Below are 103639 nucleotides of genomic sequence, written 5' to 3'. Positions count from 1 at the left end.
CGCGAAGGCGGCCGCACCGTCGGCGCCGGCATCGTAGCGTCCATCGTCGAGTAAGTTTTACTCGGTTGGAAAGCGGCACTTAGTGTGCCGCTTTCCTGAATATTTGCTGGTCGAAGCCTGCACCTGAAGGTGTATGCCTCTCGAATTGACGGAAGCGCGAAAAAACGTGCTTTCGTGGGCGTTCGGTCATTGTGTCGGACGCCGATTCCGTATATGTGGCGGGTCGAATTGCAGAAACGGACAGAGAGCGATTTGCTCTTTGGGCTCTTTGAAGCATCAGCACCCGGAAACGACTAACGAACTGCCTCATCTGTGGCATTCGCTAACAACAACAAGGATAACTCGAATGAACGGCCAGAATATCCGTATCCGCCTCAAGGCGTTTGATCACCGGATTCTTGATGCCTCCACGCGGGAAATCGTTTCGACGGCCAAGCGCACAGGCGCTTCGGTTCGTGGTCCGGTGCCGCTTCCTACCCGGATTGAAAAGTTTACTGTAAACCGCTCGCCCCACGTCGATAAGAAGAGCCGTGAACAGTTCGAGATGCGCACCCACAAGCGCCTCCTCGATATCGTCGATCCTACGCCCCAGACTGTTGACGCGCTGATGAAGCTCGACCTCGCTGCCGGCGTGGACGTGGAAATCAAGCTTTAAAAACAAGGAAGGTACGTGGATTTCGGTCCAACGGCTTCCAAAAACGGGCGACCCCAATCTTGCGGCCATAGGGCCGGGTGATGAGGGGAGACCTTAAACCAGAGATGCAACGGGGTCTTCTCCGTGGCTAACTCTTAAGAGGAATGAACCAATGCGTTCAGGTGTGATTGCACAGAAGATTGGGATGACCCGCGTCTATAACGACGCTGGTGAGCACATCCCAGTTACAGTATTGCGGATGGAAAACGTACAAGTTGTTGCCCATCGCACAGAAGACAAGAATGGCTACACCGCAGTTCAGCTCGGTGCTGGCCAGGCTAAAGTCAAGAACACGAGCAAGCCGTTGCGTGGCCAGTTCGCTGCCGCCAGCGTAGAGCCGAAGGCCAAGGTCGTTGAATTCCGCGTTTCGTCGGACAATCTGATCGACGTCGGCGCTGAGCTCACTGCAAACCATTTCGTCGCCGGCCAGCTGGTCGACGTTACCGGTACATCTGCCGGTAAGGGTTTTGCCGGTGCCATGAAGCGCCATAACTTCGGCGGTCTGCGTGCAACGCACGGCGTGTCCGTCTCGCACCGTTCGCATGGTTCGACTGGTTCCAACCAGGATCCGGGCCGCGTCTGGAAGGGTAAGCGCATGGCTGGCCACATGGGTCAGACACGCATCACCACCCAGAACCTGGAAGTGGTCTCCACCGATGAAGACCGCGGTCTGATCCTCGTCAAGGGCGCCGTACCCGGCTCCAAGGGCGCATGGATCGTCGTTCGCGACGCCATCAAGTCCGGCACTCCGGCTGACGCTCCGCGTCCTGCCGCTGTGCGCGCAGCCAAGTAAGGGGGCCAGATCATGGATCTCAACGTCACCACACTCGAGGGCAAAGAGGCCGGTAAGGTTTCCCTGTCCGACGCGATTTTCGGCCTCGAGCCGCGCGAAGATATCATTGCCCGCGTCGTTCGCTGGCAGCTTGCCAAGAAGCAGCAGGGTACGCACAAGGCCAAGGGTCGCGCAGAAATTGCACGCACCGGCGCCAAGATGTTCAAGCAGAAGGGTACGGGCCGCGCTCGTCACCATTCGGCTCGTGCTCCGCAGTTCCGCGGCGGTGGTAAGGCTCACGGCCCGGTTGTTCGCAGCCACGCCCATGACCTGCCCAAGAAGGTACGTGCTCTCGGCCTGCGCCATGCGCTGTCTGCCAAGCTGCGTGCCGAAGAGCTGATCATCGTTGACAGCCTGGTTGCAACCGAAGCCAAGACGAAGGTGCTGACCGGCGCATTCGCAACGCTCGGCCTGACCAACGTGCTGTTCATCGGCGGCGCCGAACTCGACAGCAATTTCAAGCTCGCAGCTCAGAACATCCCGAATGTGGACGTTCTGCCGGTGCAGGGCATCAACGTTTATGACATTCTGCGCCGCGGCAAGCTCGTCCTGTCCAAAGCAGCAGTTGAAGCTCTTGAGGAGCGGTTCAAATGACTGACCTTCGCCACTATGATGTGATCCTCGCTCCGTCGATCACCGAAAAGTCGTCGCTGGTTTCTGAACAGAACCAGGTCATCTTCAACGTCGCCAAGGGTGCGTCGAAGCCTGAAATCAAGGCTGCGATCGAAGCACTGTTCGGCGTCAAGGTTACGGCTGTGAACACGCTGGTCCGCAAGGGCAAGCTGAAGCGCTTCCGCGGCTTCGCGGGCCGGCAAAAGGACGTCAAGAAGGCTATCGTCACGCTCGCTGACGGTCAGACCATCGACGTCTCCACCGGACTCTGAGGAATAGAACAATGGCATTGAAAAGTTTCAATCCGACCACCCCGAGCCAGCGCCAGCTGGTCATCGTCGACCGGTCCGGCCTGCACAAGGGCAAGCCGGTCAAGTCGCTGACCGAAGGCCTGTCCTCCAAGGGCGGACGTAACAACACTGGCCGCATCACCGTGCGTTTCCAGGGCGGTGGTCACAAGCGTACCTACCGTCTGATCGACTTCAAGCGTCGCAAGTTCGACGTCGAAGGCACGGTTGCACGCCTCGAATATGACCCGAACCGCACGGCATTCATAGCGCTGATCGACTATGCGGACGGCGAACAGGCCTACATCATCGCTCCGCAGCGCCTTGCTGCCGGCGACAAGGTGATCGCTTCGGAAAAGCAGGTTGACGTGAAGCCGGGCAACACCATGCCGCTTCAGTACATGCCGGTTGGTTCGATCGTTCACAACGTCGAGATGAAGCCGGGCAAGGGCGGTCAGATCGCTCGCTCTGCTGGCGCCTACGTTCAGCTGGTTGGCCGCGACCAGGGCATGGCGATCCTTCGCCTGTCGTCTGGCGAACAGCGCCTGGTGCACGGCTCCTGCCTTGCAACGGTCGGTGCAGTCTCCAATCCCGATCACGGCAACATCAACGACGGCAAGGCCGGTCGTTCGGTTTGGCGTGGCAAGCGTCCGCACGTTCGCGGCGTCGTCATGAACCCTGTTGACCATCCGCACGGCGGTGGTGAAGGCCGCACCTCGGGTGGCCGTCATCCGGTTTCGCCATGGGGTAAGCCCACCAAGGGCAAGCGTACGCGCTCGAACAAGTCGACCGACAAGTTCATCATGCGCTCGCGTCATCAGCGTAAGAAGTAAGAGAGGAAGTCTCCAATGACTCGTTCAGTATGGAAAGGTCCGTTTGTTGACGGCTATCTTCTCAAGAAGGCTGAGAAGGTTCGTGAAGGCGGCCGCAACGAAGTGATCAAGATGTGGAGCCGTCGCTCCACCATCCTGCCGCAGTTCGTCGGTCTCACGTTCGGCGTCTACAATGGCAGCAAGCATGTTCCGGTCAGTGTCAACGAAGACATGATCGGCCACAAGTTCGGTGAATTCTCTCCGACCCGGACCTATTACGGTCACGGTGCGGACAAGAAGGCAAAGAGGAAGTAATTATGGGCAAGGCAAAAGCCGAACGCCGGCTGAAGGATAACGAGGCGCAGGCAATCGCGCGCACGATCCGCGTCAGCCCCCAGAAGCTCAACCTGGTAGCTGCGATGATCCGCGGCAAGAAGGTCGACCGGGCTCTGGCCGAACTCGAGTTCTCGCGCAAGCGGATCTCGGACACTGTCAAGAAGACGTTGGAATCTGCGATCGCTAACGCAGAAAACAACCACGATCTCGACGTCGACAGCCTGATCGTTGCCGAAGCTTACGTTGGCAAGTCCATCGTCATGAAGCGTTTCCACGCTCGTGGCCGTGGCCGTGCATCGCGTATCGAAAAGCCTTTCGCGCATCTGACGATCGTTGTTCGCGAAGTCGAAGCTAAAGGGGAGGCCGCATAATGGGTCAGAAGATCAATCCAGTCGGCTTCCGCCTCGGCATCAACCGTACCTGGGATAGCCGTTGGTTCGCCGACAATGCAGAATACGGTCAGCTTCTTCACGAAGACCTGAAGATCCGTGCCTACGTCATGGAAGAGCTGAAGCAGGCCGGTATCGCCAAGGTGGTCATCGAGCGTCCGCACAAGAAGTGCCGCGTCACGATCCACTCGGCTCGCCCGGGCCTGATCATCGGCAAGAAGGGCGCAGACATCGAAAAGCTGCGCAAGAAGATCGGCGAGATGACCAAGTCGGAAACGCACCTCAACATCGTTGAAGTGCGCAAGCCGGAAGTCGACTCGACGCTCGTCGCCCAGTCGATCGCTCAGCAGCTCGAACGCCGCGTGGCTTTCCGCCGTGCGATGAAGCGTGCCGTTCAGTCCGCAATGCGTCTTGGCGCCGAAGGCATCAAGATCACCTGCGGTGGCCGTCTCGGCGGTGCTGAAATTGCGCGTACCGAATGGTACCGTGAAGGCCGCGTGCCGTTGCACACGCTTCGCGCCGACATCGACTACGGTGTGGCTGAAGCCAAGACCGCTTTCGGTATCTGCGGCATCAAGGTCTGGATCTTTAAGGGCGAAATCCTCGAACACGATCCGATGGCTTCCGAGCGTCGTTCGTCCGAGGCAGATGCCCAGGGCCCCAGCAGCAACAACCGTCGTCGCGAAAACGCGTAACAGTCGTTCCTGGCAGCTAATATCGGAGAATTAAAAAAATGTTGCAGCCAAAGCGCACTAAGTACCGCAAGCAGTTCAAGGGACGCATCAAGGGCGTTGCCAAGGGCGGTTCCGACCTTGCTTTCGGTGAATTCGGCCTGAAGTCTCAGGAGCCGAACCGCGTAAACGCACGCGAGATCGAAGCGGCCCGCCGCGCGATCACCCGTCACATGAAACGTGCCGGCCGCGTATGGATCCGCGTATTCCCAGACGTACCGGTCACGGCAAAGCCGACCGAAGTCCGCATGGGTAAAGGTAAGGGTTCGGTTGAATATTGGGCTTGCAAGGTCAAGCCCGGCCGAATGATGTTCGAAATCGACGGCGTCAGCGAAGAACTCGCCCGTGAGGCGCTTCGCCTTGGTGCTGCGAAACTCTCTGTCAAGACGCGCTTCGTTCAGCGCATTGCAGAGTAAGGAGTAAAGCCCAATGAAAGCCGATACCGTCCGCGCGCTCAGCGCCGATCAGCTCAACGAAGAGCTTGCCAAGCTGAAGAAGGAGCAGTTCAACCTGCGCTTCCAGAAGGCCACAGGCCAGCTCGAAAAGTCGTCGCGCATCAATGAAGTCCGCAAGGATATTGCGCGCGTCAAAACCATTGCCCGCCAGAAGGCGGCAGAAGCCAAGGCTTAAGGAACTAAGAATATGCCAAAACGCATTCTGCAGGGCACAGTCGTCAGCGACAAGAACGATAAGACCGTCGTGGTCCGTGTCGAACGTCGTTTCGCGCACCCGATCTTCCAGAAGACCGTTCGCCGGTCCAAGAAGTACAAGGCGCATGACGAGAACAACCAGTACAAGGTCGGCGATCAGGTTTCCATCGAGGAATGCGCGCCGATTTCCAAGGACAAGACCTGGACAGTGGTTACCGTTCAGGCCTAATTCTTAAGAGTTTCGCATCCGGCCCTTGCGTCGGCTGCGAAAATCTGTATGAAGCAGCGCAAGGACGCTCGACTACGAGCGTTCTTTTGCTTTGAGCGCACGGAAGGTCCTGTTTCAGGAAACCACCCTGGCAACGATCGATCCCGCGCGAGAACAGAAATTTAGAAGCTGGAACAGGGGGCCCTCAATCTGATGAGGTTGGCCCAACCGGTCCGGTCACAACAAGAAGGCGACCTGACATGATTCAGATGCAAACAAACCTCGACGTGGCGGATAATTCCGGCGCACGTCGTGTCATGTGCATCAAGGTGCTGGGCGGCTCCAAGCGCAAGTACGCTTCGGTCGGCGACATTATCGTCGTTTCGATCAAGGAAGCTATTCCGCGCGGCCGCGTCAAGAAGGGTGATGTGATGAAGGCGGTTGTCGTTCGCACAGCCAAGGACATCCGTCGTCCCGACGGCAGCGTCATCCGGTTCGATAACAACGCAGCTGTTCTTATCGACAACAAGAAAGAGCCGATCGGCACCCGTATCTTCGGACCGGTTCCGCGCGAACTTCGCGCCAAGAACCACATGAAGATCATCTCGCTGGCTCCAGAAGTACTGTAAGGAGCGATTGAGATGCAAAAGATTCGCAAGGGCGACAAAGTCGTCGTATTGACCGGCAAGGACAAGGGCCGTTCCGGGGAAGTTCTCCAGGTTCTGCCGAAGGAAGACCGGGCCGTTGTGCGTGGCGTGAACATGGTGAAGCGTCACCAGCGCCAGACCCAGGCCCAGGAAGCCGGTATCATCAACAAGGAAGCGTCGATTCATCTGTCGAATCTCGCGATCGCCGATCCGCAGGACGGCAAGCCGACCCGCGTCGGTTTCAAGATCGACGGCGACAAGAAGGTTCGCGTTGCAAAGCGTTCGGGAGTGTCGATCGATGGCTGACACCAAGAAGTATGAGCCGCGGCTCAAGACCGAATATGTCGAGCGTATCTCCAAGGCGATGCAGGAGAAGTTCTCCTACGCAAACGTCATGCAGATCCCGCGCCTCGACAAGATCGTGATCAACATGGGTGTTGGTGAATCGACGGCTGACTCGAAGAAGCCAACGGTTGCTGCAGCAGACCTCGCAGCGATTGCCGGCCAGAAGCCGGTCATCACCAAGGCCCGCACCTCCATCGCCGGCTTCAAGCTGCGCGAAGGCATGCCGATCGGCGCAAAGGTTACCCTGCGCGGCGTTCGCATGTACGAATTCCTGGACCGCCTGATCAACATCGCGCTGCCGCGCGTTCGAGATTTCCGCGGCCTGAATCCGAAGAGCTTTGACGGCCGTGGCAACTTCGCCATGGGTGTCAAGGAACACATTGTGTTCCCGGAGATCAACTACGACAAGGTTGATCAGATGTGGGGCATGGACATCATCGTTTGCACGACGGCAACGAACGACGACGAAGCACGCGCTCTGCTCACAGAGTTCAACTTCCCGTTTCGCCAGTAAGCCGTAACGACAAGCAGAAGGATTAAGTTGAATGGCGAAGACGAGCGCAATTGAAAAAAACAATCGCCGCCGTAAGTCGGTTGCCCAGGATGCGTCCAAGCGCGCAGCCCTGAAGGCCACCATCATGAACCAGTCTCTTCCGATCGAAGAGCGTTTCAAGGCTACTCTGAAGCTGGCCAGCCTCCCGCGTGACGGCTCCAAGACCCGCGTTCGCAACCGTTGCGAAGTGACAGGTCGTCCGCGCGCATATTATCGCAAACTCAAGATGTCGCGTATTGCGCTTCGTGAACTTGGCAATTTCGGCAAGGTGCCGGGCATTGTTAAGTCGAGCTGGTAAGGAGACGGGTACATGGCAATGACTGATCCGCTGGGCGATATGCTCACACGTATCCGCAACGGTGCTGCCCGCCGCAAGTCGAGCGTTTCCACGCCGGCTTCCAAGCTGCGCGCACGCGTTCTGGATGTCCTTCAGGCTGAAGGCTACATCCGCGGGTATTCGGAAACCGAATTTGGTAACGGCAAGGCCGAGATCAACATCGAACTGAAATACTATGAAGGTGCGTCGGTGATCCGTGAGATCGGCCGCGTATCCAAGCCGGGCCGCCGGGTTTATGTCTCGGTCAAGTCCATTCCGCAGGTCGCGAACGGTCTCGGTATCACTATCCTTTCGACTCCGAAGGGTGTGATGGCCGATCATCAGGCACGCGAACAGAACGTTGGTGGCGAGGTTCTCTGCTCCGTATTCTAATACGGTTGCAGTGATCTCCATAACGGACAGACAGGTTTGAAATATGTCTCGTATCGGTAAAAAGCCCGTTCCGGTTCCTGCAGGTGTCACGGCCACGGTTAATGGCCAGACAGTGACTGCAAAGGGCCCGAAAGGCGAACTCTTCTTCGTTGCTAACGACGAAGTCGTCGTAAAGCTGGAAGACAACAACGCGGTGTCGGTGACCCCGGTTGACCAGTCCAAGGATGCACGGTCCAAGTGGGGCATGTCCCGCACGATGATCGAAAACATCTTCAAGGGCGTCAAGGACGGTTACGAGCGCAAGCTCGAAATCAACGGCGTCGGTTACCGCGCGTCGCTTCAGGGCAAGAACCTGCAGCTGGCACTCGGTTTCAGCCACGACGTGGTCTATCAGACTCCGGAAGGCATCTCGATTGCTGTGCCCAAGCCGACGGAAATCGTCGTCACCGGCATCAACAAGCAGCAGGTCGGCCAGGTCGCGGCGGAAATCCGCGAATACCGTGGCCCCGAGCCCTACAAGGGCAAGGGCGTCAAGTATGCTGGCGAGCGGATTGTCCGCAAAGAAGGCAAGAAGAAGTAAGGATCACGCGAAATGGCTACAAGGAAAGATACACTTGTGCGCCGCGCCAGCCGCGTGCGCCGTCAAGTCAAGGCAGTGGCCAATGGCCGTCTGCGCCTGTCCGTTCATCGCTCGTCGAAGAACATCTACGCACAGGTTATCGATGATGTTGCTGGCAAGACCGTTGCGTCTGCCTCGACACTCGACACGGATCTGCGTCCGTCTCTCAAGACGGGTGCTGACACGGCAGCAGCTGCTGCCGTTGGCAAGCTCCTCGCAGAGCGCGCCTCGAAGGCTGGTGTCAAGGACGTTGTCTTTGACCGTGGCGCCTTCATCTATCACGGCCGCGTCAAGGCGCTCGCCGAGGCAGCCCGCGAGGGTGGCCTGAACTTCTAAAGATGATATCCACCCGGGCTTGCCTGGGCGGATCATCGAACCGCTTTTTATAAAGCGCGTCGCTTCCGCTCCCTCGAAGGGGCGGGGCGACTTTTTGTCAATCTGCCGATTGCACCCGGAAAAGAAAAAGGAAAAGGACAATGGCACAAGAAAAAAGAGGTTCTCGCGACGATCGCCAGAACCGCGAGGAGCGCGACAGCGAATTCGTTGACAAGCTCGTAGCAATCAACCGCGTCGCAAAAGTCGTCAAGGGCGGCCGCCGTTTCGGCTTTGCTGCGCTCGTCGTCGTCGGCGACCAGAAGGGCCGCGTTGGCTTCGGCCATGGCAAGGCACGTGAAGTGCCGGAAGCCATCCGCAAGGCCACCGAAGCTGCCAAGCGCGAACTGATCTTCGTTCCGCTGCGCTCGGGCCGCACGCTTCATCACGACGTTCATGGCCGTCACGGCGCAGGCAAGGTTCTGCTGCGTGCCGCCAAGGCCGGTACCGGTATCATCGCCGGTGGCCCGATGCGCGCCGTTTTCGAAACGCTCGGCATGCACGACGTTGTTGCGAAGTCGACTGGTTCTTCGAACCCGTACAACATGATTCGCGCCACGTTCGACGCCCTGAAGAGCCAGATGCACCCGAAGGATATCGCAGCTCAGCGCGGCATGAAATATGCCACTCTGCAGAGCCGCCGCGTATCCGCCGGCGTTGCTTCCGAAGAATAAGGGAGCCTGAACAATGGCTAAGAAAGAAGTTGCAAAGAAGACGGTTGCGGTCGAACAGATCGGCAGCCCCATTCGCCGCCCAGCCGTACAGCGTGCAACGCTGATCGGTCTCGGTCTCAACAAGATGCACCGGGTCAGCGTTCTGGAAGACACTCCTTCCGTTCGCGGCATGATCCGGGCCGTCCAGCACCTCGTTCGCGTCGTCGACGAGAAGTGAGGGGGATACCATCATGAAACTTAATGAAATCAAAGACAACGAAGGTTCGACCAAGAACCGCAAGCGTCTCGGCCGTGGTATCGGCTCCGGATCCGGCAAGACTGCCGGCCGCGGTGTCAAGGGTCAGAAGGCCCGTTCCGGCGTTGCCATCAACGGCTTCGAAGGCGGCCAGATGCCAATCTACCGCCGTCTGCCAAAGCGCGGCTTCAACAACATCTTCCGTTCGGATTTTGTTGTCGTGTCGCTCGGCCGCATCCAGACTGCCATCGACGCCAAGAAGCTTGATGTTTCCAAGGCCATCGATGCTGCTGCTCTGACGGCTGCCGGCGTGATCCGCCGCGCCAAGGATGGCGTCCGCGTTCTCGCCGACGGCGAACTGACGGCAAAGGTAACGATCGAAGTTGCCGGCGCTTCCAAGCCTGCGATCGAAAAGATCGAAAAGGCTGGCGGTTCTATCAAGCTGCTTTCGGGCGCTGCTGAATAATTAGTTGCTGATGAACCGCCCGGGGTGCTTCACACCGGGCGGTTTTGCTCCCATATGAGAGCCTCACGGATTGCACGGCCGGATTCGTCCGGCGCAGCAGAATATTGATCGGGAACCACGGTGAGGCACGTGATTGCAGTTGCAGTCGTTTCCAAGCCGGTTTTCATAAAAAGAAGATAGCTTTTCCGGATCTGACCGGGTTTCCCCGCGGGTTCGAACTGGCTACGCGGAGAATTGCATGGCTTCTGCAGCGGAACAGCTCGCCTCCAACCTGAATTTTGCGACTTTCGCAAAAGCCGAAGATCTGAAACGCCGCCTCTGGTTCACCCTTGGCGCGCTTCTCGTCTATCGCCTTGGCACCTATATTCCGCTGCCAGGCTTGAACCCGGAAGCTTTTGCACAGGCTTTTGCCGGCCAGAGCGGCGGCATTCTCGGTCTTTTCAACATGTTTTCCGGCGGCGCCGTCGAGCGCATGGCGATCTTCGCCCTTGGCATCATGCCTTATATTTCCGCCTCCATCATCGTTCAGCTGATGACCTCCGTGGTTCCGTCGCTGGAGCAGTTGAAGAAGGAAGGCGAGCAGGGCCGCAAGGTCATCAACCAGTACACCCGCTACGGCACGGTGCTGCTCGGCACGCTGCAGGCCTACGGCATTGCGGTCGGTCTAGAGAGCGGCAACGGCCTGGTCGTCGATGCCGGCTGGTTCTTCCGTATTTCCACCGTGATTTCGCTGCTGGGCGGCACAATGTTCCTGATGTGGCTCGGCGAGCAGATCACGTCGCGCGGCATCGGCAACGGTATCTCGCTGATCATCTTTGCCGGCATCGTCGCGCATCTGCCCACAGCTTTGGCCGGCACGCTTGAACTGGGCCGCACCGGCGCCCTGTCGACGCCGCTGATTCTCGCCATCATCGTCATGGTCGTTGCCGTGATCGCGCTGATCGTCTTCGTCGAGCGCGCGCAGCGCCGGTTGCTGATCCAGTATCCAAAGCGGCAAGTCGGCAACAAGATGTTCCAGGGCGACACCTCGCATCTGCCGCTGAAGCTCAACACAGCCGGCGTCATTCCCGCGATCTTTGCATCTTCGCTGCTGCTTCTGCCGGCAACGCTTGCAGGCTTTGCCAACAGCACGGCGCTGCCGAGCTGGGCAACGACCATCGTTGCAGCCCTTGGCCACGGCAAGCCGCTCTACATGGTGCTCTATGGCGGCATGATCGCGTTCTTTGCCTTCTTCTACACGGCCATCGTTTTCAATCCGAAGGACACGGCCGACAATCTGAAGAAGCATGGCGGCTTCATCCTCGGCATCCGGCCGGGCGAACGCACCGCCGAATATATCGATTACGTGCTCACGCGCATCACCGTGCTTGGCGCGATCTACCTGATGTTCGTCTGCATTCTGCCCGAAGTCGTGATCGCGCAGACCGGCGTGCCGTTCTACCTTGGTGGTACGTCGCTTTTGATTGTTGTCAGCGTTACCCTTGATACTGTAGCACAGGTGCAGGGTCACCTGATTGCCCAGCAGTATGAGGGGCTGATCAAGAAATCAAAGCTGCGTGGAGGAAAGAGGGGCCGATGAGACTCATATTCTTGGGACCGCCGGGAGCAGGCAAGGGAACACAGGCGAAGCTTCTGACGGAAAAATACGGTATTCCGCAGCTTTCCACAGGCGATATGCTGCGGGCCGCCGTTCAGGCGCAGACGGATGTTGGCAAGCGTGCCAAGGCTGTCATGGATGCCGGACAGCTGGTCTCCGACGAGATCGTCAATGAGATCGTCTCCGACCGGATCGATTCGGCCGATTGTGCGAATGGGTTCATCCTGGATGGCTATCCGCGCACCGTTCCGCAGGCTGTTGCGCTGGGCAAGATGCTCGCAGGCAAGGGGCTGCGTCTCGATTCGGTCATCGAATTGAAGGTGGATGAAGATGCGCTTGTACGGCGCATCGAGAATCGCGTAGCAGAAACCATTGCCGCAGGCGGCAATGTTCGCTCTGACGATAATCCGGAAGCATTTAAGAAGCGTCTTGTCGAATATCGCGAGAAGACGGCGCCTTTGTCGCAGCACTATGCTGTCACGGGCGAGTTGAAGACAGTTGATGGAATGGCGCCGGTCGAGACCGTCACCTCTCAGATCAATGCAATTCTGGCATCGGCTTCCGCTGACGCCTAAAAGGCAGTTCTTGAAAAAGGACTGCCGGGGAGTTGACTTTTGCGGTCGATTCCTTCAAAGACCGCGCTAACTCGCAGCATGCTAGGGATCGGCGCGGATTTCAAGACGAAGTCCGGGCGCGATTCTTTTGACGTGTTCCGAACAGAACTTTCACAGCCGGCCTCTTCAAGGGGCTGCATAACGAAGCACCTATTGCCGGATGGCAACTGGAAGCAAGGAGAACAGGCGTGGCACGTATCGCTGGCGTCAACATCCCGACGAGCAAGCGCGTAGTAATCGCGCTTCGTTACATTCACGGGATCGGAGCGAAATTCGCACAGGAAATCGTCGAAAAGGTCGGTATCCCGGCTGAACGTCGTGTGCACCAACTGACGGATGCTGAAGTTCTTCAGATCCGCGAAACGATCGACCGCGATTATCAGGTTGAAGGCGACCTGCGTCGCGAGACCTCGATGAACATCAAGCGTCTGATGGACCTGGGCTGCTACCGCGGTCTGCGTCATCGCCGTTCGCTGCCTGTTCGCGGTCAGCGCACGCACACCAATGCCCGCACCCGCAAGGGCCCGGCAAAGGCGATTGCAGGCAAGAAGAAGTAATTTCCCTGAAATGGGAAATGCAGAGGCTGGCGCTCGGCGCCGGCCTCTTTTGTGGTTTCGGAAGGGCGCTCCAAGCGTCCCTCCGGTGGAGCTGCTGGCATTACGGCAGTGACGATATCGCCGCGCAGACCGGGTTTTTCCGGTCGCGCATGACTTGAAAATTCAGGGCAGGGGTTCTCCTCCGCCCGGTGGAGCCGCTGGTACTACGGCGGTGCAGAGATCAACGAAAGGTATACCATGGCCAAGGAAGCCACACGCGTTCGCCGTCGCGAGCGGAAAAACATTTCTACGGGCGTTGCCCACGTCAACTCGTCGTTCAACAACACGATGATCACCATCACCGACGCACAGGGCAACGCGATTGCCTGGTCTTCGGCTGGTTCGAAGGGCTTCAAGGGTTCGCGTAAGTCGACCCCGTTCGCAGCCCAGATGGCTGCTGAAGATGCGGCCAAGAAGGCCCAGGAACACGGCATGAAGACCCTTGAGGTCGAAGTTTGCGGTCCGGGTTCCGGCCGTGAATCGGCTCTGCGTGCGCTTCAGGCTGCTGGCTTCATGATCACCTCGATCCGTGACGTCACGCCGATCCCGCACAATGGTTGCCGCCCGCGCAAGAAGCGCCGCGTTTAAGTCTACGCATTCATCCAGCCGGTGAGGGGGAAATCTCTCCCGGCGCTTCAAGGCTCGGTTGCCACGATTGGATGGTGGCAACGAACGGAAGGCAAAACATATGATTCAGAAAAACTGGCAGGAACTGATCAAGCCGAACAAGGTTGAGTTCTCCTCGACCGGCCGCACCAAGGTAAGCCTTGTTGCCGAGCCGCTCGAGCGTGGCTTTGGCCTGACGCTCGGCAACGCGCTTCGCCGCGTTCTTCTGTCGTCGCTCCGCGGCGCTGCGGTGACCGCAGTGCAGATCGACGGCGTCCTGCACGAGTTCTCCTCGATCCCGGGTGTCCGGGAAGACGTGACGGACATCGTGCTCAACATCAAGGAAATCGCCATCAAGATGGATGGCGACGACGCAAAGCGCATGGTTGTGCGCAAGCAGGGTCCGGGCGTTGTTACCGCCGGTGACATCCAGACGGTTGGCGATATTGAGATCCTCAACCCGAACCATGTGATCTGCACCCTCGACGAGGGCGCCGAGATCCGCATGGAGTTCACCGTCAACAACGGCAAGGGCTACGTGCCTGCAGACCGCAACCGTTCGGAAGATGCACCGATCGGCCTCATCCCGGTCGACAGCCTGTATTCGCCGGTCAAGAAAGTGTCCTACAAGGTGGAAAACACCCGTGAAGGCCAGGTTCTCGACTACGACAAGCTGTCGATGCAGATCGAGACCGATGGTTCCGTCACCGGTGAAGATGCAGTCGCTTTCGCGGCCCGCATCCTTCAGGACCAGCTTGGCGTTTTCGTCAACTTCGACGAACCGCAGAAGGAAGCCGAAGAAGAAGCCGTGACAGAACTGGCGTTCAACCCGGCATTGCTCAAGAAGGTCGACGAACTGGAACTTTCGGTCCGTTCGGCCAACTGCCTGAAGAACGACAATATCGTCTATATCGGCGACCTCATTCAGAAGACCGAAGCCGAAATGCTTCGCACTCCGAACTTTGGCCGCAAGTCGCTGAACGAAATCAAGGAAGTTCTCGCTTCCATGGGCCTGCACCTCGGTATGGAAGTACCGGCATGGCCGCCCGAGAACATCGAAGATCTCGCCAAGCGTTACGAAGACCAGTATTAACAATAAAAAAGGCAGGTTTTGACTGCCTTTCCCCGTCAAACAGCAGGCAGATGTCTGCATGTGCCAGGAAACGGCAGGCCCATACGAAAAAGGGAACCTGCAATTAAAGGAGAATAGCAATGCGCCATGGTGTAGCCGGCCGCAAGCTGAATAGAACTGCAAGCCACCGTAAGGCAATGTTTGCCAATATGGCTGCTTCGCTCATCGAACATGAGCAGATCATCACGACCTTGCCGAAGGCAAAGGAAATCCGCCCGATCGTCGAGAAGCTCGTCACGCTCGGCAAGAAGGGTGACCTTCATGCCCGTCGCCAGGCCATCTCGCAGATCCGCGACGTTGCTGTCGTCGGCAAGCTTTTCGATGCCATCGCAACACGTTACGCAACCCGCAATGGCGGCTACCTGCGCATCATGAAGGCTGGTTACCGTCACGGCGACAATGCGGCTCTGGCCGTCATTGAATTCGTCGATCGGGACACCTCGGCCAAGGGCGCCAAGGACATCGCACGCGTTGCTGCCGAAGCAGAAGCTGCAGACGCCGCTTAATCGGTCTGCAGACTGAGACTTGAAAAAAGGCCGGGTGCGCAAGCGCCCGGCCTTTTGCTGTGGCGCGTTATGGCGAAGGCTTGCCCCGTTGCTCCCGCAGCATCTCCAGGACACGGGCGAGAAAGGGTCGAACGGCTTCCCCGATCAGAAAAAAGTCCGCGTTCGACGCGGCCCAGAGATCTTCCAGTTGCTGGTCCGTCGCATTCGCGTTCAGCCAGTAATCCAGAAAATTGTCGAGATCGTCAGCCGTGTCCGGGAACTGGTGGAGAACGTGACCGATCCCGAAGTCGATGATGTCATCGTGAGAACGGAAGATAAGCGGGTCATGAATTATGGCCCTGGTAAACGCCCGGAAGCCTGGGGATTTGGCAACGAATTCTCGCATCAACCCTCCCATCTGAACTTTTATTCGCGAATAAGTTGTATCAGGTGGAAGCCGTTGTGGCAATTCGGATCGGCTGTCGTTTCAAGTTCAGGCTTCGGCTTTTCTAACACCGGCCGCCTTTGCTTTTTGGCAGCCGGCGTCCTATCTCTGTGTCCGCGAGATTTGATTTGATGGGACTGTTTACATGCCGCGTTTTCTTTATTCGTTCGTTGCCTTAAGTGCTGTCGGCGCTCTGGCTGCAGGTCTGGTCTTTACAGGAAAACCGGGTGAGCCTGGGGGCTCTCCAGTGTCTTTGGTTTCTTCCGCGCAGGCGCAGCAGGCCGGTACGCAAAAAGCCGTTCCGCAAAGCAAGACGGAAATGCAGCTGTCCTTTTCGCCGCTGGTCAAGCAGACGGCCAATGCCGTCGTGAACGTCTATGCGGAAAAGACCGTCCAGAGCCGCTCGCCGTTCGCCGATGATCCGTTCTTTGAACAGTTCTTTGGCCAGCGCATGCCCAACCGGTCGGAAAAGCAGTCTTCGCTCGGTTCCGGCGTGATCGTCGGCAAGAACGGCATCGTCGTCACCAATTATCACGTCATTACCGATGCCGATAACATCAAGATCGCGCTGGCCGATGGCCGCGAATTCGAGACCAGCGTGATGCTGAAGGACGAGCGGCTTGATCTGGCCGTTCTGAAGGTCAAATCGGATGGTCCGTTCGAGACCGTGCCTCTGGGCGATTCCGATGCTGTCGAAGTCGGCGATCTCGTCCTGGCGATCGGCAATCCCTTCGGTGTCGGCCAGACCGTCACCAGCGGTATCGTCTCGGCGCTCGCCCGCAACCAGGTGCTGTCAGGCGATTTCGGCTTCTTCATCCAGACGGACGCAGCGATCAATCCCGGCAATTCCGGCGGCGGCCTTATCGATATGGACGGCCAGCTGATCGGCATCAACACAGCGATCTTTTCGCGCGGCGGCGGTTCCAACGGTGTGGGCTTTGCCATTCCGGCCAATCTGGTCAAGGTCTTCGTCGCGTCGGCTGAAGGCGGCAATGGCAGCTTTACCCGGCCGTTCATCGGTGCCAGCTTCGAGCCGGTGACATCGGAAGTCGCCGATGCGCTGGGACTTGACCGGGCACGCGGCGCGCTGGTGAGTTCCGTCATCGAGGGCGGACCAGCGGAAAAGGCCGGCATCAAGCCCGGCCAGGTCATCATCGCCGTCAATGGCATCGCCGTCGAGCATCCCGATGCGCTGGGTTACCGCCTCACCACCGTCGGCATCGGCCATATTGCCCGCGTCACCATCAGCGAAAACGGCAAGGAGCGCGATATCGAGCTGGCGCTTGCCGAAGCGCCGGAGACATCGCCGCGCGACGAGCGCCTGATCGAGGGCCGCAATCCCTTCTCGGGCGCTGTGGTCGGCAATCTGTCGCCGCGTCTCGCCGACGAGCTGCGGATGCCGGCGGCGTCGCAGGGTGTTGTGATCACGCAGATCAATCGCGGATCGCCGGCTGCCCGCGTCGGCTTCCGGCCGAAGGACATTATCGTCGCCGTCAATGGCACGCCGGTCGATAAGTCCACCACGCTGGAAACCATTGCCAAGGAAGACCCGTCGCTGTGGCGCGTCGAAATCGAGCGCGACGGCCAGCGCATCCGCCAGTTCTTCCGGTAATTAATCGTTTTGCCGGGCGAACCCACGAACCAAAATGACCCGGAACGGCCACGACCGGCTGTTTCGGGTGGAGGACGTGCCCGTGACATTGTTCGATGAGGCTACGCACCGGCCGCTTGCCGACGCTCTTCGTCCCGAAACCCTGGAGGAGGTGATTGGCCAGGATCATCTTCTCGCGGAAAACGGGCCGATTGCGCGCATGCTGGCGGGGGGCACTGTCGGCTCGTTCATCCTCTGGGGCCCGCCCGGCGTCGGCAAGACGACGATCGCGCGCCTGGTCGCCACATCCGCCAAGATGGAGTTCGTCCAGCTATCGGCCGTGATGTCCGGCATTGCCGATCTGCGCAAGGTTTTCGACACGGCAAAAAACAACCGCACCATCGGCCGCCAGACCATCCTCTTCGTTGACGAGCTGCATCGCTTCAATCGCAGCACCCAGGATGCCCTTCTGCCGCATGTCGAAAACGGCACGGTCATCCTGATCGGCGCGACGACGGAGAACCCGAGCTTCAGCCTGGTGGCGGCCTTGCTGTCACGGCTCAAGGTGTTCACTCTCAATCCCTTCGATGCCGCCTCGTCGGAACTGCTTTTGGCGCGGGTGGAGAATTTCGTTGGTAAGCGCCTGCCGCTGACGGAGGACGCGCGCGCCGCGCTGATCAACATGGCCGACGGGGACGGGCGCTATCTCGTCGGTCTGGCCGATGACGTCCTGTCGCTCGGTGAAGAGGATGATCTCGACATTGGACGCCTGTCCAAAGCGCTGCAGAAGCGCATGCCGGTCTATGACAAGGCGCAGGATGGCCACTACAATCTGTTGAGCTGTTTCCACAAAAGCCTGCGGGGCAGCGATGTCGATGCGGCGCTCTATTGGGGCGCACGCATGGTGGATGCGGGGGAGGACCCGACGACGCTGTTCCGGCGGCTTGCCTGCGCCGCCAGCGAGGATGTCGGCATGGCCGATCCCAACGCGATGCCGCAGGTGATTGCCGCCTGGACGGCGTTTGAGCGCATCGGCTGGCCGGAGGGTCGGCTGTTTATCGCCCAAGCCATCGTTTATGTGGCGACGGCACCGAAATCCAATGCCAGCTACCGCTCCTTCGACGCAGCCCTTGAGATGGCGCGGGAGACCGGTTCGATCCCGCCGCCGAAAAGCATCCTTAATGCGCCGACCAAGCTGATGAAGGACCTCGGTTATCACGAGGGTTACAAATATGACCACGATTATCCGGATGCCTTTTCCGGCCAGGAGTTCTTTCCAGAAGAGCTGCGCAGCAAGGACACGCGCTTCTACAAGCCTCAGGAACGCGGTTTCGAGCGCGAGACGCTGAAGCGGCTGGAATTCTGGCAGCGCCTGAAGCGGGAACGCCCGGTCAAGAAATAACCTTCAGGGTAACGGTGAGCTTTACTCGGGTATCTTGAAAAACGCCTCGAGCCGGTAGCCGTCGGGATCGATGATAAAGCCGGCATAATAGAACTGGCTATATTCCGGCCGAAGTGCCGGCAGCCCGTTGTCTTCGCCGCCGTTCAAAATCCCGGCCGCGTGGAAGGCATCGACCGCTGCTGCATCAGGTGCGATAAAGCAGAAATGCAGGCCGGAGCTCCGGTCGGCGGGCACCGGATGCTCGGCCTTTGCAATCCACAGGCTGATCCGGTCGGATCCATAACCAAGCACCGTGTCCGTTTTCGACAGCCGCTCATAGCCAAGCGGCGTCAGGATGGCGTCGTAAAAGCGAAGCGAACGGTCGAGATCTTTGACGCCAATCGACACATGGTCAAACATTGCGGACGACTCCTGTTTCGCCTCTATCTTCCCTGTTCGCCGTCATCCGCACAAGCGCAAACCGCGACAGAGCTGCAATTCTATCGAGCGGTCATATGTCCGCGCGGCGAATGGCTGCCATGCGCGCCGGGCTCTTGCCACCGCCAAATCCGGATGGCATAAGGTGCCTATGCAGACGGCTGCACGGGATCGGATCGACACCCGAACATCCGCGAGGACGGCCTCGCTCCTTAAGATGGAGTACACTATGGCCTGGATTATCCTTTTCCTCGCAGGCATTCTCGAAATCGGCTGGGCCATCGGCCTGAAATATACCGAAGGCTTCACCAAGCTCGTACCGACGCTGTTGACCGGAACCGCAATGGTCGCCAGCATCGTGCTGCTGGGCATCGCTGTGCGCACCTTGCCGCTTGGCACGGCCTATGCCGTCTGGACCGGTATCGGCACGGTTGGCACCGTCATTCTGGGCATCGTGCTGTTTGCCGAGCCCGCAACCGCGATGCGTCTCGGCTGCATTGCGTTGATCATCACCGGTATTGCCGGGCTGAAACTGACCGCCTGAAAATTCAAATGCCGAATTGAAAACACCCCCGTGCAGGGCGCTGCGCGGGGGTGTTTCTGTATACGCCGTTTGGCTTTGAAATCAGCGCAGCGCGTCGAGCGTCGATGTTGCCGCCTGCATGTCCCGCCAGCGGTTTTCCCGCCGCTGGAAAGCTTCGTCATCGGTGCCCCAATGCTCGATCTGCCAGTCCTCGTCGATATGAGCGAGTACCCAGGCTTCCTGAGCCGAGAGCCGTTTTTCGGCAAAGGCGATTGCGAGGAGGGCGGAGCCGGTCAGCGTGGTGATAGTGTGCAGGCAGGCCAGACCAAGCGGCGTGGCATAGGCCCGCAACGCCTCGGCAACACCGTTGATGGCGGCACGCGGCTGCACCTGATGCACGATGCCTTCGATCAGGATGAACCGTGCACCCAGCGCTTCCGCAGCCCAGGTGATCACCGGGTCCCATTGTTCGGACTGGCGGGCGGCCAAACCTTCGGGTTCGCCGGCGCGGTAACAGAGAAGATCGGTTCCGGCAAAGTTGAGGATGTCATCGAAGACGGCGCGGATATCCTTTGAAACACCATCGATCGCCGTATTGGCAAGCCGGGTGATCGGCATGGTCGCCGGGTCGATCTCGTCCTTCTGGGCATCCCATTCGGCAGCCAGCAGGCTGGCTGCAGCCGGCGTCGGCACCGTCAGATGGCGTTTGGCCGGCGTCCTCACCGGGCGCCCGTCAAGAAGAATGGCGTGGCCGCCGTCTTCCGCGGGCCCGATGCTGACGGTCTTGTAGAAACGCTTCGGCAGCGGCTTGTGCATCTGGATCTGCGCGCGGCGCACGGGATCCGGGTCGCTCAAGGCGCCATGCAGGTCGTCGCGGATATCAGGCATGATGTGTCTCCATCCATTCCAGAATGTCATGCGGGGTGCGGGCAATGAAATCGGCGCCGGCCTCGATCAGCTCGGGAACACTCGCATAGCCCCAGGCAACGCCGATGGCGGATGCGCCGGCACTCTTGGCCATCTGCATATCGTAGATCGCATCACCGATAACGACGGTATCCTCAGCGTCAACACCGGCCTCGCTGCAGCATTCCGTCACCATGGCCGGATGCGGCTTGGAGGGGCAGTCGTCGGCCGTGCGTGAAACGAAGAATGTCTTTTCATAACCGTGGCTTGCGCAGATTTGATCAAGTCCGCGGCGCGACTTTCCCGTAACGGCACCCAGAAGCAGTTCGTCACGGCGCATCAAGTCGGCGAGCAAGGGCGCGATGCCGTCAAACAGCGGCTCGCGAAAATTCATCTCCTCGCGCACGCCGCCATAGATTTTCTTGTAATGCGCGGTCATCGCCAGGGCGCGATCATCGACATGCGGCTGGTGCATCAGCCGGGCAATGGCGATATCCAGAGTCAGGCCGATAATGCTCTTGGTGGCATCCAGCGAAACACGTTCCAGGCCGAAATCCGCAAAGGTGCGGGCCATGACCTCGTGGATGAGCCCGGCGCTATCAACCAGGGTTCCGTCGCAATCGAAGAGAGCAAGTTTCATCAGTCGTCGGCTTCCTCGGCACTGGCCATGTCGAAGCCGATCAGGTTCCAGCTCTGCACCATATGCTGCGGCATCGGCGCGGTCACGATCAGGCGCCCGCCATCGGGATGCGGCACATCGATACGCCGGGCATGCAGATGCAGCTTGTTTTGTACGCCGCCTGGGAAGGCCCAATTGAACTCGGCGCCGAAATATTTCGGGTCGCCGATGATCGGGTGGCCGATATGGGCGGCATGGACGCGTAGCTGGTGGGTGCGGCCCGTGTAGGGCTCCATCTCCAGCCAGGTCAGGTTCTGGCCTGCTGTTTCGATGGTCCGGTAGTAGGAGACCGCATGATCGGCGCCGTCCTCGCCATGCTTGGCGATGCGCATGCGGTCGCCGTCCGGCGTCTGTTCCTTGACCAGCCAGGTCGAGATCTTGTCTTCGCGCTTGCGCGGCACGCCCTTGACCAGCGCCCAATAGGTTTTCTTGGTATCGCGCTCGCGAAACGCAGCCGTCAGCTTTTGAGCGGCACCGCGGGTGCGGGCAATGACCAGAACACCGGATGTGTCGCGGTCGAGCCGGTGCACCAGGCGTGGCTTTTCGCCCCTGGGGCTCGTCCAGGCGTCCAGCATGTCGTCGATATGGCGGTTGATGCCCGAGCCGCCCTGAACGGCGATCCCCGGCGGCTTGTTGAGAACGATCACCTTGGCGTCTTCATGCAGGAGCATGCGCGACAGGAGTTCGTGGTCGGAGGCATGACGAAGGTCGCGGCCGGCGATCGGGCCTGTGCGTGTCTTCGGGTCCACTTCCATCGGCGGAATGCGCACGACCTGACCGGGCTGGACGCGCATGTCCGATTTGACCCGGCCGCCATCGACACGCACCTGGCCGGAGCGCAGCAGTTTTTGCAGCGGACCAAAGCCCAGGCCCGGATAATGGACCTTGAACCAGCGATCGAGCCGCATGCCCGCCTCGTCGGATTCGACCTGCTTGTGTTCAATACCCGCCATTTTATTCTACCTGCATCCAATTGCCATAGCGCCCCGGCAATGGTGCCGACCGGAAATCCGTGCGCAAACTGATATGACAGAGCAGGCCGGTCCCGATCGGACGCATGGCGCTCTGAGAGGTCCCTTTAGACCATTGCGCGCATAAGGGCCAGCCCGGCAAACACCGCGAGAGCCGAAAGAAGCACGCTGGAAGCCACATAAATCAAGGCCGTGACCGGTTCGCCGCGTTCCAGGAGCGTCATCGCGTCAAGCGAGAAGGCGGAAAAGGTCGTGTAGCCGCCGAGAATGCCGGTGATCAGGAACACCCGCATCTCCACGGACGCGCCGAATTTGCGGGCGATCGTCTCGGCAAGGACGCCGATCAGAAAGGATCCAGTAATGTTGACGGTCAGCGTGCCCCACGGAAATGCCGGGCCGAAGCTGCGCAGCGTCCACAGCCCGACGAGATAACGCAGAACCGAACCAACGGCGCCACCGGCGGCAACGAGCAAGATATGTGTCATGAACAATGCCTTAGCCGAAACCGGCGGCACGGAAAAGATGGCCGCCCATTCTGGTACAGCTGAAACGGCGCCCGTATCTCTGGCTGTTCGCCGGAAAACCAACTTTTAACACGCAAATTCTAACATGCCCGTCTCTGGCCAGGCTGTTTCAAGCGGACATGCAATGACAAAACAGAAGTTCAGCTTCACCCATTACGATCTCAAGCAGCAGCGCGCAGGCGTGACCGTCGAGATCACCCTGTCGGCGGTCGCCAATGTCCGGCTGATGACGCCGAACAATTTCCAGCTCTATACGGAAACGCTGAAACACCAGTTCGTCGGCGGCGTGGCGCGCAAATCACCGATCCGGCTCACCATCCCGCAATCCGGTCACTGGCATCTGGTCGTCGATATGGAAGGTCATCACGGCCACTGCGAATCCAGCATCCGCATCGTGGAACCCGCCACACGGCCACGGTTTCAGTCGGCGTCTTAAGGCGGGTTCGCCTATTCAAAGAACGAGGACGTATCGACATCCACTGAGTCGATTTTCACAGTTTCCTGGTCAAAATGTCCGTTAACATATGCTGGAAAAGACTCGCTGGATGACAGAGAATCGGCGCCGTCGCCATAATTGAGCTTCACGTAGACTGTTGCGACGACCTGAAATTTCCCGTCGCCTGACTCAAACGTTCCTTCCGGAACTGCTTCCAAGCCATCAAATTCAGTCCGTTCGGACAAGCCGTCCAATTCGCTCCAATTGGGATCGCTCGCAAAATCATACTGGCCGACAGCCTTTATGACTTCCGCCTTTCGCTCAGGATTTTCGAACTTGTTGAGTTCAAATATATCTGGCGTTACCCTATTTGCTGAACTGTTCATTATCTGACCGCACCCAATCCTACGCCAGCAGCATATTGCCAACTCAATCTAGCACATAATCCGTCCAGCCCGCCCATAATTCGCTGATGGTCAATTCCGAAGGCAAACAGCCGTCTTTGAAAGAAGCTGCGCACATCCCGTGGAATATCGAAGCTTATCTGACCGCTGGGAAGCCACGGACTGTCCGGCTGATGATGACAGCTGAATATTCCGCTTTGAGACACGATCCGAACGGTAATGGAGCGTGGAAGCAGGAAACCCGTCTGCGAAATTGCGAGCGGTTCTCTGTGATAGCCGGTATCGATGATGTGATCCGATGATACCCGGGTGGCTATAACAGTTGCATCGCGATCAAGCGGCGCAGAGGTCGTCGCGAAATAGGCGGCGACCAGAGGGTTGGATGTCCAGTCGAGCAATCGTGTCGGCATTCCGTGATGCTGCGCCAGCGCAATCAAGTCCCAGCGGTTCAGTTCCTGATGCCCGAAAAATTCTGTTGCGCGGCGCGCAAATATCTCGAGCAAAGCAGTTTCGTCTATCAGCCGGTATTTGCTTTTCCTGCCAATGCTTGGCTGGAGCTTATAACTGACATCCGGATGTCCCCGATACACCCATCGGGAGTCAGCATGTTGCGTTGTCCATGTCAGAAAATCTTGCCAGACGTCCTGCTGTCTTTTGCGTCGCTCTTTTTGATTTTCAGACACTTCGCGGCTCCGGTTTCGAGATTTAAATTCGATACGGAAGCCGCGTTTGTCAATATTATATTCAACCTAGACGTTCAGCATGCCATTTCAGGTGGTCGTCCATGAAGGACGAGATGAAATAGTAGGAATGGTCGTAGCGTTCGTGCAGGCGCAAAGTGAGCCCGATGCCGGTGTCTTTGATGGCCTCCTCGAACAGCCATGGCCGCAGGCCGTTTTCCAGGAAGTTGTCGGCCTTGCCCTGATCGATCAGGAATTCCGGGAAGCGCGCGCCATCCTTCACCAGGGCGCACGCGTCGTATTGACGCCAGTTCGCCTTGTCCTCGCCAAGATATTTCTCGAAGGCGCCGATCGACCAGTCGGCTGTCGATGGCTCGACGATCGGCGCGAAGGCCGAGCAGCTCTTGAACCGGCCGGAGTTCTTCAGCGCGATGGTCATGGCACCGTGGCCGCCCATCGAATGGCCGAAAATGCCCTGGCGGGCCATATCGACGCGGAAGTGCTGGGCAACGAAGGCCGGCAGTTCGTCGGTGATGTAGGTGTACATCTGGTAGTTTTCGGCCCAGGGCGCTTCCGTCGCATCGAGATAGAAGCCGGCGCCCTTGCCCATCTGCCAATTGGTCAGTTCGTCAGGCACATCGCTGCCGCGCGGGCTGGTGTCGGGGCAAACGATAATCAGGCCGAGTTCCGCCGCCATCCGGCGGTATTCGCCTTTTTCCATGACATTAGCATGAGTGCAGGTCAGGCCGGAGAGATACCAGACGACCGGGCAGGGCGTGGTGATCGCCTGGGGCGGAATGAAGACCGCAAAGGTCATCTCGACCCCGCAGGATTGTGAATCATGCGAAAAAACGCCCTGCATGCCGCCAAAGGCGGTGTTTTGCGAAAGGACTTTCAAGCTGTGCTCCCTTGAAGCTGAAACGCACCGGCGCGGTTTGCGCCCATTGCGTCACGGTTTTGCGCGACGCGCGCTTTAGGCCAGCGACACCGCCGCATTGACTGCGGCCGCCACCAGCACGGTGTTGAAAAAGAACGAGACAACGGCATGCAGCAGATTGATCTTGCGCATGGCGGTCGTGGTGATGGCGATATCCGAGGTCTGCGCCGTCATGCCGATGACGAAGGCGAAGTAAAGGAAATCGTAGCCTCCGGGTTCTTGAGTGCTTGGAAAATCCAGGCCGCGTTCGTCGCTCTCGGCCGCCTGCAGGCTCCAGTAAGTGTGGGCATAGTGCATCGCCGCCATCGTATGGATCGTCAGCCAGCCCAGCGTCACCGACGAAAATGCCAGAACGAGTTCCAGCGCCGTCTCCTTGGCCCCGGCATTGAGCGCCATGAACAGCGAGACGAGCGAGAGCGCCGCCGTTGCCAGCGTCACAGCAAAGATGATGATGGCCGGTTCGTCGTTACGGGCCGCGTGATGTTTCAGGTAGGCGCCGGTCAGCCTGTGCATACGGGCGCCGATCATCACGAGATAGACGAGGAAGAAGACCACTGCGGCCAGATTGACCGCCAAAGCGGGTATCGCAAACAGGCAGACCGCAAATGTCACCGCAGCACAGATGCCGCCGGCGTAGAATGGCGTGTGGCGGCGATGCGTGATCTTTGTCTCCGGCATGCTCATGAGGGATCCCGATCTGCTATCAGCGTTGTTTGACGCGGCGGCAAAGCCGGTCGAGCGTTTCGAGAAAGGCCGAGCGGTCGCGCGGCGAGAAGGCGGCATTGTAGCCCTTGCTTTCGCCGGTCTCGCGCAAATGCGCGCCGAGATCCCGCATGGCCGTCGCCATGCCGATATTGGCCTTGTCGAAGATGCGGCCCGTCGGTCCCGTCACCTGCGCCCCGGCGGCAACGCAGCGCCCGGCGAGCGGCACATCGGCGGTAATCACGATGTCGCCGTCGCGTGCCCGCTCGGCGATCCAATCATCGGCGGCGTCAAAACCGGCGGACACGATCACATTGCGCACCATCAGGTCACGCGAGGGCCTAAGGCCGGAATTGGCGACCAGCACCACCGGCAGTTCATGGCGCTCGGCCACCTTCAGGATCTCCGGCTTGACCGGGCAGGCGTCGGCATCGACATAGATGGTGCTGGCTGGCTGGATGGTGTCCGGCTGGGTTATATCTGACATGGCTGCTCGTACCGCTTCATTCGTGCTATTGCGTGTCATGGCCGGGCGGCCGGGCTGCTCATCGGCTTCATCGCCTCGCCGGCCGGTGCTTTCGGCCGTTCCAGCGACCGGGAGCGACCGGTGGGGATCCAGGTTTCCGTCGAAATCGTCTCGCCATCTCCGTATGCCCAATGCCCTTTCCAGGAACCATCCGGCTGCAGATCATATTGCGAAATTCCAAAACCGCTGCCGTTACCGTAGCCGATGGTGATCATATCATCATCCACCGAGGCAACACCCGTGGTTGCCGTATTCCCCCGCCTGCCGCCGATGCCGACGCCGGTCGAGCTCATCCCGGCAATGGTCCATTCCACCGAATAGGTTTCGCCGGTTCGGCGGACGGCGACGGTTCCCTGATATTCGCCGCCATCATCGGGATTGATGCCGGTGACATCATAGGTCCCAACGGGATCGGCGAGCGCCGGTCTGGAAAGGGCAGGGATGGAAAGGGCGGCGGCCAGCAAGAGACCGGCAATGCCAAAACTGCGCCTGTTCATTCCGCCCTCACGCTTTCGTCTGCGAAACCAGCTCTGGTTTCTGTCTTCGAACGCATAGCGGTCCGGCCGTTCGAAATCCAGAACCATATGGCGCTGCAAACAATTCCTGGACGGACAGACCTTGGAAAGCCAAGCGCCGCGCCTTCAAAAGACGCGGCGCCCAATTTTGTGACCGAAACGATCCAAAAATCGTGGTTGCTGTTTGCCGTTAGTAGATCACCACGCTGCGGATGCTTTCGCCCGCATGCATCAGGTCAAAACCCTTGTTGATATCCTGAAGCGGCATCGTGTGGGTGATCATCGGGTCGATCTGGATCTTGCCTTCCATGTACCATTCGACGATCTTCGGCACATCGGTGCGGCCGCGCGCGCCGCCAAAGGCGGTGCCCATCCAGTTGCGGCCGGTGACCAGCTGGAACGGACGCGTGGAGATTTCCTGGCCTGCACCTGCAACGCCGATGATGACCGACTTGCCCCAGCCGCGATGCGAACTTTCCAGCGCCTGGCGCATCACCTTGGTATTGCCGGTGCAGTCGAACGTGTAGTCGGCACCGCCGATCGTGTCGCCGTTACGCTTGGTCAGGTTGACGAGATAGGGAACGATATCGTCGCCGACTTCCTTCGGATTGACGAAATGCGTCATACCGAATTTCTCGCCCCAGGCCTTGCGGTCGTTGTTGATATCGACGCCGATGATCATGTCGGCACCGGCAAGGCGCAGGCCCTGCAGGACGTTGAGGCCAATGCCGCCGAGACCGAAGACGATCGCCGTCGAGCCGACCTCGACCTTGGCCGTGTTGATGACGGCGCCGATGCCGGTGGTGACGCCGCAGCCGATATAGCAGATCTTGTCGAACGGCGCGTCCGGATTGACCTTGGCGAGCGCGATCTCGGGCAGAACCGTGAAATTGGCGAAGGTCGAGCAGCCCATATAGTGGAAGATCTTGTCCTTGCCGATGGAAAAGCGGCTGGTGCCATCCGGCATCAGGCCCTGTCCCTGGGTGGAGCGGATCGAGGTGCACAGGTTGGTCTTGCGCGACAGGCAGGAATAACATTCGCGGCATTCCGGCGTGTAGAGCGGAATGACGTGATCGCCTTTCTTCAGCGAGGTGACGCCCGGGCCGACATCGACGACGATACCGGCACCCTCATGGCCGAGAATGGCCGGAAACAGGCCTTCCGGGTCGGCGCCCGACAGCGTGAATTCGTCGGTATGGCAGATGCCTGTCGCCTTGACTTCGACCAGCACTTCGCCGGCGCGCGGGCCGTCGAGCTGGACCGTCATGATTTCGAGTGGCTTGCCTGCCTGCACGGCAACGGCGGCGCGTACGTCCATTGTTGTTCTCCCTCGTCTGAATTTGCGCCACAATTGCAGAGTGGCCGGTGGCGCTCAAGCCGGAATCGGCTGAGAATCGATGTTTAAATCCTACATGTCCTGTAGGACGCGGTTGATCTCCATCTCAAGAGCGGAGATCGCCTTTCCCGTCTGCTCGTGCAGTTTCTTCACTTGCGCCAGCTGATCGCGCAACTGTCCGGAGACGGTATTGGACAGTTCGTCCTTCGGCGCTTCGCCGATCCCGGCGATCAGCCAGGCCGGTGTGACCCCCAGCACGCCGGCCAGCATGAACAACCGGTTGGTGCGCGGCTCGGAGCGGTCGCGCTCCCAGGCCGAAATCGTATCGCCGCGAACGCCGAGCTGGTTGGCAAGGTCCTTGACCGAGAGGTTCATCGCATCGCGCGCCCGCCAGATGCGGCCCCCCAACGTGTCGTTGTCGCTTGGCCTGCGCAACATTGCCAGGGCGGTTTCCGTCGATAGACGCATCGGTCTCTCCTTTTTGCCTTTGGGGCTTGGGTGGGTCGAGTTCCGGGGCGGCCGCGATTGCGGTCGAAGACTTCACTGTTGCAATTTATAGAACCTGCTGCGAAATTGGACACCCTTCCACGTCAAAAATACCGCCAAAAGCGTCTTCTGTGCGCGTCCTTTTCCGGACGGCGCCCACAATCGGATATCTCCCGTGACCCCATCTTCGCCGAGTGCCGTAGCACCCACGCATACTGTTATGCAGGGACTTGCCATCATGCTGGGGGCGATGATCATCCTGCCCTGCATGGACGCGATCGCCAAATACATGGCGGTCTATCAGGGCATGTCGCCGGCGCAGGTGACCTTTTACCGGTTCTTCTTCCAGCTGGTTTCCGTGCTGCCGGTGCTTCTATCGACCGGTGGCCTGCGCGCGCTCAAACCCCAGCGGCTCTGGTTCAACCTGTTGCGCGGCGTGCTCCTCGCCGCCGCCGCCTTGCTGTTTTTCATCTCGGTCAAATACATGCCGCTTGCGGACGTCTTCGCCATCTATTTCGTCGAGCCCTTTATCCTCACCTGCCTTTCGGCCCTGATCCTGCACGAAAAGGTCGGCTGGCGGCGCTGGCTCGCCATCTTCGTCGGGTTCGGCGGCGCCATGATCGTCATCCAGCCGAGTTTCGAGATTTTTGGGCTCAAATCCCTGTTGCCGGTCTTCTGCGCCTTCCTGTTTGCCTGCTATCTGCTGCTCAACAGTGTGGTTGGAAATGCCGATACACCCCTGACGATGCAGACCATTGCCGGCATCGGCGGCTCGCTGTTCATGGTTGCCGCCATCGCCGTCGGCTATACCGCAGGCTCGGTGGATTTTATTCCGTCACTGCCGCATTCCACGCTGGGCTGGGTTCTGGTCATCGCGCTCGGCACCATCTCCGGCTACGGCCATCTGATGGTGGTCAAAGCGTTTCAGGCGGCGCCGGTATCGCTTCTGGCGCCGTTCCATTATCTGGAGATCATCACCGGCACGGTGCTGGGATTCCTGATTTTCAGTGAATTCCCGACACTGTCGAAATGGCTGGGCATCGCCATCATCATCGGCTCGGGCCTGTTCATGATCTGGCGCGAACGCCGGGCCGGATTAATGCTCAAATTGGAGTGAATCCATCAAGCCTCTGCTAACAAACATTCTTTCCGGATTGGCAACTGAAGCCGTCTAGGTTCACTTCAGTTTCATGATGAAACGGGAGAGGAAGCGATGGATGACCGTCGTATTTCTTGTCCGGCATGTTCCATCGCCGGGAAGACACGGCTGATGCTCGGTTCAATCGCCGTTTCGCATCGGCTGAGTCTTTTCTCCAGGGATTATCGCGTCGCAAGAGGCGGTAATCCCTATGGCGATCCGCAGCAGCCTCCCGTACGATTTTTCACGCTCCATCGCCCGCCGTCCGGCTGGCGATCAAGGGAAGGGCGCCTATGGCCACGCATGCACCGGCGATCGCGCTTCTTGTCATTAATGTCGGGCTTCTCTGGCTTCTTCTCGCTTTTCCCGTGGGTGTGCGGACCATACGGGTCAGCCGGACGTTTCATGCCAGCCGGGACAAGATCTGGAACGCCATCTTTCCGCTGGGCCTGTCGGCAGACTGGCACCATTCGGTTTTGACCAGCCAAAGCTTTGCAGACGCACCCGACCGGGTGCAGCAGACCTATACCCATCTCGACCGGCACGGCGAACCGATCGTCCGCACGTTGCAGATCACGCAATCGCTCTCCGGTACCGAATACACCGCACGCGTGCTGGAGGACAGCGCCCTCGACGCCGCCTTCTGGACGGATTTTTCCGAGCGCCGCCGTCTTGTCGGGGACGGAGATGTGATGCACCTGACGATCGAGCAGACCGACCGCTATCGTGGCCTGGCCTTTCTGATCTTCCGCTTCTTTTCCCTGCGGCGCGAGATGAAATCCCTGCAGCAATGGCTCGACACCGGCGAGAGCAAACCGGCGCGCGCCGTCTTCGAGCATCCGCTGGTCCAATGCGGATTGGCGGTCTTATCGACGCTGCTCTTGTGGCCGTTCTTTGGTCTTACCCGTGGCGGACTGGTGTTATCGACGCTTTTGACGTTGGTCATCGTGCTGCACGAATTGGGGCATCTGGCTGCCTATCGCGCTTTCGGCCACCGGAAGGTGCGGATGATCTTCGTGCCACTGTTAGGCGGCATCGCCATTGGCGGCCGGCCCTATAATTCGCTCTTCGAGGTTGCCACCTGCGCGCTGATGGGGGCGGGCCTGTCGGCGTTCCTCATCCCCGCCGCCATCATCCTGCACAAGGCTGCCGGCCATGGCACGTTCGGCTCGGGAACGGCGGTGCTGATCTTCCTGCTGATCCTCGGGGCATTCAACCTGCTCAATCTGTTGCCGATGAACCGGTTCGATGGCGGCCAGGTCCTGCGCCAGGTTTTCCGCTCCCGCAGCGGGCGGATGGTGGGAAGCTTCCTCATCACCCTGATCATTGCCGCTGTCGGCTGGCGGGTCGGCCTGTCGGCGCCGGCCCTTCTGGCGGGGCTTGCCGTATTTGCCCTGTTGAGCATGATGGGCAGCACCGGCGTCAAGCCGCGCCACCGCCTGGACGAGATGACAGGCAGCCAGCGGATCCTCAGCGGCCTGGGGCTCTACTCCGCCGTGGCGCTGCACGGCTACGCCGTCGTCTATGCGACGGACCGGTTGTTTTCCTGGTCGCAGGGCTGACAGCCGAGATCATTGACCGCCGGGCCGAAAATAGTCTCGAAGGCCTGGCGAAGCTTGATGTCGACATCGGTCATCATCACCGGCAGGCCGAGATCGACCAGGCTGGTGACGCCATAGCCACGAATGCCGCACGGTACGATACCGTCGAAATGGTCCAGTTCTGGATCGACATTCAGCGACATGCCGTGAAAGCTCACCCACCGGCGCAGGCGGATGCCGATCGCGGCGATCTTGTCTTCCGCCATCGAACCGTCCGGCAGGCTCGGCCGGTCGGGACGCCGCACCCAGACGCCGACCCGGTCCTCGCGCCGCTCACCCCTGACATTCATGCTGGCAAGCGTCTCGATGACCAGGCTCTCGATCGCTGCGACAAAGGCGCGGACATCCTGCTTGCGCCGCTTCAGGTCAAGCATGACGTAAACCACGCGCTGCCCTGGGCCATGATAGGTATATTCGCCGCCGCGTCCGGTCTGAAACACCGGAAAACGGCCGGGCATCACGAGATCGGCGGCATCAGCGCTGGTGCCGGCGGTATAGAGCGGCGGGTGTTCGACCAGCCAGACCAGTTCGTCGGCTTCGCCGGCGGCAATGGCTGCGGCCGCGCGCTCCATCGTTTCGACTGCGTCTGCATAATCGACCGGGGAGGGCGCGATTCTCCACCGCACCGGCGGACAGCCTTCGGCTGCAAAGAAGGTTTTCTCCAGATTTTCGCGCTGCATGGTCGAAGCAATCCCGTTGATTTACTTTTCTAAATGGTACGTCAAAGGCCAAGAGTCCAGCATTCTCAGGCACGCGCCAACCAGCCTGTTGAAATAGTTGATCCCGCCGTCAACTTTCTGTCATCCTGCCCTTGTGCACCCCAAATGCTTTTGCTACATGCAGCCCCGCCGGAGCAATTCGGCATCTACCACGATGCGGTCGTGGCGGAATTGGTAGACGCGCAGCGTTGAGGTCGCTGTGGGGCAACCCGTGGAAGTTCGAGTCTTCTCGACCGCACCATTTGGCTCTCGGGCCAAACAAGAAACCCGCTTCGAGCGGGTTTTTTTGTTTCTTCAGACCGGATAAATTGTTGTTTTCTCCAGCTTATCCTTGTGCTTTCTCCTGCTTTGCAAAGCGTTTGACCGCCCGCTCTCGCTTCAGCCGCGACAATCTTTGAACCCAGAAAATGCCGTCGAGTTGATCGATCTCGTGCTGGAGGCAGATGGACAGGAGGCCTGAGGCTTCCTCTTCCTTCACGTCGCCAGCCAAGGTCTGATAGCGCACCCGCACGCTGTTTGGACGCGTCACGTCTTCGCTGATACCGGGCATGGAGACGCTGCCTTCCGCATGCGAGATCGTCTCAGTGGACGACCAGATGATTTTCGGATTGACGTAGGTTTTCACGCCGGATTGAGCGTCGAGCTCAGTGACTGTCAGGCGCTGCAGCACGCCGATATGCGGCGCCGTGATGCCGATACCGGGCGCGGCCCGCATCGTGTCGAGAAGATCTGCCGCAAGAGCCGCCAGCGCGTCGTCGAATTCCACCACCGCTGCGGCGGGCAGGGCGAGCTGCGGATCGGGAAAACGCAGGATCGGTCGTCTGGACAAGGGCTGGCTCCATCGTATTTGCTCGCTCAGAGCTAAACATTTCACATGATTTTGCAACAGCTTGCGCAAAAACGCGGGTACGATCGGATTGGCGGCCCATAGGGTGGTGGACCTCATCCGTTTGTTGGGTTAGCAGGACAGTGCGGTTCGCTTTTCAAGCGCGCCACAGTCACCAGTCTGAGACATTGCCTTCCTGCTCCCGTCCGGCCCTGCCGGCGTCTTGGATGGCTGCAATTCTTTTGAGGGCGGGCAGATGAGCAGTACCGGCGAGCAGGACAAAGACCGCAATCCCCCCGAAGCCGATGTTTATGACGGCTCGGATATCTACGCCGAAGATGGCTCGGTGCGCTCCGACTATCTGATGCATGTCGGTGCTGCCATTGCCGACCGCGATCTTCTCTATCTGCGCCAGCACGTTGCGCGGCTGCATGCATCGGAAATGGGCGACCTGCTCGAGGCAATCCAGCAGGACCAGCGCCGGGCGCTGGTGTCGCTGCTCGGCGACGATTTCGACCTGTCGGCCCTGACCGAGGTGGACGAGGCCATCCGTCTCGATATCGTCGAGCATCTGCCCAACGAGCAGATCGCCGCAGCCCTTGGCGAAATGGATTCCGACGACGCCGTCTACATTCTGGAAGACCTCGACCAGGAGGACCAAGAAGAAATCCTGTCGAAGCTGCCCTTTACCGAACGGGTGCGGCTGAGGCGGTCGCTCGATTATCCCGAAAGCACGGCCGGACGCCGCATGCAAACGGAATTCGTCGCGGTGCCGCCATTCTGGACGGTCGGCCAGACCATCGACTACATGCGCGAAGACGAAAATCTTCCAGAAAGCTTTACCCAGATCTTCGTTATCGACCCGACCTTCAAGCTGCTCGGCGCGCTTGATCTCGACCGCGTGCTGCGCACCAAGCGCTCCGTCAAGATCGAGACCATCATGCGCGAGACCAACCATCCGGTGCCGGCCGAGATGGACCAGGAGGAGGCAGCTCAGCTTTTCGAGCAGTACGACCTTCTGTCGGCCGCTGTGGTCGATGAGAACAACCGCCTGGTCGGCGTGCTGACCATCGACGACGTGGTCGACGTCATCCAGGAAGAAGCCGAAGAAGACTTGATGCGCCTTGGCGGCGTCGGCGACGAGGAACTGTCCGATTCGATCGTCAGCACGTCGCGCTCGCGCGTTCCATGGCTGATGGTCAATCTGTTCACCGCCTTTCTGGCCGCCTCGGTGATCGGCCTGTTCGAAGCGACGATCCAGCAGATCGTCGCGCTGGCCGTGCTGATGCCGATTGTCGCCGGCATGGGCGGCAATGCGGGTTCGCAGACCATGACGGTCACGGTGCGCGCGCTCGCCACCCGCGACCTCGATATTCACAATGCCTGGCGCGTCGTGCGCCGCGAGGCGGGGGTGGGGCTTTTCAATGGCATGCTGTTCGGCGTTCTGATCGGCATCGTCGCCGGCGCCTGGTTTCAGGACTACAATATCGGCGGTATCATCGCCGCCGCTATGCTGATCAACATGATCGCTGCAGCGCTCGCGGGCATCATGATCCCGTTGCTGCTTGACCGTTTCGGCGCCGATCCCGCTGTATCCTCGGCCGTTTTCGTCACGACAGTCACCGATGTCACCGGTTTTCTCGCCTTTCTCGGGCTTGCGACCTGGTGGTTCCGGGTCAGTTGACATCCGGCAAAAGTTTGACTTTTACGTCAAAGTCAATCAGACTGCCCTTTCGCATCGTGATGGCCCCGATTCCGGCCTGTTGACCGGTGCAACACTTCAACCGCAGGCGCATGATCAAGCACATTCAGCCTGATTTTGAACATTGCGGCGCAAGGCGAGGCAGGCGTGAACAAGTACTATACCATTACCGAGCTGACACGGGAATTCGGCGTTTCGACCCGCACGCTGCGCTTCTATGAGGACGAGGGGCTGATCCACCCGGAGCGGCGCGGCAGGACACGGCTGTTCCGCTCGGCAGATCGCCGCCTGATCATGGAAATCCTGCGTGGCCGCCGTATCGGCTTCACCATCGCGGAGATCCGCGAGATCATCCAGGTCTACCGCGACCCGCCGGGCGAGGCCGGTCAGCTGCGCCTGCTGATGAAGCGTGTCGAAGAAAAGCGCGACGAACTCAACCAGAAGCGCAAGGATATCGAGGAAACGCTGGAGGAACTCGGCAATGTCGAGGAAGCGTGCCTCACCCGTCTCGCCGAAATCGGCGTCGGTACCTGAACCGCTTTTACAATTTTTTCTCGAGCATCACCCGCCGCCACAAAGCCGCTGCGGGTAAGCGGCGGCTGTGGAGCGCTCAGCGGCCCGGCGCAACGGGATCTGATCCCTGTCCGCTGTCCTGTGACTGAAGGGTGCATTGCCCGGCGATAAGCGACACGCGCTCGTCGTTGACATCGATCTTGCCCTGGTTCAGCGGTTCAAACAGATTTTCTTCCATCAGCTTGTCCAGCGTGCAGCTGCAAAATGTGGTGCAGATCGCAGCACTTTCCTGCAAGCTGCAGGAGGCCACGCAGTTGTTTTGATAGGTGACGAGCGGATCGGGCTTGGCCGCCGGAAAGCCCAGCGAATAGGCATAGACCAGCGCGAACAACAGCGGCTGGTGCACGAGATAGATGATCAGGCTGTGACGGCCGGCTGCCGTGAGCGCGCTTTTCCAGCGTGCACTGCCATCGCTGCGCAGTTTTTCAAACCATCCGAAGCTGAAAGCAATGCGCGCGATGGCGATCCCGGCAAGAAATGGTGCGAGCCAGGGAAGCAACGGCACGTAATCGTTGGAGCGCGGCACTGTTTCCGACAGTCCCCCCCACCAGAGCGCCGGTGCGTCGAAAAAGGAAGAGCGCAGATAGTATGGTGCGGCGAAGGCGCAGGCGGCGGCAACAAGCGTAATAACCGCAGGCAGGCGCAGGAAGACAAGGCCGATCAGGCTGGCCGCAGCTATCGAATGCAGGATGCCGAAGAAAATGAAACTGTCTGGAAAGGCAAACCAGGTGGCGATGGTGATGACCAGGGCTGCAGCCGCGATCTTGGCAAAGCGGATGGCGAAGGGCCGGGCCTTGAAGACCGGATAATGGCCAAGCACAAGCCCGACACCCGCCAGAAACAGGAAGCTGCTGGCAATCATCCGCGCATAGATCTTGAAACCGCCGGTTCCGACCGTGCCCGCATCGAGATAGCCGAAATATTCAAGATCCCAGGAAAAGTGATAGGTCGCCATGGCGATCAGAGCGACGCCGCGCAGCGCGTCGATTGCCCATATCCGGCCACGTGGGGCTGCGGCGGCCGGATGTGTGGCGCCGTTGTCGGTTTCGGTGGCTGTGTTGATATTCGGCATCACTCTATCTTTTCTGAACAGGCGGCATCTTGGACCAGCAGGCTTGGCGCAACGCATTATGGGTGTGCCTGCCCGAGATTGGCTTCCTCAAGACTTTCAGGGGTTTGTGTCGTCAAGAAGGGCTTCGCGCGCCTCCGAATAGAATTGCCGCCGCGTCAGCACGAAGATGACGAAGACAGTCAGCGCCATGAAGACGTAGGGGCTGATGAACCAGCCGAGATAGCCGATCGACAGGAAGACGCTGCGCAATCCGGCATTGAAATGCTTGGCGGCGAGAATGTTCATCTTGGCAGCGCGCCCGGCGGCGCGTTCGGCTCGGGGGCGATCCTGCAGAATATCCGACATCATCGGAATGCCGCCGACGAGAATGGAGCAGTAGTTGAACAGACGGTAGGACCAGGCGAACTTGAAGAAGGCATAGGCAAACAGGCAGGCCAAGCCGCCGACTTTCAGCTCGAACGCCGTGCGCCCGCCATGAAACACATAGGGCAGGTCGCCCATGATTGCTTCGACCCGGTCCGTGGCACCCAGAAGCGCGAAACAGCCACCGAGCGCAAAGATCGTCGTGGACGCGAAAAAGGCGGTGCCGGCCTGCAGTCCGGCGACGATCTGGGTGTCGATCATCTTCAGGTCGCGGTTGAGCGAATTGAGCAGCCAGCGCCGCCGGTTCTCCATCATCAGCCGCGTCAGGCTGATGCGCTTGAGATGCACTTTGCCGTCCGTGGCCCAGTTGTAACCGGTCCATAGCAATGCAAAGACCGCCAATGCGATGTAATCTGTCAGTGTCATGCCTCGTTTTTGGCATGGTTTGCTAAAATTGCAAGGCATGGTGAAAGTTTAACCCACCCCTTGAAATCCATGGGCGGGCATGGCGACTTATGAGTGAGGAATCGTGCTACAGCCACCGGCGGCCACCCGTGTCGCATGCACAGGAGCAGATGTCGGTTGATCGCCTGATGACGGGCGCAGGATGGCCTAGTTTCGATGCAATGATCGTGGTCCGGCAGCATTGTCCGGTCTTCACAAGCCCTGGGGCGGAGTTCGCATGTTTCTTTCGGTTTTTGACGTTTTCAAGATTGGCATCGGCCCCTCCAGCTCGCATACGATGGGACCGATGTCGGCGGCCAACCGCTTTCTCGATCTCATTCTCTCAAGCGACTGGCCACGCCCGGCCAATGCGGCGGTCGCGTCGATCAAGTCCAGCCTGCACGGATCGCTGGCCTTTACCGGCATCGGCCATGGAACGGGCAGGGCGGTGATCCTCGGCCTGATGGGCGAGCGCCCGGACCGCGTCGATCCCGACCGGATGGATCCGATCATCGACGAAGTCGAACGCACCGGACGCATCACGCCCCCCGGCCATCCCGCTTACGAATTCCAGCCGAAGACCGATCTTGTTTTCGACAAGAAGGTTCCGCTGCCCGGCCATGCCAACGGCATGTCCTTCTCCGCCTTCGACAAGGACGGACGCCTGCTGTTGAAGCGCGTCTATTATTCCATCGGCGGCGGTTTCGTCGTCACCGATACGGAACTGGAAGCCCTGAAGGCGAGCAAGACCAAGCCCGGTGGCGTCAAGGTTCCCTATCCCTTCTCCAGCGCAAAGCAGATGCTCGACATGGCGCGCCATTCCGGCCTGTCGATTGCCCAGATGAAGCGGGCCAACGAGGAATGTTCGGTATCGGCCGAAGAGCTCGACGAGGGGCTCGACAAGATCTGGGCCGCGATGAAGAGTTGCATCGACCGTGGCCTGAGCGGGTCGGGCATTTTGCCTGGTGGCCTGAAGGTCCGCCGCCGCGCCGGCATGATCCATGACAAGCTGCAGGACGAATGGCGTTCCAACAAGATCAATCCCTTGCTCGCCAACGATTGGCTGAGTGTCTATGCCATGGCGGTAAACGAGGAAAATGCGGCAGGCGGCCGCGTCGTCACCTCTCCGACCAATGGCGCCGCCGGCGTCGTTCCCGCAACGATCCGCTATTATCTGCATTTTCATGAGGATGCCGATCATCACGGCATTCGCGATTATCTGCTGACGGCGGCGGCGATCGGCGGCATCATCAAGTTCAATGCCTCGATTTCCGGTGCCGAGGTCGGCTGTCAGGGCGAAGTCGGTTCGGCATCTGCCATGGCGGCAGCGGGTCTTGCCGCCGTCATGGGCGGTACGCCGGAGCAGATCGAAAATGCCGCCGAAATCGCGCTGGAACATCATCTCGGCATGACCTGCGATCCCATTGCCGGTCTTGTCCAGGTTCCGTGCATCGAACGCAATGCGCTGGGCGCCGTCAAGGCGGTCACGGCGGCCTCCCTGGCGCTCAAGGGCGACGGCCAGCATTTCGTGCCGCTCGACGCCTGCATCGAGACGATGCGCCAGACCGGCTTCGATATGCATGACAAGTACAAGGAAACCTCGACGGGCGGGCTTGCCGTCAACGTCGTGGAGTGCTGACACCAACCCAGCTGTGGAGCGGCCGGACAACAGGCTTGACCGCGACCGCTCTGCGGGTGTTCAACTCCGGCCATGGCCTTGCATCTCATCAAGCTCTGCGTCGGGGCAGAATCGATTGACGACCTTCGTGAATGGGTGTCGCGCAAAGCGCTGACGGCTGTCGCCGCCGGTCTGGAGCCGCATTCCTATCACACGACGCGCATGGTCCCCAAGCGCGTCGAGGAATTGCTGCAGGGCGGATCGCTCTACTGGGTGATCAAAGGGCAGGTCCAGGCCCGCCAGCGGCTGACTGGCATCGAGACCTTCACCGACGGCGAAGGCATCGGCCGCTGCAATCTGATTTTGGGCCCTGAGGTCATCGAGACCACCTATCAGCCGCGCCGCGCTTTTCAGGGCTGGCGCTATCTGCAGGACAATGAAGCCCCGCGCGACCTGTCGGCGCTTGGCGCTGGTACGGCGGAAATGCCGCTGGAACTGCGCCGCGAACTGGCCGAACTCGGCCTTCTCTAAACATGATTGTAACTACGAAAAAAGCCCGGCATGACCGGGCTTTTCTCATTGTCATATGTCGCTGTTAGCGGAGCCGCAGCCGGATCGGGTAGCGCCCGGAAGGCGAGGTCACATGCACATGGATCTGTGCATCCGGCTGTGTCGAGCGCCATGCACGGGCCCCATGCGTCAGAAGCAGCGTCACCAGATCCTTGGTCTTCGAGCGCGGGCGGCTGCCGAGTTCGGCGATCCGCATTGCCGCTTCATGCAAGGGGTGCAGGCCAGAACGCGGCGACTTGCGCTTCTTGTCCGGCGCGGGCGTCATGCCCGGTCCATTCTCATTCATTCCCATAACTGACCTCGTTACGCAAAACCAAATCCGAGGAGGATCACCGGCAAACGCAACACGCCGCTGATCGAAACTGTTGTCATGCCGTTTTTACTGAGCGCTTGCCCAGCAGGCAAAGCCCTTGCTTTTCAGAGACTTGCAGGCGGAAAGAGCCTTGTTCTGGTCGGAGAAGCCGCCAAAGCGCGCCCGGTAGAGATGGCCGTCGCCGCTGGCAAAAGCGACCGTGAAGGGCGTTGCACCACGCAGCGCCTTGCCGCCCTTGTCCTTGGCATTTGCGAGGAGTGCTGCTGCCTGGCCCTTGTCCGGCGTGGCACCGATCTGGATGACCCAGCCGGCTGGCGCCGTGTCGGCAATATCTGCGGTTTCAGCGGCCTGCTTGGCAACGGAATTGGTGATCTGGTTGTCCACATCAGCAGCCGAGGCCGGCGCTGCCTTGGCAAGCTTCTGGCTCTGCGCTTCCAGCGTGTTCGGCTGGGCATTCTGGCGCAGAAGCGGATTGGCGCTGGCCTTGACCGGTGCCGCATAGGCAACTTCGATGCTCTTGGTGGTTTCGCCGCTATAGCGGAAATCCGGAACCGGGCCGTTGCTCGGCAGGTTGAAGCTACCGCCGGTCGCAGCCACGATGGTTTCTGCCGGACGTTCTTCAGCCTGGACCATGGTCGGCGCATCGGCCGTCTCGGCCACGAGATTGCCACCGCCACGGCGCGAAGCCGATGGCATATATTTGGCAACGAGTGCACGCATCTGCGCATCGCGGGCACCACCGGACTTGCCGCCCATGACGACGCCGACGATGCTGCGGCCGTCGGCCTGAGCCGAGGTCACGAGGTTGAAGCCTGCAGCCCGGGTATAGCCGGTCTTGATGCCATCGACGCCGCGCACATTGCCGAGCAGACGGTTGTGATTGCCGATCGTCTGTTTGCCGAAACGGAAGCTGCGGGTGGAGAAATACGAATAATATTGCGGGAAATGCTGGCGAAGCGCCATGCCAAGCCGGGCCTGGTCGCGTGCCGTGGTCATCTGCGCGTCGTTCGGCAGGCCGTTGGCGTTGCGGTAGGTAGTGCGGGTCATGCCGAGCGCGCGCGCCTTGTTGGTCATGATGCGGCCAAAGCGTTCTTCGGAGCCGCCGAGCAGTTCGCCAAGGGCGGTCGACGAATCATTGGCGGAGCGCGTGACCATGGACAGGATGGCCTGTTCGACGGTGATCGCATTGCCGGAACGCACGCCAAGCTTCGATGGTGGCTCGGCCGATGCATTCTTGGAGAAGGTGACGGGCGTGTCCTTCCTGATCTTGCCGGCTTCCAGCGCCTCGAAGGTCAGGTAGAGCGTCATCATCTTGGTCAGCGATGCCGGATAGCGCAAACTGTCGGCATTCTCGCTGTAAAGAACCTTGCCGGTCTTTGCATCGACGACGATGCCCGCATATTCGGCAGCGGAGGCGACGGAGACCGCAGTGAATGTGGCGGTCAGCGATATCAGCAGGACCCGGCATGCCTTCTTGAAAAATAGGACAGACGGAGCGGAGCCGTTGAATATGGTTTGGGACACTTCACTACTCTTCATTCTATTTTCACAGATGTCGTCCGGGCGAGGCCTCCAGAAACGACTGTTCTCGAAACACTAGCGGGATAGCGTTACCAATCGGTTTATGATGAATGATTGGTTTCTGCTGTTGGACAGTTCTTTTGCATTTCGGCACAGGCGTCAAAACCGGATGGCGCCGCGAAACGGTTTCGCGGTGAGCGGCCGGTCAGGGGATCAGTCTCTTGTTCAGGAATGCCTCAACGGCGGTGTCGATGGCCTGCCATTGTGGCAGCAATTGGCTGGAAAACCGATAAAGCACAACAAGATCACGGCCGATGTGGATATCGCGCTGGCAATCGGCGCTGGTGGAGAGCGCAGGCGTTGCCGGCATCATGCAGCGCACCGCATACGGTGTGCCGCCATCCCGGTTCGCGGTGAAGAAGACTTCCTCGCCGTAACCCGAATTTTGTTTCATTTCATGCCGCACCAGTCCCGCCGGGCCGGGCAGGAGCTTGCCGCTGAAAAGATGCTGGTAGATGGGCTCGATCCGTCCCGACATGTCGCGTGACATCGTGCTCTGCGAAATATCGAGGAAAAGCAGTGCGCCGGGCTGGCTGACATCGTTGAACAGCGCCCGCGTCTCGTCCGTATAGCCCTGCATTCCCGGCCAGGTGAGGTAGAGATCGACCCGTTCGGCGCGCCCGGTTTCGCGTTGCTGCTCGAAGCGGATGACATTGGCGGAAAACCGCAGATGATCCTGGCCGATAAGGATATCGGTGGGTTCCGTGCTGGTCGTGTGCCCGGCCAGCGCCAGGTTTTCTCCATACCAGCGGCCGGCAAGGCTGATCGTTGCCGTCAAAGCTGCCAGGCTCACGGCCGCAGCCGTCAGCATGCAGATGAAACGCGAGGAGATCAGCGGAGCGTGATCGTCAGGACCGGCAGTTGCTGCATGGACTGTCATCGATGGTTCGCGGTCTTCGTGTCGTTGACGGAGGGTATCGCTAAAGGTCTTGCCTGTGCCGGGATGGAACAGCCGCTGGTTCGCGGATTTTCAAGCTTGAGACGTGAGGACAGGCTCGCCCAACATGGTTAATTTTCGGTGAATATCGCCGCAATCAGGTTCGGTTGCTGCCGGTAACCGCTGAACCGGGCGCAATAGAAAAAGGCCGGTTCCGGGGACAGCGGAACCGGCCTGCAGGGCCTTGGTCTGGGACGGGGACTGACCGAAGCCCTTTCATACGGCAGCCGGGCATCCTGAGCCGGGTTGCGTATGTCTGGTCTTGGCTCGCCCTACTGGCTGACGCTGCCGACAGCCACGGTACGGCCGTCCTGAAGCTTTACCCAACGGCCGGAATGCTGTTCCGACTGACGCTTGAGATAGGTATATTCGGTATCCGACCAGAGCAGGACCTTGTTGCGCATATTGTCGAGAACGAAATCGCCGCGATCGGTGCGCACGGTCAAAACGGCATGGCCTTCGCCGCTCGGCTGCAACACGACGGTGATCAGAAGGTCGGATGGCGAAAAGCCGGCCTGCATCAGGCGCTTGCGCTTCAAGAGCACATAGTCTTCGCAATCGCCGACCTTGTCGGGATAGGCCCAGTGCTCTTCGACGCCGTAGATTTCCTTGTCGGTCATCGGCGTCACGGATTCGTTGACGTCGTAATTGACCTCGAGAATTGTCTTCCAGCCGTCGCGGGTCAGCGTCAACGGGGCGCTACTGCCCGGGTTGGCGCGGCATTCCTGCGGCAGGCTGCGGCAGAATTCATAATGTCCAACCGGCGGGTTGGTGCTGCCGCCGGTGATCATGTTGGCGGGCAGGGCAAACGCCGACTGTACCGCCGCTGCGGAAACAAACGCGCCGATCAGGCCAGCTTTCAGAAATGTCTTCAGGACAGTTTTCGTTGTCATGCTTGTCTCCCCGTTCTGGAGTGACAATGACAGCGATTTTTTTATTGCTCGCGAAAATCGGAAGTAAAATAAAGTACAAAACAAATTGAAATAAGTAGAAAACTCAAATTAAACTTGAATAAAGTTTGAGTTGTTATTGATGCAAATTTATCTAAAATTTGAGCCTTTCCCGCCATGGCACAACCGCCGTTAACCCCTGCAAAACCATCCATCGTGCCGGAAATGCAGCATATTCTGTTGCGAAAGCGGTGTTCGGGCGGATGTTTTCCAGACGCGGCCGGGAGAGCCGTGCTGATGGAAAAGAAGAGTGTCTTTGCTGGTTTAGACTTGATTTACCAAAGCAGTCCCCGTTTCCCGCCGCAATGTGCTGGAAATTCCGAAAAAATTATTTTAATTCTGACACGGAAAATCATGGCGGGACTGTGGTTTCGCCAAAACGGTGCGTTCGCACGCCATCACCTGTACCATATTGGGGCGCCGCCCGGCACGCCGACAAGGGGAAATGGGGGACAGTCTTGCTTGCTGCATGAGCCGGCTTATGTCCTCATTATCCCGGCATACCGGAATTGAGGACGCCCGCAATAGCAGGAGACAAAATGCCATGAGTGAACTCTCGGATATCTACACGGGCTATATAGCCTGTCTCAACAGCCAGGATTGGCCGAGCCTCGGGCACTATGTCGGCGAGGATGCCTGCCATAACGGCCGCCGCATTGGCCTTGCCGGGTATCGCAGCATGCTTGAGGGCAACTATCGCGATATTCCCGACCTTAAGTTCAATATCGAGATCTTGGTTGCCGATCCGCCCGTTGTTGCAAGCCGGCTGCTGTTTGACTGCACGCCGCTGGCAATGTTCATGGATCTGCCCATCAATGGCCGGCGGATCACCTTTACCGAAAATGTGTTCTACGAGTTTCAAGACGGCAAGATTGCCAATGTCTGGTCCGTAATCGACAAAAGCGCCATCGAAGCGCAGCTCTGATCGCGGGCGTTGCGGGCCTCAATGCGGCGGCATAGACTAGAGCAAGCTTTGGTCTGCACGGTAAATCCAAGGGGAGGCATGAAATCCATGACGCCATCCGAAAATATCGACGCGCTGGTTGCCGGTCTCACCGATTGGCGTGGTGCAACGCTTTCCAGCCTGCGCAAGACGATCCTCGCTGCCGATCCGGATATTGCCGAAGAGTGGAAATGGATGGGAAGCCCGGTCTGGTGCTGCGAGGGCAATATGATTGTCGGCAATGCCCACAAGGAAAAGGTGAAGCTGACCTTCTCGCATGGCGCAAGCCTTGCCGATCCCGAAAAGCTCTTCAACAACGGCTTTGGCGGCAAGGTGTGGCGGTCGATCGATGTTTTCGAGGGCGATACGATCGATGCACGCGCCCTGAAAGAGCTGGTCGCTTCGGCGGTCGCATATAACCGGGGCAAGAGGAAGAAAAAACAGGCCTGAAACTTCGGCCGGACAATTCCGCTGTAACGCTACAGAAATTCGCGCAACGCCTCGCGCGACTGAATTCCGAGAAATTCGATCGCCACGCCCTCCTGGAAATGACGCACCACACGGCCCTTCATGCTGCCAAGCAGGATGGCGGTGCCGAGCGGCAGGCGGGTTTCCATATCGACGGCAGCTCCCGACAGGGAGAGGTCGATGATCCGGCAGACATATTTGCTGCCGTCGTCAAGCGTGATTTCCGTGCGGGTCTTGCGCGGCGCAAGACGGTCGTGGCGCCGGTCTTCCGGCAGGCCCAATTCATGCTTGTTGGCAATCCAGGTCAGCTGGGCCGCAAGCTTTTCGCGCTTGCGGTCGGTGGCATTGATCTGGATGACGAAAGCATTGTCGGCAAGCCGCGACACCGTGCCCTCGAGGCGGCCGACATGATCGACATAGGCGATGATGCGTTCGCCGGTCCGCGGCCGGGCCTCGGAGGTGAAGAGCACGTCGCCGGGCGACATATCGATGGCGGTGCATTCGAATTCGTCGTGATTGGCAAGCATCAGGCGGCCCGTCAGATTCACCGAAACGCGCTGAAAAGCGCCTTCGTTGTGAGGCTTTGTTCCGGCCGTCTGTGATTGTTGAAACGAATACATGATCACACTTGTGCGATGTCCACCCAGCCCACAGCTTTACCCTGTTCCAGTTAATAGAAGGTTTTTTTGCTCCTTTGCATTTGAGGCGTATTAATCATTGCGGCCACCCTCAAAGACGCGCAGGTGCAGAACCCGGCGGATGGCGCCGGCAATGCCCTGATCGCCCATTGTGGAATGACCCGTATGCTGGCGGGGTGCGGGCAGGGGCTTTTCGGGTCTCGACTGCATGAACAGGTTGGTTTTTTCGATGTCGAGAACGCGAATGCCGTCGAGATCGAGATAATTGACCGGCGTCGCCTCCAGCCAGAGCGGTCTCGAATGAGGGACCAGCGCTCCGATGATCCGGTCCACCACGCCATCGGGCGAGCGCAGCGGCAGGAGGATGATTTCAGTCGGCAACCGGTCGGCGGTGCCGGCAAGCGAGGATGCCGACAGCACGACCGGCGTCTTTTCCGTCATTACATTGTCGGCGATGCGGGCGAGGCGGCCGGTTTGGCTGGCAAGCCAGAGTGCGTCGAATGTCGAGCCGCGCAGCTCGCGCGCGAACAGTGAACAGATGCGCGTGCCGGCGAGCCGGAAACGGATATCACCGCGCGGCGTTTTTTCCAGGATGAACAGGTCTGACAGGATGTTGCGAATCTGGCCGGGCTCAATCTGGCTGCGCGACGGCACATCGCGATGGCCGCGCAACGCGTCCCAATAGGCATAGATCTCGATAGCGGTCTTGCTGCGCATGCTCTCATTCCATTCGAAACATATCTGTGCCGGTCTGGCACATCTGGCGGGAAAAACATGGCCCGCAGAGATAACAGTGCGATTTCCGTGCCAGCGCGATATTAAGGTTAATGTTTGGTTTCGATTGAAAGCGTCCGGCTCCGGTGGCATGGAAGCGCATCACTTCACGAAGGGTTTGCCTTCGGCACACTGACTTGCGGGCCTTAACGTTTTTGGGGGCTCAACGGCCGTTCAGTTCCTGACTGGACGGCCTTTTTTTCGCCTGCAAACGGTCATGCCCATTACAAATCCTTTTGATTTGATCGGCCCCGCCAGCCGTGCGAACAAGTGCCGCGCATCTCACCGCTTTTGACGCAGCCATGAATCGTATAGAGCGGGGCATTGAGAGCCCGGTGACGATATGCCGGCGAAAGGAATTGTGAGCAGGATGACCGACCAAACCGACGGTGCGACGCCGCCGCAGGCCAATGAAGCAGATGCTGCAACGCGGGTCAGCGAACCGGCGTTCAACCTGCCGGCAGGTCTTGTCGCCATGCTGGCGCTTCTGGTCGTCATCCATGCCGTGCGCACCTATCTTCTGTCCGCACCCATCGACAGCGAGGTGATCTTGAACTTCGCCTTCTGGCCGGCGCGTTATGATCATCCGCTCGCCGATCAGACGCTCGCCTGGCTCTGGAGCCCCTTGACCTACTCTTTGCTGCACGGCTCGTGGGAACACCTGATTTTCAACGGGTTCTGGATGGTGGCCTTCGGCGCGCCGGTGATACGCCGGATCGGCCTTATACGGTTCATGCTGTTCTGGTGCCTGTCGGCAATTGCCGCAGTCGCCCTGCATGTGGCGTTCCATTGGGGCGAGACGATCTTCGTCGTCGGTGCCTCCGGCGTAGTTGCCGGTTTGATGGGGGCTGCAGCCCGCTTCGTCTTTTCCCCAAGCGGCCGCATCAGCCGCCAGTTTGCGCATCTCAACCGCCGCCTGACTGTCGGTGAGGCGCTGTCGAACCGCTCGGTCGTGGTGTTCACCGGCATCTGGTTCCTCACCAATTTCCTGATCGGCCTTGGCGTCTTTGCCTTTGGCGGAGCGGGCGGCATCGCCTGGGAAGCGCATATTGGCGGCTTCCTGTTCGGCTTTCTGCTGTTTGGCCTTTTCGACCCCCCGCAAGTGAGCACGGCGCGCGGCTGATCGCCTTTCAATGATCGGCGATTTCACCGAGAACGCTTGATTTTCCACAGTCTGTGGCGCACCATTCGTGTCCGAAGGCATGAAACCGTGAGGAGAGCGGTTTGGTGCCAATGGGCAGATAAAGCGGCAGGAATGATGTCTGTCTTGCGAATTGGTCCTAAACCGCAGCGCGAGAAGCGCGTGGCGGTTCGCCAATATCCCGGTCAGATTCAAGGTCGCTGAAACGGGAGGGTTTGAATGTCTGTTAAAGCCATACTGAATGAAAAAGGCCGTCAGGTCGTGACGGTCGATCCGCAGGCGAAAGTGCGCCAGGCGGTGGCCTTGCTGAGTGAAAATCGCATCGGTGCCGTCATCATCGTCAAGCCCGGCGACGAGATCGCCGGTATCTTGACGGAGCGCGACGTGGTGGCCGCCATGGCCAAATTCGGGGCCGACTGTCTGGACAAGGCCGTATCGGACGTCATGTGGTCGAAAGTGTATAGCTGCACCGAGGAGATGAGCATCGACGGCATCATGGAAATCATGAACAACATGCGCGCCCGCCATCTTCCCGTCGAAACCAACGGACGCCTGGTGGGCATCGTCTCGATCGGTGACGCGGTTCGCCATCATATCCGGGCGATCGAACATGAGGCCGAACAGATCAAGGCCTATATCGCCGGTTGATGCATCCACGGAACATGACAATGCCGCGCACCCGGACCGGGCCGCGCGGCATCATTGTTTACAGCGACCTCTATCGCAGCATCACATCCTGAAGGCGCTGCAGCTCGCTGAGCTTCGACTTGGTCTCGTAATAGCCGCGATCGATCGCTTCCCCGGCCCGGTGAAATTCCGACAGGCCGATATCGTTGAGCTTGGGATGCAGCGCCAGATCCGGCGGATCGCCGGCAAGCCGCGCCCGCGAAATGCGATCCTGGATGATGTTGAAGGCCTGCACCATCACACTGGTCATGCCCAGCCGCCCGGCCTGGCCTTCCGGCTGTTTGGCCACAGCGGGCTGTTCGACCGCACGGCTTCCCGCATTGTGCTTGATCACGGCGGAGCGGCCATAAAGGTCATAGTTAAGGTTGACGGCAACGACCAGCTGCTGCTCGTGGGCGCGGCAGACCGAGACCGGCACCGGATTGACCAGCGCGCCGTCCATCAGGGTGCGGTTGTTGCATTTGACCGGTTCGAAGATGCCCGGCAGGGCGTAGGAGGCGCGGATGGCGGTGATCAGCGATCCCTGGCCGATCCAGACCTCATGGCCGGAATTGACCTCGGTTGCGACAGCGACGAAGGTGCGGTCGAGATCTTCGATCGCGATGTCCTGCAGATGTTCCTGCATGCGCTTGGTCAGGCGCAGGCCGCCGAACAGCCCGCCGCCACCGATGGCAAAATCCAGCAATCCGGCGATGCGGCGCATGGTGAGCGAGCGGGCGAATGTTTCGAGTTCGTCGAGCTTTCCAGCCAGATAGCAGCCGCCGACGAGCGCGCCGATCGAGGTCCCGGCGATCATCCCGACTTCGATCCCTTCTTCATCCAGCGCTTTCAGCACGCCAATATGCGCCCAGCCGCGCGCGGCGCCGCCGCCAAGTGCCAGCGCGATCTTGGATTTCGGCGGCTTGATCTGTTCGGGTGGGGAAGACACCAGGGCGTGGGAAGGGCCGCCGGGTGCGGAAGCGTCTGCGGTGATACCGCTGCGATTGAATGTCCAGTTCAACATCCGGCACCTCCATGCCGCAGAACACACTGTTACAGGCCGTCACGTCTCGCATTACTGCTTTGCAAGTGCATGCCGTACATACTCAATCTACAGGAGGGCGTTGCGGCCGGGTGTTCCCTGCGGAACGCATCCTCGTTGTCAAGATTACGCTCCCAGTCTGGTTGCGAAATCGTGAATCCAGTCAAGAAGCTGAGCCAAAAAGCGTCAGATGATTAATTTTTGCCGTAGACATCGCCCGGATGGAAATGAATTTCGGTATCAATGATGTTAAGTGACGTGACGCCATCCTTGACGCCAACGGACCGGTAAAAACACGAGCGCCGGCCGGTGTGGCAGGTTGCGTCATGGCCGGCGACACGGACTTTCAGCCATAAAGCATCCTGATCGCAGTCGGTGCGAATTTCTTCGACTGTCTGCAGGTTACCGGAGGTCTCGCCTTTTTTCCAGAGGCTCTTTCGCGAACGGCTGTAATAGTGGGCGATACCGGTCTCGATCGTCAGCGCCAAGGCCTGCGCATTCATATGCGCCACCATCAGCAGCGTGCCGTCGCCGGCATCGGTGACGACGGCGGTGATTAGTCCATTGCTGTCGAAACGGGGCGTGAAAGCGGAACCGGATTCCAGTTCCGCCTTGTCGGTGGACGGGCGGTCAAATTCGAGTGTCATCGGAAGGGCTCCGGTTGACGGAGCTTACTTGAAGCCCCGCAGCATGGTCATGAAGCGGGCCTGTTCGGCGGGCTCGTTCTTGAAGATACCGGTAAAGGTGGTGGTCAATGTCGTCGAGCCCTGCTTCTGGACGCCACGCATCGCCATGCACATATGTTCGGCTTCGATCATCACGGCCACGCCGCGCGGCTGCAGCGTATCGTCGATCGCCTTTGCAATCTGCGCCGTCATGGTTTCCTGCGTCTGCAGACGTCGGCCGAAGATATCGACAACGCGCGCGATCTTCGACAGGCCAAGTACCTTGCCATCCGGCAGATAGGCGACATGCGCCTTGCCGATGATCGGAACCATGTGATGTTCGCAATGCGAGAAGAACGGGATATCCTTGACGAGCACGATGTCGTCATAGCCGCCGACCTCCTCGAAGGTGCGGCCCAGAACGTCTTCGGCAGCCAGGTCATAGCCGGAAAACAGTTCCTTATAGGCCTTGGCGACGCGGGCAGGGGTATCGAGAAGCCCTTCGCGGGCCGGATCGTCGCCTGCCCAGCGCAGGAGAACGCGAACGGCGTCCTCGGCTTCCTTCTGGCTCGGCCGTCCATCGGTGGCGGTCACGGCAGGAAAATTCTTGACAATGGCGTCCATAATGGCCTCTTGGCGTAACAAGCGTTACGTGACGTTTATCTTTTCGGACAACTCGCCATTGGCCATTGACCTGACGATTTCAGGCCTGGTTTCCGTCGGCGGGCTCCGGGGCTTTTTGATTTGCAGAGGTTAAGGGCTCTGGATCATCCGGCACGGTTTCCCAAACAACAGGCGACTGTTCGCTCTTGCGAACCTGTCGCCCCCACACGACATAGCATATAATATGCCGGGACACATGTGAAAGAGGCGCAGATGGAGACACTGTGTTTTTTTCTAAGATACGATAGAAAATCATGCGCCGTTTGCCTGAAAACGCGCAAAAACAAGCGGATCGCGCCGAATGATGGACGAAATCTATAATAGCAGGATTTTGGAATTTGCCGGCAATATCCCCAAGAGCGGCAGGCTTGCCGACCCGGACGCCGAGGCGAGTGCGCATTCGAAGTTGTGTGGTTCGAAGGTGAGGATCACCCTGAAAATGGACGGCGATACCGTCACCGGCTTCGCCCATGAGGTAAAGGCCTGTGCGCTTGGACAAGCCTCGTCCTCGATCATGGCCCGCCATGTTGTCGGCGCCACATCCACGGAAATCCGCCAGGCGCGCGAAGACATGCTGGCCATGCTAAAGGCGGACGGCGAGGGGCCATCGGGCCGTTTCGAGGACATGCGCTTCCTTAAACCGGTTCGGGATTACAAGGCACGCCACGCCTCGACCATGCTGACCTTCGATGCCGTCGTCGATGCGATCGGCCAGGTTGAAGCGTCACGCCCGGTCAAGGCTGCCGGCTGACATGTGCGGCAAACCGGGATGCGGGCACCATGAGGCGGACAGCGCCAGACGGCCTTATTCAGGCCGCAACTATGCGGGTCCGTTTCGCAAGACGCCGGGACGCCTGTTCGGCATGTCCTTCATCCGGCTCTACCAGCTGACACTGTCCGGCTTTATCGGCAATTCCTGCCGCCATATCCCCACCTGTTCCGAATATGGCTACGAGGCGATTGCCCGCCACGGCTTCTGGCCCGGCGGCTGGATGGTGCTGTTCCGCTTCCTGCGCTGCGGCCCCGGCGGCACGAGCGGGCTCGACCCGGTTCCGGAGAAACTGCCACTCTCGAAGCATTGGTATACGCCCTGGCGGTATTGGCGCCCGGCGTCGCAATGACTGTTTATGTCGCTTTGCTCCACAGCATCGTCCTTGCACCCGGTCGCCGCGTGGTGATGTCGGAGCTTCGGGCGATGGCCGAAGGTCTCGGCTTTCGTGATGCGCGCGCGCTGGTATCGACCGGAAATCTGGTTTTCGAGGCACAAAGGGAACCGGTCGCAGTGATCGAGGCGCAGCTGGAAGAGGGGTTTCGCGCACGTTACGGAAAACATGTCGATATCATTGTGCGCGATGCACCGGGTTGGCTGGCACTTGCGGCGGGCAACCCTTTTCCCCCGGTAAACGATGCCGAAGCGCAAAATATCGTCGTCCGGGTGATGCGCTCGCCACTCTCCAGCGATATGCCAGCTAATATTCAGCGCGGCGGCGGAGAACAGGTCGCAGTTGTCAACGGCGATCTCTGGATCCGTTTCCCCGGCAAGCCGAGCGAGTCAAAACTGCTCTCGGCATTGACCACCAAACGCCTTGGCCCCGGCACCTTTCGCAATTGGAATACGGTGCGTGGCCTGACGGATATGATCGAAGCCTGATCTAGGCTGTTCTTTACTCCGTCACGAAAACGCTCTATCACCCGCGCGTCAATTTGCCGGCCGCGCCGGTTATCAACACCACCCGCATTCGTTGGCGGGACTGGACAAGGAAGAACACATGTCTGACGCTGTTTCCCTTACATTTCCCGATGGTTCCGTCCGCGGTTATGCCGCTGGCACGACGGGCCGTGAAGTCGCCGAATCGATTTCGAAGTCGCTTGCAAAGAAGGCCATCGCGATTGCGCTGGATGGCGAGTTGCGCGACCTGTCGGATCCGGTCGTCTCCGGCACGCTCGAGATCGTCACTCGCGAAGATGCCCGCGCCCTGGAACTGATCCGCCACGACACGGCCCATGTGATGGCCGAAGCCGTGCAGGAATTGTGGCCGGGCACGCAGGTCACCATCGGCCCGGTGATCGAGAACGGCTTCTATTACGACTTTGCCAAGAATGAACCGTTTACGCCTGACGATCTGCCAAAGATCGAAAAGCGGATGAAGGAAATCATCCAGCGCAACAAGCCTTTTACCAAGGAAATCTGGCCGCGCGACAAGGCGCGTCAGGTCTTTGCCGACAAGGGCGAGAATTATAAGGTCGAGCTGGTCGATGCGATCTCTGCGGATCAGGACCTGAAGATCTACTATCAGGGCGACTGGTTCGATCTCTGCCGTGGGCCGCACATGGCCTCCACCGGCCAGATCGGCAATGCCTTCAAGCTAATGCGGGTGGCCGGTGCCTATTGGCGCGGTGATTCAAACAACCCGATGCTGACGCGCATCTACGGCACCGCCTGGCGCACCCAGGAAGAGCTCGACCAGTATCTGCATATTCTGGCCGAAGCCGAAAAGCGCGACCACCGCCGTCTGGGCCGCGAGATGGACCTGTTCCATTTCCAGGAAGAAGGCCCGGGCGTCGTCTTCTGGCACGGCAAAGGCTGGCGCATCTTCCAGACGCTGGTCGCCTATATGCGCCGCCGTCTGGCCGGCACCTATCAGGAGGTCAATGCACCGCAGGTGCTCGACAAGTCATTGTGGGAAACCTCCGGCCACTGGGGCTGGTACCGCGACAACATGTTCAAGGTGACTGTCGCCGGTGACGAAACCGACGACGAGCGCGTCTTTGCGCTGAAGCCGATGAACTGCCCCGGCCATATCCAGATTTTCAAGCATGGCTTGAAATCCTATCGCGAACTGCCGATCCGGCTTGCCGAATTCGGCAATGTCCATCGTTACGAGCCATCGGGCGCGCTGCATGGCCTGATGCGCGTGCGCGGCTTCACGCAGGACGACGCTCATGTGTTCTGCACCGACGAGCAGATGGCGGCCGAATGCCTGCGCATCAACGATCTCATCCTGTCGGTCTATCAGGACTTCGGCTTCCAGGAGGTCGTGGTCAAGCTCTCGACCCGTCCGGAAAAACGCGTCGGCGACGATGCGCTCTGGGATCGTGCCGAAAGCGTCATGATGGACGTCTTGAAGACGATCGAGGCGCAGTCGGAAGGCCGCATCAAGACCGGTATCCTGCCGGGCGAGGGCGCTTTCTACGGTCCGAAGTTCGAATATACGCTGAAGGACGCGATCGGCCGTGAATGGCAGTGCGGCACGACGCAGGTCGATTTCAACCTGCCGGAACGCTTCGGTGCCTTCTATATCGATAGCAACTCGGAAAAGACCCAGCCGGTGATGATCCACCGCGCCATCTGCGGCTCGATGGAGCGCTTCCTCGGTATCCTCATCGAGAACTTCGCCGGCCATATGCCGCTGTGGATCTCGCCGCTGCAGGTCGTCGTCGCCACCATCACCTCGGAAGCCGATGATTACGGCCGCGAAGTTGCGGAATTGCTGCGCGATGCCGGTCTCGAGGTCGAGACCGACTTCCGCAACGAGAAGATCAACTACAAGGTCCGCGAGCATTCGGTGACCAAGGTGCCTGTCATCATCGTCTGCGGCATGCGCGAGGCGGAAGAGCGTACGGTCAATATCCGCAGGCTCGGCTCTCAGGCACAGACGCCGATGACGCTGGATGAGGCCATCGCCTCTCTGGTCCTGGAAGCAACACCGCCGGACGTGAAGCGCAAGGCCGAGCGTCGCAGCAAGGCCAAGGCCTGATCAGGGCTGAAAGTCTGTATGATCTCATCGGGAAGGTGCGGCAGGGCCGCACCTTCAGTCTTCTGTCAGAAAACTGTAACATTCGCAGACTATCCGGTTTATGCGTGATGGGTGGAATAAGCGCCGCCGCTGAACGCAGTCCGGCAAAACCGAAATACCTGTGCTGCGTCCCTTCCGGGCGCACCTTTTCTTGGAACGGGGAACAGCGTGCAGTTCAAAGAGCTGTCTTATGCCAACGAGAACGATCGACGGCTGAAACGTTGGTTTATCCGCTCCATGGAGGGGCTTGCCGGGCGCAATCGCTACGCCAAGCTCTACAATCAATGGCGCCATAATATTGTCGGCAAGAGCGACCGGATTTTCGGCGAAATGCTGGATCTCATCAATGTGCGCGTCCGCGTCCAGGGCGAATGGCCGCCGCGCCATCTGCCTGACACACCCGTGGTCATCGTCGCCAACCATCCCTTCGGCATCGGCGATGGCATTGCCGTCCTGTCGCTGGCCGAACAGTTGGGCCGTCCGTTCAGGGTTTTGATCAACAACGAGCTTTTGAAGGTGCCGGAAATGGCGCCCTATTCCCTGCCGATCTCGTTTGAAGAAACCAAGGAGGCGTTAGCGATCAACATGCAGACGCGCCACGAGGCCGTGCGGCTGTTGAAAGAGGGCGTCACGCTGATCGTCTTTCCGGCCGGTGGGGTCGCAACTGCGAGAAAGGGATTTGGCCGGGCCGAAGACCTGCCGTGGAAAATGTTTCCGGCCAAGCTGATCCAGGCGGCCAAGGCGAGCGTCATCCCGATCTATTTCGATGGCCAGAACGGCCGGTTGTTTCACCTGGCCAGCAAGGTCTCGCTGACCCTGCGCATTTCATTGTTGATCCGCGAGTTCCGCAGGCTATCTGGCACGACCATCTCGTCGCGCATCGGCCAGTTGATTGCTTGGGAGGAACTGAGCGCCATTGCCGACCGCAAGGACATCCTGACGCGCATCTATGACGGCGTGTTCTGCATGGCGCCGCCGCGCAAGCCGTTTCTGAAGAGAGCAGCGTCTTAGACTTAACTGATCGGCTCAGTCTTGCGCGTCCGATGCGCCGGATGCGGGCTGCGCCGATTTGTCGTTCAGCAGCACCTCGACATCGGTATTGACGCCGGCCTTGACGGTAAAGTCGCGCTGGAAAATCTTCTCGTTGTTGCGCGCCACCGCCGAGTAGCCGCCCTCGGCCAAAACCAGTGTCGGAAACGCGCCGACGCTTTCGCTGACCACGTCGCCCGATGAGGTGAGGATCGACCAGGCGGTATCGGCGATCGCTTCACCGCCGGGCTCGGAGACGAGCTTCAGCGTCAGTTTGGCGGCGCGGTGCTGGATCGTCGCCTCCGTCAGCTTGCCGGCCTCCACCTGGATATCGGCGCGAATGACGGCATTGACCGAGCCATAGTTGGACACGACATGATAGGTGCCGGTATTCAACCGCACGACGGTGTTCGGCTTGACGTCCGCGACCACAAGCGCGCGTTCGCCGTCTTCCTTCGCATCGGCCGAAAAGATCGAGAAACTCAGCTCGCCCGGCGGAATACGCACGTCGCTGCCCGATACTGCATTCAGCATAACGCCGCCGGCATCAAGCACCAGCACCTGCTTTTCCATCGGGCCGGCATCCGCCACCCTGATCTTGCGGGTCGCGCCAGCACGCCCGAAGGCGACATTGACGAAATATTCACCCGGGATGAGCTGAAACGCCGCCGATCCGCCTTCCGAGGTCGCAACCAGCGGCAGTTTGCCGTCGGAGCCGGGAATGGGGCTGAAAACCCGCCAGGTCAGGCCCTGTTCGACAGACTTGCCCTTCTCGGTCAGATGCGCCTCGAGTGCGATATCCTTTGCTGTCGGCCCTTGTGTTGCGGCATCCGGGATCATCGGGTTGAAGCTGTTGAGCTTCGGCATCTTCTTGGCTGGCGCGGAGATTGCCGGAAACGCTTTGAAGGGGTCGGCAAGCTCCTGCGCCTGCGGCGCACCGGTGGCAGCTGTCGCAAGAACGAGCGCTATGGAGACAGTGCGAACGGGACCGGCCTTGATGCGCATGGGGTGGTTGACATCCTGAGTGTGTGGCTCCACTTGAAACGCCGATATGGCATTTTCGTGGCTGCCTTCGGGGGAGCGGCGGCGTGCGCTGGCAAACTAGTGGAAATGGGCGGCGATGAAAACTGAAATCAGTCTGCGTGATTATCTGGCAACCCGCCGGTCTATTCCGGCCTTTCAGATGGGCGGACCGGGACCGGGCACGGCTGAAATCGAAGAGATGCTGAAGCTGGCCTCGCGCGTGCCCGATCATGGCAAGCTGGCGCCCTGGCGTTTCATCGTCTATCGCGGCGACGAGCGGGTGCGGCTGAGCACCGAACTGGCGAAAATGGCGCTCGCCGCCAAACCCGATCTGTCAGACGAGATGATCAAGGTGGAAAACACCCGCCTGACCCGCGCGCCGGTGGTCATTGCCGTGGTCAGCAAGGCGGCTCCGCATTTTAAGGTGCCCGAATGGGAACAGGTCATGTCGGCGGGCGCCGTCTGCCTCAATCTGCTGATGGCCGCCAATGCGCTCGGCTTTTGCTCGAACTGGCTGACCGAATGGTATGCGTTCGATGAAAAGGCCTATACGCTGCTGGGCGTTCAGCCGGGCGAAAGGGTCGCCGGCTTCATTCACATCGGCACGCCGCAGGTTCCGCCAACCGAGCGCCCGCGTCCGGAGCTTGCCGATATCGTCACCTGGGTTGGCGAGGACAGCTGATGTTTTATGCGACCGCACAAAACGCGCATGGCCTCGCCCATGATCCGTTCAAGGCCATCGTCTCGCCGCGGCCGATCGGCTGGATCGGATCGCGGGCTGAAGCTGGCAGCCTCAATCTGGCGCCCTATTCCTTCTTCAACGCCATCAGCGATACGCCGAAGATGGTGATGTTCTCCTCGTCCGGCCGCAAGGATTCGCTGCGCAATATCGAGGAAACCCGCGAATTCACCGCCAATTTCGTCAGCTTCGATATTCGCGACGCCATGAACCTCACCTCGGCCCCGGTGCCCCATGGCGAAAGCGAATTTGCGCTGGCCGGATTGACGCCCGTCGAAGGCGAATTCGTGCGCGCGCCCTTCGTTGCCGAGGCCTATGCGGCGCTGGAATGCAAGGTGACGGACATATTCCAGCCGAAGACGCTCGATGGAACCTTGTCCGAAAACCACGTGGTCATCGGCCAGGTCGTGGGCATCCATATCCGCGACGAGGCTGTTCGTGACGGCCGCTTCGATATGGCCAAGGTCCGGCCGGTCGGGCGTATGGGATATATGGATTATTGCGACGCCGGGGATGTCTTCGAATTGTTGCGGCCGAGACGCTAGGGCAGGTGCCTTACGCTCCGGCAAGCGCTGCCAGCTGCGCGGCGTTGCGCGCGATAACTCCGGAAAAACCATCGGCAAGCGCAATCTCGCGCATCGTCTGCGGATCATCCGCCTGCTCTTCAAGCAATTCGTAACAGGCAATGCCCGCCTGCGCCGCCTTGATGACGGCCGTTGCCCGCGCAAGAAGCAGCGGTGCACCGGCCCGTGATGCCGCCCCATTGTACGCCTGGCTTGCCGTAGCCCGCGTCACGCCTTGCCCATCGAAAATGATCGCTTTCAGCCGCTGCGAGACGTCCTTGAAGGACGTTGCCGAGAGAATGAACGCGGTATCCTCGCCAAGCTCGGCCACCAGCGCCACGGCGCCCGGCTCGATCCCCTGAGTGGCTTCGGCGACCCGCAGCATGACGTCGAATTTCTGGATATCGGCGGCCCCGCTGCAGCCGGAAAGCACAAAGCCCTGCGGCCGCAGCGCCACCAGCCGCTCGATTGCCGCCTGTCCCGCCTCGTCATCCGGCCTGCCGACGCGAAACAGCGTTGCGCCCGCTTGCGGCTGCCTCTGCGCAAGGATCGCCTGCGCTGCGTCCGATGCAGCCTGCGCTGCGCCTAGTCGTCCCGTAAGCCAATCCTTGCGGATATCGATGATCACCGTTGCCGCCGCGCAGGCATCGATCATCGGCGACAGCACATCCGGTGCCACGCAGAGGATCGGCAGCGTCATTTCAAAGCGGTTAACGGACATGGTGAACCAATCTTAAACCTTTGATCGCTAACGTAGGAAGCACCGTGATTGTGGCTGGTTGGTGTGTAGTGAGGCGTCGGTGATCATTCAAGCATTTCTTCGTTGGGTCGAAACTGCAAAAACCGGCGATCGGGTCCGGGCAGCCCAGGCGTTGGGCCGCGCTTACGTTGCGGCGGACATGAATACGCTTGACGAGCATGCCGCCGAAATGGCGATGACCTTTCTGCTGGACGATCCCTCGCCAAAAGTCCGTCTGGCGCTGGCCGAAGCCGTTGCAGATTGCGCCCGCATTCCCCGTTCGATCATCCTGTCTCTGGCCGAAGACCAGCCCGAAACAGCCTATGCCGTCATCTCCCGCTCTCCCGTGCTCAACGATATGGACCTTGTCGATCTTGCTGCCAAGGGAACGCCGGAAACCCGTGCGGTGATTGCCGCCCGCCAGGCCATGTCGCGGCCGGTTGCTGCGGCGATCGCCGAAATCGGCGGCGAAGAGGAAGTCCTGATCCTGCTCGAAAACGAGCAGGCGCGCTTCTCCTGCCGGACATTGAAGCGCCTCAGCGACCGGCTCGGCCATCTCTGGTCGGTTCGCAACCGGCTGCTCGACCGTGACGATCTGCCGGCCGACGCGCGCCACGCGCTGGTGGAAAAGGTTGGAGCGGCATTGTCCGGATTTGGTCTCGTGCAGGCCGCGATCGGCGAACGCCGGGTCGAGCGGATTACCCGCGAAGCCTGCGATAAAGCCGCCGTTGGCATGGCTGGCGCTGCCGGTCCCGATCAGATCCCCAATCTCGTCGAGCATCTCCGGGTCACAGGACGTCTGACCCCGGCCTTTCTGCTCAACGCCCTGTGTTCCGGCAAGGTCGATTTCTTCGCAAGTGCTATCGTCAACCTGACCGCCGTGTCCAACAAGCGGGTGCGCTCGATCCTGTCGGATGGCCGCATCCACGCTATTCGCGCTCTGTTCGAAAGTGCGGGTCTTGGCCGCGATGTCAGCGCGCTGTTTGCCGAGGCGGTGCTGATCTGGCGCAAGGAAAACCGGGCTGGTTCGCCGGCGGTGACCGCAACGATCTCGGCGGCCCTGCTGGCGAAATTGCGTGGCAGAAGCCATATTTCGGAGGCATCCGGCAGCCTTGCCGATCTCATCGAAAAGCTGACCATCGCCGAGCAGCGCCAAACGGCGCGCGACTATGCGCAATTGGCGGCGCGGCAAGCCGCCTGATCACCACGCGCGCTCCATACCCAGCCTTTGCGAACGCTGTGCCTTTGACACGGTTGATGAAACGCACCATGTAACCTGTGGCAGCGGCGGATAAGGGGTATGGCGATGAATAATGATAGGGCAGGACTGGTCGCCGTGACCGGAATAGGCGGCTTTCTCGGCCGTCATGTCGCCGCGCAACTGTTGAAGGCGGGTTACGAGGTGCGCGGAACCCTGCGATCCATGAAAAAGGCCGATGCCATCGAGGCGGCGATCCGCTCGGCCGATGGTGCGGCTCAAGGAAAGCTCTCCTTCGTCACCGCCGATCTCACCGCCGATGCCGGATGGGACGCCGCTTTCACGGGCGCCGCCTACATCGTCCATACCGCATCTCCCTTTCCATCGCATGTGCCGAAGAACGAGGATGACCTGATCCGTCCGGCCCGAGAGGGAACATTGCGGGTGCTGCGGGCGGCAAAGGCAGCCGGTGTTCGCCGCGTGGTTTTGACATCGTCAATCGCCGCCATCAGCTACGGGCCGGGCAGGGCGCCCTTTTCGGAAAAGGATTGGACTGATCCGGATGGCCCTCTGGCGACGCCCTATTACAAGTCGAAGACGCTGGCCGAACGCGCCGCCTGGGATTTTGCCCGCGAAAACGGTCTTGAACTTGCCGTCGTCAACCCCGGAATGATCCTCGGACCTATCCTGGGCACGGAAACCGGCACGTCGGTGGGCCTCGTGCAGAGCCTGATGAAGGGCCGTTACCCCGCCATGCCGGACTTCCGCGTGCCTGTTGTTGACGTTCGCGATGCGGCAGAAGCGCATGTGCTGGCCTTGACCGTCCCGAAGGCTGCCGGCGAGCGGTTCATCATTGCCGGCGAGGCATTGTCGATCAAGGATATCGTCGCCGTGCTGAAACGGGATTTTCCGGCCTATGGCAAGAAACTGCCAAAGTTCGTGCTGCCGAACTGGCTTGCCGGACTTGCAGCGTATTTCGATCCCGGTCTGAAACTGATCGCCGGCGAGCTCGGCCGCGACGCGCGCATATCGAACGAAAAGGCCAAACGCGTGCTCGGATGGAAACCCCGGCCGGAGGATGAAGCCGTGCGCGCCAGCGCCGAAAGCCTGATAGCAGCCGGGTTGGTTTAGGCTGGTCGTTCAACTACCGGGTAAATTTCCGCGCCACCCAGGAATAGCCGTCCTCGATATAATGGACGGGTTTCGTCACGGCGTTGCGCAGCGTCGATCCATCGGGCAGGGCGCCCGTCACCATGGCCAGCGTCCGGCGCGGCAGGCTTGGCCTTTGCTGCTCGGCTCCGGGCGGCGTGGGCACCGGATCGGCGGTGACCGTGTGTGCCTGATCGAGCGCCGATGGTGTGGCCGTGCCAGGGGCCGGGTCCTTGGCCGTGGCCATCGTGTCGCCTGATGTTTCGCAGACGGCGACGATCACCGGATAGTTGGCGTTGGAGAATTTCGGCAATTGCTTCTGTGATTCCGCATCGCATGTGGCAATCGTCTGCCAGGTGCCGCTGACCGTCGAAACGTAGTGGCATTGGCTGACACTGTCGTCGCAGCCGAGAATTGTCATGACGATCAAGGCAGGAACCATCGCGAATATGTCTCCAAAAACGGGGGAGGTACCGCTCCTTTGCATGAAGCGATTCTCGGTGCGCAAATCTTAAAAGCCCGTTTGCTCCGGAAGTAAGGCGAAGCCGGAAAAGTTGGAAACAATTTGTTTCCACTCGCCTTGGCGGCACGATGGCAGGAAGGGGCGAAATTTGGCGTCTGTCGTTTTCTTAAGCCTGCTCTTAGTGTCAACTGGCAAGGGTATGACTCGACCTGTGAAGGAACAACGCCAAGTGACTCCAACCATTGAAAAAGAATCGCCACGTCAGCCGGGAGTTCTCAACCTGCTCCACCAATCCGACGTTTACGCGCAGTCGCTCTATCCGCCCGAAAGCAATCACCTGGTCGATGTCTCGACGCTGGAAAAGCCCTCAGTCTCCTTCTTCGTCGCCCGTCATGAGGGCGATATTGTCGGCTGTTGCGCGCTGGTGGATGCCGGCGATGGCAGCGCCGAGATCAAGCGCATGTTCGTCGATCCAAAGGCGCGCGGCCTGAAGATCGGCCGCAAACTGCTGGAGCATCTGGAAAGTCACGGCCGTGAAACCGGGCTGTCGGCGATCCGGCTCGAAACCGGCATCTATCAGCCGGAAGCCATCGGCCTCTATAAGTCCGCAGGCTATGTGGAGACCGGCCCGTTCGGTTCCTATCAACCGGATCCGCTGAGCATTTTCATGGAAAAGACAATCGTTTGACGCGCATTTGAGAGCGTGAAAACCGTTTCCGCTCCATGGCTTGGAGCGGAAACATGACTCAATTCGACAGCATGTTGAATCGCTTCGTGAGCGCTTTGATCAGATGTCCAGGTTATCCGCAAACACCGCGCGTTCCTGGATGAAGCGGAAGCGGGCGTCGGCCTTGGTGCCCATCAGGTTATCGACGGCTTCGCGCGTGCCTTCGAAATCCACCTCGTCGATGGCGACCTTCAGCAGCGTGCGCTTGGAAGGATCCATCGTGGTTTCCTTCAGCTGCGCCGGCATCATTTCGCCCAGACCCTTGAAGCGGCCGATTTCGATCTTGCCGCGGCCGTTGAATTCCGTCTCGACCAGTTCCACCCGGTGCGCGTCGTCGCGGGCATAAAGCGTCTTTGCCCCTTGGGTAATGCGGTAGAGCGGCGGAACGGCGAGATAGAGATGGCCGCCCCGGACGAGTTCGGGCATTTCCTGATAGAAGAAGGTGATCAGCAGCGAGGCGATATGGGCGCCGTCGACATCGGCATCGGTCATGACGATGACGCGCTCGTAGCGCAGGTCTTCCTCGCGGTATTTGCTGCGCGTGCCGCAGCCGAGCGCCTGGACGAGATCGCTGATCTGCTGGTTGGCGCCGAGTTTTTCGCGGCCGGCGCTGGCGACGTTGAGGATTTTGCCGCGCAATGGCAGGATTGCCTGGTTGGAGCGGTTGCGCGCCTGCTTGGCCGAACCTCCAGCCGAATCGCCTTCGACGATGAACAGTTCGGCGCCTTCTGCCGAATTCTGCGAGCAGTCGGCAAGCTTGCCCGGCAGGCGCAGCTTGCGCACCGCCGATTTACGGGTGACCTCTTTTTCCTTGCGGCGGCGCACCCGTTCGTCGGCACGCTCGATCACCCATTCGAGAAGCTTGTGGGCTTCCTGCGGATTGTCGGCCAGAAAGTGGTCAAACGGGTCGCGCAGGGCGTTCTCGACGATACGCTGGGCTTCGACGGTCGCCAGCTTGTCCTTGGTCTGGCCGACGAATTCCGGTTCTCGGATGAAGACAGACAGCATGCCGGCCGCCGAAATCATCACGTCTTCGGTGGTTACGATCGCCGCGCGCTTGTTCTGCGTCAGCTCGGCATAGGCTTTCAGGCCCTTGGTGAGCGCAATGCGGAAGCCCGCCTCATGCGTGCCGCCTTCGGGGGTGGGAATGGTGTTGCAATAGGAATGCACGATGCTGTCGCCACCGTACCAGGTGACCGCCCATTCAAGCGCACCGTGGCCGCCGGTCTTTTCCGTCTTGCCGGCAAAGATTTCGCGGGTGACGGTGAATTCCTTGCCCATGGTCGCCTGAAGATAATCCTTCAGGCCGCCGGGGAAGTGGAACACGGCCTTTTCCGGCGTTTCCGTGCCCTCGATCAGCGCCGGATCGCAGGACCAGCGGATTTCGACGCCGCCGAACAGATAGGCCTTGGAGCGCGCCATACGGAAAAGCCGGGCCGGGTCGAATTTGGCATGCGCCCCGAAGATTTCCGGATCGGGATGAAATTTGACCTTGGTGCCGCGCCGGTTCTGGACGTCGCCCAGCTCCTCCAGCCCGCCCTGCGGAATGCCGCGTGAGAAGCGCTGGCGGTAGAGCTTGCGGTTGCGGGCGACCTCGACTTCGAGAATGTCGGAGAGCGCGTTGACAACCGAGACGCCGACGCCGTGCAGACCGCCTGAGGTCTCGTAGACCTTGCTGTCAAACTTGCCGCCCGCATGCAGGATGGTCATGATCACTTCGAGCGTCGATTTGCCCGGAAATTTCGGATGGTTCTCGACCGGGATGCCGCGGCCGTTATCGGTGACGGACAGGCAGCCTTCAGCATCGAGATGCACGTCGATGAAATTGGCATGGCCCGCCACCGCCTCGTCCATCGAGTTGTCGATGACTTCGGCGAATAGATGGTGCAGCGCCTTTTCGTCGGTGCCGCCAATATACATGCCCGGACGCCGGCGCACCGGCTCCAGCCCCTCGAGCACTTCGATGGCGGATGCGTTATAATCGCCGGTATCGGCCTTCAGCGCCGTCGAAGCGCCGCTGCGCTGCTCTGCAACGGGCGCCGCCACGGGTTTGGCGGCAACCGGCTTCGGCACGACGGGATCCGTCGCGGGCTTGGGCACCAGGGGCAATGCTGAAAAGAGATCGTTGCTGTCGGTCATAGTCTGTTTTGATGTCTTTCCGTGGTGGCGGCTTCAGGCCTGGGAAGGGCTGCGGACTGAGCCGTCATGAATGTCTGCACGAATCGCCGGAATTCTGCCAAATTCCTGGCGCGAAAGCGACCTTGACAGCCCTGTGGCGCGGGCCGCAAGCGCTCATCGCCGATCACGCCTTCAATAGCCGCAACTGTTGCTTTGCGGAAGCGCCGATGGCAAGGCTTGGATCAAAAGAGGAACATTCCGGATGCACCTGTCCACAGCTCATTTGATCCATCGCGTCTTTTTCACCTGCATAGCCGCCATCGCGCTTGCGGTCCCGGCTAAGGCAGCGCCGCTGAAACCCTACAAGGACGCGCTGTTTTCCTATGGCACCGTGCTCGAAACAGCCGATGGTGGCGATTACCGCGTCGTCGATTATCAGGAAATGCGCGATATCAATGGCCGCGACCAGGAACCGGAACGGCGGGCAAAGCGCGCCTACGTCTCGCTCGGTGTCAAGGGCGCGCAGGCGAACGAGACGCTGGCTGTCGGATCAAGGCCGCTCGATGTCACGCGCACCGGTTCTGCCAGCGGCGCCGCATTCACCGTCATCTTCATCCACGGCCGGGGCGGGGACCGGCGGCTCGGTGCCAATGACTGGTCGTTCGGCGGCAATTTCAACCGCCTGAAGAACCTCGCCGTCGATAATGGCGGTGTCTACTACGCCCCGAGCATCCGCTTTTTCGACGATGCCGGCGTTGCCGATATTGCCGGGCTGATTGCCTATGCGCGCCAGCAATCACCGGGCCGCCCGGTGGTCCTTGCCTGCGCCTCGATGGGCAGCTTCATCTGCTGGGGCATCACGCGCGACAAGCAGGCGGTTGCATCCCTGAAAGGCATGATGATCATGGGCGGTCCGGCGGATCCGGCGTTTATGAAGAGTGCGGCTTACAAGAGAAAACTGCCGGTCTTCTTCAGCCATGGCAGTGCCGACAGCGTCTACCCGGCAGCCGATCAGATCGCGCTTTACCGGTCGTTGAAGACGGCGAAATATCCGAGCCGCATGGTTCTGTTTCAAACCGGCTCGCATGGAACGCCCGTGCGCATGACGGACTGGCGCGATGCGCTAAACTGGATCGGGCTGGATTGAGGATGGGAAATATATCCGCGATTCATTAACCAACGCAGCAATTTGAAACGCTGCCTCAAGCGCTGTTTGCTATTTGGAAAGCTGATCGTGGGACTGTTCCGGGCATATATTCTCGGGGTTTGATCTTATGGATGCTCGAACTGAAACGCAGCATATTCCGCTGTGCGTCGATCTTGATGGAACGTTGCTTGCTGCAGACACGCTCTGGGAGGGCGTGGCCATCATTCTCCTGCGCAACCCGTTGATGTTATTTGCCGTTCTTTTCTGGATGTCGAAGGGCAAGGCGCGCCTGAAATACGAGGTCGCGGCGCGCTCCGGACGCAAGGCCGCCGATTGGCCTTACCGCGAGGCCGTCCTGAAGCGCCTGACGCGCGAGCGCGAAACCGGCCGCCAGATCATCCTCGTCACCGGGGCCGCCGAAAGTGTGGCACTTGGGATTGCCGCCCATACCGGCGCGTTTTCCTCGGTCCTCCACAGCACAACGGATATCAACCTTACCAGCCGCCGCAAGCGCGAGACGCTGATCGAAAAGTTCGGCGAGGGCGGTTTCGACTATATGGGCAACAGCCGCGATGACGTTCCGGTCTTTGATGCCGCGCGCAAGGCGATTGTGGTTGCGCCGGATGCGGCAGCTGAAAAGTGGCGCCGGGCCCATGATGCCGAACGGCTCGATCTTGGCAAGACATCCCGTTTTGCCGCCTTAAAATCGATCCGCGTGCATCAATGGGCCAAGAACGTGCTGATCGGCGTGCCGATGGTCCTCAACCACGACATCCTGCAGATGGATGCGGTGGTCAATGTCATCCTGGCTTTCTTCGCGTTCAGTTTCCTGGCCTCTGCCGTTTACGTGGTCAACGATCTCTCCGATCTCACCAATGACCGGCGCCATCCCAAGAAGCGCAACCGGCCGCTGGCGAGCGGCCAGATGTCGGTGCCGATGGGCATGGTGATCGCGCTCTGCCTTCTGTTTGCCTCGCTGTCGCTGACGGCTGTGCTGCCCTATGATTTCGCCCTCGTGCTCGGGTTCTACGCCCTGGCAACGACGGCCTACACATTCGTGCTCAAGCGCAAGCTGCTGGTCGATGTCTTCACGCTGGCCGGGCTCTACACGGTCCGCATCATCGCAGGCTCGGCTGCCACCGGCACGGAGCTGTCTTTCTGGCTTCTGTCGTTTTCCATCTTCTTTTTCCTCAGCCTGGCGCTGGTCAAGCGCTATGTCGAGCTCGACGAATATGACGGGCGCGATGGAAACCAGGTGCCTGGACGCGGCTATCTGGCCGTCGATTTCGAAATGGTCGGTCAGGCCGGCGTCTCCTCGGCTTTCGCCTCGGCGCTGGTTCTGGCGCTCTATATCCACAGCAAGGAAATGCAGGAGATGTACACGCTGGACTGGGCGCTCTGGCCGCTTTGCCCGCTCGTCCTCTACATGCTCCTGCGCATCTGGATGCTGGCCCGCCGCGGCATGCTGCATGAGGATCCGGTGGTGTTCATCATGCGCGACTGGCGCAGCCTCGTGACCATGACCATCGGCGCCGGCTTCGTGCTCGCCGGTGCAATGGGAACGCCATGACATCGACAGGATTTGACAGCTGGGGCCGGATCGATCGCCGCGCCCGGCAGTCCGTATCGCCCGATGCCTATGAGAACCTCAGGGAAAGTGCGGCCCCCGGCGCATTCCTGCCGTTCGGCAACGGCCGGTCCTATGGCGACAGCTGCCATAACGACCAGGGCAAGCTGATCGAGAGCCGGGTGCGCACCCGCATCCTTGGATTTGACCCGGGAACCGGCATCATCGCCTGCGACGCCGGCGTTACCCTCCATTCCATCCTTGAGACGGCGATCCCGCACCGGTTCTTCCTGCCGGTCACGCCGGGAACCGCGTCTGTCACTGTTGCCGGTGCCGTCGCCAACGATGTCCACGGCAAGAACCATCATGCGCGCGGGACGTTCGGCAGGCATGTGCGCGGCCTGACATTGCTGCGATCGAACGGGGAAATGCTTGCATGCTCGCCTGTGGAAAACCGCGAACTGTTCTACGCCACCATCGCCGGCATGGGCCTGACGGGGCTGATCCTGTCGGTCGATCTGCAGCTGATGAAGGTGCCATCCGCCCATATCCAGCAGCACGCCATCCGCTTCGACACCCTCGCCGACTATTTCGGCATGGTCGAAACCGTCGATGCCGAACATGAATATTCCGTCGCCTGGATCGACCAGCTGGCGGCCGGCAAGCGGGTGGGCAGGGGCGTGCTTCTGGCCGGCGATCACGCCGATGCATCCTGCGAATTTCCGGACATGCCGCGTGCACGGCGATTGTCGGTGCCGATCGCGCCGCCGTTCAATCTCTTGAACACGATGACGCTGAAGGCGTTCAACGAACTCTATTTCCGCAAGGAAAAACGCGGCGAAACGGTCAAGACCGTCAAATGGCCCGGCTATTTTCATCCGCTGGATGCGATCGGCAACTGGAACCGGCTCTATGGACCGAAGGGTCTTTACCAGCACCAGAGCGTCTATCCGTCGGCGGACGCCCCGTATCTGACGCCACGCCTGCTGGAGACCGCCCGCAAGGCGGGTCACGCTTCTTTTTTGACCGTCTTGAAAAAGTTCGGCAGTCAGCAATCGGGCGGACTTTTATCCTTCCCGAGGCCCGGTTTTACGCTGACCTTGGATTTCGCCAATCAGGGTGAAGAGACCCTTAAACTTCTCAACCGCCTTGATGCCATGGTTGTGGAGGCCGGCGGCGCCATCAATCCCTACAAGGATGCCCGGATGAGCCCGCAAACCTTTGATTTCTCGTTCCCGCGCTGGCGCGAACTGGAAGAATTGCGCGATCCGGCCATGGTTTCCAACTTCTGGAAGCGCACGGCTCTTTCCTTGCCGGGTTGAAAACAGGCTTTGCCGAAATGGGAATAGGAACAATTTGAATTAAATAAACGCCCGAATTTCACGGAATATACGGCTCTTAGCTGTAAGTATCCGGACGGGAACAGGGGACATCGACATGAAGTATATCGTATTCATTCTCTTCACCGTACTGACCAACGCGGCTGCACAAGTCATGCTGAAACAGGGCATGCTGTCGCTGGGACCGTTGAGCTTCACGGCTGATACTTTCATTGCCCGTATTTTCCAGGTGGTGTTCAACCCCTGGGTCTTCGCCGGACTTGCCACCTTCGTCATTTCAATGGTGTCGCATCTTTACGTCCTGTCGAAGGTGGAACTTTCCTTCGCCTATCCATTTCTCAGCCTTGCCTATGTGGCAGTGGCCATCTTTGCCTATTTCGTTTTCCACGAGGATCTGAACGCCTGGCGCATCGCCGGCATCGGCTTCATCTGCGTCGGAACCATTCTCATTGCCCAGTCAGGTATGTCTTCGCATGAAGACCAGTCATCGCTTGAAGCTGCGGGCGCCAAAACAGCAAAAATCGGGAGCGCATCATGAAACATATCATTTTCGGCGGTGACGGCTTCGTCGGCCGCCATCTCGCAGAACGTCTGGTCCAGGACGGTGAAGAGGTCCTCGTCGCCGATATCGCCAAGTCCGACCTGCCGCATTACGCCCGTGCCCGTTTCGTCCCTTGCGACGTGACCAATGCGGACGACGTGATGAAGGTCGAGATCGGCCCGGACGACATGGTCTACAACATGGCGGCGAAGATGCTGTCGCCGCTGCAGGTGCGCTCCAAGCGCTGGCAGTTCTTCTGGCCGGTCAATTATTACGGCGCTGAAAACATCATGAAGGCGACAGCAAAGTCCGGCGCCAACCGGATGGTGCAGTTCACCACCGACATGATCTACGGCCACACGGTCATGTCGCCGCAGACCGAGGCGCATCCGGCAAAACCGCTGGGTGAATACGGCAAGTCGAAATGGGCAACCGAGCAGCTCGCCGCCGAATGGCGCAAGCAGGGCATGAATATCTCGATTTTCCGCCCGCGCCTCATTATCGGCCCCGGCCGTCTCGGTATTCTGGAAAAGCTGTTCAAGCTGATCGACGCCAATCTGCCGGTGCCGATGATCGGCTCGGGCAAGAACCCCTACCAGTTCATCTCGGTCTTCGATTGCGCCGAGGCTGCGCGTCTTGCCTGGAAGGGCGGCGTGCCGAACGAGGCTTACAATCTCGGCTCCGACAATCCGCCGCCGGTGAAGAAGCTGCTGGGCGACCTGATCGTCCATGCCGGATCGAAATCGTTCCTGCTGCCGACGCCGGCCTTCGCGGTCAAGGCGACGCTTGCCGCCTTCGATTTCGTCAACCTGCCGATCATGGACCCGGAACAGTATCTGATCGCCGACGAAATGTGCATCCGCGAAACCGGCAAGCTCAAGAAGGAGCTGGGCTGGAAGGCCGAGTACAATGACGGCGACATGCTGATCGCAGCCTACGACGAATATCGCGCCAAGAAGGCCGGAAAGGCTTTCGCACACACATCCGCCGTACCGGCCGAATGAACCAGGGGATCACGACAATGCTCGACAAAACGCAACGTGTCGCCATCGACGCACCCGCTCTTTCCGGCGGTATCAACAAGCCCGACCTGCTGACAGTTGCACAGGCCAAGGATATGAGCGTCGCCGATATGACGGCTCTGTTCAAGGATCACCTGAACCCGGGTCAGCTTCATTTCATGAAACTGCTCGGTTTCAACAAGATCAAGATCGAAACGGCCGAGGGCATGTATTATGTCGATCAGAATGGCCGGAAGATTCTCGACTTTTTCGGCGGTTTCGGTTCGCTGGCGCTCGGCCATAACCATCAGCGCCTGATATCCGCGCGAAAGCAGTTCCAGGACGAAAACCGCCACGAGATCGCCATCGCCTTCATGTCGCAATATGCGGCGGCTCTCGCCAAGAACCTCGCTGCGATTGCCCCTGGCGACCTTGACATGGTGTTCCTCGGCTCCTCCGGCTCGGAGGCCATGGAAGCTGCCATCAAGCTGGCCGAACGCGTCGCCGGCCCGAAGCGGCCGCGTGTCGTTTATGCCGAGAACTCCTTCCACGGCAAGACGCGGGGCGTACTGTCGATCACCGACGGTCCGCTGTATCGCGGCGATTTCAAGTTGCTCGACAACAACGTCAAGATTCCGTTCGGGGAGATCGACGCGATCCGCCACGCTTTCGAGAGCGATCCGACGATCGGCGTTCTGGTGCTGGAAACCATTCAGGGTGGTGGCGGCATCAACATCGCACCGCCGGAGTTCTGGCAGGAGGTTCGCGCGCTCTGCAACAAGCATGGCGTCATCTGGGTGGCTGATGAGGTTCAGTGCGGCGTCGGCCGTTCGGGCCGCTTCTTCGCCTTCGAATATGCCAACGTCGTGCCTGATATCACGGCGGTCGCCAAGTCGCTCGGAGGCGGCAAGACGGCCATGGCTGCCATGATCGCCCGCCGCGAAATCTATATGAAGGCCTATGGGACGCCGAAGACCGCGATGATCCACGCCCATGCCACGTTCGGCGGTATCGGCGAGGCCTGCATTACGGCTATCGAGACCTTGAATGTACTTTACGACGAGGATCTGATCGAGAATGCCGCTGTGCAGGGCGAGTACCTGCTTGAGCGCCTGACCGCGCTGAAGGACAAGTATCCGAAGATCATCAAGGATGTGCGCGGGCAGGGCCTGATGGTCGGGCTCGAATTCCAGGATTTCAGCCAGACGCTACCGATGGTTCTGCGGCCGGTGGTTGCGGTGCTGGATGACAAGCTGAAGGGATCGTTGTCAGGTTTCATCGGTGCGCTTCTGCTGCGTGACTACGATACGCTGGTGGCCTTCACCGAATATAACCGCAACGTCATCCGCCTACTGCCACCGCTGATCTGCGAGCGCCAGCATGTCGATCATCTCTGCGACGCGCTCGACGACCTGTTGGGCCGCGGCATTATCCGCATCGTCAAGGATTTCGTCGGCAGCCAGATCGGCTGATTGCCACTGGAAAATCTGGTAAAATGAAAAGAGGACACGGTGCCGGATGCGCCGTGTCCTTGTTGATTCCACGAGGTCCGTGTCGATCTGAGCGGGGAAGCAGCCGCCCGCAGGACCCCGCATGACAAGCGGGCAATCCGCGCGTCCTCTTCGTCACCGTGCTTTTCTTTGCCCGGCTTATTTGCTAGGGCCTTTGCCGGGAAAAGGACTTAGCCTTGAAGGAGACGATATGACGCCCGACGTGAAACCGCTTGTTGCCGGAAACTGGAAGATGAATGGTCTGCGCGCGTCGCTCGATCAGATCAAGGCGATGGCGGAAGGCGTCAAGGGAGACTTGTCCGAAAAGGTCGAAACCCTCATTTGCCCGCCCGCGACCCTGCTCTATGTGGCAACCGCACTCTGCGACGACAGCCCGCTTCTGATCGGCGCACAGGATTGCCACGAAAAGGTCTCCGGCGCCCATACCGGCGATGTCTCCGCCGAAATGATCGCCGATTGCTTCGGCACCCATGTGATCGTCGGCCATTCCGAGCGCCGCACCGATCACAAGGAAACCGACGCCGTGGTCCGCGCGAAGGCTGAGGCTGCCTATGGCGCCGAGCTGATTGCCATCATCTGCATCGGCGAGACCGGCGACGAGCGCAAGGCCGGCCAGACGCTGGATGTGCTCAAGCGCCAGCTTGCAGGCTCCATCCCGGAGACTGCAACCGCTGAAAATACTGTCATCGCCTATGAACCCGTCTGGGCGATCGGCACGGGCCTGACGCCGACCGCTGCCGATGTCGAGGAAGCCCACGCATTCCAGCGCTCAGAACTCGTCGCACGCTTTGGCCCGGCCGGCGCGAAGATGCGCATTCTCTATGGCGGTTCGGTCAAGCCGGGCAATGCGAAGGAATTGATGGGTGTTGCCAATGTCGATGGCGCCCTGATTGGCGGCGCAAGCTTGAAAGCCGACGACTTCCTCGCCATCTACCGGGCGTATGAAGAACTGACGGCCTGATTGCTTGCGGACCGGCACTATGCCGTCCTCTACGCTTCTGTCCGCCGATCCTTGGTATTAAGACGGGCAGGGGCTTTTAATGCGCGGTGGCTTGGTATATGCAGCCGCCAACACTAATCTTTGCCGCTTGGAGCGGACGTCGAAACTTGCCTTGGCAATTTCGCAGCGTCACCCATGCCGGACGATCACCCGATCGCGCCTCCATCCCTTGGCTGCCATCAGCCGGACGGACCGTGATCTAAGGCAGGACTGGACAAAATGCAGACCGTATTGCTTGTCATCTATCTCATGGTTGTGCTGGCGCTGATCGGCGTCGTGCTCATTCAGCGCTCCGAAGGCGGCGGCCTGGGCATCGGCGGCGGCTCGGGCTTCATGTCCGCGCGCGGCACGGCCAATGCGCTGACCCGCACCACTGCGATCCTTGCCGCCCTGTTCTTCGTGCTGGCACTCGGCATGGGCATTCTCGCCCGTTACCAGCCGAACGCCACCGACGTCCTCGATCGCATCCCGGGCACGACCAATAACGGCAACGGCGTGCTTGATTCGCTGGGTGGCGGCACGACGCCACCGGCTGGCGGGACGCCTGCGCAGAACCAGACACCAGCACAGTCTGGCGCCAACACCCAGACGCCTGCGACCACCACGCAGACGCCGGCAACGGCTGAGACACCCGCGACCACCCAGACGCCTGCAACGCAGACGCCTGCAGCGACCGAGACCAAGCCGGCCACATCCGGTTCGGACGTCCCAAGCGGCCAGTAAGGCTCAAAACAGATATAATCGCCGGCGGAAGCCAGTCTTCCGCCGGTTTTCTTTTGTGTGAATTTTGCCATCCGAACCTTTTGAACGAAAAAATTCTGGAAGATGAATTTTTCGGTGGCGGAATCATTTTTGAAACGGTATCCGGTGAAGCCCATGGCGCGATATGTATTCATCACTGGCGGCGTGGTTTCTTCCCTTGGCAAAGGGATAGCCGCAGCTGCTCTCGGAGCGTTGCTGCAGGCCCGGGGCTACCGGGTGCGGCTTCGCAAACTTGACCCCTATCTCAACGTCGATCCGGGCACCATGAGCCCGACGCAGCACGGCGAAGTGTTCGTGACCGACGATGGTGCGGAGACCGACCTTGATCTCGGTCACTACGAGCGCTTTACCGGCCGCTCGGCGACCAAGACCGACAACATCACCACCGGCCGCATCTACAAGAACATCATCGACAAGGAACGCCGCGGAGATTATCTCGGCGCCACCGTTCAGGTCATTCCGCACGTCACCAACGAGATCAAGAATTTCGTCACCGAAGGCAATGACGATTTCGATTTTGTCATCTGCGAAATCGGCGGCACCGTCGGCGATATCGAGGCGATGCCGTTCATGGAGGCGATCCGCCAGCTGAAGAACGATCTTCCGCGTGGCACCGCGATCTATCTTCACCTGACGCTGATGCCCTATATTGCAGCTGCGGGTGAGCTGAAGACCAAGCCGACCCAGCATTCCGTCAAGGAACTGCAGGCGCTGGGCATTCATCCCGATATCCTGCTGGTGCGCGCTGACCGCGAAATCCCCGAGGCCGAACGCCGCAAGCTGTCGCTGTTCTGCAATGTGCGCCCGTCCGCCGTCATCCAGGCGCTGGATGTCGCGTCGATCTACGACGTTCCGATCGCCTATCACCGCGAAGGCCTCGACAACGAGGTGCTGGCTGCCTTCGGCATCGAGCCGGCACCGGCACCGCGCATCGAAAACTGGCTTGAAGTGGCCAACCGCATCCGCACGCCGGAAGGCGAGGTCACCATCGCCATCGTCGGCAAGTATACGGGCCTGAAAGATGCCTACAAGTCGCTGATCGAGGCGCTCTACCATGGCGGCATCGCCAATCGCATCAAGGTCAAGCTCGAGTGGATCGAATCGGAGGTCTTCGAGAAGGAAGACCCGTCGCCCTATCTCGAAAAGGTGAACGGAATCCTCGTTCCCGGTGGTTTTGGCGAACGCGGCTCGGAAGGCAAGATCCAGGCGGTGCGCTTTGCCCGTGAACGCAAGGTGCCCTATTTCGGCATCTGCTTCGGCATGCAGATGGCGGTGGTCGAAGCGGCCCGCAATCTTGCCGGCATCGAAAAGGCCTCCTCGACCGAATTCGGCAAGACAGAGGAGCCGGTCGTTGGCCTGATGACGGAATGGGTGAAGGGCAATGCGCTGGAGAAGCGCGCAGCCTCCGGCGATCTCGGCGGCACCATGCGTCTTGGCGCCTATAAGGCGAGCCTCAAGAAGGGCACCAAGATTGCCGATATCTACGGCTCGACCGATATTTCCGAGCGTCACCGCCACCGCTACGAGGTCAATGTCGATTACAAGGACCGGCTGGAAGCCTGCGGCCTTGATTTCTCCGGCATGTCCCCGGACGGCGTGCTGCCTGAAACGGTCGAATACCCGGATCACCCGTGGTTCATCGGCGTCCAGTACCACCCGGAACTGAAAAGCCGCCCGCTCGACCCGCACCCGCTGTTCGCCAGCTTCATCGAAGCGGCCGTCGAACAAAGCCGGCTGGTTTAATCGCGGGGGCCGGTCATCGCACGGGCCGCTGATTGATATTGACGCATTTTAGGACCTGCTTGCAGAAGATTGTTGCGGGCGGGTTTTTTGTGGTCTGTTTCCGGTCTCTTGCGTGCTGATTCGATCTTATCCGCACGCGCTGAACTGGAGGATGTGGGACTTGCAGCAGCTTACCTTTCGCAAGGCAGCCGAGGCCGATCTGGCAGCGATCGTCGGCCTGCTCGCCGATGACGTTTTGGGTGCGTCGCGGGAAACGATCCGGCCAGAGGATGCGGTCCGGTATCGCGAAGCTTTTTCGCAGATAGACGCGGATCCCAATCAATTCCTGTGCATCGTGGAGGATGGAAGTGAAGCCGTCGGTACGTTTCAGCTGACCTTCATCCCCGGATTGTCTCGCGGCGGAAGCAAGCGGGCTCAAATCGAAGCTGTTCGCGTTTCCCGGTCGAGACGCAGCGAAAAGATCGGTGAGGCGATGTTTAAATGGGCGATCGACTATAGCCGTTCGCACGGATGCGCCCTGATGCAGTTGACGACTGATAAGCTGCGGCCCGATGCACATCGTTTCTATGACCGGCTGGGTTTCGAACCCAGCCATATCGGCTACAAGCTACGGTTATCATGACAACTGGCAATGGTGGAGGCGACCGGACCTCTGGGCCACCCCCGCCACAAACGTGGCGAGGATAAAAGGATGAACGGCTTCCCGCTCTTTTCGCATAGGAAAGAGTTTTTCGCCGACGTGAAATTCACGCGCCGGCAGGGATGCGCGCGATAACCTTGATCTCGAAGTCGAAGCCTGAAAGCCAGGTGACGCCGATGGCCGTCCAGTTCGGGTAAGGCTGTTTGCTGAAAACCTCTTGCTTGACGGCCATGATGGTTGGGAACTGGTTTTCGGGGTCTGTGTGGAACGACGTCACATCGACGAGATCGTCGAATGTGCAGCCGGCAGCACTGAGCGTGGCCTCAAGATTTTTAAAGGCCAACCGGACCTGTTGTTCGAAGTCAGGCTCAGGCGTGCCGTCCGTACGGCTGCCGACCTGGCCGGACACGAACAGCAGGTCGCCGGATCGAATGGCCGCCGAATAGCCGTGCGCCTCATAGAGTGCATGTTTGTCCGGCGGGAAGATTGCTTGGCGTTCAGTCATTTTCATCTCTCATAAGGGTGTGGGGCCGTATTTCATAAGCAGCGTTTTCTGCTTCACAGCTCAGGCTATTTCGTATACGGTACGTATATGAAATAGCAGCATGCCAGACGCATGTCAATTTAATATACGAACCGTATACAAATTTGGGGATCAGATGGCCAACCGGCGCCTTGAGATGATGGAAGAAAACCGCGTCAAGCTGATTGCAGCCGCGCGCAAGGCGTTTGCGGAAAAGGGGTATTCAGCCGCTTCCATGGACGATTTGACCGCAGACGTCGGCCTGACGCGGGGCGCTCTCTATCATAATTTCGGGGATAAACGCGGGCTTCTGGCGGCAGTTGTCGATCAGATCGATTCGGAAATGGCGTTGCGCGCGCAACAGATCGGGGCAGGGGCAGGGGACGATTGGCAGTGCTTGCTGGCCGAAGGTGTGGCCTATATCGAGATGGCGCTGGACCCTGAAGTGCAACGGATCGTCTTGCGCGACGGACCGGCGGTCTTGGGCGATCCATCGCAATGGCCGAGCCAAAGCAGTTGTCTTCAGGCGACCCTGCGAACGGTCGAGCGTTTGATTTCACAAGGAATTCTGAAGCCGGTCGATGCCGAAGCCGCCGCCCGCCTTCTCAGTGGCGCAGCCCTCAATGCAGCCCTCTGGATCGCCGCCAGTGACGACCCGCAAGACGTTCTGCCCAAGGCTGTCGAAGCATTCCAGTCGCTGGCCACGGGGCTTCTGGTGCGGCCGGAATAGACGGCTCGGCTTCAGATATTCTTCTTTACATCCGGCACTTCGGCACTAGGTCGCAGACATGGCTTTGAGAAAGGCGTGCCCCGGCTCTTCGATCGGAAGGCTGCTGCGTGCTGAAGGAAGGAAAATCGGACATGGCGGATGCAATCACCACGGAAACCCTGAAGGTCCTGCAGGCCGACGTCCCGCTCAGCGCGACGCTGCATGTCTGGCTCAAAGCCGTGACGCCGGACGCGCCGGGCACAATGGCCTTCATGCTTGGCGGCGACAAGATCGGCGAGGTTTCCGTCAGCAATGCCGAGGAATATGTCTTCCGTACCTTCGTTGCCAGCAGCGGCGGCGCGCTCTCCTGCGTCTACGACACAAAGACGACAGCCGTCTCCGTTGCCTATTTCTTCAATGCGGCGGAAGTGGTGGAAAAGGGCATTACCGTGATGCACACCAGCGCCGCCAACGCCCCGGCCCCCGTGCCGCACGGCTATCATTTCCGCCCGCCCTTCGGCTGGATGAATGACCCCAATGGCTTCGGCCGTTTTGCCGGCCGTCCGCATCTCTTCTACCAGCATTATTCCCACGGCCTTCGCTGGAACACCATGCATTGGGGACATGCCGTGTCGGAGGATTATATTCACTGGCATCACATGCCGATCTTCCTGTTTCCCTCCGAAGACCTGACGGCCCGTCCGGACCGGCGGGGCGGAGCTTTTTCCGGCTCGGCCATCCCGATGGGTGATGAAGGCGGCATCCGCGTCTTCTTCACCGAACAGGTGATCGACCGGACGCCGGAGACTCAAGTGCAGTTGACCGCCACCTCGCACAATATCATCACCGCCAGCCAGGCCGAGGTCATCCTTGCAAACCGCCCGGTGGGTCTCGGCCTGACGCTCGATTTTCGCGATCCCTACGTGGTCAAGGGGCCGGACGGCCTGTGGAAAATGGTGCTTGGCAGCCTCAGCCAGCAGGGCGGCGTCATCCTTCTCTACGAGACCGACGATCCAACAGCTGCCGCCGGCTGGCGCTTTGCCGGCACGCTGCTGTTGGAGGAACGCTTCGGCACGGCCGTCATCGAATGCCCGTGCCTGTTGCCGCTCGATGGCCCCGCCGATGATCCAGATACCCATTGGGCGCTGGTCTACGGCCTGATGAACAGCACCCATGCCGATACCGGGCGCAAGAACCTGACGCTGATTGCGGTCGGGCATTTTGACGGCGTCCGCTTCATGACGGATTTCGAGCAGGAACTCGACTTCGGCACTGACAATTATGCCTTCCAGGCCTTTGTCGATGCGGGCGTGCCCGTCGGCATAGGCTGGCTTGCCAACTGGGCGGATGTGTCTCACACGATCGATTTTCCAACCGCCATGACACTGCCGCGAAACCTGCGGCTTGAGGACGGCGCCATCCTGACGCCGCCGGTTGAAGCCGTCGAGAGCCTGCGCAGCGGCATCATCGACGATACCGGGCTCGCCGCCGGAAAAACAGTGCAGCTCGAAACGGGGGCGGTGGAGATCCTGTTGGATCTCTCCTGGCCCGGCGCCTCCTTCGTCCTGCATTTCGATCATCCGGATGCCGATCTGGCGCTGCAACTCGATGCGGAGGGATTGTCCATTCTCTACGCGTTGCCGGGCCCGCATGCGCAGGCGGACGGGGGGACCGAACCGCGCTATATCGCACGCGGCGCCCGTCCCGTGAATTTGCGGATTTTCCTCGATGCAGGTTCGATCGAGGTCTTTGCCGATCACGGCCGCTGGGCGGGGACCAAGCGGATCGAAGGCTTTGAGCCGGTGCGCTCCGTGCGGCTGGAAGCGGCCGAGGGTTACGTAACGTCAGGCCGCATCTTTGCCCTGAAACTCTAGAGTTAATTGCAGAGTTGTTCGCGCGGCACCGTCCGAAAATGAGGTGAGTGGTTCGTTCCCATTTGCCTAAAAACGTCTCTTTAACGTTTACCGGTTAGTAATCTCTCTGAAAGTGAGAGATCTGAAGCGATGCGTATTGCGTTTATCGTCGCCCTTCTGCCGCTGGCCGGCTGTGCGAGTGCACCCCGGGATACCCGCAATGCCTGCGCGATTTTTGATCAGCGCGATGGCTGGCTCGACAACTGGCAGCGCGCCGCAAACCACGCCGAGCGCCAATATGGTGTGCCCGTGCCGATCCTGATGGCGACGATTTACACCGAATCCGGCTTCCGCCCGAATGCCCGTCCGCCCCGCACCAAGCTGCTGGGTTTCATTCCCTGGAAACGGCAATCCACCGCCTATGGCTTCTCACAGGCCTTGAACGGCACCTGGTCGGAATACAAGAGCTCGACCGGCAATGTGATGGCAAGGCGTACGAAATTCTCCGACGCCATCCATTTTGTCGCCTGGTATCACAACAAGAACAGCAGGAAGAACGGCATCGCCCGCAACGATGCCTACAATCTCTATTTGGCCTATTATCTCGGCGATGCCGGCTATCGAAAAGGCGCCTGGCGCGGCAATGCGCAATTGCAGAAAGCCGCCCAGCGTTCGGCCAATATCGCCAATGCCTATGCCAAGCAGCTGCGCTCCTGCGACTGATCTTAAGTCCTCACTGTGTAAATGCCGGATCCCAATAGGGTGGGCTGCCAAATGCCGCCCGCAGGTGATCGGCCAGCGCCCGCAGCTTGACGGACGGACGGCGTCCGTCTGGATGGGCAATGTGGATATATTCGAGTTCCGGCTGAACGCCGATATCGATCGTCTCAAGCTCACCCGCTGCAACCTGCGCACCGACCGCGAACATCGGAATGAGCGCGATGCCAAGACCGGCAATGGCCGCGTCGCGCAGCATGTCGCCATTGTTGAGGCCAAGCCCCATTTTGCCGCGCACGATGACCGTGCCGCCGATGCTGGGAAAGCGCCAGTCTGCAACGCCGCGATTGGTATAGAAGATGCCGCGATGCTGTTCGAGGTCCTCGATCGATGCCGGCTTGCCATGGTCTTTGAGATAGGCGGGCGAGGCGACCAGCACGCGGCGGCTCGGCGCCAGCCGCCAGGCCATCAGCCTTGAATCGGCGATCGGGCCGTTGCGCAGCACCGCATCATACCCGTCGGCGGCGGCATCGACGCGCCGGTCGTCAAGATCGAGCGTCAGTTGCAGATCGGGATGGTCAGCCAGAAAAGGATAGAGCGCTGGGCCCAGATGCATCCGGCCGAATGTGACGGGGGCTGAGATGCGCAAGGGGCCGGAAATGGTGCCGCGCCGTTCCGCCATGTCCGACGTCGCCGCTTCGATCTCCTGGACGATGCGGTTGGCGCGTTCGAGAAAGGCGGTTCCGTCCTCTGTCAGCGTCAGCTTGCGGGTGGTCCGGTGCAACAGCCCGGCACCCAAGCTGCGCTCCAGTTCGGCAAGCCGCTCGCTGACTACGGACTTCGACAACCTCAGCCGTCGCGCCGCCTCGCTGATCGAGCCGCTTTCGGCAACGGCGACAAAACTGGCAATCCCGTCGAGCTTCATCATTGTTCGGTTTTTCCGGATACGAGTTCCTTGATTTGCAGACTAATCCGAACGTTAGAATAAAGCCATATTCCCCTCAAGCAAACGGCATGAAGAGACGGCCATCCGGCGTCTCACCCGCTCTGCCACACGAGGAAAAGATCATGGAACGCCTGTCCAACAAAGTCGCAATCATCACCGGTGCCAGCGCCGGCATTGGCCGCGCCACCGCAAAGCTGTTTGCCGCCGAAGGCGCAAAGCTCGTCGTCGGCGCCCGCCGCCAGAGCGAGCTTGACGCGCTTGTGGCCGAGATCAAGGCTGCGGGCGGCGATGCTGTCGCCCTTGCCGGTGACGTCCGCTCGGAAGATTATGCCAGGGCGATCGTCGCCCTTGCCGTCGAAACATACGGCCGCCTCGATGTCGCCTTCAACAATGCCGGAACGCTCGGCGAAGCCGGTCCTTCCACCGGCGTGTCGGAACAGGGCTGGAACGATGCGATCGCCATCAACCTCACCGGGTCGTTTCTCGGCGCCAAACATCAGATCGCAGAGATGGTCAAGCATGGCGCGGGCTCGGTGATCTTTACCTCGACCTTCGTCGGCTACAGTTTCGCCTTTCCGGGCGTTGCCGCCTATGCTGCCTCGAAGGCCGGCCTGATTGGCCTGACGCAGGCTTTGGCCGCCGAGTTCGGTCCGCAGGGCGTGCGCGTCAATGCGATCCTGCCCGGTGCCGTCGATACCGACATGTATCGCGAGATGAACAACACGCCGGAATCGCAGTCGTTCATCACCAATCTGCATGCGCTGAAGCGCGTCGCCTCGCCTGAAGAGCTGGCCCGGTCTGTGCTTTATCTCGCCTCGGACGATTCCGCCTTCGTCACCGGCACGGCATCGCTCGTCGACGGCGGCGCCTCGATCACCCGCTCCTGAACCCTGTCTCGATTAAGGACTTCCACCATGTCACGCTTGCTCAACAAGACAGCCCTGATCACCGGCGGCACCAGCGGTATCGGCCTTGAAACGGCCCGCCAGTTCATCGCCGAAGGCGCCCGCGTCGCGGTCACCGGCACCAATCCGGCAACCATAGAGACGGCCCGCGCCGTGCTCGGCGACACGGCTCTGTTCATACAGGCCAATGCCGGCGATGTTGCCGGGCAAAAAGCCGTCGTCGAGGCCGTCAAATCCACCTTCGGTCATCTCGACATCCTGTTCGTCAATGCCGGTGCTGCCGATTTCCGGCCGATCGAAGCATTTGACGAGGAGGCTTTCGACCGCTCGGTCGCGATCAACGTCAAAGGCCCGTTCTTCCTGATCCAGGCGCTGTTGCCGGTTCTTTCAAATCCGGCCTCGATCGTGCTCAACACATCGATCAATGCCCATATCGGCATGCCCAATACCAGCGTCTATGCGCTGACCAAGGCTGCCTTGCTGTCCTTTGCCAAGACGCTGTCGGGGGAATTGATCGGCCGTGGCATCCGCGTCAATGCCGTCAGCCCCGGTCCGGTCGCCACCCCGCTCTACGGAAAGCTCGGCATGTCGGCCGCCGACACCGACGCCATGGCTGCGGCCAAGATCCCGGCCGGCAGATTTGGTACGCCGGGCGAAATTGCCAGGGCCGTCGTTTTCCTCGCCTCCGACGAATCGGCCTATACCGTCGGCAGCGAATTGATCATCGACGGCGGCATGAGCAATCTTTGATATCCGCCACGCATGGCCCGATGATTTCCATCGGGCCATGGGTTTGCGTTCAACACAAGGTTGACGATTCAACATTTCCTTGAAATTGGCGGTCAAAACGGGCAAAGCACCAGCCAACGACCAGTTTCAGGGACATTCATGAGCGCTGCCTCCCGTACACCCCGTCTGCTCGACCATCTGGTCCTGCCGGTCATCGATCTGGCAACGGCGAGGAATCGCTATGAGCAGCTGGGCTTTACCGTGGCTGCCGATGCGCTTCATCCCTTCGGCACCGAGAATGCCTGCGTCTTCTTTGCCGACAAGACCTATCTCGAGCCGCTTGGCATCGCCCAGCGCGAAGAATGCGAGGCTGCAGCACTCGCCGGCAATATCTTCGTCGCCCGGGATCAGGCCTACCGGTTCCGCCGTGGCCAGGATGGGTTCTCCGCAATCGTGGTCTCCACCGGCGACGCAATCGCCGACCAGGCCCGTTTTCAGGAAAACGGCATTTCGGCTGGCGGCATGCTGGAATTTTCCCGGCCGATGACGCTTCCGGACGGCTCTGAGGCCGTCGGCAGTTTTCGCCTCGCCTTTGCCGCTGACCTGCGCGCGCCGGATTTCTTCTTTTTCAGCTGTCAGCGCGTTCAACCGCTGCCGTCTGACCGTTCCGCTCTGGAAACCCACGGAAATGGTGTGACCGGCATGGCGGAGGTCGTCCTGTCGGAACCGAACCCGACCGATTTCCAGTATATCTTGCAGGAAGTGATCGATGAGCGCGAAGTCTCGGCGCATTCCTTCGGCATGGATATCGAAACGCGCAACGGCATCAAGATTTCCGTCCTCAACCCGGCGGGCATGACGGGCTTTTTCGACAAGAAGACGACCGGCCATTCGCGCGGCCTGTGCGGCCGCGCCATCGTCTTCAAGGTTGCCGATCTGGCGGTAACCGGGCGGCTTCTCGAGGCCAACGCCGTCACCTTCATCAAAAAAGACAATCGCCTGATCGTTCCGGAAGCGCCGGGGCAGGGTGTCATTTTCGCATTCGGAGAATAATCATGCAGACCAATGCAAATGTCGTTGCCGGTAGCGGCGCCAATCAGGTGGTGTTTTCCAACACGCAAAAACTGTCGCTGATCGCTGGTCCCTGCCAGATGGAGAGCCGCGACCACGCCTTCATGATTGCCGGTACGATGGTTGAACTCTGCAAGTCGCTCGGCCTTGGCTATGTCTACAAATCATCCTTCGACAAGGCCAACCGCACATCGATCTCCGGCAAGCGCGGCATTGGCCTGGAAAAGGCGATGGAAATCTTTGCCGACCTGAAAAAGGAATATGGCTTTCCGGTTATCACCGACATCCATACGGAAGAGCAGTGCGCGCTGGTCGCCCCGACTGTCGATATCCTGCAGATCCCGGCCTTCCTGTCGCGCCAGACCGATCTTTTGGTCGCAGCCGCCAAGACAGGCCGCGTGATCAACGTCAAGAAGGGCCAGTTCCTCGCCCCCTGGGACATGAAGAACGTGCTCGCCAAATTTACCGAAAGCGGCAATCCGAACGTGCTGTTGTGCGAACGCGGCGCCTCCTTCGGCTATAATACGCTGGTTTCCGATATGCGGTCGCTGCCGATCATGGCGAGCCTTGGTGCGCCGGTGATCTTTGACGCGACCCATTCCGTGCAGCAGCCGGGCGGGCAGGGCGGATCGTCGGGAGGACAGCGCGAATTCGTTGAGACGCTCGCGCGGGCAGCGGTTGCTGTCGGCGTTGCCGGCGTGTTCATCGAGACCCATGAGGATCCCGACAATTCGCCGTCCGATGGCCCGAACATGGTCTATCTGAAGGACATGCCGCGCTTGCTGGAGACGCTTCTGGCCTTCGACGCGGTCACCAAACGCTGATCGCCGGCTGTGTGAATTTTTCTTGACGGCGGGGTGCCAGGCCGCAATTGCGCAGGCCCCGCCATTGTAATTTCCGGTCCATGAATTATGACAGGGCCATCCTCCACCACCATGTTTGAAGCAGGGAAGAGATCATGACTGCAATCATCGACATCATCGGCCGCGAAATTCTCGACAGCCGGGGCAACCCGACCGTCGAAGTCGACGTCCATCTCGAAGACGGCAGCTTTGGCCGCGCTGCAGTTCCCTCGGGCGCTTCGACCGGCGCGCATGAAGCTGTCGAGCTGCGTGATGGCGGCAAGCGCTATCTTGGCAAGGGCGTCGAAAAGGCAGTCGAAGCCGTCAACGGCGAAATCTTCGAAGCGATCGGCGGCATGGATGCCGAAGACCAGCTCCATATCGACGCGACGATGATCGAACTGGACGGCACCGCCAACAAGTCGCGCCTTGGCGCCAACGCCATCCTCGGCGTGTCGCTGGCTGTGGCCAAGGCCGCCGCTGAAGCCTCCAACCTGCCGCTGTTCCGCTATGTCGGCGGCCCGAACGCCCGCCTGCTGCCGGTTCCGATGATGAACATCATCAATGGCGGCGCCCATGCCGACAACCCGATCGACTTCCAGGAATTCATGGTCCTCCCGGTTGGCGCCGAAAGCCTGCGCGACGCCGTGCGCATGGGCGCGGAAGTCTTCCACGTTCTCAAGAAAGAACTGTCGGCCAAGGGCCACAACACCAATGTCGGCGACGAGGGCGGCTTTGCACCGGGCCTGAACAGCGCCTCCGAAGCGCTCGACTTCATCATGAAGTCGATCGAAAAGGCTGGCTACAAGCCGGGCGAAGACATGTTCCTCGGTCTCGATTGCGCCTCGACCGAATTCTTCAAGGACGGCAAATACGTCATGGAGGGCGAGGGCCGCACGCTCGAGCCGGGCGCGATGGCCGAATACCTGGCCGAACTGGCTGCCAAATACCCGATCGCCTCGATCGAGGACGGTATGGCTGAAGACGATTGGGAAGGCTGGAAGACGCTGACCGATCTCGCCGGCAAGAAGGTTCAGCTGGTCGGCGACGATCTGTTCGTCACCAATTCCTCGCGCCTGCGCGACGGTATCAAGATGGGCGTCGCCAACTCGATCCTCGTCAAGGTCAACCAGATCGGTTCGCTGTCGGAAACGCTGGATGCGGTTGAAACCGCACACAAGGCCGGCTACACCGCCGTCATGTCGCACCGCTCGGGCGAAACCGAGGATTCGACGATCGCCGATCTCGCCGTCGCTACCAATTGCGGACAGATCAAGACCGGCTCGCTGTCGCGCTCCGACCGGCTTGCCAAGTACAACCAGCTGATCCGCATCGAAGAACAGCTCGGCCCGCAGGCAAAATATGCCGGCCGCTCGATCCTGCGCGGCTGATCAGCGCAAGCTCTGAAATGATGAGACCCGCGTCTGGAAACGGACGCGGGTTTTTCATTGGCTGTGTTATGGTCAACGGTCGGTTAATCAATGGCTGGTAGCCTGCACTGGTATTGCGTATCAGGGCATGATCTATGTGGACCAAACACCATAAAAAACGGCAGCTCGGGCGGTTTGTGATGCCGCTCATCACGGTCGCCTTTCTTTCCTATTTCGGCTATCATTCCATTCATGGGGATTTTGGGCTGAAGGCGACCGAGACATTCGACCGGCAGCGGCTGGAGCGTCAGGCGCGGCTGGACGAGCTGACTGCCAAGCGCCAGGTGCTGGAAAAGGAAGTCGCACTTCTCAGCGACGGTTCGCTCGAACGCGACATGCTGGACGAAAAGGCCCGCTTCGGCCTGAACATGTCCCGCAGCGACGAAATCGTGATCTTTCATTGATTTGTCACATTAACCGAAAACAGGTTAATTTGAAATAGTATATTCATATCAATAACTTGATAGGAATATAAGCCATGCAAATATGGCATTGCTGTGATGGCATTCTTTCCCTATGGTACTGCAAAAGCCAACCATAGGGAGGATTGAATGGCACCGCGAAAATCCGCGTCCGTTTCCAGTCGCAAGGCAGCTGCAAAGCCAGCAAAAAAGGACTTCACAAACGGGACGATCGCCGAGTTCGATCGCGATACCGACCTGAAGGCCTACCGCGAAATGCTCCTCATCCGCCGTTTTGAGGAAAAGGCCGGCCAGCTCTATGGCATGGGCTTCATCGGCGGTTTCTGTCACCTCTATATCGGCCAGGAAGCTGTCGTCGTCGGCATGCAGATGGCGCTGAAGGATGGCGACCAGGTTATTACCGCCTACCGTGACCACGGCCACATGCTGGCCTGCGGCATGAGTGCACGCGGCGTCATGGCCGAGCTTACAGGCCGCCGCAGCGGGCTTTCCCGCGGCAAGGGTGGCTCGATGCACATGTTTTCCAAGGAAAAGAATTTCTACGGCGGCCACGGCATTGTCGGCGCGCAGGTCTCGCTCGGTACTGGTCTGGCATTCGCCAACCGCTACCGCGGCAATGACAATGTCTCGCTCGCCTATTTCGGCGACGGCGCTGCCAACCAAGGCCAGGTCTACGAGAGCTTCAACATGGCGGCTCTGTGGAACCTGCCGGTGATCTACATCGTCGAGAACAACCGCTACGCCATGGGCACCTCGGTGTCGCGTGCCTCTGCCGGTCACGATTTCTCGCAGCGCGGCATTGCGCTGGGTATCCCCGGCTTCCAGGTTGACGGCATGGACGTACGTGCGGTGAAGGCTGCGGGCGACGAAGCTGTCGAATATTGCCGTGCCGGCAAGGGCCCGATGATCCTCGAGATGCAGACGTACCGCTACCGCGGTCACTCGATGTCCGACCCGGCCAAGTACCGTTCCAAGGACGAAGTGCAGAAGATGCGCTCCGAGAACGACCCGATCGAAAAAGTCAGGGTGCGCCTGCTGGACAACGGCTGGGCGAGCGAGGACGAGCTGAAGGCGATCGACAAGGATGTTCGCGACGTCGTCGCCGACAGCGCCGATTTTGCCCAGGCCGATCCGGAGCCGGATGTATCCGAGCTCTACACCGATATTCTGCTTTAAGACCGGGACGAGGAAAACATCATGCCTATCGAAATTCTGATGCCCGCTCTGTCCCCGACGATGGAAGAAGGCACGCTCAGCAAGTGGCTGAAAAACGAGGGTGACAAGGTCACCTCCGGTGACGTGATCGCCGAAATCGAGACCGACAAGGCGACCATGGAAGTGGAGGCCGTCGATGAAGGCGTCATCGGCAAGATTCTGATCGCCGCCGGCACCGAAGGCGTCAAGGTCAACACGGCGATTGCCGTTCTGCTGCAGGACGGCGAAAGCACCAGCGATGTCGCAGCCCCCAAGGCCGCAGCTGCAGAGCCTGCCAAGACCGAGGCTCCGGCACAGTCAAAAGCGCCAGCAAAGTCCGACGCTTCCGCCGCTGTTCCGGCTCAGCCGAAGGCAGACATTCCGTCTGATCCGGATATCCCGGCCGGTACGGAAATGGTGTCCACCACGGTGCGCGAAGCGCTTCGCGATGCGATGGCGGAAGAAATGCGCCGCAGCGAAGATGTCTTCGTCATGGGCGAGGAAGTCGCCGAATATCAGGGCGCCTACAAGATCACGCAGGGGCTTCTGCAGGAATTCGGTCCGCGCCGCGTTGTCGATACACCGATCACCGAGCATGGTTTTGCCGGTATCGGCGTCGGCGCTGCGATGACGGGCCTGCGTCCGATCGTCGAATTCATGACCTTCAACTTCGCCATGCAGGCGATCGACCATATCATCAACTCGGCGGCAAAGACCCTTTACATGTCCGGTGGGCAGATGGGCGCCCCGATGGTGTTCCGTGGTCCATCCGGTGCTGCCGCCCGCGTCGGCGCCCAGCATTCGCAATGCTATGCCGCCTGGTACAGCCACATTCCGGGCCTCAAGGTCATCATGCCCTATACGGCAGCCGATGCCAAAGGCCTGTTGAAGGCGGCAATCCGCGATCCGAACCCGGTGATCTTCCTCGAAAACGAAATCCTCTACGGTCATTCGTTCGACGTGCCGAAGATCGACGATTTCGTGCTGCCGATCGGCAAGGCGCGGATCCATCGCGTGGGCAAGGACGCGACCATCGTGTCCTTCGGCATCGGCATGACCTATGCGGTCAAGGCTGCGGCTGAACTGGAAAAGGAAGGCATCGACGTCGAAATCATCGACCTTCGCACGATCCGTCCGATGGATCTGCCGGCCGTGATCGAATCGGTGAAGAAGACCGGCCGTCTGGTCACCGTCGAGGAAGGCTTCCCGCAGTCCTCCGTCGGTACCGAAATTGCCACCCGCGTCATGCAGCAGGCCTTCGATTATCTCGATGCGCCGATCCTGACGATCGCCGGCAAGGATGTGCCCATGCCTTACGCCGCCAACCTTGAAAAGCTGGCCCTGCCGAATGTCGGCGATGTCGTCCAGGCGGTAAAGACCGTCTGCTACAAATAAGGGAGGGTGAAGAGATGCCTATCAACATCACCATGCCAGCCCTATCGCCGACCATGGAGGAGGGAAACCTCGCCAAGTGGCTGGTCAAGGAAGGCGACAAGGTTTCGTCCGGCGACGTTCTCTGCGAGATCGAGACCGACAAGGCGACGATGGAAGTGGAATCGGTCGATGAAGGCACGGTTGCCAAGCTCGTCGTTGCCGCCGGCACCGAAGGCGTCAAGGTCAATGCCTTGATCGCGATCCTCGCGGCCGACGGTGAAGACGTCGCAGCCGCCGCGTCCGGTGGCGGTGCGGCTCCGGCTGCAAAACCCGAAGCCGGGAAGGCCGAGGCGGCCAAGACGGACGCGCAACCGGCAAAGTCGGAAGCTGCAACACCGGCTACCGCTGCTCCGGCTCCGGCCGCCGCACAGGCATCTGCGCCTGCAGCGTCGGGGACGCGCACATTTTCTTCGCCGCTCGCCCGCCGTCTGGCCAAGGATGCCGGCATCGATATTTCCGCTGTCTCCGGCACCGGCCCGCATGGCCGCGTGATCAAGAAGGACGTGGAAACCGCCGTTGCCGGTGGTGGCGCAAAGGCTGCTCCGGCCGCCGCTGCAGCACCCACAACCGCTGCGGCTCCGGCGCCGCTGGCCAAGGGCGCATCCGACGAAGCTGTGTTGAAGAACTTCGCCGAAGGCTCCTACGAGCTCGTGCCGCATGATGGCATGCGCAAGGTCATTGCCAAGCGCCTGCAGGAATCCAAGCAAACCATTCCGCATTTCTACGTGTCCGTCGATTGCGAACTGGATGCGCTGCTTGCGCTGCGCGCCCAGCTCAATTCGGCAGCCCCGGAACGGGACGGCAAGCCTGCCTATAAGCTCTCGGTCAACGACATGGTCATCAAGGCGCTGGCCTTGGCCCTGCGTGATGTTCCGGATGCCAACGTGTCCTGGACCGAGACCAACATGGTCAAGCACAAGCACGCCGATGTTGGCGTTGCGGTGTCGATCCCCGGCGGCCTGATCACGCCGATCGTGCGCAGCGCCGAGTTGAAGAGCCTGTCGGCCATCTCCAACGAGATGAAGGATCTCGGCGCCCGCGCCAAGAGCCGCAAGCTGAAGCCCGAGGAGTTCCAGGGCGGCACCACGGCCGTATCGAACATGGGCATGATGGGCGTCAAGAACTTCGCCGCCGTCGTCAATCCCCCGCATGCAACGATCCTTGCGATCGGTGCCGGCGAGGAACGCGTCGTCGTCAAGAAGGGCCAGATGGTCATTGCCAATGTCATGACCGTGACGCTCTCGACCGACCACCGCGCCGTCGATGGCGCGCTCGGAGCCGAACTGCTCGGCGCCTTCAAGCGCTATATCGAAAGCCCGATGGGCATGCTGGTTTAAGTGAATTTCCCTCCCCCTTGCGGGGAGGGTGTCCGCGTTAGCGGACGGGTGGGGGTTGGTCGGCTAGGTGAAAGGTCTGAAATGGCATGGAACCGTGAAAATCCGGCACCACCCAGCCCGGCCGCAGCACTCCATGCGCCCCGGCTGCGCAAGGCAATGACGGAAGCAGAGCGCCGCCTTTGGCAGGCTCTGCGCAGGGAATTGCCGGAAACGCAGGGAACGCATTTTCGCAGGCAAATGGCGATAGGCCGCTACGTTGTGGATTTTGTCTGTCTGGGAGCGCGCCTGATCATCGAAGTGGACGGAGCCGTTCATGACGATTTGGATCAACGGCAACGTGATGCGGAGCGCGATGCTGATCTCCGTGGCGAGAATTTTCGGGTTCTGCGGGTTACAAACAAGGATGTGATGCTCGATATGCCATCTGTGTTGCGACGAATTGCCATGGCCCTTGCCACCCCCACCCCTAACCCCTCCCCACAAGGGGGAGGGGAACTTTGAGTGCGGATATGAAAACAGTCCTCTGCTACGGTGATAGTCTGACCTGGGGATATGACGCGGAAACAGGCGGCCGGCATGCGTTGGACGACCGGTGGCCAAGTGTGCTGCAGAAGGCGCTGGGCAATGGCGTTCAGGTGATTGCCGAAGGTCTGAACGGCCGCACCACCGCCTATGACGATCATCTGGCCGACTGCGACCGCAATGGCGTGCGCATCCTGCCAACCGTCCTGCAGACGCATGCGCCGGTCGATCTGGTGATCTTCCTTCTCGGCTCCAACGATATGAAGCCGGTGGTGCACGGAACCGCCTTTGGCGCCACGAAGGGCATCGAGAGGCTGGTCAAGCTCGTCTGGCATCACAGCTGGCCGGGCGTGCAGGCCGAAGCGCCGGAAATCCTGATCGTGGCACCGCCGGCCATCAGCGAAACCGCGAACGCGAATTTTGCGGCCATGTTTGCCGGCGCTGTCGAGCAGTCGTCGATGATGGCATCGCTTTATGCCGATCTTGCGGATGAACTCGGCTGCGGTTTCTTCGATGCGGGTTCGGTGGCACGCACGACGCCGCTCGACGGCGTGCATCTGGACACGGACAATACGCGCGCCATCGGACGCGGCCTCGAGCCGATGGTCCGGATGATGCTCGGGCTCTGAATGACGGCGTCTGTCTATCTGCGGGCAGCGGAACGGCGGGATGCGGCGGATCTGGCCATTCTGGTCGATATCGCCTCCCATGGTTTTGCCACCTGGCTCTGGCATGGGGCGGTCATGCGGGAATTGAAGGATACCGCCATGGAGCAGGGGCGGTCGCGGATGCGGATGGACGGCGAGCCCGGCGCCTGGAAAGATGCAACGCTGGCGGAATGGGACGGCGAGATTGCCGGTGTGTCGATCGGCTACGAACTGGACAGAAGCGTGCGCGATATCGCAGCACCTCATCCGGCGATCAGGCCGCTGCTCGACCTGCAGGTCGAGGTGATCGGCAGCCGGTTCATCGACAGTCTCGGTGTCTACCGGCACCATCGCGGCAAGGGTATCGGGCGGGCATTGCTTGCCCATGAAATCGACAGGGCTCAAGGGCAGCAGGTCAGCCTGATCACCGAAAGCCACAATGATACGGCGCTGGCGCTCTATGCGGCCAACGGATTTGCGGAGAAGGCAAGGCTTGAGGCCGTGCCGCTTTTTGAAGATAGCAAAAGGCATGAATGGGTCCTCTTGGCCCGGAACATGACCTAAGGAAGAGGCAGGAAACAGAATGGCAAATTCCTACGACGTCATCGTGATCGGTTCCGGCCCCGGCGGCTATATCGCGGCCATCCGCGCGGCACAGCTGGGGCTGAAGGTTGCCGTGGTCGAGCGCGAGCATCTGGCCGGCATCTGCTCCAACTGGGGCTGCATCCCGACCAAGGCACTGCTGCGCTCCGCCGAAGTGCTGCATCTCGCCGAGCATGCCAAGAATTACGGCCTGACGCTCGAAGGCAAGATTTCGCCGGACTTGGCAGCGATCGTCAAGCGGTCGCGCGGCATTGCCGAGCGCATGAATGGCGGCGTCGCCTTCCTGATGAAGAAGAACAAGGTCGATATCATCTGGGGCGAGGCCAAGCTGACCAAGCCCAACGAGATCGTCGTTGCCAAGACCACCAAGGCGATCGTCCAGCCGCAGGGGCCGATCCCGAAGAACACGTTGGGTGAGGGCACCTATACCGCCAAGCATATCATCGTCGCCACCGGCGCCCGTCCGCGCGCGCTGCCGGGCATCGAGCCGGATGGCAAGCTGATCTGGACCTATTTCGAGGCGATGAAGCCGGAGGAAATGCCGAAATCGCTGCTGGTCATGGGCTCCGGCGCCATCGGCATCGAGTTCGCCTCGTTCTACCGCACCATGGGTGTCGATGTGACCGTCGTCGAGCTGATGAGCCAGGTCATGCCGGTCGAAGACGCGGAGATCTCCGCCTTCGCCAAGAAGCAGTTCGACAAGCAGGGCATGAAGATCATCCTCGACGCCAAGGTGACGAAGGTTGAAAAGGCTGCCAACTCCGTGACCGCCCATGTCGAGAAGAAGGACGGTTCGGTCGAAAAGATCACCGCCGACCGGATGATTTCGGCTGTCGGCGTTCAGGGCAATATCGAAAATCTCGGCCTGGAGGCGCTCGGCGTCAAGACCGACCGCGGCTGCATCGTCATCGATGGCTACGGCAAGACCAACGTGCCGGGCGTCTACGCGATCGGCGACGTTGCCGGTCCGCCGATGCTGGCCCACAAGGCCGAGCATGAGGCTGTCATCTGCGTCGAAAAGATCGCCGGCTTGCCCAATGTGCATCCGATGGACAAGCTGAAGATCCCGGGCTGCACCTATTGCAACCCGCAGGTTGCCTCCGTCGGCTTGACGGAAGCCAAGGCCAAGGCCGAAGGCCGCGACATCCGCGTCGGCCGCTTTCCCTTCGTGGCCAACGGCAAGGCGATTGCGCTCGGCGAAGACCAGGGCCTGGTCAAGACCATCTTCGACAAGAAGACCGGCGAACTGCTCGGCGCGCATCTGGTCGGCGCCGAAGTCACCGAACTGATCCAGGGTTTCGTCGTCGCCATGAACCTGGAAACCACCGAGGAAGACCTGATGCACACGATCTTCCCGCATCCGACGATTTCCGAAACGCTGAAGGAAAGCGTGCTCGATGCCTATGGGCGTGCGCTGAACGCTTGATTGTGTTAGGGCTCGCCTCCATCTGAAGAGGCGGGCCGATCTATCCGGCCCCGACGGGCGCGCGTCGCGCTTGAAGCAAAATTGGAAGCATGATGGTCACGATCCTCGACCGCACCACTCTTGATCCCGATGCCCGGCGCATCCGCCACCCGGAAAAGGCCCATAAGCCCGACACCGAGATGCTGCGCAAGCCGGAATGGATCAGGGTTCGCGCACCGACGTCGAAGGGCTATGCCGAAACCAAGTCGATCGTGAAGGAGCACAAGCTCGTCACGGTCTGCGAAGAGGCGGGCTGCCCGAATATCGGCGAGTGCTGGGACAAGAAGCACGCGACCTTCATGATCATGGGCGAGATCTGTACCCGTGCCTGCGCCTTCTGCAATGTTTCGACAGGCAAGCCGAACGCGCTGGATATGGCCGAACCGGAAAACGTCGCCAAGGCCGTCAAGCAGATGGGCCTCAGCCACGTCGTCATCACCTCGGTTGACCGCGACGACCTGGCCGATGGCGGCGCCGAGCATTTCGAAAAGGTGATCTGGGCCATCCGCGCTGCATCACCCCTGACGACCATCGAAATCCTGACACCGGACTTCCTGAAGAAGCCCGGCGCGCTGGAGCGCGTCGTTGCCGCCAAGCCCGACGTCTTCAATCACAATATGGAAACGGTTCCGGGTAACTATCTGACCGTGCGCCCCGGTGCGCGCTACTTCCACTCGATCCGGCTTTTGCAGCGGGTCAAGGAACTCGATCCGACGATGTTCACCAAGTCCGGCATCATGGTCGGCCTGGGCGAAGAGCGCAACGAAGTGCTGCAGTTGATGGACGATCTGCGCACCGCCGATGTCGATTTCCTCACCATCGGCCAGTACCTGCAGCCGACCCGCAAGCATCATCAGGTGATGAGCTTCGTGACGCCGGAGGAGTTTAAGTCTTACGAGACCGTGGCCTATACCAAGGGCTTCCTGATGGTCGCCTCCAGCCCGCTCACCCGCTCGTCGCACCATGCCGGCGACGATTTCGCGCGGCTGAAAGCCAACCGCGAAAAGAAGCTGGCGGCAGTGGCCGGATAATGCTCCGGCGGTTGCCAATCTGCATTTGACCTCTATGGTGCGCGGCTCACACATCTGGAGCCGTCACGCAACCCCGTTACGATCGACCGGCCTGCCATGCCGGTCCTGACGCTGAAGCGCTGCTGCGAGATCGGCGCGTTGATCGAATGCGTGCAGGAAACCATCCATGTCGAACAGGCTGTTGAATATCGAGGAGACGGCGCAGGTGCTGAAACGTGCCGATCGTATTCTCGTGATCGGCTGCTCCGGCAGCGGCAAGAGCACGTTGGCGCAAACCCTTTCGGCCATGTTTGGGTTGCCTTATGTGTCGATGGACCGCGACGTGTTCTGGATGCCGGGCTGGACGCAGCGGCCAAGGGCAGAAGCGCTGGCCATTGTCGAGCAGAAGGTTGCCCAGCCGCGCTGGATCATGGACGGGACAAGCCCCGGAACCTTGCCGCTGCGCCTGCCGCGCACCGATCTTGTCCTGTGGATGCGGCCGCGCCGCCATGTTTCGCTCTATGGCGTCATCAGCCGCTGGCTGCGTTTTCGAGGCCGGACGCGTCCGGAAATGGCCAGGGATTGCCCCGAGCGGCTGACATTCGAATTCCTGTCTTATGTCTGGGGTTTCGAAAAAACCGAAAGCCCGGAGATCGAGCAGAAACTGGCGGACTACGGTCCCGGCGTGCCGGTGCACATCCTCCGCTCGCACAGCCAAACACGCGACCTGCTGTCCCACCTTCGCCGCCCCTGACGCCACAGCCGCCTCGATCCGTTCTCGGATTGGGCCAGCTAACGCGAAGGTCGCCGCACGGGCCGTCATATGCAGCTGTCGTTACGTCAGGCTCGGAACCGGCTTTCCCTGACGCAACGTTATGCTCCCGACTGCGGCGGCGAGACATCTTGTTTTTCCCGGCATCATTGAATATCTGAACGCCATGCCACAATTTGAGACCCGCCGGCCCGTCAAGCATTCCCCTGACCAGATGTTCGACCTGATCGCCGATGTTGAAAAATATCCGCAATTCCTGCCGCTGTGCGAGGCGCTGACCGTGCGTTCGCGCAAGGAGCGTGATGGCAAGGAACTGCTCGTCGCCGATATGACCGTGGGTTACAAGGCGATCCGCGAGACGTTTACGACGCAGGTCCTGCTCAACAAGGCGGACCGGGTGATCGACGTCAAATATATCGACGGGCCGTTCAAATATCTCGACAATCGCTGGAGTTTTGAAGCGCTGGGCGAGGGCGGCTGCTCCGTCAATTTCTTCATCGACTACGAATTCAAGAGCCGCATTCTCGGCGCCGTCATGGGCTCGATGTTCGACCGGGCATTCCGGATGTTTTCAGAAGCCTTCGAAAAGCGCGCCGACGCGATCTACGCGGCGGCTTAGGCAGAGATCAGCGCTCAGCCGCCTCGTCGAGCATGTCGAGCGCGGTGTGCACGGTTGCCATCCTGACCGCATCGCGGCCGATATCGCCATAGCGCATTTCGCGGTGAAGAATGTTGCCGCCCCGGCTGGCTGCGGCGAGATGCACCAGCCCGACCGGCTTTTCCGCCGAGCCACCGCCCGGACCGGCAACGCCGGTGACGGCGACGGCGAGATCCGCCTTCGAATGGCTGAGCGCGCCGCGCACCATTTCAATCGCCGTCTGGCGCGAGACGGCGCCATGCGTTTCAAGCGTTGCATTCGCGACGCCGAGCATCTGGATCTTGGCGTCGTTGGAATAGGTGACGAAGCCGCGATCGACCACGGACGAGGATCCAGGAATTTCCGTAAGCACACCGGCGATCAGGCCGCCGGTGCAGGATTCCGCCGTGGCGACCATCAGGCCCCGTTTGGCAAAGGCTGAAATCAGCAGGCCTGCCCTGGCTTCGATGCCGTCTGGCCATGCGCTCATTTGATCTCTCCTGAATAGACGACCGTAGCCGTGGCGATGGCGGCAATGCCCTCGCGGCGGCCGATGAAGCCGATCTTTTCATTGGTCGTTGCCTTGACCGAGCAGCGATCCAGCGAAATGCCGAGCATATTGGCGAGATTTTCGCGCATGGCCTGCCGGTGCGGGCCGATCTTCGGGGCTTCGGCAATCAGCGACACATCGGCATTCATGATGGTGCCGCCGTTATCGCGGACGATCTTCGCCGCATGTTCGAGAAAGATGCGCGAGGCTGCACCCTTCCACTGCGGATCGGATGGCGGAAAATGATCGCCGATATCGCCGGCGCCACAGGTGGCAAGCAGGGCGTCGGTTAGGGCATGCAGGGCGACGTCGGCGTCGGAATGTCCAAGCAGCGTCTGGTCGTGTGGCATGAAGATGCCGCAGAGCGTCACGCCGTCGCCATCGATCAGCTGATGCACGTCATAGCCATTGCCGGTGCGCACATCCGGAAGCGCGTTCCGGGTCAGTTTTTCGTCGGCCATGGCAATATCCCGTTTGATCGTCAGTTTCACATTATCAACCAAACCCTCGATCAGCGTCACGGGCATTCCGGCCCATTCGGCGATCGAGGCATCGTCGGTAAAATCGGCGCGGCCGGAGGCTGCGGCATTCGCGTGGGCTTCAAGGATCGGTGCGAAGCGGAAGCATTGTGGCGTCTGAGCGCCGTAGAGGCCTGCCCGTGGGACCGTCTCCAGCACCTTGCCATCAGCAGATCCGCGCTTCAACGTGTCGGCGACGGCAATGGCGGGCAGCAGCGCATCGGCGCCGTCTGTCAACGCTGCGGCGCATCGGTCAAGCAAAGCGTGGTCGATAAACGGCCGCACGGCATCGTGGATCATCACATGGGTGATGCCTAACCCTTCCAGGGCTTTCAGCCCGGCCAGCACAGAAAGCTGCCGTGTCGGTCCGCCATGCACGAACGTGATATCCGGCCCATCGCTGGAAATCAGGCCTTTGGCATGCGCAAACAGAGCTTCGTCATCGGGATGGATGACCACGACGATGGTTTTTTCCAGCGGCCATGTCGCAAAAACGTCAAGTGTATGGGTGATAACCGGCCGTCCGCCGATGGCGCGATATTGCTTGGGGCCATCCTGCAGCGCGCCTGCGCGCTCACCTCGCCCGGCAGCGACAATGACGACCCCACAGGAAAACTGTTCTTTTGCGCGCATCTTCTATATGGGTTCCTGCAAATAGGTCGTCGCTCCGGCCCGCAAACGCTATACGGACAGGTCTCCCGTTCCAGTTTTCGTCAAACACCAGGTGCATGCCGGTCCGGCATGCGGTGCTTCAAATCGTTGCCGTGATTTACCGCGAAGGGGTTGGCTTTACCAGTTGTCCCGGGAATTTTGTCGGCGCGCTCTGAAATCGCTTGGCAAGCCCGTCAAGTATGTCTAAAAATAGTGCAGAATATATATGTGCCCGAAAGATAATCACTTGCAGATACCGGATTTGTCATCCCCGTTCCGGGTTGGCCGGCTCTCCTTTAGGAACCGCGTCGTGCTCGCGCCGATGTCGGGCGTAACGGATTTGCCCTTCCGGCAATTGGCCTGGCGGTTTGGCGCCGGCCTCGTCGTGACCGAAATGGTAGCAAGCCGCGAACTCGTCGGCAATGCCTCCGAGAGCTGGTCGCGGCTGAAGAGTTCCGGCATCGATCCGCATATGGTCCAGCTGGCCGGACGCGAAGCCTATTGGATGGGCGAGGCGGCAAGGATTGCTGCCGGTAACGGCGCCGATGTCATCGATATCAATATGGGCTGCCCGGCCAAGAAGGTAACGGGCGGCTATTCCGGCTCGGCGCTGATGCGCGATCCCGATCACGCCCTGTCGCTGATCGAAGCGACCGTGAAGGCGGTTGATGTGCCTGTGACGCTGAAAATGCGGCTTGGCTGGGACGAAAACTCCATCAATGCGCCCCTGATCGCCAGGCGGGCACAGGAGGCCGGCGTGCAGATGATCACCATCCACGGCCGCACCCGCATGCAGTTCTACAATGGCACCGCCGATTGGGATGCGATCCGCGCCGTTCGTGACGTGATCTCCGTGCCGCTGGTTGCCAATGGCGATGTCGCAACGCGCGAAGATGCCAACGAAATCCTGCGGCGCTCCGGCGCGGACGCAGTCATGATCGGCCGCTCGAGCCAGGGCCGGCCCTGGCATGCCGGCGTGCTGGCCGGTAGGGCTGACCATCCCGATGCGGCGGGGATCGCCGATATCGTCGCCGAGCACTACGGCATGATGCTTGAATTCTACGGAGCCGATATCGGCCTTCGCCATGCGCGAAAACATCTCGGCTGGTATCTCAGCCGGTTTGCGCCGCAACTCGCAGCGCAGGACAAGGCGGCGATCATGACCTCCACGGAGCCCGCCACCGCCCTGTCGGGTGCTGTGGCCGCCATTGCGGCCGGGACTGGCCTTGGCGAACAGAAGGATGCGGCATGACCGAGAAAATGGGCGACGAGGAACGCAGGGCGGTCAATTCGCTGCCGATGGCCGTTCTCAACGCCATCCAGAACCCGGTGATTCTCGTTGACGAAAAGGGCCTAGTTGCCTTTGCCAACTGGGAAGCGGAGGCGTTTTTCGGCGCCAGCGCCAATTATCTCGCCCGCCATGACATCAGCGCCTTCATTCCATTCGGCAGTCCGCTCCTGACGCTGATTGAGCAGGTTCGCGAACGGCGTGCGGCCGTCAACGAATACCGGGTCGATCTGAGCTCGCCGCGGCTCGGCGCCGACAAGCTGGTCGATCTCTATGTGGCGCCCGTCCTGTCGGAGCCGGGCTCCGTCGTGATCGTCTTCCAGGAACGGTCGATGGCCGACAAGATCGACCGGCAGCTGACCCACCGGGCTGCGGCCCGCTCGGTGACGGGACTGGCGTCGATGCTCGCGCATGAGATCAAGAACCCGCTATCGGGTATCCGTGGTGCAGCCCAGCTGCTCGAAACCTCCGTCAACGACGAAGACCGGGCGCTGACAAGGCTGATCTGCGACGAGACAGACCGGATCGTATCGCTGGTCGATCGCATGGAAGTGTTCTCTGACGAGCGGCCGGTCGATCGTCATCCGGTCAACATCCATTCGGTGCTCGATCATGTGAAGGCCATTGCCAAGGCCGGCTTTGCCCGCAAGATCCGCATCACCGAGAATTACGATCCGTCGCTGCCGCCCGTCTATGCCAACCGCGACCAGTTGATCCAGGTCTTCCTCAACCTGATCAAGAACGCTGCGGAAGCGGTTGCCGACAAGCCGGACGGCGAGATCATGCTGACGACGGCCTACCGGCCTGGTATCCGCCTGTCGGTTGCCGGGACGCGGGAAAAGATTTCGCTGCCGCTGGAATTCTGCGTCCATGACAACGGTCCGGGCGTACCTTCCGATCTGGTGCCGCATCTGTTCGATCCGTTCATCACCACCAAGACCAACGGCTCCGGCCTCGGCCTTGCCCTTGTCGCCAAGATCATTGGCGGCCATGGGGGCATTGTCGAGTGCGACAGCCAGTCGAGCCGCACGACATTTCGCGTTCTAATGCCCGCTTCAAAGGGGCCGACGGCCGAAGATAGCGAGCCTCTGACCATCATAAAAGGACAATCCCGATGACTGGCGCCACCATCCTCGTTGCTGACGACGACGCAGCCATCCGTACCGTTCTCAACCAGGCGCTTAGCCGCGCCGGTTACGACGTTCGCATCACTTCGAACGCAGCGACGCTGTGGCGGTGGATTTCGGCAGGCGATGGCGATCTCGTCGTCACCGACGTCGTCATGCCCGACGAAAACGCCTTCGATCTTTTGCCGCGCATCAAGAAGGCGCGGCCGGACCTTCCGGTTCTGGTGATGAGCGCCCAGAACACGTTCATGACGGCGATCAAAGCCTCGGAAAAGGGAGCTTACGACTATCTGCCGAAACCCTTCGACCTGACGGAACTGATCGCCATCATCGGCCGCGCCCTGGCGGAGCCCAAGCGCAAGCCCCAAAAACTGGAGGACGATCCGCAGGACGGCATGCCGCTGGTTGGCCGCTCGGCCGCCATGCAGGAAATCTACCGGGTTTTGGCGCGCCTGATGCAGACCGACCTGACGCTGATGATCACCGGCGAATCCGGCACCGGCAAGGAACTCGTCGCCAAGGCGCTGCACGATTACGGCAAGCGCCGCAACGGCCCCTTCGTCGCGATCAACATGGCGGCGATCCCGCGCGATCTGATCGAATCCGAGCTGTTCGGCCACGAGAAGGGCGCCTTTACCGGCGCACAGAACCGCTCGACCGGCCGCTTCGAGCAGGCCGAGGGCGGCACGCTGTTTCTCGATGAGATCGGCGATATGCCGATGGATGCGCAGACGCGCCTGCTGCGCGTTCTGCAGCAGGGCGAATATACCACCGTCGGCGGCCGCACGCCGATCCGCTCGGATGTCCGTATCGTTGCCGCGACCAACAAGGACCTCAAGCAGTCGATCAACCAGGGCCTGTTCCGCGAGGATCTCTATTACCGGCTGAACGTCGTGCCGCTGCGGTTGCCGCCGCTGCGCGACCGCGCCGAGGATATTCCCGATCTCGTGCGCCATTTCGTCCAGCAGGCCGAAAAGGAAGGGCTCGACGTCAAGCGCTTCGACCAGGAGGCGCTGGAACTGATGAAGGCGCATCCCTGGCCCGGCAATGTCCGCGAACTCGAAAATGTCGTGCGCCGCCTGACGGCTCTCTACCCGCAGGACGTCATCACCCGCGAGATCATTGAAACCGAGCTGCGCTCCGACATTCCCGACAGTCCGATCGAAAAGACGTCGAGCCGTTCGGGCTCGATGTCGATTTCGCAGGCCGTCGAAGAGAACATGCGGCAATATTTCGCCGGTTTCGGCGAGGGTCTGCCGCCCGCGGGCCTTTACGACCGGGTTCTGGCCGAAATGGAATATCCACTCATCCTGGCTGCTCTGACGGCAACGCGAGGCAACCAGATCAAGGCGGCCGACCTGCTTGGCCTGAACCGCAACACCCTGCGCAAGAAGATCCGTGAACTGGGTGTTTCCGTTTACCGTAGCTCGCGCAGCGCCTGATCCGGCAGAAATAACCGTTGCATTTTCGCCACAATATGTTGCTTAGAAAGCACACGGGTGGGGATCGATTCTCTGGAGCGCTCATCCGTTGGATCGGACTGCGGTTCGGCACAGTGCCGGTCGATCCGATCCTGTGCGGTCATCGTCTTGGCCACCGACCATGTCAATGCCCGCCGCCGCGCACTTTGCCCGGTGACGCCGGGCCGGGGATGCATTGCTGATGGCCGAAGGGCTTGTTCTGCCACTGGCGAAAGAGGATGTTGCCGTAATCGGTCATGACCGGCGCGCGTCTTTCGCGCTGCCGGGCCTGTTGCTGGCCACCGGTGCGCTGATCTGCGCGATCGTATCGCTGCTCGTTCTGCTCGGTCTTACGCCGATCAAGCCTGAAACCAACATCATCATCGGTTCCGCTTCGATCAACGCGCTGTTCGTGCTCGGCCTGTTGTTTCTGATCGGCCGCGAGATCCTGCGCCTGTTGAAAGCACGCAGCCGTGGCAGGGCGGCTGCCCGGCTGCATGTGCGCATCGTGGCGCTGTTTTCGATCGTTGCGATCACGCCTGCCATCCTGGTGGCGATCTTTGCCAGCATCACGCTGGATGTTGGCCTCGATCGCTGGTTTTCGCTGCGCACACAGTCGATCGTCAGCTCATCGCTCGAAGTGGCACAGGCCTATGTGCTGGAAAATGCGAGCTATCTGCAGGGCCAGACGGTCTCGATGGCCAATGACCTCGAGCGCAACCGCCAGCTCTACAGCCTCGACCGGACCGGCTTCGTCGAGTTGATGACACGCCAAGCGCGGGGACGCGGCATGCTCGGCGCGTTTATGGTGCGCGCGGACGGAACGCCGATCCTGCAGGCGAATATCCCGACCGAGCGGCCGCTGCCGGCCATTCCGAGAGACGCGTTGCTCAGCACCGTCTCCGGCCAGCCCACACTCATTCCACCTGGCGTGACCAATCTCGTCGGCGTCATCATCCCGATCGACAATATCGAGGGTGCCTATCTCTACACGGTGCGCAGCGTTGATCCGAAGGTCATGCGCTCGATGCGGCTGATGGAGGAAAATACCGCCGAATACAAGAACCTGGAGGCGGGCCGCACGTCGTTGCAGGTCGCGTTCGGGGTGCTTTATCTCGGGTTCGCGCTGATCGTGCTTCTGGCGGCGATCTGGACCGCGATTGCGGTCGCCGACCGGATCGTGCGGCCGATCCGCCTGTTGATCGGCGCGGCCGACAGCGTGGCGAGCGGCAATCTGAATGTCATCGTGCCCGTGCATGCGGTGGATGGCGATGTCGGCAGCCTGTCGCGTACGTTCAACAAGATGATCGCCGAAATCCGTACGCAGCGCGACCAGATTATCGAGGCGAAGGATGAGATGGACGACCGGCGCCGGTTCATAGAGGCGGTGCTCTCGGGCGTGACGGCGGCCGTGATCGGCGTCGAGGACGACCGGCGCATCACCATCGCCAATCCCTCGTCCGAGCATTTCCTGTCGCGCACCACGCTGGAACTGGTCGGCGAAAAGCTGGAAGATGTGGCGCCGGAGATCGAACAGGTGCTCAACGAGGCCGCCAGCCGCCATCGCAACGACTACCGCAAGCAGATCAACATCATGCGCGGCGGCACGGAGCGGACGCTGAACGTGCAGGTGACGCGCGAGGAATCGCATGACGCCAAGGATTCCTACGTCATCACCGTCGATGACATTACCGACCTCGTCATCGCGCAACGCTCGACGGCCTGGGCCGATGTGGCGCGCCGCATCGCTCATGAAATCAAGAACCCGCTGACGCCCATTCAACTGTCGGCCGAGCGGCTGAAGCGGCGCTATGGCAAGCAGATCAATCAGGACGACCGCGCGGTGTTCGACCAGTGCACCGATACGATCGTGCGTCAGGTCGAAGATATCGGCCGCATGGTCGATGAATTCTCCGGCTTTGCCCGCATGCCCAAGCCGACCAAGGAAAAGGCCGATCTGCGCAATATCCTCAAGGATGCGATCTTCCTGCGCGAAATGGGCAATACCCATGTGACCTTCATCCGCGATCTCGGCGAGGAGCCGCTCGACGGCACCTTCGACAGCCGCATGCTGGGCCAAGCCTTCGGCAATATCATCAAGAACGCGGTCGAGGCGATCGAGGCGCTGCCGGCGGACGCCGTGCGCGGGGACCGCAAGGTCATGGTGCGGTCGCGGTTGAATGAAACCAGTGGCCAGTTCGTCATCGATATCATCGACAACGGCCGGGGACTGCCGACCGAAAATCGCCATCGCATTCTCGAGCCCTATATGACAATGCGCGAAAAAGGCACCGGCCTTGGCCTCGCGATCGTCAAGAAGATCATCGAGGACCATGGCGGACAATTGGAACTGCATGATGCTCCCGCCGATTTTGACCGGGGTCACGGGGCCATGATTCGCATTATCTTGCCGCCCGCCGGACACGGCAGCGGCACTGAAGACAGACAAGACAAGGATACTTCCTATGGCGGCTGACATTCTGGTTGTGGACGACGAAGAAGACATTCGCGAAATCGTCTCCGGCATCCTGTCCGACGAGGGGCACGAGACCCGCACCGCGTTCGACAGCGACAGCGCGCTTGCCGCCATCAGCGACCGCGTTCCCCGCCTGGTCTTCCTGGATATCTGGATGCAGGGCAGTAGGCTCGATGGCCTGGCATTGCTCGACGAGATCAAGAGCCGCTATCCGGACCTGCCCGTCGTGATGATTTCGGGTCACGGCAATATCGAGACCGCCGTTTCGGCGATTCGCCGCGGCGCCTACGACTTTATCGAGAAGCCATTCAAGGCCGACCGGCTGATCCTGATTGCGGAACGGGCGCTGGAAAACTCCAAGCTGAAGAAGGAAGTCTCCGAGCTGAAGAAGCGCTCCGGCGATCCCGTCGAACTGATCGGGACCTCGGTTGCCGTTTCGCAATTGCGCCAGACCATCGAAAAGGTCGCGCCGACCAACAGCCGCATCATGATCCACGGTCCGTCCGGCTCCGGCAAGGAACTGGTTGCCCGGATGATCCACCGGAAGTCCTCGCGGGCTGGCGGTCCCTTCGTGGCGCTGAATGCGGCAGCGATCACGCCCGACCGCATGGAGATGGCGCTGTTCGGCACGGAAGGCACGCCCGGCCAGCCGCGCAAGACCGGCGCGCTTGAGGAAGCCCATGGCGGCATTCTCTATCTGGATGAGGTCGGCGAAATGCCGCGCGAGACGCAGAACAAGATCCTGCGCGTGCTGGTCGATCAGCAGTTCGAGCGGGTCGGCGGCTCCAAGCGCGTCAAGGTCGATGTCCGTATCATCTCCTCGACCGCCTATAATCTCGAAAGCCAGATCGCCGAAGGCGCGTTTCGCGAGGACCTCTACCATCGGCTGGCCGTCATCCCCGTGCGTGTGCCGCCC

121 protein-coding genes and 1 tRNA gene (1 of these 122 only partly in view) are annotated in these 103639 nt (G+C 60.2%); 87 read left to right on the top strand and 35 right to left on the bottom strand.

The genetic code is table 11. The features are described 5' to 3' along the window. Window positions 1-346: 346 nt before the first annotated feature. The 27 genes from rpsJ (at window position 347) to rplQ (ending at window position 15222) form a co-directional block, all read left to right on the top strand. Complete coding sequence (gene rpsJ, locus ASD32_RS12750; RefSeq protein ID WP_003507767.1) at window positions 347-655, top strand: 30S ribosomal protein S10; 309 nt, start codon at window positions 347-349, stop codon at window positions 653-655. A 151-nt stretch (window positions 656-806) separates the two neighbouring features. Continuing rightward, a complete protein-coding gene (gene rplC, locus ASD32_RS12745) occupies window positions 807-1487 on the top strand; it encodes a 50S ribosomal protein L3 (protein WP_060638397.1) in 681 nt (226 codons plus the stop codon). Window positions 1488-1499: 12 nt separating this feature from the next. Then, window positions 1500-2120 (top strand): 50S ribosomal protein L4, encoded by a 621-nt coding sequence (gene rplD / locus ASD32_RS12740; RefSeq protein WP_060638396.1) that lies wholly within the window; start codon window positions 1500-1502, stop codon window positions 2118-2120. Continuing rightward, window positions 2117-2410, top strand: a complete 294-nt coding sequence (locus ASD32_RS12735) for a 50S ribosomal protein L23 (protein ID WP_060638395.1) — start codon at window positions 2117-2119, stop codon at window positions 2408-2410. The genes rplD and ASD32_RS12735 overlap by 4 nt, the downstream gene beginning before the upstream one ends. Before the next feature lie 11 nt (window positions 2411-2421). Then, window positions 2422-3258 (top strand): 50S ribosomal protein L2, encoded by an 837-nt coding sequence (gene rplB, locus ASD32_RS12730; protein WP_060638394.1) that lies wholly within the window; start codon window positions 2422-2424, stop codon window positions 3256-3258. Between the two features lie 15 nt (window positions 3259-3273). Further along, entirely contained in the window at window positions 3274-3552 is a 279-nt protein-coding gene (rpsS, locus tag ASD32_RS12725; protein ID WP_037100590.1) for a 30S ribosomal protein S19, read from the top strand. Window positions 3553-3554: 2 nt separating this feature from the next. After that, on the top strand, window positions 3555-3944 hold the full coding sequence (gene rplV / locus ASD32_RS12720; protein ID WP_018328280.1) for a 50S ribosomal protein L22: 390 nt from the start codon (window positions 3555-3557) through the stop codon (window positions 3942-3944). Beyond that, window positions 3944-4657 (top strand): 30S ribosomal protein S3, encoded by a 714-nt coding sequence (rpsC, locus tag ASD32_RS12715; protein ID WP_037100592.1) that lies wholly within the window; start codon window positions 3944-3946, stop codon window positions 4655-4657. The genes rplV and rpsC overlap by 1 nt, the downstream gene beginning before the upstream one ends. A 38-nt stretch (window positions 4658-4695) precedes the next feature. Continuing rightward, entirely contained in the window at window positions 4696-5109 is a 414-nt protein-coding gene (gene rplP / locus ASD32_RS12710; protein ID WP_018239489.1) for a 50S ribosomal protein L16, read from the top strand. Between the two features lie 13 nt (window positions 5110-5122). Next, window positions 5123-5323 (top strand): 50S ribosomal protein L29, encoded by a 201-nt coding sequence (gene rpmC / locus ASD32_RS12705; protein ID WP_037100598.1) that lies wholly within the window; start codon window positions 5123-5125, stop codon window positions 5321-5323. Window positions 5324-5335: 12 nt separating this feature from the next. Beyond that, on the top strand, window positions 5336-5572 hold the full coding sequence (rpsQ, locus tag ASD32_RS12700) for a 30S ribosomal protein S17 (protein WP_060638393.1): 237 nt from the start codon (window positions 5336-5338) through the stop codon (window positions 5570-5572). A gap of 239 nt (window positions 5573-5811) precedes the next feature. Continuing rightward, window positions 5812-6180, top strand: coding sequence for a 50S ribosomal protein L14 (rplN, locus tag ASD32_RS12695; protein ID WP_018328276.1), 369 nt, complete (start codon window positions 5812-5814; stop codon window positions 6178-6180). Between the two features lie 12 nt (window positions 6181-6192). Further along, complete coding sequence (gene rplX, locus ASD32_RS12690) at window positions 6193-6504, top strand: 50S ribosomal protein L24 (protein ID WP_060638392.1); 312 nt, start codon at window positions 6193-6195, stop codon at window positions 6502-6504. Then, window positions 6497-7057, top strand: a complete 561-nt coding sequence (rplE, locus tag ASD32_RS12685) for a 50S ribosomal protein L5 (protein WP_060638391.1) — start codon at window positions 6497-6499, stop codon at window positions 7055-7057. The genes rplX and rplE overlap by 8 nt, the downstream gene beginning before the upstream one ends. 31 nt (window positions 7058-7088) lie before the next feature. Then, the gene (gene rpsN, locus ASD32_RS12680) at window positions 7089-7394 is read left to right on the top strand and encodes a 30S ribosomal protein S14 (protein ID WP_037100611.1); all 306 of its coding nucleotides are present in this window, start codon (window positions 7089-7091) and stop codon (window positions 7392-7394) included. A gap of 12 nt (window positions 7395-7406) precedes the next feature. After that, window positions 7407-7805: a 30S ribosomal protein S8 gene (rpsH, locus tag ASD32_RS12675; protein ID WP_056335736.1), complete on the top strand. Its 399-nt coding sequence runs from the start codon at window positions 7407-7409 to the stop codon at window positions 7803-7805. Window positions 7806-7848: 43 nt separating this feature from the next. Next, window positions 7849-8385 (top strand): 50S ribosomal protein L6, encoded by a 537-nt coding sequence (rplF, locus tag ASD32_RS12670; protein ID WP_060638390.1) that lies wholly within the window; start codon window positions 7849-7851, stop codon window positions 8383-8385. A gap of 12 nt (window positions 8386-8397) precedes the next feature. Then, the gene (gene rplR / locus ASD32_RS12665; protein ID WP_037100619.1) at window positions 8398-8760 is read left to right on the top strand and encodes a 50S ribosomal protein L18; all 363 of its coding nucleotides are present in this window, start codon (window positions 8398-8400) and stop codon (window positions 8758-8760) included. A 140-nt stretch (window positions 8761-8900) separates the two neighbouring features. Further along, entirely contained in the window at window positions 8901-9470 is a 570-nt protein-coding gene (gene rpsE, locus ASD32_RS12660) for a 30S ribosomal protein S5 (RefSeq protein ID WP_060505083.1), read from the top strand. A gap of 13 nt (window positions 9471-9483) precedes the next feature. Next, window positions 9484-9687 carry a 50S ribosomal protein L30 gene (gene rpmD / locus ASD32_RS12655; RefSeq protein WP_037100625.1) on the top strand — a complete coding sequence of 68 codons (204 nt, stop codon included), beginning with the start codon at window positions 9484-9486 and terminating at the stop codon, window positions 9685-9687. 13 nt (window positions 9688-9700) lie between these two features. Continuing rightward, complete coding sequence (gene rplO / locus ASD32_RS12650) at window positions 9701-10171, top strand: 50S ribosomal protein L15 (RefSeq protein ID WP_060638389.1); 471 nt, start codon at window positions 9701-9703, stop codon at window positions 10169-10171. 238 nt (window positions 10172-10409) lie between these two features. Then, on the top strand, window positions 10410-11750 hold the full coding sequence (gene secY / locus ASD32_RS12645; RefSeq protein WP_060638388.1) for a preprotein translocase subunit SecY: 1341 nt from the start codon (window positions 10410-10412) through the stop codon (window positions 11748-11750). Further along, a complete protein-coding gene (locus tag ASD32_RS12640; protein ID WP_060638387.1) occupies window positions 11747-12343 on the top strand; it encodes an adenylate kinase in 597 nt (198 codons plus the stop codon). Before secY ends, ASD32_RS12640 begins: the two co-directional genes overlap by 4 nt. 227 nt (window positions 12344-12570) lie before the next feature. Continuing rightward, on the top strand, window positions 12571-12939 hold the full coding sequence (gene rpsM, locus ASD32_RS12635; RefSeq protein WP_037100637.1) for a 30S ribosomal protein S13: 369 nt from the start codon (window positions 12571-12573) through the stop codon (window positions 12937-12939). A 237-nt stretch (window positions 12940-13176) separates the two neighbouring features. Further along, window positions 13177-13566: a 30S ribosomal protein S11 gene (rpsK, locus tag ASD32_RS12630; RefSeq protein WP_018328263.1), complete on the top strand. Its 390-nt coding sequence runs from the start codon at window positions 13177-13179 to the stop codon at window positions 13564-13566. Window positions 13567-13666: 100 nt separating this feature from the next. Next, window positions 13667-14677, top strand: a complete 1011-nt coding sequence (locus ASD32_RS12625) for a DNA-directed RNA polymerase subunit alpha (RefSeq protein WP_060638418.1) — start codon at window positions 13667-13669, stop codon at window positions 14675-14677. A gap of 119 nt (window positions 14678-14796) precedes the next feature. After that, entirely contained in the window at window positions 14797-15222 is a 426-nt protein-coding gene (gene rplQ, locus ASD32_RS12620; protein ID WP_060638386.1) for a 50S ribosomal protein L17, read from the top strand. Between the two features lie 67 nt (window positions 15223-15289). Here the strand turns inward: rplQ and ASD32_RS12615 are convergent, their stop codons facing one another. Then, the gene (locus ASD32_RS12615) at window positions 15290-15607 is read right to left on the bottom strand and encodes a hypothetical protein (RefSeq protein WP_156383161.1); all 318 of its coding nucleotides are present in this window, start codon (window positions 15605-15607) and stop codon (window positions 15290-15292) included. A gap of 184 nt (window positions 15608-15791) precedes the next feature. Between ASD32_RS12615 and ASD32_RS12610 the strand changes: the two genes are divergently transcribed. Further along, window positions 15792-17258: a DegQ family serine endoprotease gene (locus tag ASD32_RS12610; RefSeq protein ID WP_082546757.1), complete on the top strand. Its 1467-nt coding sequence runs from the start codon at window positions 15792-15794 to the stop codon at window positions 17256-17258. A gap of 34 nt (window positions 17259-17292) precedes the next feature. After that, window positions 17293-18639 carry a replication-associated recombination protein A gene (locus ASD32_RS12605; protein WP_156383160.1) on the top strand — a complete coding sequence of 449 codons (1347 nt, stop codon included), beginning with the start codon at window positions 17293-17295 and terminating at the stop codon, window positions 18637-18639. 21 nt (window positions 18640-18660) lie between these two features. Here ASD32_RS12605 and ASD32_RS12600 read toward each other — a convergent pair whose 3' ends face one another. After that, complete coding sequence (locus tag ASD32_RS12600; protein WP_060638384.1) at window positions 18661-19038, bottom strand: VOC family protein; 378 nt, start codon at window positions 19036-19038, stop codon at window positions 18661-18663. 247 nt (window positions 19039-19285) lie between these two features. Here ASD32_RS12600 and sugE point away from each other — a divergent pair, with 247 nt between their 5' ends. Further along, window positions 19286-19600, top strand: coding sequence for a quaternary ammonium compound efflux SMR transporter SugE (gene sugE, locus ASD32_RS12595; RefSeq protein ID WP_060638383.1), 315 nt, complete (start codon window positions 19286-19288; stop codon window positions 19598-19600). 81 nt (window positions 19601-19681) lie between these two features. Here sugE and ASD32_RS12590 read toward each other — a convergent pair whose 3' ends face one another. The 4 genes from ASD32_RS12590 to crcB all read right to left on the bottom strand — a co-directional run bounded on the left by ASD32_RS12590 (window position 19682) and on the right by crcB (window position 22620). Further along, the gene (locus tag ASD32_RS12590; RefSeq protein WP_060638382.1) at window positions 19682-20467 is read right to left on the bottom strand and encodes an ATP12 family chaperone protein; all 786 of its coding nucleotides are present in this window, start codon (window positions 20465-20467) and stop codon (window positions 19682-19684) included. Beyond that, entirely contained in the window at window positions 20460-21125 is a 666-nt protein-coding gene (locus ASD32_RS12585) for an HAD-IA family hydrolase (RefSeq protein ID WP_060638381.1), read from the bottom strand. The genes ASD32_RS12590 and ASD32_RS12585 overlap by 8 nt, the downstream gene beginning before the upstream one ends. Next, a complete protein-coding gene (locus ASD32_RS12580) occupies window positions 21125-22117 on the bottom strand; it encodes an RluA family pseudouridine synthase (protein WP_060638380.1) in 993 nt (330 codons plus the stop codon). Before ASD32_RS12580 ends, ASD32_RS12585 begins: the two co-directional genes overlap by 1 nt. Before the next feature lie 125 nt (window positions 22118-22242). Beyond that, window positions 22243-22620, bottom strand: coding sequence for a fluoride efflux transporter CrcB (crcB, locus tag ASD32_RS12575; RefSeq protein WP_060638379.1), 378 nt, complete (start codon window positions 22618-22620; stop codon window positions 22243-22245). Window positions 22621-22783: 163 nt separating this feature from the next. Between crcB and ASD32_RS12570 the strand changes: the two genes are divergently transcribed. Next, on the top strand, window positions 22784-23095 hold the full coding sequence (locus ASD32_RS12570) for a DUF1883 domain-containing protein (RefSeq protein ID WP_060638415.1): 312 nt from the start codon (window positions 22784-22786) through the stop codon (window positions 23093-23095). An 11-nt stretch (window positions 23096-23106) separates the two neighbouring features. Here ASD32_RS12570 and ASD32_RS12565 read toward each other — a convergent pair whose 3' ends face one another. The 8 genes from ASD32_RS12565 to ASD32_RS12530 all read right to left on the bottom strand — a co-directional run bounded on the left by ASD32_RS12565 (window position 23107) and on the right by ASD32_RS12530 (window position 28663). After that, complete coding sequence (locus ASD32_RS12565) at window positions 23107-23481, bottom strand: hypothetical protein (protein WP_060638378.1); 375 nt, start codon at window positions 23479-23481, stop codon at window positions 23107-23109. Continuing rightward, a complete protein-coding gene (locus ASD32_RS12560) occupies window positions 23481-24182 on the bottom strand; it encodes an FRG domain-containing protein (RefSeq protein WP_060638377.1) in 702 nt (233 codons plus the stop codon). The genes ASD32_RS12565 and ASD32_RS12560 overlap by 1 nt, the downstream gene beginning before the upstream one ends. 61 nt (window positions 24183-24243) lie before the next feature. After that, on the bottom strand, window positions 24244-25077 hold the full coding sequence (gene fghA / locus ASD32_RS12555) for an S-formylglutathione hydrolase (RefSeq protein WP_060638376.1): 834 nt from the start codon (window positions 25075-25077) through the stop codon (window positions 24244-24246). A 75-nt stretch (window positions 25078-25152) separates the two neighbouring features. Continuing rightward, on the bottom strand, window positions 25153-25800 hold the full coding sequence (locus tag ASD32_RS12550; RefSeq protein WP_060638375.1) for a DUF1345 domain-containing protein: 648 nt from the start codon (window positions 25798-25800) through the stop codon (window positions 25153-25155). Window positions 25801-25819: 19 nt separating this feature from the next. Next, complete coding sequence (locus ASD32_RS12545; protein ID WP_060638374.1) at window positions 25820-26305, bottom strand: YaiI/YqxD family protein; 486 nt, start codon at window positions 26303-26305, stop codon at window positions 25820-25822. A gap of 35 nt (window positions 26306-26340) precedes the next feature. Next, complete coding sequence (locus ASD32_RS12540; protein ID WP_156383159.1) at window positions 26341-26940, bottom strand: hypothetical protein; 600 nt, start codon at window positions 26938-26940, stop codon at window positions 26341-26343. Between the two features lie 109 nt (window positions 26941-27049). Next, the gene (locus ASD32_RS12535) at window positions 27050-28177 is read right to left on the bottom strand and encodes an S-(hydroxymethyl)glutathione dehydrogenase/class III alcohol dehydrogenase (protein ID WP_060638372.1); all 1128 of its coding nucleotides are present in this window, start codon (window positions 28175-28177) and stop codon (window positions 27050-27052) included. 90 nt (window positions 28178-28267) lie between these two features. After that, window positions 28268-28663: a helix-turn-helix domain-containing protein gene (locus ASD32_RS12530; RefSeq protein WP_060638371.1), complete on the bottom strand. Its 396-nt coding sequence runs from the start codon at window positions 28661-28663 to the stop codon at window positions 28268-28270. 238 nt (window positions 28664-28901) lie between these two features. Between ASD32_RS12530 and ASD32_RS12525 the strand changes: the two genes are divergently transcribed. Both ASD32_RS12525 and ASD32_RS12520 read left to right on the top strand, forming a co-directional pair. Then, window positions 28902-29798 (top strand): DMT family transporter, encoded by an 897-nt coding sequence (locus ASD32_RS12525; RefSeq protein WP_060638370.1) that lies wholly within the window; start codon window positions 28902-28904, stop codon window positions 29796-29798. A gap of 314 nt (window positions 29799-30112) precedes the next feature. Continuing rightward, window positions 30113-31381 (top strand): hypothetical protein, encoded by a 1269-nt coding sequence (locus tag ASD32_RS12520; protein ID WP_060638369.1) that lies wholly within the window; start codon window positions 30113-30115, stop codon window positions 31379-31381. Here the strand turns inward: ASD32_RS12520 and lipB are convergent. Then, window positions 31342-32100: a lipoyl(octanoyl) transferase LipB gene (gene lipB, locus ASD32_RS12515; protein WP_060638368.1), complete on the bottom strand. Its 759-nt coding sequence runs from the start codon at window positions 32098-32100 to the stop codon at window positions 31342-31344. The two genes, ASD32_RS12520 and lipB, sit on opposite strands and share 40 nt — an antisense overlap. Before the next feature lie 195 nt (window positions 32101-32295). On the opposite strand from lipB, the gene ASD32_RS12510 reads away from it, so the two are divergent. Continuing rightward, a tRNA-Leu gene (locus ASD32_RS12510) sits at window positions 32296-32380 on the top strand. A gap of 84 nt (window positions 32381-32464) precedes the next feature. Here the strand turns inward: ASD32_RS12510 and ASD32_RS12505 are convergent. Continuing rightward, window positions 32465-32968, bottom strand: coding sequence for a peptide deformylase (locus tag ASD32_RS12505; protein WP_060638367.1), 504 nt, complete (start codon window positions 32966-32968; stop codon window positions 32465-32467). A 253-nt stretch (window positions 32969-33221) separates the two neighbouring features. On the opposite strand from ASD32_RS12505, the gene mgtE reads away from it, so the two are divergent. Then, window positions 33222-34649 carry a magnesium transporter gene (mgtE, locus tag ASD32_RS12500; RefSeq protein WP_060638366.1) on the top strand — a complete coding sequence of 476 codons (1428 nt, stop codon included), beginning with the start codon at window positions 33222-33224 and terminating at the stop codon, window positions 34647-34649. A gap of 165 nt (window positions 34650-34814) precedes the next feature. Further along, window positions 34815-35201: a MerR family DNA-binding transcriptional regulator gene (locus tag ASD32_RS12495; protein ID WP_060638414.1), complete on the top strand. Its 387-nt coding sequence runs from the start codon at window positions 34815-34817 to the stop codon at window positions 35199-35201. 76 nt (window positions 35202-35277) lie between these two features. Here ASD32_RS12495 and ASD32_RS12490 read toward each other — a convergent pair whose 3' ends face one another. Further along, window positions 35278-36312, bottom strand: coding sequence for a DUF1624 domain-containing protein (locus ASD32_RS12490; RefSeq protein WP_060638365.1), 1035 nt, complete (start codon window positions 36310-36312; stop codon window positions 35278-35280). A gap of 96 nt (window positions 36313-36408) precedes the next feature. After that, window positions 36409-37101 (bottom strand): DUF599 family protein, encoded by a 693-nt coding sequence (locus ASD32_RS12485; RefSeq protein WP_060638364.1) that lies wholly within the window; start codon window positions 37099-37101, stop codon window positions 36409-36411. Between the two features lie 256 nt (window positions 37102-37357). Here ASD32_RS12485 and ASD32_RS12480 point away from each other — a divergent pair, with 256 nt between their 5' ends. Then, window positions 37358-38758, top strand: a complete 1401-nt coding sequence (locus ASD32_RS12480) for an L-serine ammonia-lyase (RefSeq protein WP_060638363.1) — start codon at window positions 37358-37360, stop codon at window positions 38756-38758. A 72-nt stretch (window positions 38759-38830) separates the two neighbouring features. Beyond that, on the top strand, window positions 38831-39268 hold the full coding sequence (locus ASD32_RS12475) for a DUF1489 family protein (protein ID WP_060638362.1): 438 nt from the start codon (window positions 38831-38833) through the stop codon (window positions 39266-39268). Between the two features lie 64 nt (window positions 39269-39332). Here ASD32_RS12475 and ASD32_RS12470 read toward each other — a convergent pair whose 3' ends face one another. From ASD32_RS12470 to ASD32_RS12455, 4 genes are all read right to left on the bottom strand, one after another. After that, window positions 39333-39599: a hypothetical protein gene (locus tag ASD32_RS12470; RefSeq protein WP_060638361.1), complete on the bottom strand. Its 267-nt coding sequence runs from the start codon at window positions 39597-39599 to the stop codon at window positions 39333-39335. 87 nt (window positions 39600-39686) lie between these two features. Next, window positions 39687-41159 carry a D-alanyl-D-alanine carboxypeptidase gene (locus tag ASD32_RS12465; RefSeq protein WP_060638360.1) on the bottom strand — a complete coding sequence of 491 codons (1473 nt, stop codon included), beginning with the start codon at window positions 41157-41159 and terminating at the stop codon, window positions 39687-39689. Between the two features lie 187 nt (window positions 41160-41346). Further along, window positions 41347-42081 carry a hypothetical protein gene (locus tag ASD32_RS12460; RefSeq protein WP_060638359.1) on the bottom strand — a complete coding sequence of 245 codons (735 nt, stop codon included), beginning with the start codon at window positions 42079-42081 and terminating at the stop codon, window positions 41347-41349. A gap of 329 nt (window positions 42082-42410) precedes the next feature. Beyond that, on the bottom strand, window positions 42411-43031 hold the full coding sequence (locus ASD32_RS12455; protein ID WP_082546756.1) for a transglutaminase-like cysteine peptidase: 621 nt from the start codon (window positions 43029-43031) through the stop codon (window positions 42411-42413). A 294-nt stretch (window positions 43032-43325) separates the two neighbouring features. Here ASD32_RS12455 and ASD32_RS29570 point away from each other — a divergent pair, with 294 nt between their 5' ends. The 3 genes from ASD32_RS29570 to ASD32_RS12445 all read left to right on the top strand — a co-directional run bounded on the left by ASD32_RS29570 (window position 43326) and on the right by ASD32_RS12445 (window position 44481). Then, the gene (locus tag ASD32_RS29570; RefSeq protein ID WP_156383158.1) at window positions 43326-43601 is read left to right on the top strand and encodes a hypothetical protein; all 276 of its coding nucleotides are present in this window, start codon (window positions 43326-43328) and stop codon (window positions 43599-43601) included. A 31-nt stretch (window positions 43602-43632) separates the two neighbouring features. Further along, window positions 43633-44013, top strand: a complete 381-nt coding sequence (locus ASD32_RS12450; protein ID WP_060638358.1) for an ester cyclase — start codon at window positions 43633-43635, stop codon at window positions 44011-44013. 87 nt (window positions 44014-44100) lie between these two features. After that, on the top strand, window positions 44101-44481 hold the full coding sequence (locus tag ASD32_RS12445; protein ID WP_060638412.1) for a DUF1801 domain-containing protein: 381 nt from the start codon (window positions 44101-44103) through the stop codon (window positions 44479-44481). Between the two features lie 29 nt (window positions 44482-44510). Here the strand turns inward: ASD32_RS12445 and ASD32_RS12440 are convergent, their stop codons facing one another. Then, window positions 44511-45119, bottom strand: coding sequence for a PilZ domain-containing protein (locus tag ASD32_RS12440; RefSeq protein WP_060638357.1), 609 nt, complete (start codon window positions 45117-45119; stop codon window positions 44511-44513). 90 nt (window positions 45120-45209) lie between these two features. Then, entirely contained in the window at window positions 45210-45854 is a 645-nt protein-coding gene (locus ASD32_RS12435) for a PAS domain-containing protein (RefSeq protein ID WP_060638356.1), read from the bottom strand. 427 nt (window positions 45855-46281) lie between these two features. Here ASD32_RS12435 and ASD32_RS12430 point away from each other — a divergent pair, with 427 nt between their 5' ends. Together ASD32_RS12430 and ASD32_RS12425 are read left to right on the top strand one after the other, a co-directional pair. Then, window positions 46282-47034, top strand: coding sequence for a rhomboid family intramembrane serine protease (locus ASD32_RS12430; protein WP_060638355.1), 753 nt, complete (start codon window positions 46282-46284; stop codon window positions 47032-47034). A 237-nt stretch (window positions 47035-47271) separates the two neighbouring features. Further along, on the top strand, window positions 47272-47700 hold the full coding sequence (locus tag ASD32_RS12425) for a CBS domain-containing protein (protein ID WP_060638354.1): 429 nt from the start codon (window positions 47272-47274) through the stop codon (window positions 47698-47700). 70 nt (window positions 47701-47770) lie between these two features. Here the strand turns inward: ASD32_RS12425 and ASD32_RS12420 are convergent, their stop codons facing one another. The 3 genes from ASD32_RS12420 to folE form a co-directional block, all read right to left on the bottom strand. Next, window positions 47771-48742 (bottom strand): patatin-like phospholipase family protein, encoded by a 972-nt coding sequence (locus ASD32_RS12420; protein ID WP_060638353.1) that lies wholly within the window; start codon window positions 48740-48742, stop codon window positions 47771-47773. 212 nt (window positions 48743-48954) lie between these two features. Beyond that, entirely contained in the window at window positions 48955-49407 is a 453-nt protein-coding gene (gene hisI / locus ASD32_RS12415; RefSeq protein ID WP_060638352.1) for a phosphoribosyl-AMP cyclohydrolase, read from the bottom strand. A 24-nt stretch (window positions 49408-49431) separates the two neighbouring features. Next, entirely contained in the window at window positions 49432-50049 is a 618-nt protein-coding gene (gene folE / locus ASD32_RS12410; protein ID WP_060638351.1) for a GTP cyclohydrolase I FolE, read from the bottom strand. 340 nt (window positions 50050-50389) lie between these two features. Here folE and ASD32_RS12405 point away from each other — a divergent pair, with 340 nt between their 5' ends. From ASD32_RS12405 to ASD32_RS12385, 5 genes are all read left to right on the top strand, one after another. Continuing rightward, window positions 50390-50839, top strand: coding sequence for an iron-sulfur cluster assembly scaffold protein (locus ASD32_RS12405; RefSeq protein ID WP_156383157.1), 450 nt, complete (start codon window positions 50390-50392; stop codon window positions 50837-50839). A 1-nt stretch (window position 50840) separates the two neighbouring features. Beyond that, entirely contained in the window at window positions 50841-51209 is a 369-nt protein-coding gene (gene yidD, locus ASD32_RS12400) for a membrane protein insertion efficiency factor YidD (protein WP_060638350.1), read from the top strand. Next, the gene (locus tag ASD32_RS12395; protein WP_060638349.1) at window positions 51206-51739 is read left to right on the top strand and encodes a DUF1697 domain-containing protein; all 534 of its coding nucleotides are present in this window, start codon (window positions 51206-51208) and stop codon (window positions 51737-51739) included. The genes yidD and ASD32_RS12395 overlap by 4 nt, the downstream gene beginning before the upstream one ends. Window positions 51740-51857: 118 nt before the next feature. Continuing rightward, on the top strand, window positions 51858-53846 hold the full coding sequence (gene thrS, locus ASD32_RS12390; RefSeq protein WP_060638348.1) for a threonine--tRNA ligase: 1989 nt from the start codon (window positions 51858-51860) through the stop codon (window positions 53844-53846). A 207-nt stretch (window positions 53847-54053) separates the two neighbouring features. Further along, window positions 54054-54896 (top strand): lysophospholipid acyltransferase family protein, encoded by an 843-nt coding sequence (locus tag ASD32_RS12385; RefSeq protein ID WP_060638347.1) that lies wholly within the window; start codon window positions 54054-54056, stop codon window positions 54894-54896. Window positions 54897-54911: 15 nt separating this feature from the next. Here ASD32_RS12385 and ASD32_RS12380 read toward each other — a convergent pair whose 3' ends face one another. Then, entirely contained in the window at window positions 54912-55919 is a 1008-nt protein-coding gene (locus tag ASD32_RS12380) for a hypothetical protein (RefSeq protein ID WP_060638346.1), read from the bottom strand. Between the two features lie 115 nt (window positions 55920-56034). Between ASD32_RS12380 and ASD32_RS12375 the strand changes: the two genes are divergently transcribed. Further along, window positions 56035-56619, top strand: a complete 585-nt coding sequence (locus ASD32_RS12375) for a nitroreductase (RefSeq protein WP_060638345.1) — start codon at window positions 56035-56037, stop codon at window positions 56617-56619. Further along, complete coding sequence (locus ASD32_RS12370; protein ID WP_060638344.1) at window positions 56619-57221, top strand: flavin reductase family protein; 603 nt, start codon at window positions 56619-56621, stop codon at window positions 57219-57221. Before ASD32_RS12375 ends, ASD32_RS12370 begins: the two co-directional genes overlap by 1 nt. Before the next feature lie 10 nt (window positions 57222-57231). Here ASD32_RS12370 and ASD32_RS12365 read toward each other — a convergent pair whose 3' ends face one another. Next, on the bottom strand, window positions 57232-57960 hold the full coding sequence (locus tag ASD32_RS12365) for an aldolase/citrate lyase family protein (RefSeq protein ID WP_060638343.1): 729 nt from the start codon (window positions 57958-57960) through the stop codon (window positions 57232-57234). A gap of 79 nt (window positions 57961-58039) precedes the next feature. On the opposite strand from ASD32_RS12365, the gene ASD32_RS12360 reads away from it, so the two are divergent. Together ASD32_RS12360 and ASD32_RS12355 are read left to right on the top strand one after the other, a co-directional pair. Then, window positions 58040-59179, top strand: coding sequence for a DUF2336 domain-containing protein (locus ASD32_RS12360; RefSeq protein ID WP_060638342.1), 1140 nt, complete (start codon window positions 58040-58042; stop codon window positions 59177-59179). A gap of 99 nt (window positions 59180-59278) precedes the next feature. After that, window positions 59279-60307, top strand: coding sequence for an aldehyde reductase (locus ASD32_RS12355; RefSeq protein WP_244490159.1), 1029 nt, complete (start codon window positions 59279-59281; stop codon window positions 60305-60307). Window positions 60308-60320: 13 nt separating this feature from the next. Here ASD32_RS12355 and ASD32_RS12350 read toward each other — a convergent pair whose 3' ends face one another. Then, window positions 60321-60767 carry a hypothetical protein gene (locus tag ASD32_RS12350; RefSeq protein ID WP_060638341.1) on the bottom strand — a complete coding sequence of 149 codons (447 nt, stop codon included), beginning with the start codon at window positions 60765-60767 and terminating at the stop codon, window positions 60321-60323. A gap of 250 nt (window positions 60768-61017) precedes the next feature. On the opposite strand from ASD32_RS12350, the gene ASD32_RS12345 reads away from it, so the two are divergent. Continuing rightward, window positions 61018-61476 carry a GNAT family N-acetyltransferase gene (locus ASD32_RS12345; protein WP_244490158.1) on the top strand — a complete coding sequence of 153 codons (459 nt, stop codon included), beginning with the start codon at window positions 61018-61020 and terminating at the stop codon, window positions 61474-61476. A gap of 99 nt (window positions 61477-61575) precedes the next feature. Here ASD32_RS12345 and parE read toward each other — a convergent pair whose 3' ends face one another. Beyond that, window positions 61576-63654, bottom strand: coding sequence for a DNA topoisomerase IV subunit B (gene parE, locus ASD32_RS12340; RefSeq protein WP_060638339.1), 2079 nt, complete (start codon window positions 63652-63654; stop codon window positions 61576-61578). A gap of 241 nt (window positions 63655-63895) precedes the next feature. On the opposite strand from parE, the gene ASD32_RS12335 reads away from it, so the two are divergent. The 10 genes from ASD32_RS12335 to ASD32_RS12290 all read left to right on the top strand — a co-directional run bounded on the left by ASD32_RS12335 (window position 63896) and on the right by ASD32_RS12290 (window position 74867). Continuing rightward, the gene (locus ASD32_RS12335) at window positions 63896-64780 is read left to right on the top strand and encodes a phospholipase (RefSeq protein ID WP_060638338.1); all 885 of its coding nucleotides are present in this window, start codon (window positions 63896-63898) and stop codon (window positions 64778-64780) included. 127 nt (window positions 64781-64907) lie between these two features. Beyond that, window positions 64908-66350, top strand: coding sequence for a UbiA family prenyltransferase (locus ASD32_RS12330; RefSeq protein WP_060638337.1), 1443 nt, complete (start codon window positions 64908-64910; stop codon window positions 66348-66350). Further along, window positions 66347-67669, top strand: coding sequence for an FAD-binding oxidoreductase (locus ASD32_RS12325; protein ID WP_060638336.1), 1323 nt, complete (start codon window positions 66347-66349; stop codon window positions 67667-67669). The genes ASD32_RS12330 and ASD32_RS12325 overlap by 4 nt, the downstream gene beginning before the upstream one ends. 115 nt (window positions 67670-67784) lie before the next feature. Then, the gene (locus ASD32_RS12320; RefSeq protein WP_060638335.1) at window positions 67785-68225 is read left to right on the top strand and encodes a transporter; all 441 of its coding nucleotides are present in this window, start codon (window positions 67785-67787) and stop codon (window positions 68223-68225) included. After that, on the top strand, window positions 68222-69232 hold the full coding sequence (locus tag ASD32_RS12315; protein ID WP_060638334.1) for an NAD(P)-dependent oxidoreductase: 1011 nt from the start codon (window positions 68222-68224) through the stop codon (window positions 69230-69232). Before ASD32_RS12320 ends, ASD32_RS12315 begins: the two co-directional genes overlap by 4 nt. 17 nt (window positions 69233-69249) lie before the next feature. Next, entirely contained in the window at window positions 69250-70701 is a 1452-nt protein-coding gene (locus ASD32_RS12310; RefSeq protein ID WP_156383156.1) for an aspartate aminotransferase family protein, read from the top strand. 229 nt (window positions 70702-70930) lie between these two features. Then, the gene (tpiA, locus tag ASD32_RS12305; protein WP_060638332.1) at window positions 70931-71701 is read left to right on the top strand and encodes a triose-phosphate isomerase; all 771 of its coding nucleotides are present in this window, start codon (window positions 70931-70933) and stop codon (window positions 71699-71701) included. Between the two features lie 258 nt (window positions 71702-71959). Beyond that, window positions 71960-72463, top strand: a complete 504-nt coding sequence (secG, locus tag ASD32_RS12300; protein ID WP_060638331.1) for a preprotein translocase subunit SecG — start codon at window positions 71960-71962, stop codon at window positions 72461-72463. Window positions 72464-72607: 144 nt separating this feature from the next. After that, window positions 72608-74245, top strand: a complete 1638-nt coding sequence (locus tag ASD32_RS12295; protein WP_060638409.1) for a CTP synthase — start codon at window positions 72608-72610, stop codon at window positions 74243-74245. Window positions 74246-74396: 151 nt separating this feature from the next. After that, window positions 74397-74867: a GNAT family N-acetyltransferase gene (locus tag ASD32_RS12290; RefSeq protein ID WP_060638330.1), complete on the top strand. Its 471-nt coding sequence runs from the start codon at window positions 74397-74399 to the stop codon at window positions 74865-74867. A gap of 124 nt (window positions 74868-74991) precedes the next feature. Here ASD32_RS12290 and ASD32_RS12285 read toward each other — a convergent pair whose 3' ends face one another. Further along, entirely contained in the window at window positions 74992-75390 is a 399-nt protein-coding gene (locus ASD32_RS12285; protein ID WP_060638408.1) for a RidA family protein, read from the bottom strand. 154 nt (window positions 75391-75544) lie between these two features. Between ASD32_RS12285 and ASD32_RS12280 the strand changes: the two genes are divergently transcribed. The 3 genes from ASD32_RS12280 to ASD32_RS12270 all read left to right on the top strand — a co-directional run bounded on the left by ASD32_RS12280 (window position 75545) and on the right by ASD32_RS12270 (window position 78693). After that, the gene (locus ASD32_RS12280; protein ID WP_060638329.1) at window positions 75545-76138 is read left to right on the top strand and encodes a TetR/AcrR family transcriptional regulator; all 594 of its coding nucleotides are present in this window, start codon (window positions 75545-75547) and stop codon (window positions 76136-76138) included. 131 nt (window positions 76139-76269) lie between these two features. Beyond that, window positions 76270-77991 (top strand): GH32 C-terminal domain-containing protein, encoded by a 1722-nt coding sequence (locus tag ASD32_RS12275; RefSeq protein ID WP_060638328.1) that lies wholly within the window; start codon window positions 76270-76272, stop codon window positions 77989-77991. Between the two features lie 129 nt (window positions 77992-78120). Then, window positions 78121-78693 carry a transglycosylase SLT domain-containing protein gene (locus tag ASD32_RS12270; RefSeq protein WP_060638327.1) on the top strand — a complete coding sequence of 191 codons (573 nt, stop codon included), beginning with the start codon at window positions 78121-78123 and terminating at the stop codon, window positions 78691-78693. A 10-nt stretch (window positions 78694-78703) separates the two neighbouring features. Here ASD32_RS12270 and ASD32_RS12265 read toward each other — a convergent pair whose 3' ends face one another. Then, entirely contained in the window at window positions 78704-79615 is a 912-nt protein-coding gene (locus ASD32_RS12265; RefSeq protein WP_060638326.1) for a LysR family transcriptional regulator, read from the bottom strand. Between the two features lie 140 nt (window positions 79616-79755). Between ASD32_RS12265 and ASD32_RS12260 the strand changes: the two genes are divergently transcribed. The 16 genes from ASD32_RS12260 (at window position 79756) to ASD32_RS12185 (ending at window position 94635) form a co-directional block, all read left to right on the top strand. Continuing rightward, a complete protein-coding gene (locus ASD32_RS12260; RefSeq protein ID WP_060638325.1) occupies window positions 79756-80520 on the top strand; it encodes an SDR family oxidoreductase in 765 nt (254 codons plus the stop codon). Window positions 80521-80547: 27 nt separating this feature from the next. Beyond that, window positions 80548-81288: an SDR family oxidoreductase gene (locus tag ASD32_RS12255; RefSeq protein WP_060638324.1), complete on the top strand. Its 741-nt coding sequence runs from the start codon at window positions 80548-80550 to the stop codon at window positions 81286-81288. Window positions 81289-81426: 138 nt separating this feature from the next. Next, entirely contained in the window at window positions 81427-82320 is an 894-nt protein-coding gene (locus ASD32_RS12250; protein WP_060638323.1) for a VOC family protein, read from the top strand. 2 nt (window positions 82321-82322) lie between these two features. Then, window positions 82323-83162 carry a 3-deoxy-8-phosphooctulonate synthase gene (kdsA, locus tag ASD32_RS12245; RefSeq protein WP_060638322.1) on the top strand — a complete coding sequence of 280 codons (840 nt, stop codon included), beginning with the start codon at window positions 82323-82325 and terminating at the stop codon, window positions 83160-83162. A gap of 134 nt (window positions 83163-83296) precedes the next feature. Beyond that, a complete protein-coding gene (gene eno, locus ASD32_RS12240) occupies window positions 83297-84571 on the top strand; it encodes a phosphopyruvate hydratase (protein WP_060638321.1) in 1275 nt (424 codons plus the stop codon). Window positions 84572-84705: 134 nt separating this feature from the next. Next, on the top strand, window positions 84706-85014 hold the full coding sequence (locus ASD32_RS12235; RefSeq protein ID WP_060638320.1) for a septum formation initiator family protein: 309 nt from the start codon (window positions 84706-84708) through the stop codon (window positions 85012-85014). A gap of 147 nt (window positions 85015-85161) precedes the next feature. Next, window positions 85162-86208, top strand: a complete 1047-nt coding sequence (gene pdhA, locus ASD32_RS12230; protein ID WP_060638319.1) for a pyruvate dehydrogenase (acetyl-transferring) E1 component subunit alpha — start codon at window positions 85162-85164, stop codon at window positions 86206-86208. Window positions 86209-86229: 21 nt separating this feature from the next. After that, the gene (locus tag ASD32_RS12225) at window positions 86230-87621 is read left to right on the top strand and encodes a pyruvate dehydrogenase complex E1 component subunit beta (RefSeq protein ID WP_060638318.1); all 1392 of its coding nucleotides are present in this window, start codon (window positions 86230-86232) and stop codon (window positions 87619-87621) included. A 14-nt stretch (window positions 87622-87635) separates the two neighbouring features. Beyond that, complete coding sequence (locus ASD32_RS12220) at window positions 87636-88997, top strand: pyruvate dehydrogenase complex dihydrolipoamide acetyltransferase (protein WP_060638317.1); 1362 nt, start codon at window positions 87636-87638, stop codon at window positions 88995-88997. An 81-nt stretch (window positions 88998-89078) separates the two neighbouring features. Beyond that, a complete protein-coding gene (locus ASD32_RS12215) occupies window positions 89079-89498 on the top strand; it encodes an endonuclease domain-containing protein (protein WP_082546754.1) in 420 nt (139 codons plus the stop codon). An 8-nt stretch (window positions 89499-89506) separates the two neighbouring features. Then, entirely contained in the window at window positions 89507-90148 is a 642-nt protein-coding gene (locus ASD32_RS12210) for an SGNH/GDSL hydrolase family protein (RefSeq protein WP_060638316.1), read from the top strand. After that, entirely contained in the window at window positions 90149-90730 is a 582-nt protein-coding gene (locus ASD32_RS12205; RefSeq protein WP_060638315.1) for a GNAT family N-acetyltransferase, read from the top strand. Window positions 90731-90749: 19 nt separating this feature from the next. Next, window positions 90750-92195, top strand: coding sequence for a dihydrolipoyl dehydrogenase (gene lpdA, locus ASD32_RS12200; RefSeq protein ID WP_060638314.1), 1446 nt, complete (start codon window positions 90750-90752; stop codon window positions 92193-92195). Window positions 92196-92287: 92 nt separating this feature from the next. Continuing rightward, window positions 92288-93265 (top strand): lipoyl synthase, encoded by a 978-nt coding sequence (lipA, locus tag ASD32_RS12195; RefSeq protein ID WP_060638406.1) that lies wholly within the window; start codon window positions 92288-92290, stop codon window positions 93263-93265. A gap of 166 nt (window positions 93266-93431) precedes the next feature. Continuing rightward, window positions 93432-93998, top strand: coding sequence for an AAA family ATPase (locus ASD32_RS12190; RefSeq protein ID WP_060638313.1), 567 nt, complete (start codon window positions 93432-93434; stop codon window positions 93996-93998). A 184-nt stretch (window positions 93999-94182) separates the two neighbouring features. Next, a complete protein-coding gene (locus ASD32_RS12185) occupies window positions 94183-94635 on the top strand; it encodes a type II toxin-antitoxin system RatA family toxin (RefSeq protein WP_060638405.1) in 453 nt (150 codons plus the stop codon). Window positions 94636-94642: 7 nt separating this feature from the next. On the opposite strand, the gene ASD32_RS12180 is transcribed toward ASD32_RS12185, so the two are convergent. Beyond that, window positions 94643-95143, bottom strand: coding sequence for a CinA family protein (locus ASD32_RS12180; RefSeq protein WP_060638312.1), 501 nt, complete (start codon window positions 95141-95143; stop codon window positions 94643-94645). Beyond that, window positions 95140-96354 (bottom strand): bifunctional 2-C-methyl-D-erythritol 4-phosphate cytidylyltransferase/2-C-methyl-D-erythritol 2,4-cyclodiphosphate synthase, encoded by a 1215-nt coding sequence (locus ASD32_RS12175; protein ID WP_060638311.1) that lies wholly within the window; start codon window positions 96352-96354, stop codon window positions 95140-95142. The genes ASD32_RS12180 and ASD32_RS12175 overlap by 4 nt, the downstream gene beginning before the upstream one ends. A gap of 244 nt (window positions 96355-96598) precedes the next feature. On the opposite strand from ASD32_RS12175, the gene dusB reads away from it, so the two are divergent. The 5 genes from dusB to ASD32_RS12150 form a co-directional block, all read left to right on the top strand. After that, window positions 96599-97624 (top strand): tRNA dihydrouridine synthase DusB, encoded by a 1026-nt coding sequence (gene dusB, locus ASD32_RS12170; RefSeq protein ID WP_060638310.1) that lies wholly within the window; start codon window positions 96599-96601, stop codon window positions 97622-97624. Next, complete coding sequence (locus ASD32_RS12165) at window positions 97621-98778, top strand: nitrogen regulation protein NR(II) (protein WP_060638309.1); 1158 nt, start codon at window positions 97621-97623, stop codon at window positions 98776-98778. The genes dusB and ASD32_RS12165 overlap by 4 nt, the downstream gene beginning before the upstream one ends. Continuing rightward, a complete protein-coding gene (gene ntrC, locus ASD32_RS12160; RefSeq protein WP_060638308.1) occupies window positions 98775-100229 on the top strand; it encodes a nitrogen regulation protein NR(I) in 1455 nt (484 codons plus the stop codon). Before ASD32_RS12165 ends, ntrC begins: the two co-directional genes overlap by 4 nt. 220 nt (window positions 100230-100449) lie before the next feature. Further along, complete coding sequence (locus tag ASD32_RS12155) at window positions 100450-102723, top strand: PAS domain-containing sensor histidine kinase (protein ID WP_060638307.1); 2274 nt, start codon at window positions 100450-100452, stop codon at window positions 102721-102723. Beyond that, on the top strand, window positions 102713-103639 hold the 5' portion of the coding sequence (locus ASD32_RS12150; protein ID WP_060638306.1) for a sigma-54 dependent transcriptional regulator. 438 nt of this gene lie beyond the right edge of the window; the window shows 927 of its 1365 coding nt (coding positions 1-927); its start codon is at window positions 102713-102715; its stop codon lies beyond the right edge, outside the window. The genes ASD32_RS12155 and ASD32_RS12150 overlap by 11 nt, the downstream gene beginning before the upstream one ends.

Source organism: Rhizobium sp. Root483D2 (assembly GCF_001426685.1).
Lineage (GTDB): Bacteria > Pseudomonadota > Alphaproteobacteria > Rhizobiales > Rhizobiaceae > Pararhizobium > Pararhizobium qamdonense.
The sequence above is the reverse complement of the archived record's forward strand: the minus strand, read 5'-3'. Positions and strand labels throughout refer to the sequence as shown.

What these genes read in the sequence shown, in the direction of transcription:
- rpsH (WP_056335736.1), top strand. Translation starts at nt 7,407, where the DNA reads ATGGCAATGACTGATCCGCTGGGCGATATGCTCACACGTATCCGCAAC.
- ASD32_RS12255 (WP_060638324.1), top strand. Translation starts at nt 80,548, where the DNA reads ATGTCACGCTTGCTCAACAAGACAGCCCTGATCACCGGCGGCACCAGC.
- ntrC (WP_060638308.1), top strand. Translation starts at nt 98,775, where the DNA reads ATGACTGGCGCCACCATCCTCGTTGCTGACGACGACGCAGCCATCCGT.
- rpsJ (WP_003507767.1), top strand. Translation starts at nt 347, where the DNA reads ATGAACGGCCAGAATATCCGTATCCGCCTCAAGGCGTTTGATCACCGG.
- ASD32_RS12420 (WP_060638353.1), bottom strand. Translation starts at nt 48,742, where the DNA reads ATGTTGAACTGGACATTCAATCGCAGCGGTATCACCGCAGACGCTTCC.
- ASD32_RS12395 (WP_060638349.1), top strand. Translation starts at nt 51,206, where the DNA reads ATGACTGTTTATGTCGCTTTGCTCCACAGCATCGTCCTTGCACCCGGT.
- ASD32_RS12210 (WP_060638316.1), top strand. Translation starts at nt 89,507, where the DNA reads ATGAAAACAGTCCTCTGCTACGGTGATAGTCTGACCTGGGGATATGAC.
- ASD32_RS12605 (WP_156383160.1), top strand. Translation starts at nt 17,293, where the DNA reads ATGACCCGGAACGGCCACGACCGGCTGTTTCGGGTGGAGGACGTGCCC.
- lipA (WP_060638406.1), top strand. Translation starts at nt 92,288, where the DNA reads ATGGTCACGATCCTCGACCGCACCACTCTTGATCCCGATGCCCGGCGC.
- sugE (WP_060638383.1), top strand. Translation starts at nt 19,286, where the DNA reads ATGGCCTGGATTATCCTTTTCCTCGCAGGCATTCTCGAAATCGGCTGG.
- rplC (WP_060638397.1), top strand. Translation starts at nt 807, where the DNA reads ATGCGTTCAGGTGTGATTGCACAGAAGATTGGGATGACCCGCGTCTAT.
- ASD32_RS12640 (WP_060638387.1), top strand. Translation starts at nt 11,747, where the DNA reads ATGAGACTCATATTCTTGGGACCGCCGGGAGCAGGCAAGGGAACACAG.
- ASD32_RS12290 (WP_060638330.1), top strand. Translation starts at nt 74,397, where the DNA reads ATGTGGGACTTGCAGCAGCTTACCTTTCGCAAGGCAGCCGAGGCCGAT.
- rplB (WP_060638394.1), top strand. Translation starts at nt 2,422, where the DNA reads ATGGCATTGAAAAGTTTCAATCCGACCACCCCGAGCCAGCGCCAGCTG.
- ASD32_RS12165 (WP_060638309.1), top strand. Translation starts at nt 97,621, where the DNA reads ATGACCGAGAAAATGGGCGACGAGGAACGCAGGGCGGTCAATTCGCTG.
- ASD32_RS12570 (WP_060638415.1), top strand. Translation starts at nt 22,784, where the DNA reads ATGACAAAACAGAAGTTCAGCTTCACCCATTACGATCTCAAGCAGCAG.
- ASD32_RS12610 (WP_082546757.1), top strand. Translation starts at nt 15,792, where the DNA reads ATGCCGCGTTTTCTTTATTCGTTCGTTGCCTTAAGTGCTGTCGGCGCT.
- ASD32_RS12280 (WP_060638329.1), top strand. Translation starts at nt 75,545, where the DNA reads ATGGCCAACCGGCGCCTTGAGATGATGGAAGAAAACCGCGTCAAGCTG.
- ASD32_RS12480 (WP_060638363.1), top strand. Translation starts at nt 37,358, where the DNA reads ATGTTTCTTTCGGTTTTTGACGTTTTCAAGATTGGCATCGGCCCCTCC.
- ASD32_RS12435 (WP_060638356.1), bottom strand. Translation starts at nt 45,854, where the DNA reads ATGCGCAGCAAGACCGCTATCGAGATCTATGCCTATTGGGACGCGTTG.
- tpiA (WP_060638332.1), top strand. Translation starts at nt 70,931, where the DNA reads ATGACGCCCGACGTGAAACCGCTTGTTGCCGGAAACTGGAAGATGAAT.
- ASD32_RS12615 (WP_156383161.1), bottom strand. Translation starts at nt 15,607, where the DNA reads ATGCGAGAATTCGTTGCCAAATCCCCAGGCTTCCGGGCGTTTACCAGG.
- ASD32_RS12350 (WP_060638341.1), bottom strand. Translation starts at nt 60,767, where the DNA reads ATGGTTCCTGCCTTGATCGTCATGACAATTCTCGGCTGCGACGACAGT.
- ASD32_RS12325 (WP_060638336.1), top strand. Translation starts at nt 66,347, where the DNA reads ATGACATCGACAGGATTTGACAGCTGGGGCCGGATCGATCGCCGCGCC.
- rpmD (WP_037100625.1), top strand. Translation starts at nt 9,484, where the DNA reads ATGGCTAAGAAAGAAGTTGCAAAGAAGACGGTTGCGGTCGAACAGATC.
- eno (WP_060638321.1), top strand. Translation starts at nt 83,297, where the DNA reads ATGACTGCAATCATCGACATCATCGGCCGCGAAATTCTCGACAGCCGG.
- pdhA (WP_060638319.1), top strand. Translation starts at nt 85,162, where the DNA reads ATGGCACCGCGAAAATCCGCGTCCGTTTCCAGTCGCAAGGCAGCTGCA.
- ASD32_RS12185 (WP_060638405.1), top strand. Translation starts at nt 94,183, where the DNA reads ATGCCACAATTTGAGACCCGCCGGCCCGTCAAGCATTCCCCTGACCAG.
- ASD32_RS12585 (WP_060638381.1), bottom strand. Translation starts at nt 21,125, where the DNA reads ATGAAACTTGCTCTCTTCGATTGCGACGGAACCCTGGTTGATAGCGCC.
- ASD32_RS12455 (WP_082546756.1), bottom strand. Translation starts at nt 43,031, where the DNA reads ATGACAACGAAAACTGTCCTGAAGACATTTCTGAAAGCTGGCCTGATC.
- ASD32_RS12550 (WP_060638375.1), bottom strand. Translation starts at nt 25,800, where the DNA reads ATGAGCATGCCGGAGACAAAGATCACGCATCGCCGCCACACGCCATTC.
- ASD32_RS12205 (WP_060638315.1), top strand. Translation starts at nt 90,149, where the DNA reads ATGACGGCGTCTGTCTATCTGCGGGCAGCGGAACGGCGGGATGCGGCG.
- parE (WP_060638339.1), bottom strand. Translation starts at nt 63,654, where the DNA reads ATGACCGACAGCAACGATCTCTTTTCAGCATTGCCCCTGGTGCCCAAG.
- secY (WP_060638388.1), top strand. Translation starts at nt 10,410, where the DNA reads ATGGCTTCTGCAGCGGAACAGCTCGCCTCCAACCTGAATTTTGCGACT.
- hisI (WP_060638352.1), bottom strand. Translation starts at nt 49,407, where the DNA reads ATGACACTCGAATTTGACCGCCCGTCCACCGACAAGGCGGAACTGGAA.
- lpdA (WP_060638314.1), top strand. Translation starts at nt 90,750, where the DNA reads ATGGCAAATTCCTACGACGTCATCGTGATCGGTTCCGGCCCCGGCGGC.
- ASD32_RS12475 (WP_060638362.1), top strand. Translation starts at nt 38,831, where the DNA reads ATGGCCTTGCATCTCATCAAGCTCTGCGTCGGGGCAGAATCGATTGAC.
- ASD32_RS12530 (WP_060638371.1), bottom strand. Translation starts at nt 28,663, where the DNA reads ATGCGTCTATCGACGGAAACCGCCCTGGCAATGTTGCGCAGGCCAAGC.
- rplF (WP_060638390.1), top strand. Translation starts at nt 7,849, where the DNA reads ATGTCTCGTATCGGTAAAAAGCCCGTTCCGGTTCCTGCAGGTGTCACG.
- ASD32_RS12430 (WP_060638355.1), top strand. Translation starts at nt 46,282, where the DNA reads ATGACCGACCAAACCGACGGTGCGACGCCGCCGCAGGCCAATGAAGCA.
- rpsE (WP_060505083.1), top strand. Translation starts at nt 8,901, where the DNA reads ATGGCACAAGAAAAAAGAGGTTCTCGCGACGATCGCCAGAACCGCGAG.
- ASD32_RS12330 (WP_060638337.1), top strand. Translation starts at nt 64,908, where the DNA reads ATGGATGCTCGAACTGAAACGCAGCATATTCCGCTGTGCGTCGATCTT.
- rpsC (WP_037100592.1), top strand. Translation starts at nt 3,944, where the DNA reads ATGGGTCAGAAGATCAATCCAGTCGGCTTCCGCCTCGGCATCAACCGT.
- ASD32_RS12155 (WP_060638307.1), top strand. Translation starts at nt 100,450, where the DNA reads ATGGCCGAAGGGCTTGTTCTGCCACTGGCGAAAGAGGATGTTGCCGTA.
- ASD32_RS12215 (WP_082546754.1), top strand. Translation starts at nt 89,079, where the DNA reads ATGGCATGGAACCGTGAAAATCCGGCACCACCCAGCCCGGCCGCAGCA.
- ASD32_RS12380 (WP_060638346.1), bottom strand. Translation starts at nt 55,919, where the DNA reads ATGCGCATCAAGGCCGGTCCCGTTCGCACTGTCTCCATAGCGCTCGTT.
- ASD32_RS12310 (WP_156383156.1), top strand. Translation starts at nt 69,250, where the DNA reads ATGCTCGACAAAACGCAACGTGTCGCCATCGACGCACCCGCTCTTTCC.
- rpsN (WP_037100611.1), top strand. Translation starts at nt 7,089, where the DNA reads ATGGCGAAGACGAGCGCAATTGAAAAAAACAATCGCCGCCGTAAGTCG.
- lipB (WP_060638368.1), bottom strand. Translation starts at nt 32,100, where the DNA reads ATGCAGCGCGAAAATCTGGAGAAAACCTTCTTTGCAGCCGAAGGCTGT.
- ASD32_RS12285 (WP_060638408.1), bottom strand. Translation starts at nt 75,390, where the DNA reads ATGACTGAACGCCAAGCAATCTTCCCGCCGGACAAACATGCACTCTAT.
- yidD (WP_060638350.1), top strand. Translation starts at nt 50,841, where the DNA reads ATGTGCGGCAAACCGGGATGCGGGCACCATGAGGCGGACAGCGCCAGA.
- ASD32_RS12465 (WP_060638360.1), bottom strand. Translation starts at nt 41,159, where the DNA reads ATGAAGAGTAGTGAAGTGTCCCAAACCATATTCAACGGCTCCGCTCCG.
- ASD32_RS12320 (WP_060638335.1), top strand. Translation starts at nt 67,785, where the DNA reads ATGAAGTATATCGTATTCATTCTCTTCACCGTACTGACCAACGCGGCT.
- ASD32_RS12485 (WP_060638364.1), bottom strand. Translation starts at nt 37,101, where the DNA reads ATGACACTGACAGATTACATCGCATTGGCGGTCTTTGCATTGCTATGG.
- ASD32_RS12275 (WP_060638328.1), top strand. Translation starts at nt 76,270, where the DNA reads ATGGCGGATGCAATCACCACGGAAACCCTGAAGGTCCTGCAGGCCGAC.
- ASD32_RS12180 (WP_060638312.1), bottom strand. Translation starts at nt 95,143, where the DNA reads ATGAGCGCATGGCCAGACGGCATCGAAGCCAGGGCAGGCCTGCTGATT.
- rplV (WP_018328280.1), top strand. Translation starts at nt 3,555, where the DNA reads ATGGGCAAGGCAAAAGCCGAACGCCGGCTGAAGGATAACGAGGCGCAG.
- ASD32_RS12220 (WP_060638317.1), top strand. Translation starts at nt 87,636, where the DNA reads ATGCCTATCAACATCACCATGCCAGCCCTATCGCCGACCATGGAGGAG.
- ASD32_RS12490 (WP_060638365.1), bottom strand. Translation starts at nt 36,312, where the DNA reads ATGCCGAATATCAACACAGCCACCGAAACCGACAACGGCGCCACACAT.
- ASD32_RS12525 (WP_060638370.1), top strand. Translation starts at nt 28,902, where the DNA reads ATGCAGGGACTTGCCATCATGCTGGGGGCGATGATCATCCTGCCCTGC.
- ASD32_RS12260 (WP_060638325.1), top strand. Translation starts at nt 79,756, where the DNA reads ATGGAACGCCTGTCCAACAAAGTCGCAATCATCACCGGTGCCAGCGCC.
- ASD32_RS12190 (WP_060638313.1), top strand. Translation starts at nt 93,432, where the DNA reads ATGTCGAACAGGCTGTTGAATATCGAGGAGACGGCGCAGGTGCTGAAA.
- ASD32_RS12365 (WP_060638343.1), bottom strand. Translation starts at nt 57,960, where the DNA reads ATGTCCGTTAACCGCTTTGAAATGACGCTGCCGATCCTCTGCGTGGCA.
- ASD32_RS12265 (WP_060638326.1), bottom strand. Translation starts at nt 79,615, where the DNA reads ATGATGAAGCTCGACGGGATTGCCAGTTTTGTCGCCGTTGCCGAAAGC.
- rplD (WP_060638396.1), top strand. Translation starts at nt 1,500, where the DNA reads ATGGATCTCAACGTCACCACACTCGAGGGCAAAGAGGCCGGTAAGGTT.
- ASD32_RS12250 (WP_060638323.1), top strand. Translation starts at nt 81,427, where the DNA reads ATGAGCGCTGCCTCCCGTACACCCCGTCTGCTCGACCATCTGGTCCTG.
- rplN (WP_018328276.1), top strand. Translation starts at nt 5,812, where the DNA reads ATGATTCAGATGCAAACAAACCTCGACGTGGCGGATAATTCCGGCGCA.
- ASD32_RS12545 (WP_060638374.1), bottom strand. Translation starts at nt 26,305, where the DNA reads ATGTCAGATATAACCCAGCCGGACACCATCCAGCCAGCCAGCACCATC.
- ASD32_RS12235 (WP_060638320.1), top strand. Translation starts at nt 84,706, where the DNA reads ATGTGGACCAAACACCATAAAAAACGGCAGCTCGGGCGGTTTGTGATG.
- ASD32_RS12315 (WP_060638334.1), top strand. Translation starts at nt 68,222, where the DNA reads ATGAAACATATCATTTTCGGCGGTGACGGCTTCGTCGGCCGCCATCTC.
- ASD32_RS12175 (WP_060638311.1), bottom strand. Translation starts at nt 96,354, where the DNA reads ATGCGCGCAAAAGAACAGTTTTCCTGTGGGGTCGTCATTGTCGCTGCC.
- ASD32_RS12460 (WP_060638359.1), bottom strand. Translation starts at nt 42,081, where the DNA reads ATGACAGTCCATGCAGCAACTGCCGGTCCTGACGATCACGCTCCGCTG.
- ASD32_RS12625 (WP_060638418.1), top strand. Translation starts at nt 13,667, where the DNA reads ATGATTCAGAAAAACTGGCAGGAACTGATCAAGCCGAACAAGGTTGAG.
- rplP (WP_018239489.1), top strand. Translation starts at nt 4,696, where the DNA reads ATGTTGCAGCCAAAGCGCACTAAGTACCGCAAGCAGTTCAAGGGACGC.
- ASD32_RS12565 (WP_060638378.1), bottom strand. Translation starts at nt 23,481, where the DNA reads ATGAACAGTTCAGCAAATAGGGTAACGCCAGATATATTTGAACTCAAC.
- rpsQ (WP_060638393.1), top strand. Translation starts at nt 5,336, where the DNA reads ATGCCAAAACGCATTCTGCAGGGCACAGTCGTCAGCGACAAGAACGAT.
- ASD32_RS12535 (WP_060638372.1), bottom strand. Translation starts at nt 28,177, where the DNA reads ATGGACGTACGCGCCGCCGTTGCCGTGCAGGCAGGCAAGCCACTCGAA.
- rplX (WP_060638392.1), top strand. Translation starts at nt 6,193, where the DNA reads ATGCAAAAGATTCGCAAGGGCGACAAAGTCGTCGTATTGACCGGCAAG.
- ASD32_RS12735 (WP_060638395.1), top strand. Translation starts at nt 2,117, where the DNA reads ATGACTGACCTTCGCCACTATGATGTGATCCTCGCTCCGTCGATCACC.
- ASD32_RS12375 (WP_060638345.1), top strand. Translation starts at nt 56,035, where the DNA reads ATGAAAACTGAAATCAGTCTGCGTGATTATCTGGCAACCCGCCGGTCT.
- ASD32_RS12445 (WP_060638412.1), top strand. Translation starts at nt 44,101, where the DNA reads ATGACGCCATCCGAAAATATCGACGCGCTGGTTGCCGGTCTCACCGAT.
- rplQ (WP_060638386.1), top strand. Translation starts at nt 14,797, where the DNA reads ATGCGCCATGGTGTAGCCGGCCGCAAGCTGAATAGAACTGCAAGCCAC.
- ASD32_RS12370 (WP_060638344.1), top strand. Translation starts at nt 56,619, where the DNA reads ATGTTTTATGCGACCGCACAAAACGCGCATGGCCTCGCCCATGATCCG.
- ASD32_RS12520 (WP_060638369.1), top strand. Translation starts at nt 30,113, where the DNA reads ATGGCCACGCATGCACCGGCGATCGCGCTTCTTGTCATTAATGTCGGG.
- ASD32_RS12405 (WP_156383157.1), top strand. Translation starts at nt 50,390, where the DNA reads ATGATGGACGAAATCTATAATAGCAGGATTTTGGAATTTGCCGGCAAT.
- crcB (WP_060638379.1), bottom strand. Translation starts at nt 22,620, where the DNA reads ATGACACATATCTTGCTCGTTGCCGCCGGTGGCGCCGTTGGTTCGGTT.
- ASD32_RS12225 (WP_060638318.1), top strand. Translation starts at nt 86,230, where the DNA reads ATGCCTATCGAAATTCTGATGCCCGCTCTGTCCCCGACGATGGAAGAA.
- ASD32_RS12425 (WP_060638354.1), top strand. Translation starts at nt 47,272, where the DNA reads ATGTCTGTTAAAGCCATACTGAATGAAAAAGGCCGTCAGGTCGTGACG.
- ASD32_RS12580 (WP_060638380.1), bottom strand. Translation starts at nt 22,117, where the DNA reads ATGGCGGGTATTGAACACAAGCAGGTCGAATCCGACGAGGCGGGCATG.
- ASD32_RS12600 (WP_060638384.1), bottom strand. Translation starts at nt 19,038, where the DNA reads ATGTTTGACCATGTGTCGATTGGCGTCAAAGATCTCGACCGTTCGCTT.
- ASD32_RS12270 (WP_060638327.1), top strand. Translation starts at nt 78,121, where the DNA reads ATGCGTATTGCGTTTATCGTCGCCCTTCTGCCGCTGGCCGGCTGTGCG.
- thrS (WP_060638348.1), top strand. Translation starts at nt 51,858, where the DNA reads ATGTCTGACGCTGTTTCCCTTACATTTCCCGATGGTTCCGTCCGCGGT.
- dusB (WP_060638310.1), top strand. Translation starts at nt 96,599, where the DNA reads ATGTGCCCGAAAGATAATCACTTGCAGATACCGGATTTGTCATCCCCG.
- rplE (WP_060638391.1), top strand. Translation starts at nt 6,497, where the DNA reads ATGGCTGACACCAAGAAGTATGAGCCGCGGCTCAAGACCGAATATGTC.
- ASD32_RS29570 (WP_156383158.1), top strand. Translation starts at nt 43,326, where the DNA reads ATGGAAAAGAAGAGTGTCTTTGCTGGTTTAGACTTGATTTACCAAAGC.
- rplR (WP_037100619.1), top strand. Translation starts at nt 8,398, where the DNA reads ATGGCTACAAGGAAAGATACACTTGTGCGCCGCGCCAGCCGCGTGCGC.
- rpmC (WP_037100598.1), top strand. Translation starts at nt 5,123, where the DNA reads ATGAAAGCCGATACCGTCCGCGCGCTCAGCGCCGATCAGCTCAACGAA.
- ASD32_RS12335 (WP_060638338.1), top strand. Translation starts at nt 63,896, where the DNA reads ATGCACCTGTCCACAGCTCATTTGATCCATCGCGTCTTTTTCACCTGC.
- kdsA (WP_060638322.1), top strand. Translation starts at nt 82,323, where the DNA reads ATGCAGACCAATGCAAATGTCGTTGCCGGTAGCGGCGCCAATCAGGTG.
- rpsK (WP_018328263.1), top strand. Translation starts at nt 13,177, where the DNA reads ATGGCCAAGGAAGCCACACGCGTTCGCCGTCGCGAGCGGAAAAACATT.
- ASD32_RS12590 (WP_060638382.1), bottom strand. Translation starts at nt 20,467, where the DNA reads ATGCCTGATATCCGCGACGACCTGCATGGCGCCTTGAGCGACCCGGAT.
- ASD32_RS12355 (WP_244490159.1), top strand. Translation starts at nt 59,279, where the DNA reads ATGGCGATGAATAATGATAGGGCAGGACTGGTCGCCGTGACCGGAATA.
- folE (WP_060638351.1), bottom strand. Translation starts at nt 50,049, where the DNA reads ATGGACGCCATTGTCAAGAATTTTCCTGCCGTGACCGCCACCGATGGA.
- rpsS (WP_037100590.1), top strand. Translation starts at nt 3,274, where the DNA reads ATGACTCGTTCAGTATGGAAAGGTCCGTTTGTTGACGGCTATCTTCTC.
- ASD32_RS12470 (WP_060638361.1), bottom strand. Translation starts at nt 39,599, where the DNA reads ATGGGAATGAATGAGAATGGACCGGGCATGACGCCCGCGCCGGACAAG.
- rplO (WP_060638389.1), top strand. Translation starts at nt 9,701, where the DNA reads ATGAAACTTAATGAAATCAAAGACAACGAAGGTTCGACCAAGAACCGC.
- secG (WP_060638331.1), top strand. Translation starts at nt 71,960, where the DNA reads ATGCAGACCGTATTGCTTGTCATCTATCTCATGGTTGTGCTGGCGCTG.
- mgtE (WP_060638366.1), top strand. Translation starts at nt 33,222, where the DNA reads ATGAGCAGTACCGGCGAGCAGGACAAAGACCGCAATCCCCCCGAAGCC.
- ASD32_RS12440 (WP_060638357.1), bottom strand. Translation starts at nt 45,119, where the DNA reads ATGTATTCGTTTCAACAATCACAGACGGCCGGAACAAAGCCTCACAAC.
- ASD32_RS12450 (WP_060638358.1), top strand. Translation starts at nt 43,633, where the DNA reads ATGAGTGAACTCTCGGATATCTACACGGGCTATATAGCCTGTCTCAAC.